This is a genomic window from Pelagibacterium montanilacus (assembly GCF_003992665.1).
Lineage (GTDB): Bacteria > Pseudomonadota > Alphaproteobacteria > Rhizobiales > Devosiaceae > Pelagibacterium > Pelagibacterium montanilacus.
The window spans coordinates 57,672-173,014 of sequence record NZ_RZMX01000059.1 but is presented as its reverse complement, the minus strand read 5'-3'; the positions used below and the strand labels follow the sequence as shown (position 1 = coordinate 173,014).

Genomic DNA, 115,343 nt, shown 5'->3' with positions numbered 1-115,343 from the left:
GTCAAATGCCTCCGGGCAGCAGGGGTGAGCGTGGGCCAATCCCGGGCGCTCGGCGCGCCGGACGGGCCCCATTCCTTCATGCTGCCGCTGGGCGACCTCCTGGCCGAATTCGCCGCCAGCCTGCCGCAGGGGGAACGCGACGTGCCGATCCTCATTCCCGATACGGCGATCAACACGCTCGACCGGATCGAAGCGTTCGAGGAGATGACCGGTCGTGTGGTTCTGACCGCCAATCAGGTGACGCTCTGGCACGGGCTGGGGCTGGTCGGTGCCGACACGCGGATTGCAGGCGCTGGCGCGCTGATGGCTCTCGATCCGGCACCAGAATCGCACGCACAGGAGACGACATGATACCCGAGACGATGAAAGCGGTGCTGCTGACCGGCCATGGCGGGCTCGATGCGCTGGAGTATCGCGAGGACGTGCCGGTGCCCCGGCCCGCGCGCGGCGAAGTGCTGATCGAAATCACCGCCTGCGGGATGAACAACACCGATGTGTGGGTGCGCGAGGGCGCCTATGGCAGCGAGACCGACCCGGGGGCGGTATCCTCATGGCGGCGCGGGCGGTCGACGCTCACCTTCCCGCGCATTCAGGGGACGGACACGGTGGGCCGGATCGTGGCGGTGGGCGAGGATGTGCCCGAGAGCCGGATCGGGGAGCGGGTGATCGTCGATTTCAGCCTTTACAACCGCGACGACGACAGCCTGCGCGACATCGACTATATCGGCCACGGCCGGGATGGCGGCTATGCGGAATATACCGCGATCCCATCGGAGAACGCGCACGCGACCAGTGCGGGGATGACCGATGCGGAGCTGGCGACCTTCTGCTGCGCGTATCTGACCGCCGAGCAGATGCTGGAGCGGGCGCAGGTGGGCGCCGGCGAGCGGGTGCTGGTGACCGGCGCATCGGGCGGGGTGGGATCGGCCATCCTGCAATTGTGCCGGGTGCGCGGGGCGATCCCCTATGCGGTCTCGACGCCCGACAAGGCGGAAAAGCTGATCGCCATCGGGGCGGAGGCGGTGATCGCGCGCGATAGCGAGGATCTGGTGGCCGCCGTCGAGGACGCGACGGGCGGGGCCGAGATCGACGTGGTGGCCGACCTCGTGGCGGGCCCGATGTTTAACGATCTGCTGCGCATCCTGCGGCCAGAGGGCCGCTACACCACGGCGGGCGCGATCGCCGGGCCGGTGGTGTCGCTGGATTTGCGGACCATGTATCTCAAGCAGCTCCAGCTTCACGGATCGTCCCAGGGCACGCGCAAGGATTTCGCGCGGCTGCTCGGGCATATCGAGGCGGGGCGGATCAAGCCGCTGCTGGCGGGCACCTATCCGCTGTCGGGTTTTCACGATGCCCAGCGGGACTTCATGAGCAAGGGGTTCGTGGGCAAGCTGGTGGTGGTGCCCGACGCAAAATGGGACGCGGCGCACGCACCGCGACGCTGACGGCGGAGCCGATCAGGAGGCGGGGATGATGAACTCGGAGGTGACTTCGAGGGCCTTGTCCTCGCGCACTGCTGTGCCCTCGGGGGCAGTATGGCCGGCAAGGGTCCGGTCGCGCCGGGCGATGAGATCGGCGATCTCGGTCTGGTAGGCGGCGATGACCGCGGTGAGCCAGCGATTGACGAGGTAGGAGGGGCGCGGCATGTGCACGTCGAACCGCCCCAGAAGGGCGATGGTGGGGGCCGCATCGAGCCAGTCGTCGCCCACAACCCATTGGTTGACGGTAAAGAGCCGCACCAGCCGGCCATAAGGGTCCACTCCGATGGCGATGAGGTGGTGGATGGGTCCCTCGCGGCCATCGGGACGCACGAAGCAATGGAAGTGGCCGTGCTCGAGAGGCGTTTCGCCCTCGGGGACCGGGTGGCAGTGGTAGAACCACTGCGCGCCGGTCGCCGGGTCGAAGACATCGCCTTCCGGATAGTGCGCCCAGGTGGCGATGTTGCCCGCATCGCGCAAGGTTTCGGTGACGACCGTGAGCCCGCCCTTGGCGAGGACGGTTTCGCACAGGGCGATTTCCCTCATGGCCAGGTCGCGGTCCTCGCTCATCAGTCCTGCTCCACGAGGTCGGGCGCTTCGGTCGCGCCTTCGGGCATTGGCGCGGGGGCCGGCGGCGGCGCGGCGAGCGCAGGCTCGGCGGGCGCGCTCTCGGGCATAGGTGCGGGCGGCGGCGGGGGCGCGGCCAGTTCGGACTGCCCCTGCCCGTCCCCTTCGTCCCCGGACGGCATGGGAGCCGGCGGAGGCGGCGGGGCCGCGAGCGAAGGCGCCCCGGCGGCGCAGGGGGCGGCTGCAGGGGGCGGCGGGGGCGCGGCCAGAGGCGCACCGGCAGCGCAGGGCGCAGCGGCGGGGGCTCCTGCGGCACAGGGCGCCGCAGCCGGAGCGCCGGCTGCGCATGGGGCTGCGGCCGGGGCGCCGGCAGCGCAGGGCGCGGCACCGGCAGCGCAGGGCCCTGCCGCGCTCGATTCGCTCTGGGCGACGCTGGCCGTGGGAGCGGGCAGCGGATGGGTGACGTGATCGGCAACGATGGCCACGGAGGTGACCGCCAGCGCGGCGCCGAACAGCAGGGTATTGCGCGGGGAACTCATTTGCGGACCAATCCATCCAGACCGAACAGGGGACGCAGCCAGATGCCGGCGAACGAGCCGACGAAAGCGGCAGCGAACCAGAGCCAGCCATGCAGGCTGCCCGAGGCGATGCCTGAGAACAGCGCCCCGATATTGCAGCCGAACGAGAGGCGTGCCCCATAGCCCATGAGCAGCCCGCCGATCGCGGCGGCGACCAGCGAGGGGAATGGGACCTTGACCCTGGGCGCGAACTTGCCCGCAAGCGCGGCGGTGAGCGCGGCGCCCAGGATGATGCCGAAATTCATCACCGAGGTGTTGTCGGCCAGAACCGAGATCGAGAGCGCCTGGGCCTGAGCCGGCCATGTCCAGAATTCCCAGCTCGCGACGGGAATGCCGACCGTGTCGGCGATCTTGGCGCCCCAGAGGCCGAATCCGTAGGTGATCGACCACGGATGGCCGGCGACCAGAAGGGTTGCGACGTTGAGGATGGCGAGCGCCATGCCGGCGCCGACCAGCGGCCAGGGTCCGCGCAGAAGCCAGGTCCAGCCTTCACGGCGCGGGGCGGGCTCGGGCTCGATATTGCCATGGGCGCGCTTTTCGATGACCCAGGTGAGCGCGGCGACCGCGCCAAGGCCAATGAGGGTGACGAGGACGGCAAGCCCGGTGCCCAGTTCGGACCCGATGCTGATGGCCGGCAGGCTGGGCTGACCGAGCCACCAGGGCAGATGGGCAGTGCCCACCACCGCGCCGACGATGAAGAAGGCGAGCGTGACCAGCATGCGCGAGGAGCCCCCGCCCACGGTAAAGAGCGTACCCGATCCACAGCCACCGCCCAGCTGCATGCCCAGCCCGAAGATCGCCGCGCCGATCAGGACCGAAAGGCCCACGGGCGCGAGCGCGCCGACCAGCGGCTGACCGCCGACGCTGCCGGCGGCCAGGAGCGGGATCATGGCGATGGTGGCGACCCCGATCATGAGCATCTGGGCGCGCATGCCACGGCCGCGGCGCTCAACGACCATGCGGCGCCAGCCGCCGGTGAAGCCGAAGGCACCGTGATAGAGGGCGGCGCCCAGCCCACCACCGATGGCGAACAGGGTTGCCTGGCGCAGATCCACGGCCAGCATGATGGCGATGAACCCGATGACCAGCCCCAGCCCGGCGACAAGCAGCGGGCCCTTGTCGGCGATGGCGGGGGGCAGGAAGTCGGGACGATCCATAGCGATATTGGACATGACACTTGCTTTTCGTTCGGCGTGAACGCCGTTGAGTCTTCGTGGCCTGCCATCCGGCGGCGATCAGGAGCCCGGCAGGCAGGGAGTAAACGCACAGATGCCCCGACGAGGCGCCGGGGCATCTGCCGATCCGCGGGACGCGGACTTATTCGACAGGACGCTCCGGATCCTGCGTCCATTCGGCCATCGAGCCGTCATACATGGAGGTCTGCTTGTTGCCCAGAACCTCCGAGAGCCCGAACCAGGCGACCGAAGCCCAGTGACCGGTGTTGCAGAACGCGATGTTTTCCTCTTCCGAACCCAGGCCCACGGCCTCGACCAGCGCGGCGACGGTCTCGGGCTGGGCAAAGCGCGCATATTCGGCGCTGTAGAACTCGGAATGGGGAATGTTGATCGACCCCGGGATGGTGCCCGCAGTGGCAACGACGCCGCTCTTGGACTCGCCGCGATACTGCTCCACCGGACGGCCATCGACAAGAGTCACGCCCTCTTCGAGCGCGGCAACGACCTCGTCGGTGGTGGCCAGCAGGTCTTCCTGAAGATCGACCGAGAACTCGGCGGCTTCGGGAGCCGCGACTTCGGCTACGCGCTCGCCGCCCACGGCGTCGTACTGACGCCAGCCACCATCGAGGATCGAGACCGCATCATGGCCAAGATACTTGAAGGTCCAGTAGACGCGGGTCGCGCCGCCCATCTCCGAGGAATCGGTGCCCCAGGGGACGATCACGACGTGGTCGTCATTGTCGATGCCGAGTCCTTCGATCAGCGCGGTGATTTCCTCGACGGGGGGCAGCTTGCCCGGAACGCCATCGAGATCAGTGCGCCAGCCGGCCGAGCCATAGGGCGCGACGACGGAATTGGCGAGGTATGGGCTGTCGCCGAGATCGGTGCCGTCGATGTCATCACGGATGTCGAGGACGACCACGTTCTCGGTGCCGGCATTGGATTTGAGCCAGTCGGCGTCGACAAGCGGGGTGATGTCGGCCTGGGCGAAGACCGGGCCGGAGACCAGCGCGGTCGAAGCAGCCAATGCCATGAAAGCCAGACGCATTTGAAACTCCTCAAGTGTTTCGAGTGTGGCCGCATACTCGTCCAAACCGGCCCGATACGCGAGGTCTGGCCATCCAATTTTTCGTGAGGCCGCGAAATGGGTTGCCCCTTCCGGCTCGGATGCGAGCATGGCGTTTCCGGCGCCCGCCGGCAGACTGGAGCCAGGCGCAGGGCAGGTGCGGAGGACGACGCGTCGACAGGCGAGAGGGTTAACCCTTGGTAAACTTTGCCCTTGAAAACCGCGCCCGGTCTGAGAGTATCGCGCGCGCCAGCGGCCCTGACTTGAGGAGGGGGCAAGCCGGTTCCTAGATCGCCTTCACCCGGACGTGCCATGACGCAATCGCTGGCCAGCTTATTGGGCACAACCGAGCTGTTCAGCGGCCTGTCTGCTGCCGACCGGTCGGCTATCGTGGACAATGCCACCCGGCGGCACATCCCGCGCGGCGCGCTGGTGGGGCGCGAGGGCGAGCGTGCCGAGGTGATGTATCTCGTCCTGCAGGGTCGGTTCGAGGTGCTGGGTACTGGCGTCCATCCTATGGCCGAGATCGGACCGGGAGAGCCGATTGGGGTAGTCGCCTTCTTTTCCGGCGAACCGCACGCCGCCGATGTGAGGGCCGCGCGCGACAGCGAGGTGCTGGCCTTTACCCGGCCGGTCTATGACACAATCGCCCAGAACGTGCCCTCGATTTCCCGGGTCATGCTCAAGGTACTGGGCCGGCGGCTGGCCCGCACGCCGGCATCCGCCCTGCCCCCGGTGCGGCGCGCGGCGCGCACTATAGGGGTGTGCATGGCCGGGGCGACGCCGATTCCCCACACCCTGCTCGAGATGTTGCTGGAGCGCTTGGGCGCCGAGAGCAAAACCGCAATCGTCCGGCACCGGGACATGCCGTCCGGGTTCGACCCAAGTGATGGCGCGGCGCTGACCGCGTGGCTGACCGGGCGCGAGAAGGACAACGACCAAGTCGTGATGGTGACCGGGGAGGGCACCCCACCCTGGGACCGGGCGATTCTGCGCCAATGCGATCACCTGTTGCTGGTCGGGGCGATGGACGAGGCCCGGTACGGGCCGGTGCCGCACGGCGCACTCGAAGCCTATGGGCTCTCGCAGTTTGGTCCGCACAATGTGGGGCTGGTGATCTGGCGCGAGCGCGGCAGCTCGGCCATCGTCAACACGAGCCATTTCCTCGAAGAGCGCGCCGTGCACCTTCACCATCACGCGGCGCTGGACCGGCCCGAGGATGTGGCGCGGATCGCCCGGTTTACGGCCGGCAAGGCGCTGGGCGCGGTGCTGGGGGGCGGCGGGACGCTCGGGAGTGCCCACAAGGGCGCGCTGCGGGCGCTTGGCGAGACGGGCGCGGTGTTCGACATGTTCGGGGGCACGGGCATCGGGGCCTGCGTGGCGCTGGAAATGGCGCGGGGCAAGGCGCCGGCCGCCATTGCGGCGGATATCGAAGACATGCTGGTGCGCTCGCGGGCGCTGGCCCGGTCGGGCACCCCGTTGCAATCGGTATACGACCATCGCCATTTCGAGGCCGCGCTGAGGAAGCGCCATGGCAATGGGCTGATCGAGGACCTGCCGCTGCAGGCCTTCCTTGTATCGGCGAACCTGTCCACCAACGCCCCGGTGCTTCATCGTGACGGGCCGGCCTGGCAGGGCATCCGTGCCGCGACCGCCCTGCCCGCAGTTCTGCCGCCCTGGGTGACGGCAGCGGGCGAAATCCTGGTCGACGGCGGCATGGCCGACAATCTGCCGCTCGGGCCCATGCGGGCGCTGAAAGCCGGCCCCAACATCGCCATCGCGCTATCGGGCCAATCGGATTGGCGCCTCGCGCCCCGTCCCGAGGCAGGAACCACGCGCCGGGGGCTGGTCTTGCGGCGTCAGAAGCCCGAGGACTTCCCGCCGATCGCCGAGGTTCTGGCACGCTCGATGATGGTGACGCGCCAGCCGGGACGGGACGGGCCGGATATGGGCGGAGACCTCGTGCTTTATCCGCCCGCGGCGCCCGGCGGATCGGGCATGCGTGGCCCGGAGCAGGAGGAAGCCGCCTATCGGTCGACCATGGAGGCGATCTCGGCGGCGGGCGGGATCGAGGGGTTTCTGGCAGGCAAGCGGCCGGTGGAGCCGGCGGTCAAGGGCCAGGGCAGCAAGACCTCCGGTCAGCCGCCCAGCGCGTAGGTTTCGCCCTGACGCGCGACAAAGCCCTGTTTCCAGCGGCGGCCGATCTGGCCCGATATGGTGGCGAGGTCGGTATCGACCCTTGTGTGCTGGTGGTGAATGGTGCCGAAGCGGCGCACCCCGGCCTTGACCGCAAGTTCGCCCGCGGTCTGCCAGTCCCCATGGCCCCGGCCCTGACGGGCGGCATATTCGGCCGGGGTGTAGGTGGCATCGACCAGCGCCAGATCGACTCCCTCCATCAACGCGACTGCGGCGCTGTCGCCGGCCAGATCGCCGGGCTCGAAATCGGGGAGATAGGCCAGGCTGCCCTGCCCTTGCGAGACCCTGATGCCCAGCGCCCCGCCCGGGTGGTTGAGCGCGGCGGCGGTGACGGTGAACGGGCCGATCTCCATGGTGCCGGCGGCCAGAGCGTGGACCTCGGTGCGGGCGGGATAGTCGGCGAGGGACATGGGCAGAAGCGGCGGGGAGAACAGCGCGGCGGGATCGAAGGCTGCCCAGATGTGGATTTCGGCGTCGGCGCGCGAAAGGGGCCCAAAGAAGGGCAGGCCCAGAAGGTGGTCCATGTGGCCGTGGGTGATCAGAACATCGATTCGGGCGGGAAGCGCCGTCTCGAGTTGCAGCCCCAAGCGGATCATGCCGGTTCCCGCGTCGAGAACCAGCAGCCGGTCCCCCGACCGGCAGGATACGCAGCAGGTATCGCCCCCGAAGCCAACAAATTGCGAGCCAACAGCGGGTGCGGACCCTCGCACACCCCAGATCGACACGTCCATGCCACGGACCTCCCCCGTCCTCGAACACGGTGGAGAGCGTCCTGCCCATGGGGGCCGGTGTCAATCGTAAAAACCGCAGGCCAGAGCTGCGGGCAGCTCCGGCCTGCGGATATTGGCTCAGGACGGGTGGAATTGCACCACCACGCGCTCGGCGAAGATGGGTGCGCAGTATTCCTCGAAAAAGCTCTGGTGCTCGCGGGATTCGGCGTAGTTGCGGTATTCCTCGGGGGAATCGAACTCCATCACCAGCCCGACATCGTAATTTCCCCGCAGGCCGTGGCGGCCCACATGTGATTCCCCGCCCGCGCCTTCGTTTCGCCCGATATACCAGGTGCGGATCATGGGCAGGGAGCGGGCAAAGCCGGGGAACGCCTTCATATAGGCGTCTATGGCGTTGGGGTCGGCGTCGTCCTTGAACTTCAGGATGGCCATGTGGCGGAACATTTCTTTCTCCTCTTTTTGGGTTTGGTAGCTGGTTCAGGTGGCGAGCCACCCGCCGTCGACGCGGATTTCCGCGCCGGTGACGTAGTCCGATGCCGAGGAAGCCAGGAAGACAGCCGCGCCTCCCAGATCTTCGGGGCGGCCGAGCCGCTTCATCGGGATGCGCGACATTACCCAGGCGTGGCGCTCGGGATCGGCGAAGAGATCGCTGGTGAGCGCGGTGTGGAAATAGCCCGGGATGATGGTGTTGACGGTGATGGCGTGCGCCGCGTTTTCCGCCGAAAGCACGCGGGCGAGCCCGGCCAGCCCGCTTTTGGCGCTGGCATAGGCGCCCACATTGGCAATGCCGATATGGGAGTTGAGCGAGCCGATGAAGATGATGCGCCCCGGAGCATTGCGGGCGCGCAGGCGCAGCACCGTCTCGCGGGCCAGAAGGAAGGCGGCGCGCGAGTGGATGGCGGCGATCTGGTCCCATTCCTCGGCTGCGAGCTCGACGAGGGGCTTGCGGATCTGGTGACCGGCGGCGTGGATCAGAATGTCGAGCCCGCCCAGCGCGGTATCGGCCTCGTCAACGAGGCGCTCGGGGCCCTGGGGTTCGAGAAGGTCGGCGGCAAGGGCGATGGCCTCGCCGCCCAGAGCGGTGATCTCGGCGACCGCCGATTCGCGCTCTTCGGCGTTGCGCCCGGCAATCGCGACGCGGGCGCCGGCGCCGGCCAGCGCGTGGGCCATGGCCTTGCCCAGCCCGCGCCCGCCGCCGGTAACGAGCGCGGTGCGGCCGGAAAGATCGAACATCTGGCTCATGGCATCACCTCCCAGGCGTCCCCGGCATCGCGGATATCGAAGATGCGCGCGGCGGTGCGGCCCATCACGGCGCGCCGCTCATCGAGGGACAAGCCTGCAACGAGGGCGTCGAGCGCTTGCCAGACAGCCTCGTAGGACGGGGCGGCGGCGGTGACGACGGGCCAATTGCTGGCCGCCATGACGCGTGAAGCGCCGAAGCAGTCGAGAAGGTGATCGGCGTAGGGGCGCAGGGCGTCGGTGTCCCAGCGCCAGCCGCGCAACACGTCCAGCCCGACCGAGAGCTTGATGGCGACGTTGGGCAGGCTCGCGGCGCGGCGGATGCGGGCACCCCATGCACCCAGCGGGGCGCCGACGGGCGGACGGCCCATATGGTCGACGACCACCGAGAGACCGGGATGGCGGGCGGCGGCGTCCAGCACCGCATCGAAGCGGGCATCGTCGGTGGGCACGAGATCGAGCACGAGAGCCCGGTCGGCCAGCCGCGCGATGGAGGCCTTGACGGTGTCCTGGCGCAGCCAGTCGGGGTCGGGTTCGAAATTGATCAGATGCCGGATGCCGCGCAGCTTTCCGCAGACCGCGAGTTGGTCCAGCGCCGCGTCGAGCCCGTCGGGATCGGTGAGATCGACCCAGCCCACGAGCGCGCCGATAAAGCCATTCCGGGCGGCGAGGTCGGCGAAGTGTATGGATTCGGCGGCATCGTTGCGCGATTGCATGAGGACCGCCGAGCGCACGCCGGCGCGCTTGCGTCCGGGTTCGAGATCGGCGGGCGCAAAGCCCCGGCGCAGGGGCGTAGCGACATCGTCGGGCCAGTCGTGGACGGCGTGGTCGGCGTCCCAGAAATGGAGGTGCGCGTCGATCATAGGGGAGCCCTTTGCGCGAAATGGAGGGTGACCTGGCGTTCGGAAACCGCGGCACAGAGCGCGGCGAGGAGCGTGACCCCGGCCATGACCATCCAGCCGACGGGATAGGCAGTGACGCTGACCAGCCAGCCAAAGCCCAGGGGTCCGAGGACGGCGCCCGAGAAGACGCCCGCCTGGGTGATGCCCGTGGCCGAGCCGGCGGCGCCGAGATTGGCGCGCACGATCGCGAGAATCGAAAGCGCCGACCAGCCCCAGCCCATGCCGAAGGCAAGCAGTGCGCCAAGGACGATCATGGGGAGGGCATCGGATGAGGCGAGGATTCCATAGGCCAGCGCGCCGGCCAAAAACATGATTGCGACGGTGGGCAGGAGCGGCAGTCGGTTGTGATCGGCGCCATAGCCCGAGGCGAGGCGCACGAGGATCGAGGCGGCGCTGCCCACGGCCAGAACGATGCCGGCGGTGGCCGGGCTGTGCCCGCTCGCGACGATGGAAGGGGACAGGAAGGCGGCCATGGCGTTGGCGCTGCCCGCGCCGAGTCCGGACATCAGCGCCAGCCAGAGGAGCGTGGTGCGCGGCAGCCTGGCGGCGCGTCCGCCCGCCTCGGTGACCGGGCGGATGCCCCGGCGGGGGCAGAGCGCCATGACCACCAGCGCGATCAGCGCGGCGATGGCGAAGGCCCATTGCCAGCCGAGATTGACCCCGATGACCGGCACGGCAAAGCCGCCGAGCATGGTGGCGAGGGGAATGGAGGATTGCTTGATGCCGAAGGCGAGGCCCTGGCGGTCATGGGCGACCTGACGGGCGACGACGACATTGGTGGCGGGCTGGACGAGCCCGTTTGCCGCGCCGGCCACGCAGAGCGATGCGATCATCACCCACCAGTGCCCGCCCACCGCCGCGATCAGCGCGGCCATGGCTCCCACCGCCAGCAGGGACACGCGGGTGAGGCGCCAGGCGTCCGTGCGGTCGGCCAGCGGCGCGAGGACGGCCGAGCCGGCCGCAGAGGCAGCGTAAAAGAGCGCCACGGCAAGCCCGAGGCCGAAGGCGTCGAGCCCCATATCGGCCATGATGAGCGGGGAGAGACTGCCCAGAAGGAAAACCGGCAGCATGACGGCGGTCTGGGCGGCGAGGGCCAGCGCGAGGGCCGGCCCTCCCCGTGTGGCGTCGAGGCTCATTGCATGGGCTCGACGCGTTCGACCCATACGAGCCCGGCCAGCGCGTCGAGGTTTTCCGGGCTGACGTTGCGCAGGCGGAAGCGCCTGATACCCCCGTCCCGGCCCGAGAACACGCCATAGCGGGCGAGTTGCTCGTTGTGGAAGCGCTCGGGGTCGAAATCGAGGACCACGACGACGTTGACCGGCTCGCCCGTGCGGAGCGATGGGTCCACCCGGTCGCCGCTGGTGAGCCAGCCCGCGAGCCCCTGGCCCGAGATGATGAGCCAGATCAGAAGGATGCCCAGCGCGAGCCTTCCGGTCGCGCCGTTGACGAGTGTGCGCCGCCAAGTGTGGGGCTTGAGCGTGGAGGCGGTCATGGTCAGGCTCCTTTCGCGCCGGGCGTGACGAGACCCCAGCGTTCGATGGTGCGACGCTCGAGCGGGACGAGTATGAGCCGGTCCATCAGAAGGCTCAAAAGCCCGATGACGACGCAGCCGGCCAGGATGATGTCGGCCCGGTGGAATTCGGCGGCGTGGAAGATCATCTGGCCCAGCCCCGAGGATGCGCCCACCAGTTCGGCGGCGATCAGCGCCCGCCACCCGAAGCCAAGGCCCGAGCGGATGCCCGACATGATGTAGGGCATGGCGCCAAAGGCAGTGACGTTGAGGATGGTGTGGAGCCGGCTGCCTCCCAGCGTGCGCACGCCCAGCTCGAGCACTTCCGAGACGAGCTGGACGCCCAGCACCGTGTTCTGGAAGACGAGGAAGAACACCGTGTTCCAGATCAGGAAGATAAAGAGCGCCGGGCCCAGCCCCAGCCAGCCGATGACCAGCGGAAGCCAGACGATGCCCGAGATGGCCGAAAAGAAGATGACCAGCGGATAGACGAACTCGGCGGCCCGCTTGTTGAGCCCGACGAGGAAGCCCAGAAGCACCCCGGTGACGATGCCGACCGAGACGCCGGCGACGAGCCGGCCAAGGCTGGCGATGATATGGCCGAGCAATTCCCCGCTGGCGGTGATCTGCCAGAGGGTCTGGGCGACGGTCCAGACCGGTGGGAGCGTGCCCATGTTGGGACGGACGATGGCCCAGTAGATCGTCCAGCCGGCCAGCAGCAGGACGAAGGGAATGGCGGGAAGGATCATCCAGACGATGTCCCTGCCCCGCACCGGCTTGCGGGCGGGCTTGTGTGCGATCGCGGTCATTTGCGCAGGACCCCCCAGCGTTCGAAGGTGAGGCTTTCGATGGGCTGGACGATCAGCCGGTCGACGATGATGTAGAGCACGCCGATCACGATCATGCCGCCGATGATGCGGTCGATCTGGCCGAAGGTGCGGGCCCCGAAGATGAGATCGCCCAGCCCGCCCTGGCGGACGAGCATTTCAGCGGCGATCAGCGCCCGCCAGCCATAGCCCATGCCGAGCCGGAGCCCGACGAGGATCGAGGGCAAGGCGCCGGGAAGATAGACGTCCCGGACCACGCGCAGCCGGCTGGCCCCAAGTGTCTGGAGCGAAAGGGCGTATTCGCGCGGGATGGCCCGCACACCCACCATGGTGTTGAAGATCACCGGCACGACAAGGGTGTAGACGACGATGACCAGAATGGTGGTGTCGGAGAACCCGAACCAGATGATGGCCAGCGGCAGCCAGGAAATGCCCGAGACGCCCTGAAAGAAGCGCAGGAACAGATCGAGCGAGCGCGCCACGTATTTGTTGGCGCCCACCGCAAAGCCGAGCGGAACCCCGACACAGGCCGAAAAGATGATGGCCACGGCGATCGCGTAAAGGCTGGTTGCCGCGTAATCGGCGAGAATGCCGCGCGAGAACAGGGTCCAGAGCGCGCCGAGCACATCGGGCGGTGCGACAAGGACCCGGTCGTCGAGGTCAAAGGCGATCTTGATGGTCCACCAGATCGCGACGAGCACGACGAAGGGCAGCAGAAAGCTGAATTTGCCCGCCACCAGGCTGAACCCGCCAATCCGGAAGGGATCGTGCATGGGAACAGCGCGGGCATGGGATGCCTGTGCCATGGTCATCCCGCCGCCTCCAGCGCAACGGGCGCGGAGTCCTTTTTATGGGCGGTCTTTTCCTCGCGAACGAGGCGAAGAACCTTCTCGACGATGGCCTGCATGTCGGTGTCGGTGGTGAAGCTCTCCCAGTCGCGCCCGCCGGGGGTGCGGCGGGGCACCTCGATGGACGCCTTGATGGTGCCGGGCCGCCGGCTCATGACCAGCACCCGATCGGCCAGGAACACCGCCTCGTCCACCGAATGGGTGATGAAAAAGACGGTCTTTTTCGTCTGGTAGCTGAGCGAAGCGAGCTCCTCCTGGAGGGTGAGCCTGGTCATGGCATCGACGGCGGCGAAGGGCTCGTCCATGAGGATGACGTCGGGGTCGGCGGCCCAGGTGCGGGCCACCGCGACGCGCTGCTTCATGCCGCCCGAGAGTTCGTGGGGATAGCGGTCCTCGAACCCCACCAGACCGGTGAGCTCGATCAGGCGCTTGACCGTGGCGTCGATTTCCTGACGCGGGGCCCGGGCGATCTCAAGCCCGTGGGCGATGTTCCGGCGCACGGTCCGCCAAGGCAGGATGGCCAGCTCCTGGAAGACCACCCCGCGGTCCCTGCCCGGCCCGGTGACGGGCGCGCCGTCACACAGGATGCGGCCATGGGTCGGGTCGATGAACCCGGCTATGGCCTTGAGCAGGGTTGTCTTGCCGCAGCCGCTGGGGCCGACGAGCGTGACGAACTGGCCCGCGGGGATGGTGAGGTCGACCCTGCCGGTTGCCTCGATGGGACCGTCGGCAGAGTCGAAGATGTGCTGAAAGTTCTCGACGACGATCTTGTCGCCCTGGACGGTCGGGGTCATGGCACGGTCCTCAGGCGGTCGCTTGCCGGGAAACGGGCTGGGTGCCATCCTCGCTCAGCCAGACGGTCTGGGCCGACTGGGTGTTGGGCACGCCCACATAGCAGAAGATCAGCGAGGCTTCCTCGGTTTCCGACGCGTTGGAGATGACGTGGATGGCCCCGGCGGGCACGTAGACGAAATCACCGCCCTTCAAGATCACTTCCTCGCGGTCCTTGGCATCGGACTTGGCGTGCCAGAGCTTGATCTGGCCGTAAAGAATGTACCAGACCACGTCGTTGGCGGCGTGATAATGGGTCGGGTTCGGGCCGGCGCCGGGCTGCAGGATGGAGCGGCCCATGGTGGCGTTGGGGCTGTCGACCGTCTTGTCGTTGATGCCGAAGCCGATGCGCAGGGGCGGCTCGTAATCGGTGTCGGTGCCGATATTGCCTTGGCGGACGACGGTGACGACCTGCTTGTCATAAGGGACCATGGTGGCGTGTTCCTTCTTGTTGTGTGTCAGCTTTGGGGATGAGCGGGCGGCGGCGCGATGGCCGCCACCCGGCCGAAAGGATCAGAGCGCGCCCTGGCACTCCGAGAGATCGGTGGGCAGTGCATCGAGATCGCTGATGAACTCGGCGTTCTCTTCCATAACCAGGTCGAGGACGGCGCGATCGGAGAAATCGCCGGCCTCGAACTCTTCGGCATTGATGAGCCCGTCGGCGATCATCTCGTTGCCGGTCTGGACCAACCCTTCCTCGGTGCAGATCGAGATGCGGGGATCCCAGGACATGAAGGAGATGCCTTCGGACGCATCGTCGAGATTGAGCCCGTCGAGATAATAGGTCGCGATCTCGGCGGCCTGGTCGGGGTTCTCGCGCACGAACTGGGTGGCTTCCATCATCCCGAGCGCGAAGAGCTCGAGCATGTCCTGGTTCTCGGCGATGTAGTCCTCGTTGGCGAGGACGCCGATGACGTCTGCGACAAACCCGGCCGCGCCGCGGCTGACCGCGACTCCGTTGTCGCCAAGCTCACGCAGGCTCTGGCTAAGATAGGGCTCCCAGGGCACGGTCGCGTCCACGAGCCCCTGGCTGAGGCTGATGGGCATGTCGGGCACCGGAACGTTGATGACTTCAACGTCCTCGTAGGCGACGCCACCCTCGGCGAGGAACTGGCGCAGATAGACCTCCTGGGTGCTGCCGTTGAGGCTGCCCACGGTCTTGCCCACGAACGATTGCGGATCCTCGGTGATGCCGCTGTCGACCCGGCCCACGATGCCGCGCCCACCGGCGACGGCGATGAAATTGGCGTCGTTGTAATAGGGGATGACGCCCTTGAGCATGTTGCCGCTGGCGCGGGCGCTGGCGGTGGTGGTGCCCATGTTCGCGCCGCCCAGTTCCGCCTCACCGGCGTTGAGTGCCTGGGTGATCTCGCGGCCGCTGGCGACCAGCCGGAGCTGAACGTTGAGCCCGCGATCGGCCCAGTACCCGTTCTCGATGGCGACGAAGGCTGGGGTCGAGAACAGATTGTTGCCCAGAACGAAGGTGACCTCCTCGAAGTCCTGGGCCATGGCCGCACCGCCTGCCATGGCCAATGCGAGACCCGATACCGCCGCGAACGCGGCCTTCCTGCTGCTCTTGAAAATTGACATCTCTTCCTCCCTGGTTCGATGTCCCTCGATAAGACCCGGCGCCTTCCTCGGTGCGCCGGCACCCTTTCCGCTATTCACCGGTCCAATGCGGTTTCGCCTTGCCGATGAATGCCGAAACGCCTTCCCGAAAATCGCGGCTGCCATAGCAGAGCGCCACGAGATCGGAATCCTCGGGCATGGGCGCCGCAAGGCGTGCCATGCCGGTCTTGATCGCGCGCATGGTGAGCGGCGCGTGGGACAGGATGGTCCCGATGATTTCCTCGACCCGGCCCTCGAGCGCCTCGGGCGCGACGAGTTCGGCCAGAAAGCCCGAGCGGTGCAGTTCATCGGCGGTCAGCATCTCGGCCAGAACGATGAGGCGCTGGACGCGGGCGGGGCCCAGAAGCGCCGAGAGCCGCGCGATGTTGGCAATCGAAATGCAATTGCCCAGGGTGCGGGCGATGGGCAGGCCAAAGCGCGCCTCGGGGGTCGCGATGCGCACGTCGCACAGCGCGGAGAGCGCCAGCCCGCCCCCAACCGCCCAGCCCTCGACCACCGCGAGGGTGGGGACCGAAAGGTCCGCGAGTTTGGCGAGGATGGCTTCCATCTCCCGCTCGTAGCGCAGACCATCTTCGGCGCCCTCAAAGGCGGTGAATCGCGCGATGTCGGTGCCGGCGACGAAAGCCTTGCCCCCTGCCCCGCGCAGCACCGCGCAGCGGATATCGCGGTTGGCCGCGATGGTGTCGCAGGCGGCGCCGAGCTCTTCGTACATCTCCCAGGTCATGGCGTTGCGCGCCTCTGGCCGGTCAAAGACGATCCGGGCCACGGGCCCATCCACAGCGAGGGTGACGGCGCCGGCGCTCATTTGGAGAAGGCTCCGCGGCCCGAGAGGGCCTCGAACTCGGCGCTCATGCCGATTTCGGCAAGGATGTCGGCGGTGTGCTCGCCCAGCATGGGGGGCGGGAACCGCACCTGCTGGGGGGTGCCGCCCATCTTGACGGGAAAGCCCAGCGCCTTGATCGAGCCCTCGGCGGGGTGGTCGATCTCCATGACCATGTTGCGCGCCTTGGCGTGTTCGCTGCCCAGCGACTGAGCGAAATTGTGGACCGGGGCGGCGGGAACGCCCGCTTCGAGCAGGGCGTCGACCCAGTGCTCGACGGTGTTGGAGAGAAAGATCGGCTCGAATTCGGCCATCAGTTCGGCGCGGTTGCCCAACCGTTCGACATTGGAGACAAAGCGCGGATCGGCAAAGAGCTCGGGACGGCCCAGCACGGTGCAGAAGGCTTCCCAGAGCTTCTGGTTGGCCGCGCCGACGACGAGATAACCGTCGGCGGCCTTGACCGCCTGATAGGGCGCGCTCATGCGGTTGGCGGTGCCGATGGGTTTTGGGATCTTGCCCGTGCCCCAGTATTCGGTGACCTCCCAGACCGAAAGCGCCATGGCCGCTTCGATGAGCGAGGCGTCGATATACTGGCCTTCGCCGGACTTCTGGCGCCCGATATAGGCGCTCAGGATCGCGTAGATGGAAAAGAGCCCCGCGCCGAGATCGGCGACCGGAACGCTGCATTTTACCGGTTCGCCATCGGGCGTGCCCGTGGCGCTGAGCACGCCGGACATGGCCTGGGCGATGAGATCGAAGCCGGGGCGCTGGGCGTAAGGCCCGGTCTGGCCGAAGCCGGATATCGAGGCGTAGATGAGCCCGGGATTGATGGCACGCAGGGTGTCGTAATCGATTTTGAGGCGCTTGGCGACGCCGGGGCGGTTGTTCTCGACCAAGACGTCGGCGGTTTCGACGAGCTTGTAGAACACCTCGCGGCCGGCCTCGGATTTGAGGTTGATCTCGATGGATCGCTTGTTGCGGTTGAGCGCGAGGAACCCGGGGCTGTCGTCGCTGTTGAGGCGGAAGCCCATGGCGCGGCGGGTCTGGTCGCCGGTTTCGGGCGGCTCGACCTTGATGATGTCGGCGCCCATGTCACCCAGCATCATGCAGCAGAACGGGCCGGCCATGACCTGGCTGACATCGAGCACCCGCATTCCCTCCAGAGGCAGTCCGCTCACCGGCACACCTCACTGTTTCCGTCCGTGTTCAAGGCAAACCTCTCCCGTTCGCCGCGAGGGTGTCGCGGCGCCAAAATCGCGCTGTGCATCGCTGTTTCTCCTCCGGAAGGCTCCCGATCCTCCCTCGGGCTCCTCCGTTACTGCCAACGCAGAACCTTGCTAGAGCTGCGTCATTCCCGTTCTCTCGATGATCGAAATCATGGCCTTGGCGGCCTTGCTTCTGTGCTGGCGGTAGAGCTCGCGCGCCAGCGCGGCGTCTCCCTCCAGTATGGCCTCAACGACCGCGCGGTGTTCGCGGGTCGAGTCGACCGGCTTGGGCCGCAGCCGGAGCGTGAACATGCGCGCCCGGTGCGACTGCTCCCACACGCCCATGACCATGCCGGCGAGACGGCGATTGCCGCATTGCTGCACGAGGGCGAAGTGAAACTTTTCGTCCGCCTTGGCCCAGGTCTCGAGATCGTCGCGCTCGAGCGCGGATTCCATCTCGTCGCAGGCTTCGACCAGCAGGGCCACCTCGGCGCGCGAGGGCCGGCTGAGGGCCAGCAGTTCGGTGGCCATGGGCTCGAGGCTGACAAGGACCTCGTAGATTTCCTTCATGTCCTGGAGCGAAACCGGCAAGACGCGCATGCCGTGGCGCGGCACGATCTCGGCCAGCCCCTCCTGGGAGAGCCGCACCAGCGCCTCGCGCACCGGGGTGCGGGAGATGCCGTGGGTGTCGGCCAGAACCTTCTCGGTCACCTGCATGCCCGGAGCATATTCATTGTCCAGAATCTTGCGCTTGATGGCGGCATAGGCTGCCGCGGTCGAGGACATCGCCTCGCCATTTCTGCCAATATCTCGTTTTGCCAAAACATCCATATCCATTAATGTATACGTTATGGAACGCGATGCAAGCGCGAATTTTCAATATGCGCGTGCGGGACGGTTCACCCTTTTGCAGATTGACGCCGGGCCACGGGGCACCGATGCTGCGGCCCACCGTGGGGCGAACAAAGGGACACTTAATTGAGCCAGACACAGGGAACAACGAACGCGGCCCAATTCGTGATCGACCCCACCGAGCGCACGACGCTGGCCATCGAGGACAGCGAGGCGGTCTTTCCGGTCAACCGGCTGTTCTGCATCGGGCGCAATTATGCGGCCCATTCGGTGGAGATGGGGCACGATCCGGACAAGGAGCACCCGTTCTTCTTTTTCAAGCATGCCGGGGCGGCGCGCAGCGACGGGCAGTTCCCCTACCCGCCCAAGACGGCCGACGTGCACCACGAGATCGAGATGGTGGTGGCGCTGGGCAAGGGCGGGCGCGACATCGCGGTCGCGGACGCGCTCGATCACGTTTTTGGCTATGGCGTGGGGCTGGACATGACGCGCCGTGATTTGCAGGCGGAGGCCAAGAAGGCCGGACGGCCCTGGGAGGTCGCGAAGTCCTTCGACGATTCGGCCCCCTGCGGGGTGCTGGTGCCTGCGAGCCTGATCGGCCATCCCGAGCACGGCGCGGTGGTGCTCAAGGTCAATGGCGAGGTGCGCCAGCAGGGCGACCTCAACCAGATGATCTGGAAGGTGCCCGAGATGATCGCCATTCTCTCGCAGTATTTCGAGCTCAAGGCGGGCGACCTGATTCTCACCGGCACGCCGGCGGGGGTGGGGCCTGTCCAGCGCGGCGATCGGCTCGAGGGCACGATCGAGGGCGTGGGCGCGCTCGCGGTGACGGTGATCTGACCCCTACCAGACGACCGGGCGGGTTTCTCCCGTCTGCACGTTGACGAAGCCTTGGGGAATCTCGGGTCGGGGCGCCACCAGCACCCAGCGCCAGGGCGAGCAGGTTAGGGTTGCGAACTTGAGGAATTCGGGGAAGCCCGGCGTCCAGAGACTGAGCGCCGAGGGCTCGAACATCCATTCGACATGGGCGGCAGCGGCGTAGAAGGCCTGCATCGATGCGGCGAAGGCTTCGGCGGGGCGCGCCGTCATCAGCCCGCCGACCTCGAGGGCAACATCGGCAACCAGTTCGCCCCGGTGGACCAGCGCCCAGCCGCCATCGATCTCGCCCAGCCGATTGACGGCCATGGCCATGGCGGCGTCGGATGAGCCGACGGCCCAGATATTATGGCTGTCATGGGCGACCGAGCAGGCAAGCGCGGTATCGGGATCGGCCGGACCGCATCCGGTCCAGAACATCCTGGCCACTTCGCCCCTGCCACTGTAGCGATCAACGACCGCCCATTTGGTGATCTTGCGGGCGGGATCGCGCTGAACCCCGCCATCGGCAACGGCCAGTTCCTCGATGAGAAAATCTTCGTTCCAGTGGAAGGGACGCAGGACCGCGGCGTTCATGGTCTTACGGCCCAGCGCGGCGGGAATCGCGAAATCCGAGGCCGCCAGCGTTCGGCCCAGATTTATCGTGCCGGTCGCCCAGCCGGGCCAGTCGACGCGCGCGCCCGGGCCGACGTAACGCTTGCCGTCCGAGACCCGCTCGCCATCGGCATAGACATGGGCGATCGACACGGAGGGCACGTCCTCGAGCAGGACGATGTCGGCATAGCGCCCCGGCGCGATGGAGCCGACCCATTGGGCGATCCGCATGTGGCGCGCGGGGTTGATGGTGGCGCAGCGCAGGGCGGTTTCAGGGTCGAGCCCATGGGCGATAGCGTGCCGGACATTGTGATCGGCGGCGCCCAGTTCCAGGGTTTCGGTGGCAGTGCGGTCGTCGGTGGTGAACGCGATGTTGGACCAGTCGGTGAGCCCGCGCTCAATCAGGCCGGGAATGATCATGCCATAGGAGAAGGGGCGCAGCTCCACGAAGATGCCGGCCATGAGCCGGTCCCAGGCTTCATCGAGCGCCCAGACCTCGTGGTCGGACGCAAGGCCCGCGGCTGCGAAGGCGGAGATGTCATGGGGATCGACAAGACCCGAGCCATGGCCTTCGACCACGCCGCGATTGGCGAATGTGGCGCCGATCATCTCCCACATGCGGGTATAGCCCGGGTTGGCCGGATCGGAGACGGCCGGCCAGTCCATGACCTCGTCCAGCCCGGTCACCGAGAGGTGCGAGGCAAGGAAGCCGGCCTGATCGGAGCCGCGATAGTGGCCCCCCGTGTGCTCCCAGGCGCTGGGGGGCACCGCAGAGCCGGGCTGGATGAACACCTTGAGCGGGGAGCCTGCCAGACGGGCCTTTTGCCAGAACTCGATGTTGCGGGCGCCATCGACATTGCCGAATTCGTGGCTCGCCTCGCAGGTCCAGGTGTTGCCGCGCGGCAGGACCAGTTCGGCCTCGTATTCGGGCGTGAGATGGGTGGATTCGATGTGCTTGTGGACTTCTCCGAAGCCGGGGACAGCCGAGAGGCCCGGATGGGAGACCCGTTCACGCGCCTCGCCCCGATAGCTGCCGCGCGGGCCCACATAGGCGATGCGGCGACCCGAGACCACGATCTCCTGATCGTCCAGCCAATGGCCGGTATAGCTCGAAAAAAGCCGCCCGACCTCGATCACCCGGTCGGCGGGCGCGCGGCCCAAAGCCACGCTCAGCAGAGCCTGGCGGATGGCGACCTCGTCGGAGGGGTCGAGCACGAGATCGTCGGGCGCGCTCATATCCGGGTCAGGGTCTTGAGCTGGCTGGCGCGCCGGCTTCGATAGGAAAACAGGATCAGCGCGATGACGGTCACGACGAAGGGGATGGTCTGGATCATTTCGCCGGGCATCCAGCGGACGTGGTTGGGCATGACGATGGCCAGCGCTTCGAAAAAGCCGAACAGAAGGGCAGCCAGCAGCGCTCCCACCGGATGGCGGGCGCCGAGCAGCACCGCGCCCAGCGCGATGAAGCCCCGGCCCGCGGTCATGTCGCGGGTAAAGCCGACATAGTTGAACATGGCGAGCTGAGCGCCCGCGAGCCCGGCAAAGGCGCCCGAGCCGATCAGCGACCACAAGCGGACCTTGTTGACGGGAATGCCGGCCGCTTCGGGCGCGGTGGGATATTCCCCAACGCCGCGCAGCCAGAGCCCATAGGGCGTGCGATAAAGGACGTACCAGACACCAAAGACCGCGAAGCCGGCAAACCAGGTGAGCGTGGAGTGTCCGGAAAACAGCTGGAACAGCACAGGCCCCACGAGGGGAATGGCTTCGAGGAACGGCAGGTGAATGGCGGGGATCGCCTTTGAGGGCAGGTTGATCGAGGTGCCCTTGTCTCCGCCCGTCGCCATGGCCAGCGCAAACACCGTGCCGCCGACCGCGAGAATATTGACCGCAAAGCCCACGAGAATGATGTCGGCCTTAAAGCGCAGATGGAAAAGCGCCATGAGCGCCCCGAGCAGGGCCCCGGCAAAGAGCCCGGAAAGGACGGCTACATACCAGGGCGCATAGACCGAGACGATGACCGCGGTGAGCGCGGCGATCAGCATCATGCCCTCGAGCGCGACATTGAGCGCACCGCCCAGATCGGACAGCAGCCCGCCCAGCGTGGCGAGCAAGAGCGGCGTCGTCGTCCGGATGACGGTGAACAGGAAGGTGGTCGAAAAGACGGCCAGCAGAAGGTCGATCATCGGGAGCCTCCCGCGGCGGTGGAGGGGTCGGCCTCGCCGCGCCCCAGGAGGCGGGCGATGAACCGCCGTCCGGGGAGGGTGAAGGACGAGGCCACCAGAAGGATGACGAGCGCCTGGACGACCGCGATCATTTCGCTGGGCACGTCCGAGCGGAAGCCCATGAGCTGGGCGCCCTGGCGCAGATAGCCATAGGCGAGCGCGACGAAGGGCACGGCCAGCGGGCGGTTGCGCGCGACGATGGCCACGAGGATGCCCTCAAAGGCCAGGTTGCCGTCGAAGTCGATGGCGAGCTGGCCGAAGGCGCGGCCCTGGACAAACACCGCACCCAGCAACCCACCGACGGCGCCGGCGGCGGTCATGGCGCTGACCATGATGAAATTGGCCTTGATGCCGGCATATTCGGCAAAGCGGGGATTGTGCCCCACGAGGCGCAGTTTGAGGCCCCACGCCGTGCGGTAGAGCGCGAACCAGACGATGGCGACGGTCACGAGTGCAATGACGATGCCCAGATCGAACCGGGTGCCCGGGATGATGGCCGGAAAGACCGCGGTTTCGGGAAAACGTGCGGTCATCAGCTGGCCGGTATTGGGCGGGGCCAGATGAGCGCGCACCATGTAGTTGACCACCAGTATGGCAATGTAGTTGAGCATGAGCGAGGACACGATCTCGCTGGCGCCGAACCGGGCCTTGGCATAGCCCGGGATGAACCCGTAGGCCGCGCCCGCAATCATAGCGGCGATGATGGCGAGCGGAATGGCGGCAAAGGTGGTGCCGATGGGCGACATGGCCACCAGCGTGGCGCACAGCCCGCCCAGATAGACCTGGCCCTGAACCCCCAGCGCGAACTGTCGCGCCTGGAACACGAGGCTGAAGGCGATGCCGGTGAGCGTGAGCTTGGCAACGTCGTCCACCCACAGCCCGATGGTGCGGTTGCTCGATAGGGGCGAAGTCACCAGCGTGGAAAACGCCTGCCAGGGGTCGGCCGATGTGCCGAGGATGATGAGGAAGGCTACAGCCAGTGCCATTGCCAGCGCCACGAGGGCGCGGCCCAGTTCGGCGCGAAAGACCTTGAACCTGTCCGGGCGCGAGGCTGAAGCGGTCATCGCAGGGCTGCCTTCATCGTCGTCTCGTCCTGGGTTTCGAGCCCGAGCATGAAGGCGCCGAGGGTTTCGGCGCTCAGATCCCCGGAGTTGATGAACGCGGCGACGATGCGGCCGCGGTAGAATACAACGAGCCGGTCCGAGAGGGCCAGAAGCTCGGAGAGGTCCGCCGAACTGAGCAGCACCGCCGCCCCGGCATCGCGCGCCCTGGTGATCGAGGCCCAGATGAACTGGGTGGCCCCCAGATCCACGCCGCGGGTGGGCTGGTTGACCAGCAACAGTTCGGGCTGCTCGGCAAGCTCGCGGGCGACCACGACCTTCTGCATGTTGCCGCCCGAAAGCGTGCCCACCGCGAAGGCCGGACCGCCGACGCGGATCGAGAACCGGTCGATCAGGGCAATTGCGTTGGCTCTGATCGCCTTGAGGTCGAGCACGCCGCGGCGCACGAAGCGCGGATCGCCCAGGCGCGTGGCCACGAGATTTTCGGCGACCGTGGCGCCCGGGGCGAGCCCTTCAGCCAGCCGGTCCTCGGGAATGGAGGCAACGCCCCTGCCCCGGCGATCGAGCACGCCGAGCGGGACGATGTTTTCGCCCTTGAGGCGGATTTCGCCCGAGGTGACGGAGCGAAGCCCTGCCACCGCCTCGAGCAGTTCGGCCTGCCCGTTTCCCTCCACGCCCACGAGACCGACGACCTCTCCGGCATAAACGTTCAGACTCAGGTCCGTGGCGAGAGAAACGCCGGCTTCGGACTGGATCGAGACGGTATCGATCTCGCAGGCGCGGCCGCCGTCGGACTGGCTCCTCTCGACGCCAAGGCTCACCTCGCGGCCGACCATCAGCGTGGCGAGCTCCTTTTCGGTGACCTCGCTGGTGGCGACCTCGCCGACCGTGCGGCCGGCGCGCATGACGGTGATCCGGTCCGATATGGCGAGTACTTCGGGCAGCTTGTGGGCAATGAAGATGACCGTGCGGCCCTGGGCGACGAGCGCGCGGATAGCCACGAACAGTTCCTCGACCTCCTGGGGGGCGAGCACGGCGGTGGGTTCGTCGAGAATGAGGATGCGGGCGTCGCGATAAAGGGCCTTCAAAATCTCGACGCGCTGCTGCTGGCCCACGGGGAGATTGGAAACCCGTGCGAGCGGATCGACGCGCAGCTTGAACTGATCGGAGAGCGCGCGCACCTGGGCGATGGCCTTTTCGCGGTCAAAGCGGATGCCGGAGCGCGGTTCGGATCCCAGGGCGACGTTCTCATAGACCGTGAAGGAGGGCACGAGAGAGAAATGCTGGAACACCATGCCGATGCCCGCATCGATCGCCTCGCGCGGATTGGCAAAGGCAATGGGCTTTCCCTCCAGCCGCAACTGGCCGGCGTCTGGCTGTTCGAGCCCGAACAGGATCTTCATCAGCGTGGACTTGCCCGCGCCGTTCTCGCCGACCACGGCATGGATCTCGCCGGCACCAACGCTGAGCGAGACCCCGTCATTGGCGACGGTGCCGCCCGGATAGATCCGGGTTATGGACTCGGCCTGGAGCAACGGCGGCATGGGCAGTGCCTCCCGATAGGAGCGGGGGCGCCGGACCTGCCCGGCACCCCCCTTTGGGCGTTACATCGCAGAGTCGACTTCGATGTCGCCGGCGATGATCTGCTGCTCGATCTCCTCGATCTCGGCCCGGACGTCCTCGGGGACGATGGCCTCGTACTGGGCATTCTTGGAGATGCCCACGGCGCCATCGGCAAGGCCAAGCAGGAGGGTTTCGCCATATGTGGCGGTTCCCTCGATGGTCTGCTCGAGGGCGGTGTAAAGCGAATCGCCGATCTTCTTTTCCACGGAGGTGAAGATCACGTCGGCCTGGGCCTGGTCGGTGTCGGCAAAGATGGTGGCCTGATCACTGTCCACACCGATGGCGAGCTTGCCTTCGTCGCGGGCCGCCTGCAAAGCGCCGATCCCTGTTCCGCCAGCGATGGGGAAGACGATATCGGTGCCCTGGGCGAACTGGGCCAGCGCCAGTTCCTTGCCGCGGGCCGGATCGGTGAAGTCGCCGGCCACAGCGCGGACGAGATCGACGTCGGGATCGGCGGCAAGAGCGCCCTGTTCAAATCCGTAGACGAATTCCAGAATGGTGTGGCCTTCGACGCCCAGAATCTGACCGATCTCTCCGGTCTCGGAAATGCTGGCCGCGGCGTAGCCCGCGAGATAGGCCGCATCGGACACCTGATACTGGATGCCCATGATGTTGGAATAGTCGCCGGCCGTGTAATCGGGCGTATCATCGAACAAGATGAACTGCTTTTCCGGATAGTCCGGGGCGAGATCGGTCATGAAGCCGAGCATTTCCCAGGTTCCGGCGATCACCACGTCGTAGTCGCCGTCGGTGACGTCCGCCAGAGCAGGCTGCCAGCGCGAGCGCTCGAGCCCGGCTTCCACGATGTTGACGGTGACGGGCAGTTCTTCGGCGGCGCGGTTCAGGCCCTCGGCGGCGCTGTCCAAAAAGCTCTTGTCGCCCAGCGTGCCGTGGACGACGAACGCCACCTTGAGCGGATTGTCCTCGGTGTATTCCTGGGCGAGGACCGCACCTGCGGATACGGAGGTCAGAAGTCCGGCGGCGAGAGCGAGGCCGAAACCTCTGCGTGCTAGGGTGAAAGTCATGGTATTGGCGCTCCTGTCAGAAGGGTTGGGCTGGTTTCCGGTCGGCGATCGAGTGTGCATAGAACTCCACCACCCGATCGAGCCGGGCGGTTTCCACAAGCGTGACGGGCGGCGTTCCCAGCCGTCCGGACGGATCGACGAGCGTCATCCCGCGCGCGAGACCCGGCGCGAGAACCACGGCGACCGACGCCTCGATGGCGCGGGTGACGATGGAGGGATCGATGACCACGGCCGCGGCCAGGGGATCGACAAAGCGGAAGACATCGCCCCCGCCATAGCCGGCAATGATGCTGCGCGCGTGGCTGACCAGGGCGCGGGAGAACTCGGCTTGCGGGCTATTGGCCGTGCGGCCCAGGAGGGCGTCGACGTCCGGCCCGTCCATGAAGTGAGAGACGCACGGCTCCCACGGGACGACGAGGGTCTCGATATCGGCCTCAAAGACGATGGCGGCGGATTCGGGGTCGGCGTAGATGTTGAACTCGGCCGCCGGGGTGGTGTTGCCGCGGCCGTGAAGCGTCCCGCCCATGATGGTGAGCCGGCCAATGCCCGAGACGATGGACGGCTCGAGCCGCAGCGCGGTGGCGAGGTTGGTGAGCGGGCCGATCATCAGGATATCGACCTTCTCGCCGCGCGCGGCGGCATCCCTGGAGCTCGTGCGCAGAAATCCGATGGCATCGGCGCTCCGAAGTTCTGGCAGGCTTGCCGGGCGGGGGGCGCCGCCCAGCCCGTCCTCGCCGTGAATGTATCTGGCGTCGATCACCGGCTGGACGAGTGGCGCATGCGCGCCCTGATGGACCGGAATATCCCCTGCTTCGGCCACGGCCAGAACGGCGAGGATGTTGCGCGTGGCCGCATCGCAGCCAACATTGCCGAACACTGTGGTGATGGCGTCGGGCGCGCGATCATTGGCCAGCAGCATGAGCAGGGCCTGGGCGTCGTCTACCCCGCCATCGGTATCGAGGATGAGCCGGTTGGGGGCCATCAGGCGACCTTTCTGGCGGTTTCGACGCGGGTCCAGAACGCTTCATAGGTGGTTGAATAGGCCGACCGGATCTCGGCGAGATCCTTGCGCACGAGCTTGCGATCGGCGACGAGCTGCTCGCCGGCAACCCAGACGTGGCGCACATCGCGCCCCGAGCCGGAATACACGAGCAGGGTTTCGATATCGGGGGTTTCCGAATACCCGGCGCCCGACAGATCGATGGCAATGATGTCGGCGGCCTTGCCGACCTCGAGAGACCCGGTCTCCCCGTCGAGCCCGAGTGCGCGCGCGCCTTCGATGGTGGCCATACGCACCAGATCGGCACTCGAGATCGGCTGGGCCCGGTTTTCCCGGTGCGAGGCCACGAGTCCGGCGACGCGCATTTCGGAAATCATGTCATAGGCGTTATTGGCCGCGACGTTGTCGGTGCCCAGCGCCACCGTGACGCCCTTGTCCCGCAAGGCAATCGCGGGGCAGATGCCCGCACGGCCCGAGCGCAGGCCGGCGGACGCGCAATAGGCAACCGAGGCCGCCGGCGCACGGGCGAAAACCTCGATATCCTCGGGCGAGAGATCGAGGCAATGGGCCGCGTGGACGCGAACCGAGAAAAAGCCGTCCTGCTCGAGGGCCTGCGTGGCAGTCAGCCCATAGCGCTCCAGCGTTTGAGTGTTGTCCTCGGGGCCGGCGGCCATGTGCAGGTGCAGCCCGCAGCCATGGGCCCGGGCCAGCTCGATCTCGGCCTTGAGCAGGGTCTCGGAATTGTCGACATACGGCGCGTGGGGGCCGATCCAGGGCACGATCCGCCCATCGGAGGACCGCTGCTGCCCGATGAAGGCGCGAGCCTTGTCCAGTTCGGCAAGGCCATGGGCTTCATCGCCCAGCTCGACGATACCGTAGGCGATGACCGCGCGCATGCCCGACCGGGCGACCGCGGCTGTGATCTCGGAGGCGAAGAAGTACTGTTCGCAAAAGGCGGTGGTGCCAGAGAGGAGCATTTCCGCACAGCTCAGCTCGACCGCAGGACCCACATCGGACCCTTCCATGACCAGTTCGGGCTCGCGGATGGCGTTGTACCAGCCTTCCATGGTCAGGAGGCTCTGGCCCTCGGCGCGGCCGCGAAAGAGGATCATGGCGGCATGGGTATGGGCGTTGACGAGGCCCGGCATGATCAGATGCCCATCGAGGTCATGAACGGTGTCGAAGTCCTCAGGAGCGGGGGCCGAACCAGCCGGCCCGAGCGCCGCGATCCGGCCCCCGGCAATGGAAATCCACCCGCCTTCGAGCACGGTGCCAGCTCTGTCGACGGTCAGGATCGTCGCGTTATTGAGGAGCACAGATGCCATTTGACCTCGCTTGGTAAAGCGGTTTACTTAGCGATCTAACACCATGGTTCCGGGCGATGTCAAATGCATTCCTGCCAGAAATGCACAGCCGATAAGCGCAACACGGAAATGCACATTCTGCATGCATCGGGGTGGCGGGTTGCCCAAGGGGGGCCGTGGTGAGCTCCCGAAACCCCTTTGTTGCAGATCGAAAAGCAAGGACGCGCTTCGAGGACGGGGAGGCAGCATTCGGCGAGGCGCTTCGCGCCGCGGCGGCCCCCTATATTGCCACGGATGCAGACAGCGTGATCCCACGCGCGGCGGCGCAGGGACTGGTCGAGCGGTTCGGCCTGGGCTCGACGGACCAGTTGATGGTCCATCTGGTCGCCCTCGCCGCCGAGCGCGCCACCCCTCCGTTGTCGGGCTTTCACGTGGGCGCGGTGGGGCTGGAGGCCGAAACGGGCGCCCTTGTGCTGGGATGGAATCTCGAGTTTCCCGGCGCACCGATCGCCATGACGATCCATGCGGAAGGCTTTGTGGCCACACGCGCCTATGCCCGAGGCAACAGGCTCGCGCGCATCGCAATTTCAGAGGCGCATCCCTGCGCCCATTGCCGGCAATATCTGTGCGAATTCGACTGGCGGGACGAGATCGAGCTGATCGATCCGCTCGGGCATCGGCTGATGCTCGCCGATCTTTACCCCTGGCCCTTCGATCCGGCCTATCTGGGCGGATGCGGGGCCGTGCCCGGCCGGACCTCGGCCCATCCGGTCGCGCATGGATGGACGGTTGATGGCGCGGTGCGCGATGCGCTGCTCGAGGCTGGGGCGCGAAGTCACACGCCTTATTCGCAAGCGCCTGCGGCGGCGGTTATCGAGATGCGCGACGGAACGCTGTTGAGCGGGGTGGCCATCGAAAGCGTCGCGTTCAACCCGACGATGACGCCGATCCAGGCTGCGCTGATCGCGCTCGTTGCCCATGGTTATGACTATGAGGACATCGCGCAGGTCCATGTGGGGGCCGACCCATCGGGGCCGGTGGACCACGGAGCGGCCACGCGCCAGCTTATGGGTGCTCTGGCGCCCGACGCGGGTGTATCGATCCTGGCATGGTCACGCGGCGCAGCCGGGAACAAGGAGGGCGGGCATGGCCACCCTCAGTGACGTGGCGCGGGAGGCGGGGGTTTCGCCCACTGCGGTGTCGCGCTATCTCAACAACCGGATCGAGCTGCCCCAGATTACAACCGACCGGATCGACGCGGCCATCGCCAAGCTCGACTACCGGCCGAACCTCCTGGCCAAGCGGCTCTCGACGGGCAAGACCGAGGCGATTGCGCTGGTCACCCCCGAGATCGCCAACCCGTTCTTTGCCGAACTCGCCGCCGCGATCGAGCAGGAGGCCGAGCGGCACGGTTATGCGGTCTACATCTCGTCCACGCGGGGTTCGCGCGAGCGCGAGATCGCGGCGATCAACCGGCTGCGCGACCAGCATGTAGACGGGCTGATCATGATGACCAACGAGCCCGACGACGGGCGGCTGGCCACGCTGTTGCGCAAGCGCTCGAACGTCGTGATCCTTGACGAAGACATCCCCGGGGTGGATGTGCCGCGGATTTTTGTGGAGAACGCCCAGGGCGCCTATCTCGCCACCAGGCACCTGATTGATGCCGGGCACCGCGACATCGCACTGGTTTCGGGGCCGGAGACGCTGTTTTCGGTAAAGGAGCGGCGCGAGGGCTTTGCGCGCGCCATGGCCGAGAGCGGCCTGCCGATCCGGCCTGACTGGGTGCTGCTGGGCGCCTATACGCGCGCGTTCGGGCACGAGGCCGCCCAGCGCCTGCTGACCGGGCCCGACCGGCCCAGCGCCATCCTCGCCTGCTCGGACTATATCGCCATCGGCATCCTCGAGGCCACCCGGCGGATGGGGCTTTCGGTGCCCACCGATCTGTCGCTGGTCGGGTTTGACGACATGCCCTTTGCCGAACTCGTCCATCCGGCCCTGACCAGCGTCCGCCAGCCTATCGCGGAGATGGGACGTCAGGCGGTCGAGAAGATCATGGCGATGATCGCGGGCAAGGCCCCGCCTCCTTCCCTCACCCGGCTGCCGGTGGAACTCGTCATCCGGCATTCGGCCGCGCAACCAAAAGGATGAACCAGCAATGACAAAACCCTCCGTCCTGATCGCCGGCGAATCCTGGACCGTGCATTCGATCCACCAAAAGGGGTTCGACAGCTTTACCACCACCGAATACGCCGAGGGCGTGGGCTGGCTGCGCGATGCGCTGGAGGCGGCGGGCTGGGACGTGGCCTATCAACCGGCCCATATAGCGGCCCGGGATTTTCCCCACACGCCCGATGAACTGGCGCGGTTCGACTGCGTGATCCTCTCGGACATCGGCGCGAATACGCTGCTGCTGCACCCGGACACCTTCGTGCGTTCGGTGCCCCTGCCCAACCGGCTGGAGACGATCCGGGACTATGTGGCCAATGGCGGCGGGCTGGTGATGGTGGGCGGCTACCTGACGTTCCAGGGGATCGAGGCCAAGGGCCAGTATGCGGGCAGCCCGGTCGAGGAGGCGCTGCCCGTGACGCTGTCGCGCCATGACGATCGGGTCGAGACCCCCAACGGGATCGCGCCGGTGGCCAGCGATCCGGCCCATCCTGTGGTGACCAAGATCACCGGCGCCTGGCCGGACCTTCTGGGTTACAACCGCGTATCACCCAAGCCCGGCGCGACGGTTGTCGCCAGCGTTGGCGAGGATCCGCTGATCGTTTGCGGCACCCATGGCCGGGGCCGTTCGGTGGCCTTCACCTCCGATTGCGGACCACACTGGGCGCCGCCGAGCTTTGTGGAGTGGGACGGCTACGGTGCGCTGTGGGCGGGGATCGTGGACTGGGCCGGCTGCCGGCGCTAAGCGCCGGCCCCGAGCCCCGAGGCGTTTTCAGCGCTTCTTGAGCTGTTGTTCGCGGAAGTAGATGAACAGGCCCGAGGCCACGATGATGGCGGCGCCGACCAGCATGGTGAGGCGCGGGAGGTCACCGAAGAACAGATAGCCCAGGATGATGGCCCAGGGCAGCAGCGTATATTGCAGTGGGGCGACCACGGCGGCATCGGCCAGCTTGACGGCACGGTTCACGCACATATGGGCCAGCATGGCGACCACGCCCAAAAGCCCCAGAAGCAGGAAATCGGGGCCGGTCGGGGTGACCCATCCGAAGGGCGCGGTAACCAGCCCGATGCCCGCCGCGCCGGCGATCTGCCAGAAGACCAGGGTCTTGTCGGGCGTGTTGCGCAGGGTGCGCCCGGTGATCACGATCATGGCGAAGGACAGCGTGCCCAGAACCGCCACGACGATGGCGATGGGCTGGACCTCACCGGAAGGGGTAAGCGCGATCAGAACGCCGGCAAAGCCGATGGCGATGGCCGTCCAGCGCACGATGCCGACCTTTTCCTTGAGCAGGAAGGGCGACATGGCGGCCACGTAGATGGGGGCGGCGAGCCAGTAGGTCATCACGTCGGCAAGGGGCAGGAAATAGACCGCCCAGTAAAAGCAGAAGACTTCCGCCGACGAGAAAAGCACCCGGGCCGCCTGCAGGCGGGGGCGTTCGACCTCGACGAGCGACTTGAACCCCACGCTCCAGATGAAGGGCAGAAGGATGACCATGGCGACGAGGGAGCGCAGCAGGAGCACCTGACCGACCGAATAGGTCGAGACCAGCCATTTGCCCATGGCGTCGTTGAGCGAGAACAGGAACATGCCCAACAGCATGACCAGAATGCCCAGCCGCGTCGGGGACATGGTCGTCAGCTTCGCGCCTCCAGCGCTCATATCGTCTCTCCTTCCCTTTTGGTATCGGATATCCTGCGGATGGCGTCGGCGCGCTCGAAGTTTTCGGGAAGCAGCGCGATGCCCAGCCCCGGCGCGTCGGACAAGGTGATGTGCCCGTTCTCGACGCGGGGCAGATCGGTGACCAGTTCGGTGTACCAGCCAGAATAAAAGGCCCGGACCGATTCCTGGATCAGCGCATTGCGGGCGTGCAGCGAGAACTGGCACGAGGCCATGAAGACCACGGGGCCGGTGCAATCGTGGGGCGCGACGGGAATCTGGTGGGCTTCGGCCATGCCGGCGATCTTGCGCGCCTCAGAGAGCCCGCCGCACCAGGACAGATCGAGCATGGCGACGCCGGCCACGCCGGTCGCGAAATAGTCGCGGAAGGCATGGGGATAAGCGAGGGTCTCGGACGCGCAGACCATGGCGCGCGAATCCTCGGCATAGGATTTGAGAGCGTCGAGGCTGTCCATGCGGACGGGGTCCTCGTGCCAATAGGTGTCGAATTCAGCGAGCGCCCGCGCGATGCGCTTGGCGGCCGGCAGGCGCCAGAGCGAGTGGAACTCGACCATGATGTCCATCTTGTCGCCCACCGCCTTGCGGATCTTCTCGAAGGGCACCAGCGCGGTACGGAGCTCGTCGGCGGAGATATCGAGCCCATGGGTGCGCTCGGCGGCGATGTCGAAGGGCCAGATCTTCATGCCGGTGATGCCCTGCTCGAGCAAGGAATCGGCAAGCTCGTCGGCGGTGTGGAGGAAGCCGTCGAGATCCTCATAGGGGCCGGCAGCCGCCTGACCCACGCCCCAGTTGGCGACGGCCTGGGCGCGCGCATCCCGGACATAGCGATAGCCCGCGCAGGTGTTATAGGTGCGTATGGTCTGCCGGCTCTGCCCGCCGAGAGCGATCGAGACCGGTACGTTCATGGCCTTGCCGAAGATGTCCCAGAGCGCGATGTCGACCGCGGAATTGCCGCGGGTTTCCACCCCTGCCCCGCGCCAGCCCAGATAGCCCAGAAGGTCGCGGTTGATCGCCTCGATCTGGAGCGGATCGCGTCCAACCAGCTTGGGCGCCACGGTTTCGTGGATATAGGCCTCCACGGCTGCGGCGCCCATGAAGGTCTCGCCCAGACCGGTGATTCCCTCATCGGTGTGCACGAGCACCCAGACGAGATTTGCGAACTCCCTGAGGCGCAGGGTTTCAACGGATACAATCTTCATTTTTGCAGTCCTGATTCACAAACAGGCGGGGTGTGCCATGTCTGGCACACCCCGCCCTCTCCGCCTGAGCGACATCGCGACGTCATCGCGGAACTGATTCCGGGATGGTCGCGATCCCGGTTCTAGTTCCGGATGTCTTCGAGGGTGGCGAGCATGCGCTCGACAGTCTCTTCGCCGATCTCTTCAGCGTGGCGATCATAGACCGCTGCGGTCGCTTCGCGGATCTCGGCCATCGCTTCTTCGGAGAGTTCGTTGACTGCCATGCCGGCGTCGATCACGCGCTGCAGGGACTGCTCGGATAACTCGCGGCTGGCCTGACGCTGGACGTCACGCCCTTCGACGGCGCAATCGATCAGAATCTGCTGCTCTTCTTCGGAATAGGTGTCGAAGATGGGCTTGGAGAACAGCACCATGAACGGCGTATAGGCGTGGTTGGTGACCGAGAGGTAGTCCTGAACCTCGAAGAATTGCGAGGTGTCGATGGTCACGAACGGGTTTTCCTGAGCGTCGATGGCGCGGGTCTCGAGCGCAGTGAACACTTCACCGAACGCCATCGGCGTGGCGTTGGCGCCCAGCGTCTGGAAGGTGTCGAGGAAGATGTTGTTCTGCATGACGCGGACACGAAGGCCCTCGAAATCGGCAAGGGTCTCCACCGGACGCACCGAGTTGGTGAGGTTGCGGAAGCCGTTTTCCCACCAGGCGAGATTGACGAGCTGGGAGTCGGGCATCATGTCGGAGATGTACTGTCCGAATTCGCCGTCCAGCACTGCGTCGGCTTCCTCGGCATTGGCGAACAGGAACGGCAGGTCGAACACGCCGAGCGCCGGCTCGATGCCGGTGATCGGGGACGTGGAGGTCACGACCATTTCCTGTGTGCCCGACCGCAAGGCCTGGGTGGCCTGAAGGTCGTCGCCCAGAGCCGAGCTCCAGAAGGCGTTGAGTTCCCATGCGCCGTCGGTGGCATCGGTCATGCACTGGCGCATGACTTCGACGCCGTCACCGACCGGATGATCCTCGGCGATGCCGTTCGACACGGTGATCGTGCGCTCGGAGATCTGGGCGTGGGCGGGAAGCGCCACACCGACGGCCAGCACGGCGGCCAGCGAAGTTGCGATAACGGTTTTCATTTTTAGCTCCTCCAATGAAGTTTCTGGTTGGTGGTTGGTGGTTCTTGGATGCCGGCCCGCGTCAGCGCAGGAACTCAAGCGGGACGGTCACAAGTTCGGGGAAGATGATGAGCAGGATGAGCACCACGACCTGCGCGAGCAGGAAGGGCATCACCCCGCCGATCACCTTGCCGAGCGGAACGCGCGCAACGCCGCTGACGACGTTGAGCACGACCCCGACAGGCGGCGTCATCAGCCCGATGCAGGTGGTCATGACGAACACGACACCGAAATAGACCGGGTCGATCTCGGCCATGCGCACGATGGGCATGAGAACGGGCGCCAGGATCAGGATCGTGGGCGCGAGATCGAGCACGGTGCCAAGGACGAACACGATCGTGATGATGACGAGCATAAGCAGCTTGGGATTGTCGATCAGCGGTTCGACGAGATTGCCGATCTCGGCGGGAATGTTGGCGCGGGTGATCAGCCATGAGGTGACCAGCGCGGCCGCCACGAGGAACAGGACCACCGACGTGGTCTTGGCCGCGTTCAGGAACACCTGGTAGAGATCGGCCAGCTTGAGCTCGCGATAGACGAACATGCCCACAAAGAGCGCATAGACCGCCGCGATCACCGCTGCTTCGGTGGGGGTGAAGACGCCGAAGCGGATGCCTCCGAGGATGATGACGGGCATCATCAGCGCCCAGCCGGCCTGCGCGGTGGCCTTGAGGCGTTCCTTGCCCGAGCGTTTGGGCAGGGTCTTCACGTCCTCCTTGCGGGCCACGAACATCCACATGGCGACCAGCGAGAGCGCCATCATCAGGCCCGGCACGATACCGCCCATGAACAGGCCCGTGATCGAGACGTTGGCGGCGACGCCGAAGATGATGAAGGCGATCGAGGGCGGAATGACCGGCGCGATGACGCCGCCTGCCGCCATCAGACCCGCAGCGCGCGGCACATTGTAGCCGGCTTCGCGCATCATGGGGATGAGGATCGAGGCGAGCGCGGCGGAGTCCGCGGCGGCAGACCCCGAGAGCGAGGCCATGATGACAGCGGCGATGATGGCCACGATGCCCAGCCCGCCCCTGATGTGCCCTACGCAGGCAATGGCGAAGTTGACGATGCGGCGCGAGAGCCCGCCCGCGTTCATCAGCTCGCCGGCCAGAAGGAAGAAGGGAATGGCCAGAAGGGTGAAAGTATTGGCCCCCGTGATCATCTGCTGGGCGACGATCTGGGTATTGAAGATGTCCATGTGCCACATGAGCACGATACCGGTGAACATCAGCGAGAAGGCTACCGGAACACCGAGCGCAAGCGCGCCGAACAGCGAGGCGAGGAAGACCGCCAGAATCATTTGACGCGCTCCGCTTCAGCAGCAGGTTCTTCGAATTCGCCGGCAAAGCGGGCGACCTCGGCGTCGGTCATCCTGCCGGTGAGGATGCGGATGACGCGGATCACCGCAATCAGGGCGATGCCTGCCGAGGTGAAATAGCCGATGCCGTATACCCAGATCAGCGACATATCCACGACCGCCGCGCGCGAGGACGCATTGATGGGGTGCTGCACCCAGGTGCCGTGGAAGAAGACGGCAGCACAAAGAAGAATGATGAGATTGCTGATGAGCATGCACACTAGGCGGCCGCGCCGGCCAAAGAGCCGGACCATGGTCTCGACCCCGATGTGGGAATGCTCGTTGAAGGCGAGCACGGCGCCGGTGAAGGCCAGCCACACGAAGAAATAGCGCGACATCTCCTCGGAGAAGTTCAGCCCCGAGTTGAAGCCGTAGCGCAGCACCACGTTGAGGAAAACCATTGCGACCATGCCGGCCAGAAGGGCAACGAGCACGATCTCGACCAGCCGGACGAGCAGGTTCACGGCCTTATCCATCGGGATGCTCCCGCATCGCCATAGGCGCCGAAAGGCAGGACAAAGCCAGCATTCCTTCTCCTCCCACTGTCGGGGTCGCTTGCCCCGTCCGTCCGCTCATTGAGGCGGCAGATGACTTGATGATCTTGTGGTTCGATAGATGAAAGCGTATGTCATTGTCAAGCGCCGGCCAGTGATATAATGTCCGCGGCGGAGGAGACTATGTCCAAAAAGACACGCAAATACAGCGCAGTAACGCTGAACGATGTCGCACACGCCGCCAATGTTAGCGCCGTCACCGCGTCACGGGCGCTGCGCACACCCGAGATCGTCGCGCCCTCGACCGTGGAGCGGGTGAAGCGGGCGGTGGACACGCTGGGCTATGTTCCCAACCCGGCCGCGCGCGCGCTCGCCTCCTCGATCACGGACACGATCGGGGTCATCATCCCATCGGTGACCAATTCCGTCTATGCCGATGTGCTGCGCGGGCTTTACGACGTGATCGATTCCACCCCCCTGCAGGTCCAGCTCGGCAATTCGCGCTACATGAACAGCAAGGAAGACGAACTGATCCGGCTGTTTGCCGCCCAGAAGCCGCGCGGACTGATCATCACCGGCATCGACCAGTCCGAACCCGCGCGGGTGCTGCTCGATTCACTGGACTGCCCGATCGTGCAGATCATGGAAGTGGGCGCCGACCCGGTCGACATGATGATCGGGTCCAACCACCGCAAGGCGGCCCGGGAGGCCACCGAGCACCTGATCGCGGCGGGCTACCGGCGCATCGCGTTTTTCGGGGCCCGGATGGACCCGCGCGCGCAACGCCGGCTCGACGGCTATGTGGACGCGCTGACCGAGGCGGGGCTGCTGGACGAAAAACTGATCTTCACGACCACCCGCCCCTCCTCCGTTTCCGCAGGAAGCGCGATGTTTTCCGACTTTCTGGGGCTGGACGTGGAGGTGGACGCCGCCTTTTCCAACAATGACGACATTGCGCTGGGCATATTGTTCGAATGCCAGCGCCGACGGATTCGGGTGCCCGAGCAGATGGGCATCATGGGATTCAACGACCTCGAGATGGTTGCCGCCAGCATGCCGTCGATCTCATCGGTCAGGCTGGACCGCTATGGCATGGGGCAAAAGGCCATGGTGATGCTGCTGGCGGCCATCGAGGGCAACAGACCGGAGCCTGCGGTGCTCGACATGGGCCACGAGCTCAAGATCCGCCAGAGCACCGCACGACAGAAAGGACTTGAGACCTAGATGCATATTCTCATCATCGGGGCGGCCGGAATGGTCGGCCGCAAGCTGACCCAGGCCCTGCTTGCCACCGGCACGCTCAACGACAGCCCGATCACAACGCTGACGCTGGCCGATGTCGTGACGCCCGAGACCCCGGATGCGCCCGGCATCGCGATCGACGCGCGCGCGGTCGACATATCGCGCGCCGAAGTGGCCGAGGACCTGGCCGCGCTACGCCCGGACGTGATCTTTCACCTCGCAGCCATCGTCTCGGGCGAGGCCGAGCAGGACTTCGAGAAGGGCTATGCGATCAATCTCGATGGCACGCGGTTCCTGTTCGAGGCGATCCGTGCGCAGAGCGATAGGGAGCGCTATTGTCCCCGTGTGGTGTTCACCTCATCGATCGCGGTGTTCGGGGCCCCCTTCCCCAACCGGATCGGCGATGAATTCTTCCTCACCCCGCGCACCAGCTACGGCACGCAGAAGGCGATCGGCGAACTGCTGCTGGCCGACTATTCGCGCCGGGGCATTCTCGACGGGGTGGGCATCCGCCTGCCCACGATCTGCATCCGTCCGGGCAAGCCCAACAAGGCGGCCTCGGGCTTTTTCTCGAGCATCCTGCGCGAGCCGCTGGTGGGCCTGCCCGCCGTGCTGCCGGTCGAGGACAGCGTGCGGCACTGGCATGCCAGCCCGCGGGCGGCGGTCGGGTTCCTGCTGCATGCGGCCCGGATCGACACCGCGGCGCTCGGGCACAGGCGGAGCCTGAACATGCCGGGGCTGTCGGCGACCGTGGCCGAGCAGATCGAAGCGCTGCGCCGGGCTGCGGGCGACAAGGCCGTGGCGCTGATCCGGCGCGAGCCGGACCCGATGGTCGCCGAGATGGTGGACGGCTGGGCGCGGGATTTCGACACCTCGCGCGCGGTGTCGCTGGGCTTTGAGGCCGAGCGCTCGTTCGCCGAGATCATCGCCATCCACATCGAGGACGAACTCGGCGGCCAGCTTCCGGGCTGACCAGGACGCCTTATCGCAGCACGAAGGGCTCGATTTCGTCGAGCATGTCGGCCGGCAGGGGCGTGCCCAGGGCCTTGAGGTTGCGCTCCAGTCCGGCGGCCCGGTGGGTGCCGATCAGAACCGAATCGACCACGTCGCAGGCGAGCGGGAAGTTGAGCGCGGCCTCGGCGAGGGTGAGCCCATGGCGGGCGACAATGGTTTCGATGGCGTCGACGCGCTCGCGGATATCATCATCCGCGGGGGCGTAGTTGAACCATGCGGTGCCCGAGGCGCCTGTTGCGAGGATGCCCGAGTTGAAGACGCCCCCCACCACCAGCCGCGTCCCGCGCTGGCGGCACAGGGCAATCAGCTCGGCCTCGGCGGTGCGGTCGAGCAGAGTGTAGCGGCTGGCGAGCAGGATGCAGTCGAGATCGGCATGCGCCATGACGTCGAGGCAGACTTCGTTCTCGTTGACCCCGAGCCCGACGCGCCCGATTTCCCCGCTTTTGCGCAGCTCCTCGAGGGCGCGCACGCCTGAATTGAGGAAGGTGCGCAAATGGCCCGAGGCCGCGTCCTTATGGGCAAAACGGCCCAGATCGTGGACATAGGCGATGTCGATGCGGGGCAGGCCCAGACGCTGATAGCTGTGCTCGACCGAGCGCATGATCCCTTCGTAGGAATAGTCGTAGACCACCTCGAAGGGCAGCGGCGCGGCGGGCTCGTCGGCGACCGAGCGGCCAGCGGGATCGGGGCGCATCAGCCGGCCGACCTTGGTGGACAGCACATAGGAGCCCGAAGGCTTGTCGCGCAGGAAATCGCCCGTGCGGCGTTCGGACAATCCGCGCCCGTAAAACGGGGCCGTATCGAAATAGCGCAGGCCCGCGCTCCAGGCCGCCTCGAGCGTTTCCATCGCTTCAGCGCGCGTGACCGGCGCGTAGAGACCTGCGATATTGGCGCAGCCCATGCCGATGGGCCCCAGGGGAATTTGCGGTTCGGTCATGGGGGCTCCTGTTCGCTGGCTGTCGCCTGATCCTTCACATGGCTACTGTGATCGATCAAGGGTGCGATTGTTCCAGCCCCGATTTTCATTGGCCCGCGAAGCGACTATGCTGGACGCCCTGCCCCGGAGATGACGTTTTGCGCGCACTGCCCGTATCGCCATTCCTGCTCAAGCGCATCGTGCTGTTCTTCATCGTCTGGCTGGCGATGGCGGGCGTGTCGGTGGGCGACGTGATTGCGGGGCTGGTGGTGGCGACGCTGGCGGCCTGGCTGAGCTTTGCATTGGTGCCCCCGGGCGACGCGCGTCTCAATATGGTGCAGCTGGCGGCCATGGCACCGGGATTTCTCTGGCGCTCGCTGCTCGGCGGGCTGGACGTGGCCCGGCGGGCCATCGATCCGCGCATGCCGATTTCGCCCCACTGGATTGCCGTGCCCACCAGCCTGCCGGACGGCGGATTGCGGGCGACGCTGGGCAGCGAATTCAGCCTGATGCCCGGCACGCTGGTGGCGGGTTCCTATCGCAACGTCCTGCTGGTCCATTGCCTCGACACCAACCCCGGCGCCCGCGACCAGGTGGTGGCCGAAGAAGCGCGGCTGCGCAGGGCGCTGGGTCTGCGGCGGGCCGCACCTGCACATGAGTGACTGGTATCTGGCCATAGGCATCGGGCTGCTGCTGACCCTCGCGGGCGCGCTGTTTCGCGTATGGCGCGGGCCCGATGCCGCAGACCGGATGATGGCGGCCCAGCTGACCGGCACGGCGGGAATCGCGCTGGTGGTGATCCTTGCGGCGGCGAGCGGGGACTGGGCGATGCTCGATGTTGGACTCGTGCTGGCGCTGCTCGCGGCGCTGGCGGCGGTGGCGTTCGTGAAGGCCGCAAGCCCCAATGGAGCCGGCGATCCCGAGGAGGACGACCTTTCGTGATCCTCGACGCCATCACCATGGTGCTCACTCTCGGCGGGCTGGCGTTCTTTGCCGCCGGAACGCTGGGGCTGCTGCGCTTTCCCGACACCCATTCGCGGCTGCACGCGCTGACCAAGGCCGACAATCTCGGGCTCGGGCTGATCGTTCTTGGACTGGCGCTGCAGGCGGGGACGCCGGGCAACGCAATCAAGCTGGTCTTGATCTGGGCGCTGGCGATGATCGCGGCGGGGACCACCGCGCAACTGATCGCCCGCAGCGCGCTGGTCAGCAATCTGCGCAAGGATGACGGGGACCGCACCCGATGATCGCAAGCGGGTTCGACATCACGGTTTGCGTGCTGCTGTGCCTGTGCGCGCTGGCGGCGGTGACGGGGCGCGACACGTTCCGGGCGATCGTGTTCTTCATCGTCTATGGGCTGCTGATTTCGGTGGCGTGGCTGAGAATCGACGCGATCGACGTGGCACTGGCCGAAGCGGCGATCGGGGCGGGGCTGACCGGGGTGCTGTTGCTGGGTGCGTTTGGGCAGATGGGCAGCGCCGACACGATGGCGCGCGAGCCCAGGGGCGCGGTGCTGATCGCGCTGGTCGCGGGCGCGGGCATCGGCGCGGCGGTGCTGTTTGCGGTGCAGGGTCTTCCGCCCGAGGGCGCGGGGCTGACTGCAGAGGTGCTCGCCCAGCTCGAGGCGAGCGGGGTCGGCAATCCGGTGACGGCAGTGCTGCTCAATTTCCGGGGCTACGACACGCTTTTGGAGAGCATCGTGCTGCTCGTGGCGCTGATCGGGGTGTGGAGCGTGGCGAGCGAGACGGGATGGGGCGAGCGGCCGGGCATCGTCCACCACGCGCGCGCCGGGGGGACGCTGCAATCGTTCGGGCGCTTCCTGCCTGCGATCGGGCTGGTGATCGGCGCCTATATCGTGTGGGCGGGCAGCAGCGGACCGGGCGGCGCCTTCCAGGGCGGAACGGTCCTGGCGGCGGTGGCGATCCTGACGATCCTTGCCGGGCTCGTCGATGCGCCCCGGGTGACAACGCGCTGGCTGAGATGGGCGCTGGTGATGGGCCCGGGGGTGTTTCTCGGGGTGGCGCTGCTGGGGCTGTTCGGGGGCGCCTTCCTCGTCTTTCCCCAGGCGGTGGCCTATCCGGCGATCGTGGCGATCGAAATCGTTCTGACCGCATCGATCGCGCTGACGCTGGTGCTGCTGGTGCTCGGCCCGCCGCGCGAGGCACCACAGTGATGGGCGGGGATCCTATCATCGCGAGCTGGCTGGTTTACGGGTGCTGTGGCGCGGTGCTGGTGGGGCTGGGGCTTTTCGGCTTCATGCGTCCGACCACGACCCTGCGCCGGGTGCTGGCGTTCAACATCGTGGGGTCGGGGATTTTCCTTCTGTTCGGCGCGACGGGCTACCGGGTGCCGTCCACGGGCGCGGACCCCGTGCCCCAGGCGCTGATCATCACCGGCATCGTGGTCGCGCTGGCGGCCACCGCGCTGGCCGTCGCTCTGATGCTGGCGCTGGCCCGGGTGTCGGCGGGACGGGACGAGGACGCATAGGACATGGTGCACCCTGCCCTTCTCGTCGCGCCGATCGCAGCGCCCCTTCTCGCCGCGCTCCTGGCCATCGCCTTTCCGCGCGGCGCCGTGGCCGCTGCGCTCTCTGCTGTCGGGGTCGCGCTTGTCGCATCGCTGGTGCTGGTGGTGGAGGTCGCGCGCACGGGCACCGGGGCGGCGCTGGCTATCGGGGGCTGGCCGCCGCCGCTGGGCATAGCGCTCGAGGCCGACGGGCTATCGGCGATGTTCCTTCTGGCGGCCTCGACCATAGGGCTGGGCGTGCTCGTTGTCGCCCAGGGTCCGTTCGGGTGGACAGGGCGCGAGACGCGCAAAGGCTACAGCTTCTGGCCGCTGGCGCTCTGCCTTCTGGCCGCGCTCAACGCGATCTTCCTTTCGCGCGATTTCTTCAATTTCTATGTGGGGCTCGAACTGCTCAGCCTGAGCGCGGTCGCGCTGGTGGCGCTGGACGGCAAACGCGAGGCCATAGAGGCGGCGCTGCGCTATCTGATGTTCGCGCTGGTGGGCTCGCTGCTCTATCTGCTCGGGGCCGCGCTGCTTTATGCCCAGTACGGGACGCTCGATATCGGGCTGATCGCGGCAAGTGCGGAGACCAATGGCCCAACGCTGGTGGCGGCAGGGCTGATGACCGCGGGGCTGGCGGCCAAGACGGCGCTGTTTCCGCTGCACGCCTGGCTGCCCTCGGCCCATACGGGCGCGCCGGCGGTGGCCAGCGCCATGCTTTCGGCGCTGGTGCCCAAGGCCTCGTTCTTCATCCTCGTGCGGGTGTGGTTCGACGCCCTGCCCGGGCAGGCGGGACCGGGGCTGACGCTGGTGCTGGGCACCATGGGGGCGGTGGCGATCGTCTACGGGTCGATCCTGGCGCTGCTTCAGGAGCGGCTGAAACTGATCATCGCCTATTCCACGGTTGCCCAGCTTGGCTATCTCTTTCTCGTCTTCCCGCTGGCGGGGGGCGACAGCACGGCCCAGCCCTGGTTTGCGGGCGCCTGGACCGGCGGGATGGTGCATGCGGTGTCCCACGGGCTGGCCAAGGCGGCGATGTTCCTGTGCGCGGGCGCCATGATGGCGGCGGCGGGCGGGGACAAGCTCTCGGATGTTCGGGGCATCGTCGCCAAGATGCCGCTCGCGACCTTCGCGTTCGCGCTGGCGGCGGTGACGCTGATGGGCCTGCCCCCGAGTGGGGGCTTTCTGGCCAAATATCTGATGCTGACGGCCGCCTTCGCCTCGGGCGCGTGGGTATGGGGCGCGGTGGTGCTGGCTGGCGGATTGCTGGCGGCGCTCTATCTCTACCGGCCGCTGGCGAGCCTTTTCGCGCCCGCAGACCCGGACCGGACATTCACCTCCGTCCCGCTGCGGACCGAGCTGGTGCCGCTTGCGCTTGCGCTCGTTGCGGTGCTTTTGGGCGTGGCTTCGCAGTTCCCCTACGACATCCTGCAGGTGGGGCGGTCGGTGGCCGCAGAGGCGGGGTTGGAATGACCGGTGGCGTACTGCCTATCCTGATCGTGCTCGCGGCGCTGGTGCCGGCGCTGATCTCGTTCGCCCTGCCCGAGCGGCACGCGCGGCTGCGCAGCATCGTCAACCTTTCGGGCGCGGTGCTGAAACTCGGGCTGGTCGCCTATCTGTTGCTGGCGGTCGCGGACGGGGCGGCGCCCGAAGCGCGCCTGTCCCTGGCCCCGGGGCTGGACCTTTTGTTGCGGGTCGATGCGCTGGCGTTGCTGTTCGTGACGCTTTCGGGCGTGCTCTGGCTGATCACCACCATTTATGCCATCGCCTATCTGGGCGACAGCCCGAACCTTTCGCGGTTTTTCGGATTTTTCGGGCTGTGCGTGGCGGCGACGACGGGGATCGCGTTCTCGGGCACGCTGATCACCTTCTTTGTCTTTTACGAGATGCTGACCCTCTCGACCTGGCCGCTGGTGGTGCACAAGCAGAACGAGAAATCCTTTGCCGCAGGGCGGCGATACCTCGCCTATGCGCTGCCGGCGAGTGCCGTGCTGCTGATCGCGATCATCTGGCTGGAGAGCGCCACCGGGCCCGTGGAATTTGCGACCGGCACCGATCTTTCCGTGCTCGGAGAGACGAGCCTGCAGATGATCTTCTGGCTCTTTATCGCCGGGCTGGGGGTCAAAGCGGCGCTGTTCCCGCTCCATGGATGGCTGCCTGCGGCGATGGCCGCGCCGGCGCCGGTAAGCGCGCTGCTGCATGCGGTCGCCGTGGTCAAGGCGGGCGCCTTCGGGATCATCCGCATCATCTATGACGTCTTCGGGATCGCGACGGTCTCGGCGCTCGGCCTGGCGACGCCGCTGGCGATCCTGGCGTCATTCACGATTCTCTATGGTTCGGTGCGGGCGCTCGAGCAGAGCGAGATCAAGAAGCGGCTTGCCTTCTCGACGGTGAGCCAGGTGTCCTACATCATCCTCGGCGCCGCGCTGGCCGGGCCGATCGCCGCGATCGGCGGGCTGGCCCATCTGGTCCATCAGGGCCTTATGAAGATCGCCTTGTTCTTTTGCGCGGGGATTTATGCGGAGCGGGCGGGAATAGAGACCGTCGAGGCGCTGGACGGGATCGGGCCGCGCATGCCATGGACCTCGGTAGCGTTCACGCTCGGGGCCATGGGGATGATCGGCATTCCGCCCATGGCCGGGTTCGTGAGCAAATTCTATCTCGGGGTCGGGGCTGTCCAGACCGGGGCGAACTGGGTGGTGGTGGTGCTGGCGACCTCGTCGCTGCTCAATGCCGCCTATTTCCTGCCGCTGGTCTACCGGATCTGGTTTCTGCCCGCGCCCGAGGATCGGGCCGCCCCAGCAGACGGGTTCGAGCGCCCGCTGGGGCTTATCGTCCCGGCGGTGATCGCGGCGGGCGCGGCGCTGGCCGTCGGGCTGATGGCCGGCTCCCCGCTGAGCCCGCTGGGCTGGGCGACGCTGATCGTGGAACGGGATTATCTGCCATGACGCTGCCCGGGCTGACCCATGTTCTGCTCGAAGGGCCCTTTCTGCCGCTTGCCGCGCTGATCTGGCCGCTGGTTCTAGGCCTGTTGGCAGCCCTGCCCCGCTTGCGCGCGCACGTCATGATGGCTCTGCCGCTGGCCCCGATCCCGGCGCTGATCCTCGCGCTGAGCGGGGCGGTTTCGGGCCAGACGCGGGCTCCGGACCTGCTGCTGGGGGTTGCGCTCGGGCTGGACGCGGAAGGCGCGCTGCTGCTGGGCGCCATCGGCGCGCTCTGGCTTCTGGCCGGCATCCATGCACTCGGATACATGAAGCGGCCCGATCGACCGGCGGTGTTCGTGGGGTTCTGGTGCCTGACGCTGGCGGGGAATCTGGGCGTGGTGCTCGCGCAGGATGTGGTGACGTTCTACGTGGCCTTTGCCGCGGTCTCGCTGGCCGCCTATTTCCTCGTGGTCCATGAGGGGACAGACGAGGCGCTGGCGGCGGGCAAGGTCTATATCGTGCTCGCGGTGATCGGCGAGGCGCTGCTGCTGGCCGGGCTGATGGTGGGCGCTTCGTCCGCCGATTCGCTGCTGATCGCCGATGTGCGCGCGGTGTTGGGCGCCGATGGCTGGAACGGGTTGGCGCTCACGGCGATCGTCCTGGCAATGGGGATCAAGGCCGGGCTCGTGCCCCTCCATATCTGGCTGCCGCTCGCCCATCCGGCGGCGCCCACGCCCGCATCTGCCGTGCTGAGCGGTGCCATCGTCAAGGCGGGGATCATCGGGCTGTTGCGGTTCGTCCCCGGGGATGCGGAGGTGATGGGCTGGACGCTCGTCGTGCTGGGGCTTTTCGGCGCCTATGGCGGGGTGATCGTGGGGCTGGGCCAGAAGCGGATCAAGGCGGTGCTCGCCTATTCCACGGTCAGCCAGATGGGCGTGGTGATCGCGCTGTGCGGCGCCGGGGTGGTGACGGGGCAGACGGCGCTGGCCTATTCGGCTGCCGCGCTCTACTGCGCCCATCACGCGCTGGCCAAGGGTGCGCTGTTTCTTGCGGTCGGCGTAGCACATGGCTCGAGCGCGCGGCTCATCCCCTTCGTGGTCATCGCCACGGGCGTGGTCGCCGCCTCGGTGGCCGGGGCGCCGCTGGCCGGAGGGGCGATCGCCAAATCGGTGATCAAGCCGGCGTTCGAGGGGATTCCGCTGCTGCTGGTGACGCTCTCGGCGATCGGGACCACGGCGCTGCTGGCGCGCTTTATCGTGATGCTGGGCCGGTCGCACAGCGCCATGAGCAATGCCGAACCGGGGCTGGCGATGGCGGGGGCCTGGCTGGCGGCGTCGGTGGGAGCGCTGGTGCTGCCCTGGTTGGTGGGCGGCGCCTTTATGGCCAATGAGGCGTCCTATTACCTCGCGCCGGGGGCGTTGTGGTCGAGCCTCTGGCCGGTGGGCGTCGGGCTGGCCGGGTTCGCGCTGGTGCTGAAATTCGTGCGCTTGCGCATCTGGTTTGCGGAAGGCGATATCGCGCCCTGGGTGGTGGCCGGCGCGCGGCGGGGCGCCCATGTGATCGCCCACCGCCGAAGATTGGCGCCGCCGTCGCTTCCCGGCGTCTCGAGCGCGCCCCTGCGCAGGCTGGTGAGCCGGATCGAAGCCGGCCTCGCCCTGCCCGTCATGGCCGGTCTCGCCATGATGGCGATGATCGCGGCTATCGTGCTGTTCCGGTAGGACCGCCGCCCGCGGACGGGTTGGCGGAATAGGTCGAGCAGGCAAGATCGACGAAATGCTCGACCGGCGCGGGCAGGCGCACGCCCCTGCGCTTGGCCAGGAGCAGCTTGCGGCGGGCCCACTCTTCCTCGAGCGGGGCGTGGACCACGTCGGTGCCCGCCAGCAGGTGCACCGAGGAATTGCGCAGAAAGCCGATGCCGAACCCGGCTTCGACCATGCGCACCAGCGAGGGAATCGATTCCACATTGACCCGTTCGCCCAGCGTGCGGCCGGCCCGGTGGGCGGCGTCATGGAGCAGGCGGTCGAGCGCGCCCGAATGGTGAAAGCCCACCACCTCATGGCCGATCACGTCCTCGAACCGCATGGGCATGCGCCTGGCGATGGCCCCGGCGAGCGGGTGATCGGGCGAGGCGATGACCCAGACATGATCGTCTTCAAAGACGCTCACGTCATAGCGTGCGAAGTCGTAATTGTCCGCGACGATGGCGATGTCTGTCTGGGCGTCGTCGAGCGCCGAGAGCGCGGCGCGCGCCACCATCTCGCGCAGGTCGAGGCTGATATCGGGATGGTCGCGCACATAGCGGGCCAAGAGCTCGGGCAGCCGGCCGCTGAGCGCGGAACTCGACGCCGAGATGCGCAGCCGCCCGCCCTTGCCGGCGGCAAAGACCGCCATTTCCGTTTCAAGGTCCGCCACCTCGCGGAAGATGCGGCGGCAACGGTCCGCATAGACCGCGCCCGAAGGGGTGAGGCTGACGCCGGTGGGGGAGCGGTCGAACATGACCACCCCGAGGCGGGCCTCGAGATCGGAGAGGCGCCGGCTGATCGCCGAGGGTGCGATGTTCTCGCGCTCGGCGGCCTTGGCAATCGATCCGTCGCGCGCAAGGGCAAGCACGAGGCGCGCGGTTACCGGATCGAAATGCGACATGGATGGGCCCCGATTCTCAATTGGAGCCCCACTATAGGGTATCGACGGGGAAAGTTCAGTCCTTGGTGGCAGCACCGGCCCGCGCCCAGCGCGGGATCAGCACCGGAGCGACGATGAGCACCAGAACGACCCTGAAGACGTGGTGGACCGAGACGAAGGCCGGATCGATGCCCAGGGACAGGGCCACCAGGCTCATCTCGGGCAACCCGCCCGGCACGAGGGCCAGGAGCGCGGTGGCAAAGGGAATGTCGAGAATGTGTTCGAACCCCAGCGCGAACGCGATGGCCAGCGAGACGGTGATGACTGTCATCCCTCCCCCGATCGCCAGCCCGCTCACGATCTGGGCCATGCGCGCGCCCGCGAAATACCGTGCGATCGACGCACCGATCACGATCTGGGCGAGCACGATGACGAGCTGGGGCGGATGGGACGAGGTCCATTGGGCGAGATGCACGATGGCGCTGAGCACCAGCGGGCCGGTGAGGTTGGATGCGGGAAAACGCAGGAGCCGGGCCAGAGGCACGCCGACAATGGCGCAGCCGACGAGCAGGAGCGCATCGGGTAGCGGCATGGCCAGCGCCAGATCCAGACTCCGGTCCATGGTGACCCCGCCTGCCCGGAGCGCAACGGAGGTGACGATGGCGGGGACAACAAAGAGGACGATGACCAGCCGCATGCCATGGACGAGGCTGACGGTGCGGACATCGGCGCCCATGGTCGGCGCGATGATCAGCATTTCGCTCAGACCGCCGGGCGTGGCCGAGAAGGCCGCCGTCATCCGCTCCTGACGCCCGATGCGCCGGCAGAACCACACCCCGATCAGCGCGATGATCGTGACATAGATGGCAACACCGAGCAGCGAGCCGCCCCAGCTGCTGGCGCCGGCAACGAGCTCGGGGGTGAACGAGCTGCCGATCATCACCCCGATGACGGCGATCATCAGGGCGCGCAGATTGGGGGAGATGGCAGTCGGGATGCCCGCCATGGCGAGGGGAACGGTGAAGACCATGGCGCCCAGCAGCCAGCCGAGCGGCAGGCCCACGAGGTATCCCAGAAGTCCGCCCACCGAGCCGATGGCGATGGTGAACGCGTTGAGGGCCAGAGTTTTCAGGAAGCTGGGCAAGGGATCTCCGGGGCGTTGGCTTTTGGTGCTGACGACGGCCCCGGCGACTGGCGAGCAATCGCGGGCGCGGCCCGACCGTTCGATGTCGTGTCTTTGGGCAAGCGGAAATGGCACCACTTCCGTTTGCCAGCGTTCTGGCTAGCACCTGAACGCGGCGCTGCCCACTGCCGTTTGGCGAGCATGCCTTCTCGTCTTGCGCCCGCGCAGACCGGTCGGACAAGGCGAAGGCAATATCGCGGCCGAGATTAACCCATGTTGATTTACGGGCCCTCAAGGAGGCGGGCATACCGCTGCGGTCGCCTGAGGGAACTTCCCCCGGCTGGTTGCGCTTTCGTGGTGGCAGCGCAGACCCGATGAACCGATAATGCGCCAGACAAACCGCGACCCACTTCACACAAGAGCGAACAGTACGCAATCGTGTCAGAAATACTTCTGAGAAAACTGCAGAACTATCTCGGTTTCTCCGAGATCGAGCGCAAGGCGGTCCTCAGCCTGCCGAGCCAGACGATCACGCTGCCGGCCCGGCAGGGGCTCGAGGAAGATACCGGCGGGGATGGCGACGTTTATGTGATCGAGGACGGCTTTGCCTGCCGCTACCGGATGCTGAGCGACGGACGGCGGCAGATTCTCTGCTATCTGGTCCCCGGGGACGTCATCGATCTGCGCCGCTTCATCACGGGCGCGCCGCCGCCGCCGGCGGTGTCGATGTCTCAATTGCGCATGCGGGCCATTCCCAGCTCCGCGGTGCTTGGGATGATCGAGCGCATGCCGCGGCTGATGCGGGCGCTTTGGTGGTCGACCATCGTCGATGAATCCATCGTGCAGGAATGGCTGGTGAGCCTGGGCCAGCGCACGGCTCTCGAACGCATCTCGCACCTGTTTTGCGAATTGCTGGTGCGGCTCAAGGCGGTGGGGATGGCCGAGCAGGATTCCTTTCGCCTGCCGGTGACCCAGGCCGAGCTGGCCGACACGCTGGGGCTTTCCACCGTGCATGTGAACCGCACGCTGCAGGAATTGCGGCGCATGGACCAGATAACGCTCCAGAACGGCATCGTGACGGTGACCAGCTTTGAAAAGCTCCAGGCCCTGGCGCTGTTCTCTCCGGCCTACCTTCAGATGCGGGCCGCCACCCCGCCCCCTCTCCGGCCGGCTTCAGCCTGACCCGGCCGCCCGCGCGGCCAGCCACGACGGGCGGCCGCGGGGAACCGATCGGGGCGGGCTCCGTTGGTCCTGCGATTGACCGAGAAAGCACTTTCAACCCGCCCCCGGGAGACTTCATTGCCCAAGACCCAATTTCACGCACGACCGAAGGTGCGCCTATACCCCGTGGCGCCATGACCGACCAGGCCCCCGTCGAGCCCGTGCGGACGCACGAGATCAAGAAATCCTGGCACCTGGCGTTCGCGCTGGCGGTTCTGGCCGCGGTGATGCTGCTGGTCTGGCAGCTCTCGCTGGTGCTGCTTCTGGCGTTCACCGCCATGATTGTCGCCACCATCATCCGGGGGACGGCGCGGCTGTTCATGAAGGCGACGCCCATGCCCGAAAAGGGCGCGCTGGCCTGTGCGCTCATTGCCATTCTGCTCGTGGTCTCGGGCTTTCTGTTCCTGCTGGGAGGACAGGTCCAGACCCAGTTCATCGAGTTGACCGACAGGCTGCCCGACCTGATCAACGAGGCGGGCGAAGTGCTCAACATGACCGATGCGGGCGACAATTTCATGGAAATGCTGCCCGATCTGATCGAGCCGAGCGCGCTGGCCGGCGGCATCGGCATGTGGCTGGGCAACATGGCGGGCGTTGTCAGTGCGCTGGTGCTCGTGATCGTGGCGGGCATCTACCTCGCGCTTTCCCCGCGCACATACTGGAGCGGCACGCTGCTGCTGATCCCGCCGCGCTATCGCGAGACCGCCGAGGACACGATGAACGCCTCGGCCCGCGCCCTGCGGCTGTGGCTGCTAGGCCAGTTCGCGGCCATGGTAGCGGTGGGGGTGACGGTCACGATCGCCATGCTGGCGCTGGGCGTGCCTTCGGCGCTCGCCATCGGGGTGATCGCGGGGGTCCTCGAGTTCATCCCGTTTCTCGGCCCGATCCTGGCGGCTATCCCGGCCATTCTGGTGGCGCTGGCAGAGGGTGACAACCTCATATACTGGGTGTTGGGCACCTATATCGTCATCCAGCAGATCGAGGGAAACGTCCTGGTTCCGCTGATCCAGGACCGGGCAGTCAAGCTTCCGCCTGTGCTAGGGCTGTTCACCATCCTGATCTTCGGCATCCTGTTCGGGCCGATCGGGATCATTCTGGCAACGCCGTTGACAATCGTGACCATGGTGTTCGTCAAGAAGCTCTACGTGGAGGATCACTGCATGGAACCCGAGAGCGCGGAGACCGACCTTTCGCTGGACGGCGGCAAGAAAAGCTGACGCGGCTGCCCCGGGGGCCAGGATTGGTCAGGAGCGCCGGGGCAAGGGCTGCCTGAGGTCGAAATAGCCCTTCCAGACCTCGGGCTCCCGCGCCCGGGCGACGGCGGCCTCGAGGTTGAAGCCATTGGCGGATTTGAGGGTCTCGACCTCGTCCCAGGTGACAGGCACGGCAACAGGGGCGCCCTCACGGGCCCGGGTCGAGAACGGGGAGATGGCCGTCGAGCCGCGTTCGTTGCGCAGATAGTCGATGAACATGCGCCCCTTACGGCGGGCCTTGGACATGGTGGCAGTAAACCGGTCGGGTTCGGCCGTGGCCATGTCCTTTGCAAAATCTGCGGCAAAGGTCTTGACCGCGCCCCAATCGGCGCGGCGCGGGTTGAGCGGGGCGACGACATGGATGCCCTTGCCGCCGGTGACCATGGGGAAGGTTTCGAGCCCCATCTCCGAGAGGGCAGAACGGAAGTCGAGCGCGGCCGAGCGCACATCGGCAAAGCCGAGCCCCTCGTCGGGATCGATGTCAAAGACGATGCGGTCAGGCTTTTCAACGAGGTCGCGCCGGGCGCCCCAGATGTGGAATTCGAGCACCCCCATCTGCACCGCCGCGACGATGCCCTCGATGCCGGTGAGATAGAGATAATCCCCGGTCTTGCCCGATTTCTCCTCGATGGGCAGGGATTTGATGCCGCCGCCAAAACCGCCCGCGTCGTGCTTTTGGAAAAAGCACTGCCTGGCGCGACCCGCCGGACAGCGCACGAGGCTCAAGGGCCGGTCGGCCAGATGGGGCAGCATGGCCTCGGCCACGGCGTCGTAATAAGCGACGAGCCGGGCCTTAGTGATTCCCTGGGAGGGAAAGAGGACACGGCCAGGGTTGGTGAGACGCAGCTTGAGCCGCTCGGCGACGGCAATGCCGGCCTCGTCGCTCAGATCGGCCTCGGCGGTTGCGGCGTCCGGTGGCGGCTTTTTCGCGTTTTTCCGGTTGGCGGCGGCGGGCTCTTCAAGGCCAATGCCGCTTGCGGGCTTGTCCTCGCGCATGCCGAGAAAGGACGGGTGGCGCAGATGGCCGTCCGGGGTGCGTTCGGCGTAGGCGATTTCCGCGACCAGTTCGGGGGTGACCCAATGGGCCTCGCGCGCGATGGTGCGCGGCACGCCTTCGAGCGGCGGGGTCTTGCGCGCCAGACCATCGAGCCGGGACTGCATGAGTTCGCGGGTATCGTCGGAAAAGCCGGTGCCCACGCGCCCGCGATAGACCAGCCTGCCCTCCTCCTCGGTGGCCAGAAGCAGCGAGGCGAAGGCGTTGCGACGTTTCTCGGAGGGGGAAAAGCCGACGATGATGAATTCCTGGCGCAGGGTGCACTTGATCTTGAGCCAGGATTTGGAGCGGCCCGAGCGGTAGCGCGCGTCGGCGCGCTTGGCGATGACGCCCTCATGGCCTGCCTTGCAGATGGCTTCGAACACCTCCTCGCCCCGGCCCTCGATATCGGGCGAATATTGCAGCGCATCATGGCGGGCGCGGCGGCCGATGAGCGTTTCGAGCCGCTGCTTGCGCTCGCGCTGGGTCTGGCTGGCCAGGGCTTTGCCCTCGTGCTCGAGAAGATCGAAGGCGAAAAAGACCAGCGGGCCGCCATCGGACAGCGCGGTCTTGAGGGCTGAAAAGCTGGTCTTGCCGTCCTCATCGAAGGCGCAGATTTCCCCGTCGATCAGCGTGCCGGATGCACCGAGCTGTTGGAGCGGGGCGACGAGATGGCCGAATTTGTCGGTCCAGTCGTGGCCGTTGCGGGTGTAGAGTCGCACTGTGTCGCCGTCGAGCGCGGCAAGGCAGCGGTAGCCGTCATATTTCATCTCGAACAGCCAGTCCGCGCCTGTGGGGACCGTGTCCACGAGGGTGGCGAGCTGGGGTTCGCGCCAGTCGGGCATGCGGGCCGTGCGGGGCTTGGCGGGCGACTTCGCCGTCTTGGCCGGGGCCTCCTTCTTTGCGGGGGCACCCCTGGCGATGGCGGCCATGGTGCGTCCGGTGGAGATCGAGGTCTGGCCGCGGGGCTCGGAGGCCCCATCCCGCGCCTTGTCGTCACGCTCCTTGATGAGCAGCCAGTTCTCGCGCTTCTCGCCCTTTTTGGGCTTCATGCGCACCAGCGTCCAGCCGCCCTTCATGCGCTCACCGGCGAGCTCGAACTTGAGCTTGCCGTCCTTTATGCCCTTTAGCGGATCGCCGACCGGGGTCCAGGTGCCGAAATCCCAGAGCATGACGGTGCCTCCGCCATACTGGTCCTTGGGTATGGTGCCCTCGAAGGTCGCGTAATCGAGCGGGTGGTCTTCGGTGCGCACGGCGAGGCGCTTGTCGGCAGGGTCGAGGCTCGGGCCCCGGGTGACCGCCCAGCTCTTGAGGACGCCATCGAGCTCGAGCCGGAAGTCGAAATGCAGCCGGGTGGCGTCGTGCTTCTGGACGACAAAGACATTGCCACCACTCCCCTGCCCCGGCTCTCCGGCGGGCTCGGCGGTGCGGGAGAAATCGCGCCGAGTCCTGTATTCGGCCAGAAGATCGGTGGCGCGCGACATGGCCTAGCTGGCCTTCTTGCGGGTCTTGGACGCGGCGGCGGGCTTGCGTTTGGCTCCGGATTTGCCGGATTTCTCAAGGCTGGATTTGAGCGCTTCCATCAGGTCCACCACATTGCCCTTGGATTCCCCAGAGGCGGGCTTTTCGGTCCTTTTGGCGACTTTCTTGCCGCGGCTCTTGAGCTTGGTGTCGATCAGCTCGCGCAGGGCGGTGCGGTAATGGTCTTTGAACCGGCTCACATCGAAGGGCGCGGTCTTGCGCTCGATCAGCTCGGTGGCGACCGAGAGCAGTTCCTTTTCGGCCTTCTGCTTGCCGATGCCGGAAAAGAAGGGGTCCGATTTGCGAATTTCGTCCTCGTAATGTAGCGTTTCGAGCATCAGCCCGGTGCCGCTGGGCTTTATCGCCGCGAGATATTCGCGCCCGCGCAGGGCGATCTGGCCAAGGCCCACCTTTTCGGACTGGCGCAGCGCGTCGCGCACGACCCGGAAGGCGTCCTCTGCGAGCTCGTCCTGAGGCACCACGTAATAGGATTTGTCGAAATAGATCGGGTCGATCTCGCATCCGCCTACGAACTGGACCAGTTCGAGGGTCTTGCGGGTCTCGAGCTTGACCGCGTCGATCTCATCGTCGGTCAAGAGGACATAATCGCCCTTCTCGTATTCGAAGCCCTTCATGATGTCGTCCGTGTCGACCGGGCCGATACCGGGCACCACCTTCTCGTAGTGGATGGGCTCACCGGATGGCTCGTGGATCTGGCGGAACGACAAGCGTGCGCCGGTGCGCGAGGCCGAGTACAATTCCACGGGGATCGAAACGAGAGAGAGCCTTATCTGGCCCTTCCAGATCGGGCGGGCGGATGGCATGGCTGAACCCCTCTTTTTCGCAACGCGGGGAAGAAACCGCGAAGGGCTTGAGTGGTTCCCCAAGGGCCAGTGATGTGCGGACGAACGCCGGCAGAGCCGGGGCAGAACGGAGGCTCCAGATGAGTTGGGAAAGGGCAGGATGAGCGCTGCATTCTGGGGCGCCTGCCTTCTGGCGCTGATCCATCTGGCGGCGGGGCGGGTCAATATCGCCGAAGCCGGGCGCGCATCCTGGCGCAGCTTTGCGGGCGGGGTCGCGACGGCCTATGTGTTCATCCACATCCTGCCGGTCATCACGCGGTTCGCGACGCTAGCGGGGGAAGACGCGGATCGCTGGCAGCGGGGGGAATGGGTATTTGCCACGGCGCTGGCGGGCACCTGCATCTACTATGCGATAGAAAAGGCGATACCAATGCACGGGCCCGCGCCCAAGCGAGGGGACGGCCCCACGGCATGGGCGCGGCCTTGGGCAAACTTCGGCGTCCACATCCTCGCGTTCGGGTTCTACAATTTCCTGATCGGTTACCTTTTGTCCGACCACCCGGCGCGCAACATGGTCGACGCGGCGGCCGTCTATGGTGCGCTAGGGCTGCACATGCTGGTGGTGGACAAGGATCTGCGCCTTCGCCACGAGAAACCCTACGACAGGATCGGGCGATGGGTGATGGCGGCGGCGGTCGTTGCAGGCGCTGCGGCCGGCCAAGTGCGGCTGGTGCCCGAGACCGCGATGATCGCGGGCTTCGCGCTTCTGGCGGGCGGCATGATGCTCAACGTGCTCAAAGAGGAACTCCCCGCGCGCGGCAAAGGCCGGCTTATCCCGTTTCTTGCGGGAGCCGGCCTGTTCGGGACGCTATTCATCATCGCGTGAGGAGGATGGCCCTTCTCTGCTAGTCCACGGTGTGGAGCGTGCCGCCATTGCTACGTGCTGGCGCCCACGCCCAGCCTAGCCCGGCGAGCGTGCCGGTTACGACCATCTTGAGACCGTCGAGCTGGTAGACCCCTAGACGGTCGGGCTGGACGTCATAGACCTGATCGTCGAGAAAGACGCAACGCGGGTCCGGGCTCCCGGCACCTAGACGCTCGCGCTCGGCCTGGGCAGCCACGAGCCGCGCGTCGGCATCTGAACCGGCGCGAACCAGTACGACACCGTAATTGGTCCGACCCTGCCAGAGCCAACTAGTGGGGGCAATGCGCGGAATTAGACGGTAAAGGCGTCGGGTCATAGCGTATCCTCCGTTTGGCCCAACTCAACGCAGAAGCTGCAGTTCGGTTTCACCTCCAAGGCGCATTCCCCTGATAAGTCCGGCCTCCATGTCGCCTCGCAATCACATGTTATCCCCAGATTATCGACGCGCCACGCGCCCGACGGGCAACGCACTGCCCCGCCCAAGCCAATATTGGCTGCTCCAATTTACCTATGTTAGTGTGCGTACAAGTGAACACATGTAGGGTCGGTCTGCCTGTAACGTCGGGGGCCAGGTTCCGGCGGCACTGGCGGCGTGTTCGAAGCCGAGGGCGGGCCATAGAGGCGTCGAAGCGAGAGGGCGAAGGGTGACCTCAAACAAGAGCACTACGGTCGACGGCGAGCCGTCGGGCACACGAGGCCGCGTGAGCAAACGCCATTTGAACACAGCAACGCTGGCCGCAGCATTCGCCGCGCTGCTTAGCGTGTGCATCTTTGTGATTCTGGCCGTCGTGGTTTCCCAGGCCTATCGCGACCAGATCGCGCGCGCCGAGGAAACCGCGAAGTCGACCGCACAGGTGGTGGCGGTTCATTCACGATGGGTGATCGAGGCAAGCGTTCAGTCTCTCGAGCGAATCTATGACCGACTCGAAGCGGGGGATTTCGATACCCCGACCGATACGCTCAATGATATTTCCGCCGCCTTCGATCATCTGCCCGGCGATGTGGGGATAGCGGTGTACGGCCCTGGCGGGAACCTGCGACTTAGCAACATCCCCGAGGCCGAGCAGGCCAACGTCTCGGAGTCCGCGTTCTTTGTGGCGCTCGCACAAGGCCAGACGCTCCATATCTCTCCCTTCCTGACCATGAGCGCAGGCGGCGCACACGCGTTCGTGGTGGCACGCAGGCTCGAGCAGGACGGCGCCTTCTCCGGCATTGCGACAGTCACGATCAGCAACGCCATGTTATCGGATTTCGCCCAATCTCTTGCGCTGGACAATGGCTCGACGATGTCGCTGGTGCGCGACGACGGCTGGCTGGTCGCACGTCATCCAGCGCCCGACACTGCCACCAGCCTCGCCAACTACGAGTTGTTCACGACCCATCTGGTCGAAAACCCCGAAGAGGGTACATACGTGGCGCAGGCTTCCCCGATCGACGGGGTTGCCCGCACGGTCGCATACCGCGCCGTGCCTGGACTTCCGCTGATCGCGGTGTCGGCCATATCGACCGATGCCATAGTGGATCGCTTCTGGCGTAATGCCACCCTCGTGCTGTGGCTGATCGGCCCCATCGGGATCATGCTGCTGATCGTTGCCTTCCTGCTCTGGCGCGCTGCGCGGCGCGATCAGCGCACCCAGGAGCGCCTGAGCCATGCGCTGGACAGGAACCAGTTGCTGTTTCGGGAGATCCACCATCGGGTGAAGAACAATTTGCAGGCGATTTCTTCACTGGTGCAGATGCAGCCCATTCCGGCCGAGGCCAAGCAGGAGATGGCGCGACGGGTCGCAGCGATGGTAGCGGTTCATGAACACATCTACCGCCACGACCAGTTCGAGCGCACCGAAGTTTCAGAATACATCGACAAGCTCGTCCGTGATATCGCAGCCTCATTTCATGCCGAGATCGCCTTGGATATCGGCGTCGAGCCCGTGGTGGTGCACCGCGACAATGCGATGCCCCTGGGACTGATCGTCAATGAGGTGCTCTCTAACGCCTTCAAGTACGCGTTCAGGGACAGGGAACCAGGAACGATTCATGTGAGTCTCGAGCGCATTGATGCGGACCAGGCGCAACTGACAATTTCGGATGACGGCGTAGGCTTTGACCCCGATGCGCCCAGCACGGGAATCGGTCAGAGGCTGATCCGGGGGCTCGCCCAGCAGATCGGGGGGACTACCACATTCTCGAGTGCAGACGGCACACGGTTCGACCTCGTGTTTCCTCTAGAGCCGCCCGCCCAAGAAGATGAGGGCTGAGCGGAGGACGCCGGTCCCGGGATTGTCAATTGACGTCGCCCAACACGATCCAGGCGCTGTCGGGGCCCGGTCTACCGCACGAGGAGAGTGTGGGGCACGCATGCAGCGGATGGTGGTATAAGTCCTGGCCTTTGCAGCAGAGGGCCTTTAATTGGCTCGGAACCGGGCTGGGCGAAAACTGCGCTATATTGAGCTAGCGCTTGTCAAACTGGGCCTGCCTGCTGAACCACTTAAATTTCCGCTGCGGGCTGGCCCCACTGCCCGCCCCTGGCGCGTCAATCCTCGGACAAATACTCGCGCAGGTCCTCGACCGTGCCGGCATCGACCGCCGGGGCGGAGTTGGTCCATGCGTTGCGGATATAGGTCGCGACGTCCGCAATCTGTCCATCATCGAGCTTCCAATCATAGGCCGGCATGGCCAAGGGACCGGGATGGGCGTCGGTGGCGACTGCCTGGGTGCCTTCGAGGATCACCCGGATAACGGTGGTGGGATCCTCGGAATTGACCTTGTTGGAGCCATCGAGCGGCGCGAACAGGCCCGGCGCCCCCGTGCCGTCTACTGCATGGCAGGCGGCGCAGCTGTCGAAGAAGATGGCCTCGCCGGCTTCCATCACCGCACTATCCTGGGACGGCTGAATCTCGCGGGGATCGTCGTCGAGAGTTTTGAGATAGTCGGCAATCGCCTCGAGATCGGAATTGGCAAGCTTCTGGGTCGAGAGCACCACAACCTCGCCCATGCGCTGCAAGGCCGCAGTGTGATCGTTCCGCCCTGTGCGCAGGAACTGGACGATTTCGGCCTGTGACCAGTCATCGAGCCCGCCATTCTCGCCGCCGCGAATGTTGGGGGCGAGCCAGTTTTCGAGCACGCCACCGCGCAGATACTCCTCGTCCACATCGGCGCCCGCGAAGTTCTTGCCCGTGTGACACGCGCCGCAATGGGCCGGGCCATCGACGAGATAGCGGCCTCGGTTCCATTCGTCCGACATCTCGGGGTCGGAGACGAACTCCCGCTCCTCGAAAAAGAGCGTGTTCCAGCCCAGGATTGCCTGGCGCAAGTTGAAGGGGAATGGCAGCTCGTTTTCGGGCTTCTCCTTGTGCACCGGTTCGAGCGTGCTCAGATAGTCATAGATCGCGTCGGTATCCTGTCGCGGCATCAGCGTGAAATAAGGATAAGGGAAAGCCGGGTAGAGGTGGTTGCCCTCCCTGTCTATGCCCTCGTTCATCGCGCGGTAGAAATCGTCGCGCGTCCAGCGGCCCAGCCCTGTCTCATCGTCGAAGGTGAGGTTGGGCGAGTAGATGACGCCGAACGGCGTTTCAAGGCCTCGCCCTCCAGCGTAGGGCTCTGCGCCATTTTCGAAATCGGTGTGACAGCCGATGCAGTCGCTGGCAGTGGCCAGATAGCGCCCGCGCTCAACCTGGCTGAAGGACAACTCTTCACTTCCAGCAGCCGACCCGGTCCAGAAGGCGGCTGCTGCGAGGGGAAGGGCGGAGAAAAGGGAGAATCTGGTCATGCCTGCACCATCGGTCCGGGGTCGCGCAGATACTGGTTCACGATCGCGTCCGCCGACCAATAGGCAAGCGCCGCCACCGTACCGGTCGGGTTGTAGCCGGCGTTCTGGGGAAACGCCCCTGCCCCCATGACGAACAGATTGTGCAAATCCCAGCTTTGGAGATAGCGGTTGACCACGCTGTCGGCCGGGGACTGGCCCATGATGGTGCCGCCGGTGTTGTGGGTGGTCTGGTAGGGCATGGAATCATAGGATCCCGTGCGCTCGTTGATCTTGATCTCCCGGCCGCCCATGCCGCGGGCGATATCGGCGGCAATGGGCGTGATGAAATCGGTCATGCGCCGGTCATTGGCCGTGAAATCATATGTCATACGCATCAGCGGCCGGCCCCAGGCGTCGGTATATGTGGGGTCGAGGTCGAGATAGTTGAGTCGGTGGGCCATCGAGGCCCCATGGACGCCGACCGAGGTGGTCTTGAGAAAGCTCTCCCGCATTGCCTTTTTCCAGGCGCTGCCCCATTCCGGAGTGCCCTCGGGAACGGGCCGGGATTCGATGGGACGGGCATTGGTGGTGCTGCACGATATGTAGCCGCCGCCGATGAAACCGAGGCCCGAATGGTCGAAATTGTCACCATTGTAGTCGTCCGCGACCATCGAGAGCGCACCTGCGCCGACAAATCCGTTGGTGAAGGCGTCATCGTAAAATACCTGCACCGAGCTCATGACCTGGTAGCAGTAGTTCTTGCCCACAACGCCCTGCCCGGTGACCGGATCGTACTGCTCGCCAATATCGGAGAGCATCATGAGACGCGTGTTCTGGAGCTGGTAGGCGCACAGAATGACCATGTCGGCGGGCTGCTCGAAGACATCTCCCTGCGCATCAACATAAGTTACACCCGTGGCGCGCGTGCCGTCAGGGTGTTTGTCGACATGGAGCACCTCGCAATTGGTGCGCAGGGTGAAGTTGGACTTGCGCATCAATACGGGAATGATGGTGGTCTGGGGGCTCGACTTGGAATAATTGCCGCACCCGTATTTCTCGCAAAAGCCGCAATAGGTGCAGGGCGCCAGAGAGAGCCCCAGCGGGTTTGTGTAGGCCCGGCTCATGTTGGCGGCCGGCGCGGGGAAGGGATGGAGCCCCATCGCCCGCGCGCTTTCCTCGAACCGATCCTGGGCGAAAGTCATCTCGAGCGGAGGATTGGGATATTCGTCGCTGCGCCAGCCTTCGAAGGGGTTGCCCCCCTCCTGGATAGTGCCGCCCAGATTGCCGGCGCGCCCGGAGATGCCGCAGATCTTCTCGAAGGTATCGAAATGGGGCTCCAGCTCGTCATAGGTGACCCCGTAATCCTGCACCGTCATGTCTTGGGGCAAGGGGCCATAGCGTTGCTCGTTGTGAGTGCGAGCCTCGAAATCGGAGGGCAGGAACCGGTAGGTAATGCCATTCCAGTGGACCCCTGAGCCTCCGACACCCTCGCCGGGCAGGAACGAGCCCCACCGGCGCATGGGCAGGGCGCGCTGGGCAGGATTGTTGCGGAAGGTGAGTGTTTCGCGCGCGGTCTCCTGGAACATCTCGTGGCGCCAGTAGTAACGCAATTCGTCCTGGGCGATGGTCGGGGGGAAATGGGTGGGCGTGTCGCGCCAGCCTCCCCGTTCGATCGCAACGACGTTGAGCCCGGCCTCAGTGAGCTGCTGGGCCATGATCGCCCCGGTCCACCCGAACCCCACAAGGACCGCGTCGACTGCCGGTTTTTTCTGCACCATGATGTTCCCCGCCCCTTGCTGGCAATGATTGCTATTGCGCCGCCGACCATTCCGGCCGCCCCATGAGGGCGACAGGCGGAAGGTCTATCCGGGCGCCGTCGTGGTGAACAAAATCGCGATAGTCGTAGCGCGCACCGGGAAAGCCCACATAGGACCAGCCCACCATGTCCCGGTTGCCGCCATAGATCGGATCGCAGAAGAAGCCCTCTATGGCGTTCTCCTTGACGAGACTGAAAAAGGTCTCGGCGGACACGCCATCGAAGGTGACGTCGCCGCTCTCGATACCGGTGAGGATTTCGTCCTGCGCGTCCTCTTCGAGCGCGGCAAAGCTGCCACCCCTGTTGGTCTCGCACCATGCATCGAGCGCGGCGATGGCCTCGCGGTAAAGCTGGGCGGGGGTGAACTGGCTCTGATAGCCCTGTGTGGGCAGGCCCTCGGGCCAGGGGCCGGACATGTACCAGCGCTGGCCGCGCCCGAAAAAGCCGGCCATTTGCCGGTCTATGAACTCGACGACGCCGGCTTCCCGGGCGCCGGGGCCATCCTCGTCCGAAGGGATCAGCCGGGCGGTGATCGCATCCACGCAGGCGCGTTCTGCCGAAGTAAAGAAGGTGCCGGGTTCGGTGCCGTAATAGGGTGTGTGTGTTTGTCCTGCCTCCCACGGCATGCCCTCGCCGCCGCGATATTGCCGGCCGAGGGCGGCTGCAGGGAACCCCGCCACGACCGTTCCGGCCATAAGAATCTGCCGTATGAAGGCGCGCCGCGATATCCGTACCATTCTACCCCCCGCCCCGATTGTGTCTTGAGGCACAATGGGCGCAGGGTGGGAATGGTTCCGAACGCGTTTCAGTCGTCCGACCGGGTCCTTCTGGCCTTGGTGCCGAAGGGCAGAAAGCGCTCGATCACCCGGACGCCGGAGATCAGCACCACCCCGAGGATCAGGGTGGCCACAAAGAGCACGTACTGGCCCGCTCCGGCGATGATGCCCAACGCCGCGGCGAGCCAGATGTTGGCTGCGGAGGTGAGGTTGTGAACGTCGCCCTTGGCAAAAAAAATGGTGCCCGCCGCGATGAACCCGATTGCCTGGGCCAGCCCCTGGACCACGCGCAATGGATCGACCGCTATACCGCCCGGCCCGGCCTGGAGGGTTTCATAGAGCAGCATGGCCGAAACCACGATGGCGGCAGAACTCAGCCCCACCATTCCGTGGGTCCGAATGCCCGCGGATATTCCGCGCACTTCACGGTCGAGCCCAAGAAGCATGCCCCCGCCGGTTGCGATCAACAGCCTGATGACGATCTCGGTATCGGTCATGTGGCGCGCTCCCCAAGGTAATGATCGCTTGCAACGCGGGGCAATGCGGCCCGGTTCCAAGCGCGGCGCAAGCGGACGCGGGCGCGAACCGATCGGGCACAGCCGCGTTGTGGCTCAAAGCGTTTCCTCTCCTGGGAAGCGCTGATCTGGAACCGGGAAAGGAAACCCAGGCGATGAAGGCACAATCGAAAGCCCAGCAGAAGGCCGCCGGCGCGGCGCTGTCGGCCAAGCGCGGCGACACCAAGGTCAAGGACCTGCAGGGCGCCTCCAAGCAGATGTACGAGTCCATGAGCGAGAAGGAGCTCGACGAAATGGCTTCGACCGACCGCAAGGGCAAGCCCGAGCACAAGGATTGAGCGGCGATTGACGGTTTCCCCCGGCGGCGGGTTGGGCTAGTTTGTGGCCAACCGAAAAAGGGGATTATCCATGAGCTTGACGGGTTTGGTTGGCAGGGCTGTTGCGGCGATCGGAGCGGGCGCGATCCTTTTGCGCCGCTGGGACGGCAAGACGCCTGAACAGGCCCGCGGCTCGGCGCCAAAGATTCCCGATGCCAAGGAACAGTCCGTCCCCACGCTCAAGATGCCGACCGCCAAGGGCTGGGAAGGCGACCACACGCCGGTGGCGGCCAGCGGCTTGAAGGTGAACGCCTTTGCGCGCGGGCTCGACCATCCGCGCCAGATTTACACCCTGCCCAATGGCGACGTGCTGGTGGCCGAATCGTGCGGGCTCAAGGGCGACATCAAATCGCCCTTCGACTTCGCCCAGTACGCGACGATGAAGCGGGCCCGCGCGGTCGGCGAGAGCGCCAACCGCATCACGCTCCTGCGCGACGCCGATGGCGACGGGGTGGCCGAAATCCGCGAGGATTTCCTGACCGGGCTGAGCCAGCCCTACGGCATGGCGCTGGTGGGCTCGACGCTCTATGTGGGCAACACCGACGGCGTCGTCGCCTTCCCCTATGAGGAAGGGCAGACCAAGATCACCGCCAAGGGAAGGCAGATTTCCCATTACGAGACGGGCGGGCACTGGACGCGCAACCTGATCGTGAGCGCGGACCAGACCAAGCTTTACGTGGCCGTGGGCTCGCTGGGCAATATCGACGAGAACGGCATGGCCAAGGAAGAGGGCCGCGCCGCGATCCACGAGATCGACCTGGCGACCGAGACCACGCGCATCTTTGCCGGCGGGCTGCGCAATCCGGTGGGCATGGCGTGGGGCCCGGATCGGGAGACGCTGTGGACCGTGGTCAACGAGCGCGACGGGCTGGGCGACGAGACCCCGCCCGACTACCTCACCTCGGTCCAGGATGGCGGGTTCTACGGCTGGCCGTTCTGCTACTGGGACCGGATCGTGGACGATCGTGTGAAGCAGGACAGCGCGCTGGTCGCGCGCGCCATCACCCCCGATTTCGCACTGGGCGGGCACACTGCATCGCTGGGGCTGTGCTGGGTGCCCGAGGGCGTTCTGCCCGGGATGGGCACGGGCATGGCGATCGGCCAGCACGGCTCGTGGAACCGCTCGGTGCTCTCGGGCTACAAGCTCGCCTTCGTGCCGTTTGCCGACGGCAAGCCCGCCGGACCGCTGCAGGACGTACTGACCGGGTTCCTGTCCCCGGACGAAAAGCACGCCTATGGCCGCCCGGTCGGTGTGGCGGTGGCGCCGGACAACGCGCTGCTGATGGCCGACGATGTGGGCGACGTCATCTGGCGGGTGAGCCCTGCCTGAGGCCTCGCGCACGGAAAAGGTGGGGCGCGGCCCCATGATCGCGCTCTACCGGCTGGGATTTCTGGCCCTTCTCGTTCTGCTCTGGATGGTCGGCGCGCAGGCGGTGGGGCGCAATCTGATCCCCACCCCCGGCGACACGCTGGCTGCCGCGCTCGAAATGATCGGGGATGGCCGGCTGGCCGAAGCGCTGGCCGAAAGCCTTGCGGTCTATCTCTCGGGCTTTGCCATCGCGGCAGTGGTCGGCATTGCCTCGGGCGTCGCCATGGGGATGATCGCGCCCCTGGGCCGGACGCTGGACATCTATGCCTTTGCGCTGGCGGCGACCCCGCGCGTGGCGTTCATTCCGCTGATCATCGTGCTCCTGGGCCTGGGGCTCGAGGCCAAGGTGTTCATCGTGTTTCTGGGCGCGGTGATGCCGGTGCTCATCACCACCTATTCGGGCGTAAAGGCCGCCGATGCCGAGTTGATCGAGATGGGGCGCTCAGTGGGCGCGCCAGGCCGGCGCATCCTTCTCGAGATCGTGCTGCCGGGGGCCGTCCCCTTCATCGTCGCCGGATTACGGCTGGGCGCGACGGTGGGGCTGATCAACACGGTGGTGGCCGAGCTCTATACCGCCGTCTCCGGGCTGGGCGGGCTGCTGGCGCTTTATGGCAACACCTTCCGCATGGCAGAATATTTCGTGATCGTGCTGTGCCTTGCAGCGATCGGGGTTGTGGTGACAGAAGGGCTGCGACTGATCGAAAGCCGGCTGGACCGCTGGCGTCCGCACCCATGAGGAGAGCCGCGATGGCCATGACGACCCTTCCCCTCCCCGAGCGCTGTAGACGGCTGGCGCTCGTGGGCCTGACATTGGGGCTGGCGCTGATGCCGGGGGCCGCGGCGGCAGAGCCGTTCCGGCTGATCGTGACCCATCTCGAGCCGCCGCTGGTGCCCAATTCGGTGATGGATCTGGCGCTCGAGCTTGGCTATTTCGAGCGCGAGGGCGTCGAGGTGGAGCTGGTGCGCGTGCAGCAGACGCCTTCGGCGCTGGCGGCGTTGCAGGCGGGCCAGGGCGAGATGGCCAATATCGGGGTGGACGCGCTGCTGCTGCGTCATGCCCAGGGGGACGACAGCCTCGTCGCCGTCGGATCGCCCAACACCTCCCTGCCCTTTCTCATTGCCGCGCGCGACGACTTCGGATCGGTGGCCAAACTGGCCGGCGCCAGCTTCGGGGTGGGCCGGCTGGGGAGCCTCGACCATTCGCTGAGCACGCGCGTGCTCTCGTCGCTGGGCGCCGACCCCGATGCCATGGAGATCGTTGCGCTGGGCCAGCCCGCGGTGCGCGCGCAGGCGCTGGCCGCCGGCCGGATCGACGCGACGACCGTCTCGATCGGGGTGTGGCTGTCTCTGCCCGACAAGACGGGGATGGAGGTTTTGGTGGACCCCGACGCCTATTTCGCCGCCGCGCCCGTGGTCAACAAGGTCAATGTGGTGCCCCGGACGGTGCTGGAGGACCGACGCGATGAGGTGGAAGCGGTGACTGCCGCGCTGGTTGCCGTTTCCCGCGATTTCGCGGCCGATCCGGACCTCTGGATCGAGGCGATGGCACCCTATGGCGGAGAGCTGGGGCCAGAGGATTTCGGGACGCTGGCCGATGCCTTTGCGGGCGCGTGGATGGTCAATGGCGGGCTCGATGCCCAGGCGCTGGCCTTCACCGGGGACTGGCTGGCCGGGACCGAGGATTTCGCGGATGCCGAGATGCCGACGCTGGACCAATGGGTGGATTTTTCCGCCGTCGATGCAGTGCTCGACCGGTTGGGTACCGCGCCGGGTGGAGACGAGCCGAACCGATGAGCGCCACCGGGCGCGCGGCGCTCGTCCTTTCTCACGTGAGCAAGTCCTTTGCGAGTCCGGCAGGGCGCGCGCCGACACTGGCGCTGCGCGATGTGAGCCTGTCGGTGCCCCAAGGCGGGTTCACGACGCTGCTCGGCCCCTCGGGGTGCGGGAAGACCACGCTGCTGCGACTGGCCGACGGGCTGTTGACGCCCGATGCCGGGTCCGTCGAGGTGTTCGGCGCCCCGCCCCGGCCGGGCCCGGACATAGGGTTCGTGTTCCAGTCCTATCGCCTGCTGCCCTGGGCTTCTGCGCTGGGCAATGTGGAGTTTGCGCTGCGCAGCACCGGGCTGGCTGCCCCCGAGCGCCGCGCACGGGCCCGCGACTGGCTCGACCGGGTGGGCATGGGCGGGTTTGGCGATGCCCATCCCGGCGCGCTTTCGGGGGGCATGCGCCAGCGCGTGGCGCTGGCCCGGGCGCTGGCCTGCGAACCCAAGTTGTTGCTGATGGACGAGCCGTTCGCCAGTCTCGACGCCCACTCGCGCGAGCTGATGCAGGGCGAGTTGACGGCGCTCTGGCAGCGCACGGGGGCGGCGGTGCTGTTTGTGACCCACAGCGTGGACGAGGCGATCACGCTCTCCGACACCGTCGTGCTGATGAGCCCCCGGCCCGGGCGGGTATCGGAAACGCTCGAGATCGACCTGCCGCGCCCGCGTCGGGGCGCGGCGTTTTTCGGCAGTGCGGACTATGGTCGCATGCGCACGCATCTGGCCGAGGCCATGCGCGAGATGGTGATGTCCGACCCCGGATCGGAATTTTACGGTCGGGACCGGTAGACGGAAACCGACAAAGAGACCGCCGACTTGAGCTCAACCCCGGATCGGGACGACCCGGATCAGTAGATGCGCGCCGTCAACCGCGCCATGACGGCAAAATCGGACTGATCGGCGATGGCATCAATCAGGGGGATGCCCGCAGCCACCTCAAGGCTGGCGCGATCCTCGAATGCATAGGTGAACCCGAGCCCGGTGGAGAACAGCGTGGTGCGTTCGGGGAAGGTGGAGAATACTTCACCCAGATCGGCAAAGACGAATGTGCCGAGGCCACGTACGTGCTCATTCATGTCCCAGTGGAGTTCGGCCTGTACCAAATATCCGCTGTCCCCTCCAACGCCCTCGGCGGGATAACCGCGCACCGTAGTGGGGCCCCCCACCTGGAAGAGAAGATTGCCCGGCAGCAGTTGCTCCTCGGTGTATTGCCAGGAGCCGCGGGCCTGGACGCTGATCTCGTCGGTAAGGTCGACATAGCCCGAGAGACTGCCGGCAAACAGCGTGGCCTGGCGCGAGCTTTCAGCAATCCGGTCCTCGATGTCCGCGAAAACGATCTGGGGCTGGACGGTGAACGCCTTGCTTTCGTCCGAATAGGTGATCGGAAAGCCGAGCGCGATGCGGTCCGTGCGGGTATCCACGATGCCTACGAGGCCGAGCGCGGATTCCGAATAGCCCCGCGATACCGATGCGGTGGCCGAAAGTGACCAGTGGGTGTCAGCGATCAGTGTCTGGGACAGGGTGCCGGTAAAGGCGCTCGAGGCTCCGGTGACGTCGAGTTCCTCTGTGGGCCCGTCGATGACGCGGGTGCCCGAAAGCGTGGTGCCGAGCGCGAGCCGGGTGCCGAAGGTGCTGACCGGAAGATCGTAATTGACCGTGCCCGCGATGCTGCCCTGGGACGCGCTGGCAAAGACCAGAAGGTTGTCGTCGATCCCGAACATACCATAATGGCGCCAACTGATGCCGCCTACGACGTGCCCGGTGGACTCCACGCCCTGATTGTCCAGAAAGGCGACGAGCTGATTGCGCGGGGGCTCGGAGACACCGATGGCCAGATCGGTCAGTCCGAACGTCGCACCGGGCTGGAGCAGCATGCGCAACTGGGCGATGCTGGTGCGGTTGAAATAATTGATGTCCTCGGAGGCAGTCGGGATATCGACCACCCCGTCCTCATTGGCAACCCGGATGCGCTGCAGGATGTAATCGTTGGAGGTCCGGCGTTCGCCCACGACGGCGAGACTGCCCAGCCGCCCCTCCACGAGTTGAACCCGCAAAATGCCCGAGTCGAGATTCTGGGGCGGGAGAATGGCGCTGGCGGTGACAATGCCGCGCTCGGCGTAGATATCGTTGACGTCGCGCACGAGGTTGGCGATGCCCGAAAAATCGATCGGTCGGCCGACATAGGGCTGTGCGAGCGCGGCAAGTTCAGCCTCGGACAGGAAGGCCGAATCCGGTTCGAACCGAACACCCACCAAGGTTACCGTCGCCCCGCCCGGGGGGGGGAGATCGGCGCGGGGCACAGGATCGGTGATGACGGCCTCGCCCTGCTGCTCGACATTGCCCTGCTGGCCCAGTTCCTGCGCCCGCTCCTGGGCCTGCTGCGCCGCCCGGGTCGCAGCGTCGGGTTGCTGAGGCTGCGCCTGGGCCGGACCGGACGCAGCGAACCCGAAAAGCATGACAAACAGCCCGGCAACCGCCAGATGCCAGAGGCGTGCACCCATGCCCCGAAGCCCGGACTTGACCTTCCGCGTTTCCCATGCCCCGTTCAGCGTCACAGCGTCCCCCTTGTATGCGTCCTGCATGCGCCCGATGCCCTTTATTCCGCCGCCGCGAGATTGACCATGGGGCCGATCCCGAACATCGTGACGGGATAGGCCACACCATCAATGATGAGTTGGTTGCCGTCCAGTTCGATCTCCAGCTCATCTTCTTCGCCCTCCTCGTTGATCACGAGGATGGTGAAGAGTTCGCCGGCGATCAGCTCGCCGTTCCTGTACATGGACCGGATGGTGTCACGCACAAGGCTGGCGCCCGGGAAGGGCAGCGTATCGAGCAGGTTCACCACCTCGGCGGTCACATCGTATTGCACGACATAGGCATTGGTCGTTGTGCGGTAGTCGTCGAGATCGAGGCTGAAGGCGAAATCGGGCTGGTACATCTGGACATTGTTGCCCGGGAGCGGACGCGGCGAACGGTTTTCGAAGACCAGCGTCTGGAGCGGCGTGGTCAGCTCCAGTGCGCCCGGCACGAACGCGTCGGCAATCGAGACGAAGCGGGCCGATGTCCGCAGGTCGGTCTCATAGAAGTACAGCTGATCGATCTCGATACCCGCCGGGGCATCGACATATAGGCTGGCCGATTGACCGACCTCGCCGGCATAGCCGGTGAGCGAGAGCCTGAGCCGCGGCGGGCGTGCGGGAACCTGGGTGATCATGACATCCTCGATGATGCCCGCACGCAGGATCGCCTCTTCGGCCACCTCGACATCGGGCAGGCTCAGCCGGCCCCGGGCACTGAGCTCGAAAGTGCGGGCCTTGAGTTGCTCGAGGGTGAGATCACCCTGGATGTCGAACATGACATGGCCCTGGATCGCTGAAACCAGCGTGCCGAAGAAGGAGTCCGAACCCCAAAGATAGATGTCGCCGGCATCCGAGACGATGGTGGCATCCATGATCTGTGTGAGGGTCTCGAGGTAGATCGAATCCCCTGCTGCCACATCGAGCGTGTTGGTGCGGATGCGCAGCGGGTTGGGCACGTCGGTGATGAGGTTGGCCGAGCCCGGCTCGTCTCCCTGGCGATCCTGCCAATCGGCATTGGCCTGGGTGCGATCCCCGATGCCGCCGCCGGCCTCGAGCACCACACCGGCGCCTTCTTCCATGGCATCGATGTCGACGCGATCCTCAAGATTGCCGGCAAAGATCGAGCCGCCGGCGACAACGGCCACCGCGTTCGCCTCATCGCTGCCGCTCCACAGCGCGGTGATCTGCGCATCGCCGTCGGTTGTGATATCGATGCGGCCCGTGAGCGCCGTCATCGTCGCGCCATCAATCATCTTGAACGATTGGGCATCGACCACGATGTTGCCCGTCGTGGACTGAACGATACCCACGCTGGAAACCACGAAGCGGGTGCCGCCGGCGATCGAAATCTGGCCCGACGCGGTGACCGTCCCGTCTATGATGCCCTCGAGCCCGGAGGTCAACGTGATCGCCCCGGTCTGGGAGGTCGCCTCGACGATGCGGAACTCGCGCCCGGCCGAGCCGAAGAGATTGATGAGCCCGGTGGCCGTGGCGGTGATCCCGCCGCCGATCGTGTTGCCGACGTTGAGCGCGTGGGCGGTGGTGCCGATCGCGCCGCCGGCATCGAGCACCACGTCGGTGCCGAGGACGTTGATGAGCAGGTCGTTGTTGGCATTGAGCAGATCACCATCGGAGACCAGCCTGATGTCGCCCGGCGAATAGACCGTATCGATCAGGGCATCACCGGTGAACTCGACATCGATACCGTTCTGGGCACGCGCCGTGAAGGTGGCCCCATCGCGCAGCGCGAGCTGGAGTGGCGCGTAAGGGTCCGAGGTGAACGGATTCGTTCCAGCGCCGATACCACCCTGCGCGGCTTCGAGCACCAGATTGCCCGTGTTAACCGCACTGCCCGAGGTCGCGTTGATGATGGTGCCCAGAACCCTGATGCGGGTTTCGCCCGGCGCGGTGATGGTGCCCAGCCGCGCATCGCCGCGCGAGGCCACGTGGATAGTGCCCCGATCGAGACCGCTGGTGTCGAGTGCGGTCTCATCAACGATGATGTTGATGTCCTCGGCGGCTGCAAAGTTCAGCGGCCGCTTGGAGAGCACACGGATGGTCATGTCCGCCGAAAGGATATCTCCCGCGACCGCCGCGTCGAACGCAGCCTGCTCGTCGGTGGTCATGTCCACATAATCGGTGCCCAGCGGAATGACGACTTCCGATTCGCCGAACTGAACGACCAGCTCCAGATCCGAGCGCTCGGCGGAGGCCAGGGCCACGCGCTGGGCGATGGTCAGATCGGCGGGGTCGATGTTGCCGGGGATGGTGACCCCGATATTGGTGGTGCCCGCACCCACCGTTTCGCCGACGCCCAGGCCGGCCTCGACCGTGACCGTGCGGCCGGAGACGTTGGCATCCTTGACCACCGGATTTGTCGAGGTGACCGTCTTGAGCGCCCCGGCGGAGAGCGAGAAGGCAAGCTGCTTTTCACTCCAGGTCGCGCCGCGGGTCAGTTCGTCCATCTCGTCGGGGGACGCGTCATAAGTGAAGTCGGCATCATAGGCGGTGGTGAGATCGCCGACCTGGCCGTTGAGATCGTGATAGCGGTTGGTCTGGTCGTCCTCGTAGTCGGCGATCAGCGCGGCGACAGCATTGCCGACCTCGGTGTCGTCAAAGTCGGGATTATCGCCCCGGACCACGGACTCATATTGCGCTGCAAGGGCCTTGTACTGGCGCGAGTCCGTTTCCAGCGTGACCGCGAAATCCGGATTGTAGGCGGCGCCGCCATCGGCCTGGGTCTGGCGGATCTGCCAATACTGATCGTAGGCCTGTTCGCGCGAGGTTTCGAAGGCGGTGACCGTCGCTTCCTGCTTGGCGGCGTTGTTTTCGCCCTCAACAAGGCCAAGCTCGTTCCAGTAGTCTAGCAATTGGGCGTATGTCCGGGAGTCGATAGCCTCGACGGGGTTGTTGTCGAGGATCCAGCCTTCCGCCGCGAGCCGGACATCGCCGCCCAGCGAGACGACGCGATCCACCAGCATGGTGCCCACATCGTTACCATCCCAGCTTTCGGACTGGATGCCGATATCGCCAGACGCCGTGGCGCTGAGCCCGTACCAGGGGTTGCGGTTGAGATCGGTGTCGATGTCCGGATCGCCGAACTCGCGGTCATAGGCGTCGAAACCGGTGTTGACGGTGAGGAGTTCACCATCTTCGACCGAGCCGATGGAGCCGCTGACCGAGGTCAGCACCACGCGACCGGCCTGGATAAAGGACGCGCTGTCGGCGGCGCTGATCGAGCCATTGGCTGTGAGGACCACGCGTCCCTTGCCGTCCATGACATCGCCGCCGGCCGTGATCTCATCGACCGCCACGGCGCCGCGGGCGTCCACGAGAACCGAGCCACTGCCGGCCACGGCGCGGAGCGCGCCACCGCCGGTAAGGTCGACTGCGACCGAAGCGTTGACAGGAGCGGAGACGTCGAACGGGTTGGTGACCCCGCCCACGGAATCGGCCGCCTCGAGATCGATATCACGCGCGCGGATCTGGGCGTTGAGATTGCCGCGGATGACCGAACCGCCAGAGCTGGCGATGCTGACCGACCCAGCAGTGGCATTGACGTTGTTGGTCAGGACCACATCACCGACCGATTCCACGGTCACGGCACCGGTGTCCGAACCGATGAAGTTGATGGCAATCGGGTTGTCGGCCTTGAGCGAATTGGTGGTGATGATCGTGTATTTCTGATCGATCTTGTAACTGATAGTGACCTTTGACGCGATACACAGGGTCCACCAGTTGCAGTCGCGCTTGCGGCCCGTCTCGGTGGGCGAGGTATCGCTGTCTGCGGTGAAATACGCATCGGTCGAGCTGGTGTCAGCGGTGCCGGAAAGATTGGCGTTGTCCTCATACACATAGTCTGGGAACAGCAGAATGCCGCTGGCGGTCTGAATGATGTAGGCATCGCCAATGGAGGTCTCATCCACCGTCACATAGGTCCCGTCCGACAGCCTGTAGGAGTCCAGAACATGGGGGCCATCGACGCTGTCGAATTGCGTATTCTCACTGATGGTCAGTGACGACGAGCCGAAGAGCTGGGTCTGCTTGATCTTGAAGCGGGTCGTGTTGGAGATGTACTCGCCCGTCGTCCATACGTAGCGCTGGTTCTCGGTGGGGTCGTAGGTTGTGGACCGACCTGAAGTGGAGTTCGTCACATTGCCAGTGAGGGCGTAAAGACTCGACGCGTTAACGATCGTCGTTTCGTCGTCGCTGGACAGGATATTGCCCGTCAGATTGTCAATGAAACCGGCGTGTGAGACCATCTGCACCTGGCCGCTGCCACCGACAGCTGGATTGTAGTCCCTTGTATATCGGGTGAAGACCACATCGACGCGTGGATGCTCCGGGTTGGACGTATCCACGCCAACCACATCGGTGATCTCGATGACGCCTTGCGTGCCGCGACCGTTTCCTGTGGGGTCGTCGCCGGCATTGAGCGTCTGGAGGACGACGGCAATGTCGCTGGTGTTGGTGATGTCGATGGTGCCGAAGCCGTCCAGAACGTTGAGCTGGCCCCCACTCGAAGCGGTGTTCATGATCTGGCCGTAGAGCTGGATGTAACCACCCCGCACCGTGGTCCCATCGACGACATACCTGTTCTGGGCCGCATCATAGGACACGCCAAGGTCGCTCGACGCATCAAAGACCGTGTAGATCCCGTCGCCGCCGGCGGCGTTCACGTAGGCCTGGGCCTGAGCGATGGTGAACTCGACCCGGCCTTCCGCCTCCGGCGACAGCAGATCCTTAATGTTCATCTGCTTGCCACCGATCGTATAGACCGGGTCGGGAAGCTGGGCACTCGCGTTCTGAGCCGTTTCCACCTTGGTGAGGTAATCGGTGACAGCGTTTCTCAGCTCGGTTTCATCAAGGCCCGCAGGAGCCATGTTGAGGACGATCGTCTGGCCGTTGTCATTGACGATTTCCAGCCGCGTGGACGGCGTCAGCGACGGATTGGTGTAAGCGTCGAGGATATCGGACTGATATTGCGCGATCGCCGCATCGATCTGGTTCTGCGTGATTCCGATAGTGCCCGGCGTGTTGGCCGTCAGGGTCGGATTGTCGCCCAGATTGACGCTCCAGTTGGCAATTCCGCTCTGGATGGTCGAGTTGATGTTGAGGTACCGCGCCGAGATCGACACCGCGCCGTTGACGATGATGCCGCGCCCGGCCTCCTGCCAATTGGTCGGGATGTTGAAGCTCGCGGGATCCCCGCCGATGTGCTCGAATCCGTTCACATAGGAGGAAACGAAATCGCCGTTCTTGGCGAGAATGGACAGCGAACCGGCGAGAATTTCGCCATTGATGTAGATGTTGCCCGCCGCGCTGGTGATCTCGACCGCGCCATCAAGATTGGAAATCACCGAGCCCGATGTGAGGATGATATCGGGCGCGATCTGCCGGGTATTGAGGTGGCGTAGATCGCTCGATGAATTGTAGGAGGTCAGCGATTCCGGATTGTAGTTTGAGACGATCGAGACGACGGGGCGGCTCGAAGTGTTGGCCGTTTCCACCGTTTCGAACGCAGCAGCAGTTCCGGTCGGATTGAGGTCGTTGATCTGCTCGACGGAATTGACGATGACGCCATTGAACCGAACGCGGCCGGCATCGTAGGTCGGCATGAGCAGATTACCCAGCCGCAGGGTGTTGGCCGTGTTGTTGACGATCGAAATGGACGCATCGCCCGGTGCAACCAGCGCCCCCTCGCCCACCAGACGATCGGCCACCACGCTGACATTGCCAAGGCGTGCCGCCGTGTTCTCCACGTCGATCGCGAAGGTTTCGGGGGTGCCCGAGGTGTTGGCTGCGCTGGCGGCGGCAATGATCTTGGTCGCGTAATCGTTCGTCAAGCTGGTGAGCGTGGTTATGAAGTCGGTCAGCGAGTCGTCGTCATTGCCGGTCAGTGTTGTGATCTTCGTGGCGGCTTGACCGGCATAGGCCGTGATGTTGGATGCCAGCGTGGTGAGGCCTGGCTGTGTGATGTTCTCGGGTGTCTGATCTGGAAGGTCGGGATCGATAATCGCGCTATAGGTGAAGCCACTTATCGCGCGGTTGAGTCGGGTCAATCGCCCACCGTACTGACTGTTTTCTGGATCGAACGCATCATCGAAAAGGTTGGCATACTGCGTGTCGCTCACGCCCTCACCCTCTGGCGTCAACGCGTCGTAAGCACTCACAAGATTGCTGTAGGCGCTTGCCGCCTGGGTCCGGGCCGTGGCAGCGTTGGAGTTTGCCAAGCCATTGTTGGTGGCAATCTGTCCCAGCTTGGTATCGATGCTGGAGCGCTTGTCCGCGATATCCTGAAGGATACCTGCGGCAGAGGAGGGATTGTTGACCTGAGCCTCGGCCAACTGCGTTTGCAGGTCCTGGATTTCAACGGTCAGGGCTGCCACATCGGTCTGCAAGTCTATGATGGTGCCAGTCAGGCTGGCGACTTGGGCGGCGGCGGTCCCCGCATTGTCGGCTGCAGTGCTGGCATTGCTCAGCCAGGTCACGATGTTGGCGTTGTATGCCTCGTTCGGATTTTCGTCGGTTGGCGCCCTCGTGAATTCCGAATAGTTGCTCAATCCCTGGATAAGGGTCTTGGCCTGTTCGACATTGGGATCAAAGCCGTAGTCGGCGTTGGAGCTAAAGAACGCCCCGATGGCCGAACCCCACTCGTCGAAATCGGCAGATACCACACCACCGGTGGCTTCGAGCAGGCCGAGCTTGACCGTGGTGATGTTGGTCTGGATGCCATCGGCTTCATCCAGAAGCGCCTGGCGCGGCGACGGCCCGACATATTGGCCGGGCTCGAAGACGCCATCGACATACGAGCCCAGACCGAGCGCGGCCAGCTTGCGTTCAAGGAAGTTGATCTCGTTGCGATACGCACCGGCGGCGACCGGGTCGTCACCGTACTGGATCAAGAGATTGCGCAGCTCGATCAGGCGGTTGAGGATGTCGGTTCCGACCGCATACGGGCCGGTGACTTCGTATCCAATCTGGCCGTCCACCGGCACCGCGATGCACATTTCCGTCAGGACATCGCAGAGGACGACGCCGCCGGCACCGGTAATGTCCTGAGTGGCATAGGAGATGACGAGCGATTTATGCCGTTGCAGGCCGGTGGCCACCAGCCCGTCGACGCGGACCGTGCCCACATCGTTTATCGACGTCGATCCGCCGTGAATCTCGAAGGTCACATCTCCGCCTCCAAAGGCGTTGGAGATGGCGCTTGCAACTTCGCTCAGCGCTTCGAGGTAGATGTTCTTGCCGATGCCGACAGCCGAGGACGTGATGTTGCCGCCCATTGCCCGCAACGTGATGTCCCCGGCCGCCAGCACGCCGTAATTGGCGCCATCGATCGGGTGCGTGCCCTGGGACGCTTCCACGGCAAGGTTCGAGGTGTTGGTCACCACGACCTGCGCATCGGGCTTGGAGTCGATCGGGATCGCCGTATTGTTGAAGAGGTCGACGGTGGTGCGGAAGCGCAGTCCCGCTTCACGTCCGTCCAGCCCTGCGCCGGCGCCGAGCGAGACCGTTCCATTCGTCGGGATGGACCCATCGAGCGGCGTGATGCCGTCAGAGGCCTGCAGCCGCACATTCTCACCGACGTTCAGGCTGTTGTGCCCGGTGTACAGGGTGTAGGCCTTGCCCGAGGGTGCTCCGGCGAGGCCGGACGTGGTGGCCACGGCGCGGGCTTCGAGATCGGCCTGGCCCCAGGCGGCCATGCGGATATCGCCGATATCGACGATGACATCGCTCTGGTTGCCGATTGCGACATTGGCGTCGACATTGGCGTTGATGAGAATCTCGGTGGAGGCGATGGCGACCGCCCCGCCGGAGTCGAGCTTGGCCTTCTGATGCGCGATGACTTCGTTATAGGCCTCGACATCGAGAGCATTGACGCCTTCGGCCTTGCCCAGCAGATGAATATCGGCGTTCGCGCCGATGGTGGCGTTGGTGTCGTGCCCGATATTGACCGCTATCGTGCCCGCCGGTGCATCCACGAAGCCGCCTGAACCGGAATCGAGGTTCCAGCCGGCAGTGTCGGAATTGAAGCTGTGGGCCGCCGAGCCGGGATAGAGGCCGAACGCCCCCTCTCCGAGGAAGAAATTATGTGTGCGATTGAGAGCGCGGAGCGTGAAGTCGCCCGCCCTCACGGTCGCGTTGTTGCCCAGATGGGCATCGACCGTTGAATTGACGGTGTGGACCAGCCGCGCGCCACTGGCGCCGACCGCGGCGGCCGAGGTGCTGTCGACCTTGCCGCCGAACAGGGCCGTGTGATCGGCGATGACGCTGAACTCACCATTGGCCACGATTGTATATGCATCCGAGGGCGCGGTCGTCTGGGCCGCGGCCCGCGTGGAGCTGGTCGCGCTGGTCTCGGCCCGCGATGCGGTGCCCGCCACCACGCCGCCGCTGCCCGCTTCGGCATCGGCATTGTTGGCATCTTCGCCGGTGGCCGCGATCGCCACCGAACCGCCGGACAGGCGATCCATGTCCCGCACGATGGCGGTCGTCGTGGTAGTGGACCGCGCGCGTGAGATGTTGTCGCCCACCGCAACCACGCCGAAGGCCTTGCCGATCGCTTCCGCATCCTGGCTGGTGGCCAAGTCGGCGGTGACGTCGATAGCACCGCTGGAGAGAAGATCGCTGCCCGTGACCAAGGTGTTGGAGGAGGCTGTGGTGTAGGCATTGGCCTGGGTCGCGGTAACGCCGACGAAGGCGCCCGAGGAGCCGGTGGCAGAAGCCTGAGCGGTGTGCGAGCCCGAGACGGGACCGAGCGTGGAGCCGATGGCAATGGCCCCGCCATCGAGATCGGTATTGGTGACCGTTGCCGCGTTGGAGACTGTTACCCTGGCATCGGCGATCGATGCGCCGGCGGCGACGAGCCCCCCGAGTGCCAGACCCCATGAGTCCGACGATGCGGCCTGCCGCGCCTGGCTGTCGAGCGCGATAAGGCCCGAGGAGGTGATATCGGAGCCGGTGATGGCGCCGGAGACGCTGGTGGTGATCGACGCGAGCGAGACCGAGCCCTGAAGCGCCAGGCCGATGCCGCCGGCCGCGGCCGTCGCTTCGGCCGTGGCCGAGTCGCGGGAGTCCGTGCCCACGTCGACGCTGGCCGAATCCACGATCGTGGTGGTGGCAATGCCAGCCTCGACCACACCGCCTATCGCCGCAGTGGAAACCGAAACGCCGACTGCCGCCGCACCAGAGATCGAGGCCGCATAGCCTTCGGCATCGAGCACGCGGGTGCTGTCAGCGTTGACCGCCACATCGCCATCGACATCGATGGTCGCGCCCGAGATCGTGGCGCGGGTCTGGGCCATGTTGCGAAGCACCGCCACGTCGGCGGATACCGCAGCGGCAAAGCCGAGCGAGCCGGCGATTGCCAGGCCACCGATGGTATGGTCGGTGGCGGCGTGGACATTGACGCCACCGCCGCTGATGTTGCCCCCGACAATGCGGGCGATATTGGTGGTGTCCACCGTAACCACCCCGACGCCGGCCCCAACCCCGACCACGCCGCCGGCAATGGCCCCGACGGTAAAGCGCGCATCGAGATCATCGACGGTGAGGGCGCTCGTCGTGCCGCCCGCATCAATGGTGGCCGAACCGATCGTGGCAGAGGTGCCGCCCGGCGTGCCGCCGCTGACCGCGCCGGTGAAGTCGAGCGCAGCGCGCCTGGTCTGCGCTTCCTGGCTAATGGAGCGGACATCCGCATTGTCGGATTCCGAAAGCAGTTCGTTGGCCTTGCCGTCCCGCATCTGCTCGTCGGCCATGCCGGTGATCGATTCGAGATTGGTGTCGCCATCCTCCGTGGCGTTGGTGATCTCCTGGGATCCCTCCCCATCATTGGAGGCCCCGTTGCCGAAATTGTAGATCGAAATGCCGGCGGCGACGCCGACCAGTCCGCCCGCCGCACTGACGGCGGTGGAGCTGGTGGCCTTATTGGACAGACCCGCCACGGTGACGTTGCGCGCGGCATTGACCGTGGCGCCGTCGCCGATTGTGCCCGACGACGAGTTGCGGAACACGGCGACATCGACGGCGCCCGCCACCCCGACCGCACCGCCGGCGACACCGCCGTCGATCACGAGCGTGGAGGTGCTGTCCCGTCCGACGACGACCACATCCTGGTCCTCGTCCGCACCGGTATTGTCACCGTTGATCACGGCGCCCGCCCCGATCGAGGCTGTGGACGCGACGTCGAACAGGCTGACGGTGATGGCGCCGGCCACACCCACGAACAGGCCGCCACCGCCTGCGACCGCCAGGGTGAAGACGGACTGATTGGAATTGGCGAGAACGTTCAGACCGGTGGCCTGGCGCGTCGCCGAGAAACTGTCGCCGGTGTAGACAGAGCGGTCCGCCCCGCCAAGAGCGGTGACCACTGCGTTGTTGGCGATGGCCGAGGTGACGGTCTTGTCCATCTTGATCACGCCGATGGACGCACCAACGCCCACGGCGCCTGACAGGCCGATGGAGCCGGCCAGGGTGGAAACCCGGGTGCGATCGTCGGCGATGACGTCGACATTGCCACCTGCAATGACCGTACCGCCGAGGGTCGCTGTCGTGGTGGTGTCGAGCACGATGGTGGTGACACCACCAGCGACGCCCGCATACCCGCCAACCGCGCCCGCCGCTGCGGTGGACATGAAGTCCTCTCGCGCACGGGCCGTGACCGCCACATCGCTTTCGGCATCCACATCGGCATTGCCGATGCTCGCCGCGGTGGTGACGGTGCCAATGGAAATGGCTGCGCCGCCACCGACGCCAGCGGCGCCGCCGCCCGCCGCCGAACCGGCAAGGCCGAAATGGTAAAGATCGCTGGCGGCGGCCACGACGACGGACTGCCCGCTGTTGGCCGCGCCTGTGCCCTGGTTGATCTGGGCGCCATCCATGATGCGCGCCCGGGTGTCGGTGTTGATGACCGGCACATCGGCAGAAAGCGCAACGCCGGCCGCACCACCAACAGCGCCGGCCACCGCCATGGAGCGGATTTCGGTGGAGGCGCCCGCATTGACGATGACGCCACGGGCGCTCTGGGTAACGGGGGTCGATGTGCGCTTCTTGGACAGAAGATCGAAGCCGGCGGCCATCGCGTCGTTCGAGGTCAACGGCGCATCGCCATCGCCCGAGGCCCAATCGACTTCGAAATTATCAAGGTCTGGCCCGTTGATGTCATCGTCGCCGCCATAGGCGCCGAACGTGCCGTTATATCCCGAGCGGTACTGGCGCGCGGCGCCCTGGCCAAGGGCGGTGACATCAGCGTTCGATGCGATGGTCGCATAGGTGGTGGTATCAATCAGCGTGACACCCACCGAGGCGCCCACGCCAGCCGTTCCGCCAATGCCGGCTCCGCCGCTGATGGTATCAAGCGAGGTGCCATTGAGTGCCACAACGGCGACGTTGTCGGTGGCATGGACCACGGCGTTGCTATCGATGGTTGCAAGTGTGGTGTCGCCAATCGAAAAGACCCCGACCGCGCCGGCCACGCCCGCCGTTCCGCCGACCCCGACGCCGATGCCCAGAGTGGTGGCCGTGATGAGGTTATCGGCCAGAACGCCGACCTCACCGGCCGCGACATCGGCACCCGTGCCGATGCGCGCGGTGGTCGCCTTGCTGGCGACGCCCACCGCAGCGGCAGCGCCCACGCCGGCGGTTCCCCCGCCACCGAAGGCGCCCGAAACGGTCGTCAGGTCGGTCCCGTCGGACGCCGCGAGTTCGAGGCTGCCCACGCGCGTGGTCTGACCGATCTGGGCATGGTTGCCAACGAGGGCCTCGGTGACGGTGCCGAGCACATAGACCGCGCCGCCGGCGCCAACGCCCGCAGTGCCCGCAGCGCCGCCCGCTGCGGCGATGGTGGTGGCCGACTGAGTCGAGGCCGCGGTGAGCGCTACCGCGCCTGCCGCATCGATCGTCACCGCGTCGGACGCAGACGTTCCGTCCGCCAGTGCCGCCCGGGTGATGTTGTCGACAACGACCACCGCGCCGGCTGCGCCGATGCCGGCCGTGCCGCCGGCGGCAGCGCCGCCCGCGAGCGCGAAGCTGGCGAAATCATTGGCGGCGCTCAGGGTCACGTCCCCATCGGAGACGATCTCAGCGCCAACCTTTACAAGGGCTTCGGCGGTGTTCTCGGACGTGATGACGGCGGCGACACCGGCCACCCCCGCCGTGGAGGCTCCGGCAGCGGAGACGCCATAAGCTTCATAATCCTGGGAGGCCGTGGCCCCGATGGCAACCGAGGCGGAATCCAGAACGCTGGTGTTTCCCGCCATGACGGCGCGCGTTTCGCCCGACCCGACGATGACGGTGGCCGAAATGCCGACCCCGACGCTGCTGCCGACGGCGATGCCGCCCGAAAGCGCGCGTGCGGTGAAATCACTGGATGCGTCGAGCGTCAGGGCGCCGGTGGCAGTGATATCGGTCTGGGCGGTGCTCGCCTCGCTCTCACCGATGGTTGCGGTCACCTCATCGGAGAACACCATGACGGCGAACGAGCCCTGAATGGCAACCCCGCTGGGGGCCGCCGCACCGCCCATGGCCTCGGCGTAGTAATTGCTGGCGCCCAGAAGCGCGCCTTCCGTCAACTGATCCTTGAGCCCGTCGAGCCCTTCCTCGTCAACCGAGGTGGGCATCTCGAACTGGAAGGCACCGTCGACCTTGCGGTTTATCGAGGTGACCGAAACGTCCGAGCCGTTGATAGTGGCGCCCGCGCCGATGGAGGCGGACTGGCTGCGCTCGGAGACAACGGTCGCGATGGAAGCCCCCACCCCGACACTGCCGCTGGTATAGGCCGCGGCCATGGCCTTTGCGCCGAGCTGGCTCTGGTTGTCGGTGGTGACCGAAACTGCACCGTCAGAGGAGATCACGACGTCATCGCCAACCGAGGCCGACGAGCTCGAGAGCGAGATGCCGACCGCAATGGCCCCGGCTACGCTGACCTTGGAGGACGATGCGCCGGCGATGGCGCGCGCGGTCAGCCGGTCGGTGAACTCGGCGCTGGTATTCTCGCGGGTCGTGGTGCCCACAGCGACGCTGCCCGCATCGGCCACATTGGTCCCGTTGCCGATCGAGGCGGTCGTGGTGTTGTTGATGATGCCGAGCCCGACGCCGATGCCAACGCCGACCTGAGCGTTGGACGTGCCGCCGAATTGCCCGGCCTGGCCGGACCCCACGGTCGCCACGTCGACGGTGTTGCCGGCGGTGACCGAAAGGGCATCGGTGAGCGTAATGGTAAGCCCGCCGGCCAGAGTTGCGCTTACGACGTCCTGGGAGGCGGCGACGCCTACGGCTGCGGCGACCTGAACCTTGCTGCCCGAGGTTCCCGAGCCCGAACCGGACCCGGATGTGCCATCGTTGTTGGCGGCGGCCTGGTCCGTGCCGCGCTGGTAGTCCTCGGTCTGGGCGAGGGTGTTGGTGGACGTTGAGTTGCCCGCGGGCTTGTCGGAATCGGAGGAATCCGATTTGCCGCCGCCTGCCGTTGCCGTGGCTTCAGCCTCATAGGTGCGTGTCGACGATGCGTCGATCTCGAGCGAGCCAGCCGTGACGTTACGCGCAAGGGTGGCCGTGGTGATCGAGGTATTGGCAAGCGCGCCGTCCTGGGCGCCGCCGCCGATGATGACCGCCGCGGCAGCGCCCACACCCACATTGCCGGCCTTGACCGCGCCATCGGCGCTGGCCTTGTGCGCTCCGGTCGAGGTGGCATTGACGGAAACCGCCCCGCTGCCCATGGCCAGGTCATTGCCGGTCCCGGCGCGCGCGGTGGTAGTGGTGTCGAGCTGGGCAAGCGCAACAACCGCATCGATGGCAATGCCGCCCGATGCGCCGGCCTGGGCCGTAGTGGTGGTGGACAGACCGGTGGTCGCTGAGACCGCGAGGCCCGCACCATCGGTGAGCGTAGCGCCGTCGGCCAGTTCGGCGACGGTCGAGACATCCATGAGATTGAGGGCAACGGACGCCCCGATGCCGACCTTGCCCCCGCTGGTGCCGTCCCCGCTGGGCAGGGCCTGGGCCGTGGAATCGATCTCGCGGCTGGCCATTATGGCCGTTGCGCCCGAGCCGGCAGAAACTGTCGCTGTGCCGTCGATGCGGGCCGATGTGGAGACATCGATCAGATTGAGCGCCAGCGCGCCGGCGATGCCGACTTTCGAGCCGCCCGCCCCCGAGCTGGCGCTGGTGAGGTAGGTGTCGGGATCGGTGCCCTGGGTGGCCGAGACGGTGACGCCATTGCCCGAATGGGTGCCCGCGCCCAGAAGAGCGGTGTTGGTGGCGTCGACCACGTTGACCGAAACGGCAACGCCGATGCCGATCTGGGAGTCGGTGGCAGAGCCATCGGAGGTGGCGCTGCCCGAGGACGAGCCGACGCTCGTGAGCGACAGCGCGCCCCCGGCGGCGAGGTTGACGCCGCTGACGGATGCGGACACGGCCGAATTGGTGACGTTGACCGCAACTGCTGCGGCCACGGAAACCTTGCCCTCCTCCGACTTCGCCGAGCGGCCTTGCTCGTCATTGGCGGCCGTGCTGGTCGCGGCCTTCTGGTCGCTGCTGCCGACGTTCGCGTTGGACTGGCGAGACGAGCCGAACTGCATCTGGCCGGTGACGTTGTCATCGACCGTTTCGCCGTCCTGGGAATTGCCTTCGTCATCGGTCTCGGCAGCGCCGCTGGCGCTGGCTTCGGCTGTGAGCGTGCCGGCAGACGTGCCCTCCGCTGAGATCGCAATCGAGCCGCCCGCGTCAACCGAGCGCAGGGTTGTGGCCACGACGACATCGTCGACCAGCGCCAGAGCGAGAGCGGCGCCGATGGCCGCCGAGCCGCCAGCCGCCTTGCCAGAGGCTGAGGTGGTGACCGTGGAACTCTGGGATGCGGAAACCGACAGGGCGCCCGACATGTCGAGCAGATCGCCCGTCCCTAGGCGCGCCGTCGCGGTGTTGTTGATGAGCGAGAGCGCGAGCACGGGCGTGATGGCAACGCCGCCGGCCGAACCCGCCTCGGCTTCGGTCCCCGCCTCATGGGTGCCCGCAGCGTCCAGCGAGATATCGCCGGCATCGTTGAGAACGGCTCCATCGCCGATATCGGCCACGGCCCGGTTGGCCACGATGTTGATGGCGACCGAGGCGCCGATGCCCACCGAACCACCGGTCGCGCCGCCGCCTTCGCCCTCATCGTCCGCGCCGGCGGGCAATGCCTTGGCCGTGGTGCTGGTGCGTGCATCGGCCAATAGCGCAACCGAGCCCGAGCCCGTGAGGTTGACCACCGCGTTGGGCGCGATGGTCGCAGAAGATTCGGCATCGATGAGGTTGAGCCCCAGCGCGCCGGCGATGCCGACGCTCGATGCACCGGCGCCCGAAGCCGCGAAGGCCTCGAACGTATCGGTGTGGGTTTCGGTGGTGGCGCTGTCGGAGCGCCACTCGGCGATATCGAGCGAGAGTGCGCGGACATTGAGTCCGCCCAGCGTATGGGTGGCGCTGCCGAGCCGGGCGATGGTCGACGCACGCACGTGGTTGACCGAAACCGCCACGCCGACGCCGATGGCGTTGTCCTGGCTCGTCCCGTCACCTACTGCGGAGCCGTCGGCGTCGAGCTTGCCGTCGGTGTTGCCGATCGCTTCAAGCGTCAGTGAGCCGGCCGAAGTGATGGCGACGTTATCGGGCACCCCGGCACTGACCTGGGCTTTCTGAACGTTGATGGCTACCGCCGCCGCGACGGACACCTGACCTTCGGACGTCGAGGCCGAGCGGCCCTCTTCGTCGGCGACGGCATCGGCGGTCGCGTCCTGCTGCTCGCTGCTGCCGACCCCGGCGTCGCTCTGGCGCGCTGTGGCGGAATCGAACTGGCCCGACACCTGGCTGTCGACGGAAGATTCTTCTCCACCCTCGCCGCCTTCTTCTTGGTCTTCGGCGGGCGCACCTGTGGCCCCGGCCTCGGCCACAAGCGTGGCGTGGGATGCGCCGGCGGCAACGAAGCGAACGTCGCCGCCCGCATTCACATTTCGCGCCGTGGTCGCCTCGACCACATCATCGATCAGCGAAAGTGCCAGCGCCGCGCCGACCGCGACCCCGCCGGCAGCCTTGCCCGACGCCGTAGTGCTTGTGGTGGACTGCTGGATGGCGCTGAGCGTGACGTCGCCCGACGTCGTGAGCGTGCTGCCGGTTCCAAGCCGCGCCGTTGCGGTGTTGGTGATCAGCGAGAGCCCCAGAGAGGGCGTGATCGAAATCCCGCCGGACGAGCCGGCAATGGCTTCGGCCTCGCTCTCATGAGCGCCCGAAGCCGACAGGCTCACATCCTGGGCGCCTGCAAGCGTGGCACCGTTCTGGAGTTCGGTGACCGAGCGGTTGGCGAGAATATTGATGGCGACCGACGCGCCGATGCCGACCGTATCACCGGTTGCTCCGCCGCCATCCTCACCCGAAGGGGTAGCGCTGGCGGTGATGTTGGTCTGGTTGTCCGCCGAAAGCGATGCATCACCGCCCGCAAGGTTGACCGCAACGCCCTCGGAGATGACCGCGGACGCCTGGGTGTCGATGAGGTTGATCGAAAAGGCGCCGGCGATACCGACCGAGCCGGCCCCTGCGCCGGAGCTGGTGGTGGTCGAGAAGGTGTTGACGCCCGATCCGCTCATCGCCGCGTTGGCGGACAGGCTGGCGGCGTCGATCGCCTGACTGATGACGATGTCGTTGCCCACATGGCCAAGATTGATGCCCAGGGCGACGCCCACGCCGATATCGGAGTCGACGGCCGATCCATCCGCAGTGATCGTCGCACCGTTGGTCGACAGGCTTTCCAGAGTGACCGCGCCCGTCGCGTCCAGCGCCTGGGTCGAAGTGAGTTGGACAAGGGTCGTGGAATTGAGATCGGATACCGCGAACGCGCCGACGACCGAGACGCCGCCATCGCTGGTCTGGGCGTTGTCGCCATACTGGTCGAGGTAGCTCGCCGTTTCGCTACCGCCCTGGGGCTCGCTGGCGCCGCCCGCTGCTGCGGCTGCAGTGACCGTCGCCATCGTGGAGGTGTCCGCGTCGAGGCTGACACTGCCGGCGGAGATGTCGGCATTGCCCCCGATGGTGACGATGGTGTCGGCGTCGATGACGCTGACAGCGACCGACGCACCGAACGCGACTTCGTCCGGCTCGGCCGAGACCGTTGCTTCGACCACATTGGTGGCCGACATATCCAGAAGGCCGGTGATGTCCAGTTCGGCGCTGCCGGCCACTTCGACTTCTGCCGTGCTCGCGATGACGCTGACCGCCACCGCTCCGTCTGCGGCGGAATTGTCCGGTGCGAGGGACGCGGTCTCGATGACGATCGTGGCACTGGAGGAGGCATTGAGCGCGGCACTGGCTGCGCTGATAGACGCCTGGCCGCCGATGCGCACGGTGGCGTCGACATCGGCTGTGATGACCCCGAGCGGAAGATTTCCGAGGCTGGAATCGATCGATGCAGTGGCGTCGGCCTTGAACTGCCCGGTCGCACTGATCTGCCCGGAATTGACAGTGACCGACGCTGTCGCGGAAGCGATGTCGACCAGAGCGATCCCACTCTGGCGCGTCGAGCTGGCAAGAAAGCTGATATCGGCGCCCGATATGATGGGCGCCGTGCCGCCGGTGCTGCCGATGATGATCGCGGCGGTCGTGCCGTCGGTGCGTGTGGCCCTGAGCGTGATGTCGCCAGCCGCGCCGGTGCCGTTGGACGAAGCGAGCAATTGTGCCCCGTCACCGATGGTAATCGAGCCGGCCTCGAGGGTGATCGACCCGGCATTGCCGGTCCCATTTCTGGTGTCGATCAGCCCACCCGAGAGCACCGTGATCGAATTGTCGGCCTGCAGGATGACGTTGGCGCCACCCGTGACGATGTTTGGGGTGGCGCTGTAGTCGTCGGACTGACTGGATTCAGAGACGCTGTCGCCGATGTAAAGGTCCCAGGGATCGAACAGCAGAGTGCCCGCGGATCCGGCGTCGGACCCCAGGTCGACCGTAATCCCGCCGATGAGCGCAGTCGCGCCGGAAAGCTCGACGAAGCCGCCATCGCCCAGACCCGCCCCGCGCGCGCTGAAGCGCGCCTCGTCCATGGCCACGATGGTGTCGCCGGCGATGAACTCGATAAGGCCGCCCTCGCCGTTCTCACCCGCGCCGTCGGCGCTGATATCGGCCGCCTCGCCGACGACGATATCTCCGCCCGTCCGGACAGAGACCGAGCCACCCCTGCCCGAGCCGGACGCGCCTGCGTTGATCGTGCCGCCGACGCGCGCGCTGCCTTCGGCGACGATCGAGATCGACCCGCCATGGGACACCAGCGCGGCGCCTTCGGCCATTCCGCCGGTGTTCACGGTCGCGTCGAACTTCTCGCGGTGACTGATCTCGGTGCCGTCGAGCTGAACGCTACCCCCATGCAGGCTGACGCTCTTGCCCTGCAGGGTTATGCCGTCGCGCGCATTGATCGTACCGGAAATGGAGATGATGCCATCGTTCGAGATGGGGATGGCGCCTGTCATCAGCAGGTCGACGGCGTGATTGTCGATGACGCCATCCTCGCTGATGACGCCTTCGAGGAACTCGGAGGTAGGGGTATTGACGGTCAGCGCGCCGACATTGACGACGCCGTTCGCGCCAAGGATGAAACCCTGCGAGCTCGAGAAGAAGACGTTCCCGCCGATTTCGCCGTTCTTGTAGGAATTGAGCAGACCATCGATGACCACGGGCCCGTTGCGCACGATGTTGACAAGGTTGTTCGCCTGGTCGGGCACGAACAGATCGACCCGCGTGCCGGCGGCCTGCTGGAAATCGGAGAACGAATTAAAGCCGGTCTTGCCCGCCACCGTGTTGGTGGTGACGGTTGTGTGGTTGCCCTGGGTGCTGACGGTGGTCTGCGTCCGCCCGTCAGCCAGGATGTTGTTCATCCCTCCGCCGAGATTGACCGCCTGGCCATAACTGCCAGTCGCCATGGCCATGCCGGCGACCAGACCGAGAACGACCGGGCTGGGCCCTGCCATCAGGCCGGCTCTGAGAACGCCGAAGGCCGGAGCGCTTCGCGCCCCGGCCCTACCAGGTCTATTGTTTTGGTCTATTCTTCTGGCGCCCATCAGAATTGTCCTGGCTCGATCCTGAACACGTCAGGCTCATCTGCATCAACTGCGTAGAGAAGCGCGAGCCCCGAAGGCGACAATGTGCCTCCGCCCGCGCCATCGCCTTCGAATTCCCCTTGAAGGAGCAGCACGGTGGCGCGCCCTTCCTGATCCTCACCCCTGAACAACAGGATTCCGTTGTCGAGAACCAACCCGGTCCTGACCGTCTCGGGTGCATATCCCGAAGACAGGAAGTGCGCCGAAAGCACCTCGCTGTTGGACACGAGGGTCTGCTCGTCGACCGTGCCGAGTTCCCAAAGCACGCCGACCTGGATCAGCGTGGAACTGGTGTATCCAAAGACATAAGACACCTGCGCCGGACCGCCCTCGGGCAACACGTCATCTGCGGTGATCGTCAGGATTAGGGTGCGCTCCACCGCGTTGTCGCCAGAAAGCACGTCTTCTGCGGCGACACCGAAGTCAGCCTCGATGGCCTCAAGCACTTCCTCTTCGGTCATCCCGAAGCGGGCGGAGCGGAAGCCTTCGACCGATGCGGCAGCCGCCTGGCCGTCCAGCTCCTGTCCGGCCGGAGGCACCGAGTCCAGCGCAGCGTCCTGCGCTACGGCCGAGAAGGCACCCACGGCCAGGCTCGCCAATACGCCGATTGCGGATGGTAGTCCTAATGCTCTCACGATGTCCCCCTCATGAGCCTGCGGTCCCTCACGCTCGCGGCGAGCCTAGGGGATCGAGGGCGCCCGCGTCCAGTATCCTGGATCAATTCGTTAACTTTGCTGGAAACGTTGCCCAAATATCACAACGCCCAATCCGCCTACCGCAGATGGGCTAAGTATCTCCGCAGCCGCGCAGATAACCAGCCTAGCAAAAAGGAAAGGCGAAGGATCAGATGGACTTGGCAGTCCGGGCGGCCGCCGGCTTGGCCGTGCGCGCGCGTTCTCCCAGCCGCACGATAGCGCCGAGACTGGCAAGATGCTGGACGATGGGCTTGAGATACCGCTTCTCGTGTAAAGTGCCGAGGGCTTGAGCCGAAAGCGAGTCGAACGCCTTCTCGTCGACCACGAACAGCCCGTGCACCACCGTGCTCTCGCCATCATCGGCCTTGGCGTCGAGCGTGACCGCGCTGAGCAGATCCATCTGCTGGAGCGTGGCGCAGAAATCGTCGGTACGCGTCGCGGCGTTCTTGTAATTGACGGCCAGATCGAGCGCCTGCTGGACGACCGGCTGGAGATCGCCGCCTTCCGAAAACAGGCGATCACCGGTCTTGGGGTTTAGCCCGGGGAAGGCTTCGTCCACGCACAGGATGGGCTCGCCTTCGGGGACGTCGCCCATGATGAAAGGATAGCGCCGGAGATAGGCCGGAACGTACTGTGCGTCCCAGGCGCCCTTGGCATCGACGAACAGGTTCGATCCGGGTTTCAGCCCGGTGACGAACACTGCCGCCGGCTGGCGTGAACCGGGCAGAAAGGCGATGGGAAGGTGTGCAAGCGCGGCACCGAACTCATCGATGAGGGCTGGAACCATGTTGGCCGTGCGGGCAAAGGCGAACCGGTCCTTGCCCAGATCCAGCCTGATATCGCGGTGCGCGCCCTTATCGAGCGGAACGATCTTGTTGTAGAACAGTGGATTGCTCATGGTTCCGCAGCCCTTCCCGGCCAGTCCCAGCCTTGTCCTTGTGGACTACCAGATCGCCGGGATCCGGGCAAGCAACCCCATGCACTGTCCAACTGCAGCGTCTTGTCGTTGCCCATCAATTGCCCGCTTGCGTCATTGTACAATACCCCATCGAGACGGCGTGGCGTTCGCTTATTCGGTTTCGGCACCTACGAGAATATGTCAGAAGTGTCACGATGCACTCAATCTTGAACCGCTTGCTGAACGGTCGCGACAATGCAACGGCATACCTTTGAAGTCCCTGCAGGATTGCATGGCATCCAGTTTCTGCTCGCGGAATACGGTCCGCTGCGCACCGCCCGGAACGCGTTGCGGGGTGCCATCACACGCAACACCAGAGATCAGGCTATCGTCGTTCGTGCGGGAAGCACGCGTACTGTCATTATCGATCCGATAGGCAAGATCGTGACCAAGTCCGCGCAGGGCACCGAAAAGCACGTGACCGCCCTAACGCGCCAGCACGATCTGCTTTCGATGCTGGAGCAGGCCGACGGAATCGCCCCACGCATTCTGGAGAGCGACCTCACCGGTAATCCGGCCTCGTTCGCCGTTGAATGGGTACCCATCATGCCGGGAGCACGTTCAAACTGGCGCGGCTGCATGCATCGGCTGCTGACACAGGACATGCAGCGGGCCTATGACGCACTGGCCAGGGTGCGCGAGAGTGATGGCGGTCCGGTGTTATGGGGGCCCGTCCATGGTGACCTAAAGCCCCTCCACATCCGCCAGCGGGCCGACGGCAGCCTGTGCCTGATCGACTGGAACACGGGCATGGCGCCGTTCATGCGCGAGGTGCTCAACCTCGTCCGGACACGGCCGCGCGAACGCCGTTGGATCGACAAGGTCTGGGATGGAGAACTTGATCGGCTTCCCGCGACCTTCTGTCTGGGCCTCTGGCCACACTTTTCTGCGTTGGGGAGCCGCTTTCTGGGTGCCGACGAGGAAGACTGGCTGGTGCCGAACCTTCGCGCCGCGGCCCCGAACGGCTTGCGCTGGCGTCGATCGGCACCTGCAGGGTGAAAGAAGGCTCGCTGCTGGCTATTGTGCCGCGATGGGCAAGGCGACGCTTTCGTCGTGCGCTCCTTCAAAGCCATCATGGGCAGCGATGGTTTCGACCAGAGCGGAAATGTCGGGGTCTTCGCCGACGTCGAGCACGCAAATTTCCGGATGGGTCTTGCGGAGCCAGTTCACAAAGGCACGGTTGAGGTCATCCTTCCGGGCAACACGGCTGTGCACATAGGATTTCGACCACCTCAGATCCGCAGAACGGCCGCGGGCGAGCCTGCGGGCCAGCAGGGCTTGGGGGGAAATGCTGATGTGGATGAGCACGTCGGGCTGACCGAAGGCTTCGAGGGCGAGGGCGAAGGCGGGCTCGGGGTCCGGCTGATCGGCGCGTTTGCGCGAGTGTGCGACGAGGCTCATGCTCCCTGCCCCGCCGAGCTCATCGACGAGGATAACATCGGCCGCCGGGAACAGGGCGCGGATTCGCCGCACGGGCAAGGCGAGAGAATAAGCAAGCTTTGACAATAGCTTACGGCGACCGCCGGGCGTGCGCGAGGCCAGATCGCTGCCGCTCAAAAGGCGAATCCAGAGGCGGGGATGGCGGGTGGCGTCGAGGAGGAGGCGCCAGCGGGGGACGGGGGCGCCGGTGTTCTTGATGCGGGCGGAACGCCCGGAAAACCGGGCTTCGAGCTGGTCGATGAGGGTGGTCTTGCCCGCCCCCGATACGCCGATCACCTGTACAACAACCGCCATGATCGCCCTAATAAGCCGTGATCTGTCGCCTAAATGTCATGATAGTGTCATTTGTTCCTGCGCGCTACCGCGATAGCGGAGAACGCGATTGCATCGCGCCCCGCGCGCCGATAAACCGGCCCCATCCGCGCGGCAGGTAGGAAACGATGGCTGACACATTCGCTAAGCTCTGGGCGCTGCTCACGACGCGAGAGCGGCGGCAGGCGGGGCTTTTGCTGGTCGTGATGCTGGCGCTGGGGGTGATCGAGATGGCGGGCGTCGCCTCGATCTTCCCGCTGATCGCGGTGCTCTCGAACCCCGAGATGATCGAGACAAACCCCTATCTGAACACCGCATACGAAATGCTGGGGTTTTCGAGCAATAACGGCTTTTTCGTGGCACTGTCGGCGGGCGTGTTCGCGGTGATCGTGCTGCGCACGGTTTTCACCGCCATCAACAGCTATGGCATGCTGCGCTACGCCCAGATGCGCAGCCACTCGCTGAGCGTGAAACTGCTGGGCTCATACCTGCGCCGCCCCTATGCGTTCTTTCTCAACCGGCACAGCGCGGACATGGGCAAATCGGTGCTCTCGGAAGTCGAGCAGGTGGTCAATGGCAGTCTGATGCCGGCGCTCCAGCTCGTCTCCAAGGGCATCATCGCCTTTGCGCTGGTGAGCCTCGTGGTGGTGGTGGAACCGGTGATCGCCTCGATCTCGGTGCTGGTGCTGGCGGGCGCCTACGGGCTGGTCTATTTCACGATAAGAGGCTACCTGCAGCGCAAGGGCGGCGAGCGGATCGAGGCCAACAAGGCGCGGTTCCAGATCGCCCAGGAGGTGCTGGGCGGGGTCAAGGAGGTGAAGGTGGGGGGCCTCGAACACGGCTATCTGCGCCGGTTCGACAAGGCCTCGCTGCGCTTTGCCCGGCTCAAGACCCAGCTCGCGCTGGTCAAGGAAGTGCCCCAGCAAGTGCTGGAACTGATCGCGCTGGGCAGTATCCTGACGCTGATCATGGTGCTGCTGATCCGCGCGGACGGGCAGCTTTCCGCCGCGCTGCCGACGCTGGCGCTCTATGCGTTCGCGGGGCTGCGGCTGTTGCCGGCGATCCAGCAGATCTACAAATCCTTTGTCGCCCTGCGCTTCGGGGGGCCGGCGCTCGATGCGCTGCATACCGACCTTTTCGAGGCCGACCATGCGCTGGACATCAGGCAGGCGGCCACGCCCTTGCCGCTCGTCCGGGACATCGAACTCAAGGGGGTGAGCTTCGCCTACCCCAATTCGGAGCGCACGGCCCTCAAGGACATCTCGCTGACCATTCCGGTGCATTCGACGGTGGGGTTCGTGGGGCCGACTGGGGCGGGAAAATCCACGATCGTGGATGTCATCCTGGGCCTTCTGGAGCCCCAGAGCGGGGCGCTGCTGGTGGATGGCGTGCCGATCACCCGCGAGAACGTGCGGCGCTGGCAGAAGTCGGTGGGCTATGTGCCCCAGCAGATCTTCCTCGCCGACGAGAGCATCGCGGCCAATATCGCGCTGGGCCTGCCGCCCGAAAAGATCGACATGGCGGCGGTGGAGCGGGCGGCGAGGATGGCCAATCTGCACGATTTCATCGTCTCGGACCTGCCCAAGGGCTATGGCACGGATATCGGGGACCGGGGGGTGCGGCTTTCGGGCGGGCAGCGCCAGCGCATCGGCATCGCCCGGGCGCTCTACCACGATCCGGACGTGCTGGTGCTGGACGAGGCGACCAGCGCACTGGATAATGCCACCGAGGCGGCGGTGATGGACGCGGTGTATACCCTTTCGAGCCGTAAGACGATCATCATGATCGCGCACCGGCTGACGACGGTGGAGCGGTGTGACCGGGTGATGAAGATTGCGAGTGGTCGGATAGATCGCAACTTACCCAACGCAATGGAAATGCCTCATACAACGACAGCTCTCTAGGAAGATGATGGCCATGGGAGGAGCAATACGTTCCTAACCTAGAAGGATACGTCGCGGCACTTTCGTTGATTTGATCAGCGATCAATTGGCACATTAATTGAAAACAAATAACTGCGCGCCCACAAATAAACTCAGCATAGACATACATGAGGCATGCTTTGCGCATCCCAGTTTCCAGAGACTCCATTCGAGCAGTATACAAGCGGTTTAGGCAATATAAAAATGCCGGATCTCCAGTTAATTTTCTTTCTAGTGAAATAAGTTATATATCTGCCATATATCTATGCAAGAAGCGCGACTTTGTAATTAATGCCGCTACACATCACTGCCGATCGAGTGGTGGCTTCTCTTACGGCGTAGAGGGCGACCATCTGTATGTGAAACTTGCAAAAGAAATTCTTCGCGACCCCTTGATGTCGTACAGTCAGTCATCATTGCGCCGGTTCCATCGAGAGCGCCTTGGAGACCACATCTCGTGCGGCTCTGGGAAATTCACGGAAGGTGGGCAAGGCGTTACACTCGGACCCGCGCTGCCTTGGGATCCAAGCGACCAAATGGAACAAGCTGCCAGACTCAGACGCATTTGGAGGCGCGACAATAAACAACGACGCCGCCGCCTAGGTATGAGTGGGCCGACCGAGGCGACAAGCTGGCTGGACGAAACGAACGGCCCGTTGGAATTTGCCGTCATGAAGAAGCTTGTTGGCGACATTGAAAAGCACGGCTATGTCCGCAACGACGGAATTGACGGCGATGTATCTGCCGTGGCCATGATCGATACTGACAATACCACGCGGTTCATTATTCGCTCGGGCAAGCACAGAATTGCTGCGGTATCTGCTCTCGGAATCGATACCGTGCCCTTGCGCCTAAATGCTCGTAATTGCGTTCGATTAAGCGAGGTAGAATTTTGGCCAAGCGTCCAGAAGGGGAGATTGACTGCCAAGCAGGCGCGCGAAGTATTCGAGAGAATATTTTTGTCTTGAATTGAACGCTGTACGCATCATGGCGCAAACTCGCCTCGAATAGACCAATCGGATTACCGGACAAGAATGATAAAGGCATATTACAACAAGAATCAGCACGAGACTGTTCTTGTCCTTAATCTACATGCTACAAATAGAAATGAATAGAGGAAATTTGGTACATTTTTCTCGTATACTTTTTAGAAAGCTTCTCCAATTAACTTGGTGGATAAATATAATTTATTATCGCTCACTATCCGGCGTAAGGATTTGTGTCGGGAAAGGAACTCGTCTATATCGAGGCGCTTATTTGAAATGCAGCCTCGGTTCGGGACGCTTTTCTTGCGGGGAGAAGTGCATTGTGCATCGCGGGGCAATGATATTACCATATGGTGGTCACATTGAACTCGGGGACAACTGCACCTTGAACCCATATTCAATAATATACGGCCATGGCGGCGTGCGGATTGGCGACAATGTCCGAATTGCTGCCCATGTAACGATAATTCCCGCCAATCATAACTTCAATCGTCTGGATAAGCCCATATGCAGGCAGGGCATCACCGCTAAGGGCGTGATAATCGGCAATGACGTGTGGATAGGCGCTAATGCTACAATATTAGATGGATCGTCGATCGCTGAGGGCTGCGTCATTGCAGCTGGCGCAGTCGTCAGAGGCAACACCGTGCCAAATGGCATCTATGGCGGGGTTCCGGCAAAACTTATTGGCCGGCGAGGGCCAAAGGAGAACTCTTAAGTGGAACGAATTCACCAAGCCCCGCGGATTTGGTCAAACAATGAACTTGCCCACTTCTCTTCACTGTTTAACGGTGATGTGGTGAACGTGAGCGCTTGGCGGGACGAGGATAAACAGGGGAAACGATACAAAGACTATTTTTCAAACGCAACAAGCTACACGATAACTAATTTTGATGCAGACAAAAGAGGTCTACAAGGCATTGATGGGGAATTATTTCTCGATCTTGAGAAAGAAATGCCGCATGAGCTTATAGAAAAATTTGATGTAGTATTCAATCACACGACTCTTGAACATGTTTATGATTTTCACAAGGCATTTCATAATCTCTGCCTGATGTCTAAAGACATCGTAATAATAGTAGTTCCGTTTGTGCAGCAGATGCATTCCGATTACGGAGATTTTTGGCGATTCAGCCCGCAGGCCATACATCGTATGTTCGAGATGGAAGGACTCGAAGTTGCGCACCTCTCATTTAACAACGATTTCCATTCATCTGTATACATACTATGTATTGCAACTAAAAATTCGGAGCGTTGGAGGGAACATTTCACTTTCGACGTCGATTATGTAGATTCACGGTTTGCCCACCTGAAAGAGCCGTTTGCAGGCTGTAACGCCATCCATGCCAACTGGCGGACGATGCTTAAGGGATGGTTAAAAAGCAAATTTGGTGACGGATAGACGTCTTGCAAGAACCTCCATGTACAGTAGGCATCACCTGCTTCAACGCAATCGATACAATCGCGCGCGCTGTTGAGAGCTGCCTTGTGCAGGACTGGCCACACCTGGAAATCGTGGTGGTCGACGATTGCTCCACTGACGGCTCCTGGGACGTGCTTGAAGAGCTTGCCAGCCGCGATGACCGCATTCGGGTGATCCGGCATGAGGTGAACAAGGGATACCCCGCCGCGCTGAACACAATCGTGTCCCATGCGCAGGGCGAGTTCGTAGCCTTTTTCGATGATGACGATGACAATGTGCCCGACCGTCTGCGGGCGCAGGTGGAGCGGATAGAGGCCTATGAGCGGGGGACGGGGGCGCAGTTGGTGTTCTGCTATTCCAACCGCGCGGTGGTGCACGGCGGCGAGACGAAGCCACATCACATCGCCAAGGCGATCGGCCGCGTGCCGCGCGAACCCTCAGGCCCGATGGTCGCCGACTTCATCCTCGGCATCGATGCTGACCCGGGCTACACTTGGGGCCGCTTCGGGAGTTGCACGCTGATGGTGCGGCGCTCCACTCTTGATGCGGTCGGCCCATTCGATGAGACGTTCCGGCGCTCTGCTGAATGGGACATGGCCATAAGAGGCGCACAGATGGGCGCGCACTTCATCGCGGTGGATCGTCCGTTGATCACGCAGCACAAGACCGCAACAGCGGACAAGGCCGGCACCATCCCGCTGAGATATGCGCTGAAGCTACGGGACAAGCACAGGGACTATCTCAAGGCGCGCGGGCTTTACCGCGCCTCCCGCCTGATCGCGCATTCGAATTTTCATGGCAATGGCCAGCGCAAATGGCGGGCGCGGGGCTTTCGGGCACTGGCCTATCTGACAGCGCCCAAGCTGATCGGCGGTTTTCTGGCGCGGCGCAAAGCGGCGCGAACCCGCTGACCATGGCGCCCACCGTCACGCTCGGCCTGATCACCTACAATGCCACCGACACCGTGATGCGGGCGCTGGCTTCGGCGCGGGCGCAGGAGGGGATCGAGGCCGAAATCGTGGTGGTGGATGATTGTTCGTCTGACGACACGCTCGCGCGCCTCGAGGCGGCGGCGCGGGGGGACGAGGCGATCCGGGTGTTTGCGAGCCCGGTCAATGGCGGGGCGGCGGTGGCGCGCAACCGGGTGATCGCCGAAGCCAAGGGGGCGTTCATCGTCTTTTTCGACGATGACGACGAGAGCGCGCCCGACCGCGCGGCGCGCCAGATCGCGCGGATACGAACGGTCGAGGCCGGGCTTGGGCGCCCTGCCCCGGTGCTGTGCCACAGCGCGCGCGCCCAGCATTATCCCGACGGCACGATCCGCACCGAGCACACCATGGGCGAGGACCCGGACGGGCCTATCCCCGCCGGGCTGGCGGTGGCGCGCCGGATCCTGATGGGCGCGCCCCTGCCGGGCGGCTACGGGTCGCTCGCCACCTGCTCGCAGGCGGGGCGCACGGCGGTCTATCGGGCGCTCGGGGGGTTCGACCCGGCGTTCCGGCGGTCGGAAGACACCGAGTTCGCCATTCGCGCCTCGCGGGCGGGCGCGCATTTCGCGGGGATCGGCGCGGCGCTGGTTACCCAGACGATGACGCCCACAAGCGACAAATCGCTGGCCGGGGAGCGCCGGTTCAAGCGCATGCTGATCGAAAAGCACGCGGACCTGTTCGAGAGCGCGCGGCATTTGCGCTTCTGCCTCGAATGGACCGAGGCGCGGGCCGACTGGCTGGCCGGGGACAGGGCCGCGTTCGCGCGCCGCATGGCGGGGCTGGCGCTCACCCACCCTATCCTCTCCGCCCGGCGGGGGCGGCTGGCGCTGCCCAATTTTTCGGGCAACCGGGCGTTCGCGCGGTTTCACCAGCGGAGCAGCCGCCCGTGACCCAGGCCCCGCTCGTCACGCTCGGCATCACCAGTTTCAATGCCGCCGACACCATCGTGCGGGCCATCGACAGCGCGCTGGCGCAGGACTGGCCCAACACCGAGATCGTGATCGTGGACGACGGCTCCTCGGACGAGACCGTGGCGGTGATCACGGAGCGGATCGCGGGGGTGGACGGGGCCCGGCTCATCGTCCACGCGCACAATACCGGCGCGGGGGGCGCGCGCAACACCATCCTCGAGGCGGCGCGGGGCGCGTTCATCGCGTTTTTCGACGACGACGACGTCTCGGCGCCCGCGCGCGTCACCGCCCAGATCGCGGCGCTCGAGGCGTGCGAGGCGGCGACCGGCAGCGCGCTGGTCGCCTGCTATGCGGGGGGCGAGCGGCTCTATGCCAACGGGCACAGGGTCGACGCGCCGGCCATCGGCAGCGAGGGGGAAACCCCGCACGGGCACGGGGTGGCCGATTATCTGCTGATCTACGGCAAGCGGGAGGGCTGGTTCTTCGGCGCGGGCGTGCCCAGTTGCGCGCTGCTGGCCCGGGCCTCGACATTCACGGCGGCGGGCGGGTTCGACATCCGCATGCGGCGGGACGAGGACGTGGACTTCGCCATATCGCTGGCGCTGGCGGGCGGGTATTTCACCGGCACCCGCGAGCGGCTCTATGTGCGCCACATGACCGGGGGCGCGGACAAATCCCCCGAGCTGATGCGCGATTCCAAGCTGGTGCTGGCCGAGAAGTACAAGGACTATCTGTCCTCGATCCATCGCTATGAATATGCCCGGCGCTGGCCCGTGCTGCGCTACTGGCACTTCAAGCGCCGGTACGGACGGTTCGCGCTCGAATTCCTCGGGTTGTTCGTGCGCCACCCTATTGCGGCAACGCGGCATCTGTTGTCTACAGGACCGCGCCGTCTGGCCCATGAGCGCCGCATCAAGCCCCGAGACTAGAGAGCCGCCATGAAGATCATGTTCGTCGCCCGCGCCATGAACGAGGTCGCCGGCGGGCTCCAGCGCATGCTGGTCTATGTGATGAACGCGCTGGTTGTGCGCGGGCACTCGATCTCGCTGCTGAGCTGGGACGCAGAGGAGGCCCGGGCGTTCTATCCCATGGCCGACGACGTGCGCTGGCACAAGCTCGCCATCGGGGACGCGGCCCGCAAGGGGTCCAAGGCCGAGATCGCCAAACGCATCGCCAAGGCCCGGCAGATCATCGGGGACGAGCAGCCCGAGCTGATCGTGTGCTTCCAGGGCGGTCCGTTCCGGGCGATGCTGCTCTATACGCTGGGCATGGGCATTCCGCTGGTCGCCGCCGAGCGCACCGCGCCCACGCTCTACGAGCACGCCAACTCCCAGCGCCAGAAGAGGATTGAGCACACCCTGTTCCGGTTCGCCCGGCGCATCTTCGTGCAGTTCGACCGCTACCGGACGCTCTATCCTGCGAACCTGCACGAGAAGATCGTCGAGATTCCCAATCCGGTCGATCCGGCGCAGAGCCTGGCGCGACCGGACGTGTCCGGTGCGAACGGGCGGTTCACGCTGTTGTCGGTGGGGCGACTGAGCTATCAGAAGAACCAGGAGGCGCTGCTGGCCGCCTTTGCCAGGATCGCCGCCGACTTCCCGGACTGGGACGTGAAGCTTCTGGGTGAAGGCGGGGACAGAAGCAAGCTCGAGGCCCTGGTCGCGCGCGAGCCGAGCCTTGTGGGGCGGGTGTTCTTGCCGGGGGCGACGACCAGCATCAACGCCGAATATGCCGCGGCCCATCTCACATGCCTGCCGGCCCGCTGGGAGGGCTTTCCCAATGCCCTGTCCGAGGCGCTGGCGCACGGCCTGCCGTCGGTCGGCTATGCCGATTGCGCCGGAACCAACGATCTCATCGTTGATGGCGAGAACGGGTTGCTGGCCGCGGGCAATGGCGATGTCGACAGCCTTGCCCAGGCTCTGGCCAGCCTGATGGGCGATGGGCCCAGGCGTGTTGCCATGGGTCGGGCGGCGGTCGTCTCGGTGGCGCGCTACAGGCCCGAGGCCATCTACGATCTCTGGGAAAAGGAACTGGCCGCGTGCCTGGGCCGCTGAAGCTGCTCTTTGTCATCAAGGCAATGGGCAATCCCGGCGGGGGGGCCGAACGGGTGCTGGCCGATGTCGCCAACCGGCTCGCCCAGCGCGGCCATCAGGTGAGCGTGGCCACCACCGAGCGGGCCGACACCGAACCGTTCTATGCCCTCGACCCCGCCATCTCCCGGATCGGACTGGCCATCGGATCCTCCGAGCGGCCGGCGCGCGGGATCGAGACGCTCCGGCGCATGCTGGCCTTGCGCAAGGCCATCGCGCGGATCAAGCCCGACGTCGTCGTGGGGTTCATGCATTCGAGCTATGTGCCACTGAGCGTGGCGATGACGGGACTTGGCGTCCCTCTGGTGGCAAGCGAACACAACGTGCCCGAGCGCTACGCGGGCAGGCGCCTGCAATGGGGATTGCTGCAATGGGCGGCACGCCGTTCGGCGCGGGTCACGGCCGTGTCCGAACAGGCGCGCGCGCTTTATCCCGCCGCAGTTTCCCGCAACATGGTGGTTCTGCCCAACCCCGTAGCGCTAGAGGCCGGACATCGCGCGAATGTGGACATGCCGCAAGGGCGGCGTGCGACGGCGCTGGCCGTGGGACGGCTCCACCCCCAGAAAGACCATGCCACTTTGATCGAGGCCTTCGCGAGAGTGGCGGGACGATACCCGAACTGGCGCCTGCGTATTCTGGGGGACGGGCCGCTGCGGCCCGAACTCGAGACACAAATCGCCCGGCTTGGGCTCGCCGACCAGTTGGAACTGGTGGGAACGGTCCGGGATGTCTCGGGCGCCTATCAGCAGGCCCAGCTTTTCCTCGTTCCCTCCCGGTTCGAGAGCCTGGGCCTTTCCACCGTCGAAGCGATGGCCCATGGCCTGCCGGCCATCGGTTTTGCCGATTGCCCGGGGACCAACACCATCATTGCGGACGACCATAACGGTCTTCTGGTCGACGCAGCACCGCAGGATCGGGCCGGATCGCTCGCCGAGGCTATGGAGCGTTTGATGGGAGACACGGCCCTGCGAAAACGGCTAGCCGCCAACGCCCGCATGGTGGGCGAGGCGCATGATCCGGTAACAGTGGCCTCCGCCTGGGAGCTGATGCTCGATGAGGTCGTGCGCGGGCGGCCCGGATGACCCACGCTTCCGCACAGCGCGTCGCGATCATCGGCAGTCAGGGATTCGCGATGGTCAATTTTCGCGGCAGCCTGATTGGGGACATGGTGGGGCGCGGGCACAAGGTGTTCGCGCTGGCGCCGGATTATGATCCCCAGTCCCGGGCGGCCATTGCGGCGCTGGGGGCCGAGCCTGTCGATATCGTGCTTGAGCGGGCCGGGCTCAATCCGCTGGGCGACATCAGGGCCCGGCACGCGCTGGGAGCGACCATGCGCCGGCTGGCGCCCGATACGGTGCTGGCCTTTGCGGCCAAGCCCATCGCCTATGGCCTGCCCGCTGCGCGCGGCGCGGGCGTGCCCAGAAGGTTCGCGCTGGTGGCGGGCATGGGGTTCGCCTTTGCCTCAGAGCCCAGCGGTGGCTGGCGATCGCGGCTCGTGCGGCGGGCCGTACGGATGCTCTATGCGCATGGGCTGGGGGCAGCGCAGCGTGCGTTCGTGCAGAACCCGCAGGATATCGAAGATCTGGTACGCCATCGCCTCGTGGCGCGCGAAAAGCTGGTGCGGGTGGCCGGCACGGGGGTGGACCTCGCCCAATGGACCGCTGCTCAGCCGGTCAGCGCGCCCATCACTTTCCTGATTGCCGCGCGGCTGCTGCGCGACAAGGGGATAGGGGAGTTCGCCTCCGCCGCGCGGCTGGTGCGGGCCCGGTTTCCCGACACGCAGTTCGTTGTGCTGGGCGGGCTCGACCCAAACCCTAACGGGCTCGGGCGGGCCGAGATAGAAGCCTGGGTGGACGAGGGGATCATCGCCTGGCACGGGCATGCCGATGTACGCCCGCACCTGGCGGCGGCGAGCGTCTATGTGCTGCCCAGCTATTATCGGGAAGGCGTGCCGCGCTCGATCCAGGAGGCGATGGCCACCGGCCGGCCGATCATCACCACGGACCTTCCCGGCTGCCGCGAAACGGTCCGGGAGGGGGAGACGGGTTTTCTGGTGCCGCCTCGGGACGCCGAAGCGCTGGCCGCAGCCATGATGCGGTTCATCGAAGCGCCCGGGCTCGTCGCCGCGATGGGCGCGGCCAGCCGTGTGCTGGCCGAGGAACGGTTCGACGCGCGCGCGATCAACGCGCAGATGATGGCGGAGATGGGGCTTTAGCAGCCAGTTCCCGGAAGTGGTACCGCAGAGCCTTGGCATAATGGCTGACGGGCCAGGAGTGGCGACGGTTGAGAAACCAGTTGGTGTCAAGTTCTTGCAGCCAGCAGGCAAGGATATGTTCGGTCACAGGCGAGCGCCGGTCGAAGCCGCCGTGCGGATAGGCTGTGAGTTCGCCGAAATAGAGCTCGTCACCCGTCCAGACGAAGTCGGCCCGCACCATGTCGACGCCCTTGCCAAGCCGTTCTGCGTGGCGCAGGGCCGCAAAAAAGCTTGCATCGACTTCGAAGTCGACGGGGAGCCCCTTGTCAGTGCCAAGATCGGGATCCTCTCGATAGCGCGTTCCGTCGATGCCGAAATAGCCGAACTTGCTTTGGCTCGTCTTGAACCCAAGCGCGACCGAGGCCATGGAGACCGTGCCGTCGTGCACCCGGAACGAGTAGTCCAGCACGGGCCTGGCCGGGGACAGCAGTCGCTCGACCAGGATCCGGGGCTGGTTCTGGCCGTAGGCCCATTCGCCGATGGAGCTGCGGCTGTAGCGCAACCAGCGCTCGAACGTCGCCTCGATCTGAGCCCTGTCCCATGACTCGCGGTCGGGAAAGTAATTCTGGCTGCTTCCATGGGTCGTCTTGGCCACGTAGCCGGGCTTCAGGTACTGCTCGGGGATATCGCGTGGGTTCTGGCCGAGCCAGACGATATCCGTGAGCGCAAGATCGGGGCATCTGGCCCTGGCCCATTCGCGCGCCAGGATCTTGTCGGAAAAGATCGGCAGCAGCGGATTGCGGTCAAACAGCTTCCGCCAGTTGATCATCTCCTGATAGTTGGTCGGGCTGGCCAAAAAGGGCACACCTCCGACCCGCTTGGCGTATCGCAGAACCGTTCTGACATTGAGACCCGCGGCAAGCAGATTGGCCATTGCGAGGACGGCGCGCGTTTGAAAATTCGTCATGGGTCTCCGATGGCTCCGCGTCAAACCGCAGTGCGCACGTGTGAGGTCTATTTGGCCGCGTCGCCGCGGCCTGAGCCGGTGACGGTGGCGAGGATGAGGGTGATGTCGTGGCCAAGGCTGCGGGTGGTGAGATAGACTGCGTCGGCCTCGGCGAGGCGGGCGGGATCGGACATGTCGATGCCACGGATCTGGGCTTCGCCGGTGATGCCGGGGCGCAGGGCATACAGGCCTTTTTCGCGGCGCAGGGCGATAAGCTCGGTCTGGCCGGGCAGGCAGGGCCTGGGGCCGACAAGGCTCATCTCGCCCTTGATGATGTTGTAAAGCTGGGGCAATTCGTCGAGCTTGGTGCGGCGCAGCATCCTGCCCAGCGGGGTGATGGCCGCCGCGCCGGTTTCGTGGCTGGGCCGGTCCCCGGTGCCAGTGTTCATGGTCCTGAGCTTGAGGCATACGAAGGGCTTTTCACCCCTGCCGACCCGCACCTGGCGGAAAAGCCCCGGGCCGGGGGAGGTCATCCTGATGACGAGCACGAGCGCCAGAACGACCGGGAGCGTCAGAAGGCCGCCGGCAAGCGCAGCCAGGAGATCGAAGGCTCTTTTCATCGTCTGGCCAGTGCCTCGATGGACGCGGCCATGTCGGTTGTGGTCGAGAAGGCGAAGCGCTCGCGGAAGCGGCTGTCGTCGATGACCAGGGGCCCGCAGAGGCGCCCGGCCAGGCCCTCGCCCCCGATCGCACGCGCGCCCGCTGCCAGAAGCGTGGGCGGGAAGGCGAAGAGCCCGGGCGCGCGCCCCATGCCCCGACGCAGGGCGGTGACGATTTCGGGCAGGGCCATCGGCCGGGTATCGCACAGCGCATAGCCGCCCGACCGCGTGGGCGCCGGATCGGCCCACGCGAGATGGACGAGCGCGGCCACCAGCGTCTCGACACTGAGATAGCTGCGGCGCGCAGCGATCGAGGCAAGGGGCAAAGGCAGGCGCCGCGCCGCAAGCTGCTGGAGGCGCGCGAAATTGCCTCGCGCGCCGTGACCGATAACCAAAGGGGGGCGCAGGGAGATGCCGAACCGCTCGAAGCGCGCCACGGACTGCTCGGCAGCACGCTTGGACCGGCCGTAGGCCGATGCGGGAGCGGGCTCGGTTCTGTCATCTACAAGGGCATCGCTGGCGCTGGGGCTGACCGCGTGCACGCTGCTCAGATGGATGAACCGGCGGGTGCCCGCGTGGCCCGCGGCGGTGACGAGGCGATCGGTGAGCTCCGCATTGGCCGACGTGAACCGGGCGGTCGCGTCCTCGGTCGGGCGCACGCTCAGCCCGGCCAGATGGATGACCGTATCGATGCCCTCGAGCGCGGTGCCGAGATCGACATGCGACCAGTCCGGTACGGTGATCTGTTCGATATCGGAGGGCCCGCCGGCATCGACGCGACCGGTCGACATCAGGCGCAGCGGGACGCCGGCGGGGGCGAGTGCGGCGACCAGATGGCCCCCGATAAAGCCACTGGCGCCTGTGATGAGGACGCGGCCGGTCATTGGGCAGCCTCGTCGGTGTGGGGCTGACCATCCTGTGCGCGCTGTCCGTTGTCAGCCTTGGCGATCAGATCGAACAGAACCGCGCGGGCCGCAGGCTCATCCTCGCGCTCGAGCGCCTCGGCGAGCCGGGCGAGCGAGGGGGCAAGGCGGTCGTGATCGCGCCGGGAGGGCGTGCCGCGCAGGATCTTGGGGTGGCGGGTGCGGATCGCCTTGGCGGGGTCGTAAAACAGCTCCTCGAACATCTTTTCGCCCGGGCGCTTGCCGATGGCGACGATCTCGATATCCCCGTCGGGGGTGTGGGGGGAGCGGACGGTGAGCCCGGCCAGCCGCACCATGTTCTCGGCAAGGTCGGAAATCAGCATGGGCTCGCCCATCTCAAGGAGGAACACGTCGCCGCCTTCCGAGAGAGCGCCGGCCTGAACGATCAGTTCTGCGGCTTCGGCAATGGACATGAAATAGCGCGTCATGCGCGGATCGGTGATGGTGACGGGCCCGCCCTGATTGATCTGCTGCTTGAACAGGGGCACGACCGAGCCGTTCGAGCCCAGCACGTTGCCGAACCGGACCGAGCAGAAGCGCTGGCCCGTATCCTCGACGCGGGCGCGATGGGCGCAATCGCGCACTATCAGTTCCGCCCAGCGCTTGGTGGCGCCCATCACATTGGTGGGGCGGACGGCCTTGTCGCTGGAAATCAGGACGAAATCGCGCACCCCGTGCGCAAGCGCCGCCTCGGCGACGGTGCGGGTGCCAAAGACGTTGTTGCCGATCCCCTCGAGCGCATTGGCCTCCACCAGCGGCACGTGCTTGTGTGCGGCGGCGTGGAAGACCACCTGCACCCCGTGGGTGGTGAGCGCCCGGCGCACGGCGCGCGCGTCGGCGACGCTGCCTAGGATGGGAACGCAGGTGATCTCGGAGCGCTCGGAGAGCTCCTTGTCGATGGAATAGAGCGCGAACTCGTTGGCTTCGAACAACACCAGACGCTGGGGGCCGGAGGCGGCGATCTTCCTGCACAGCTCGGACCCGATCGAGCCGCCCGCGCCGGTAACCATGATGGTCCGGCCCGCGATCATCGCGCTGATCAGCTCGATATCGGGGGGAATGGAGGATCGGCCCAGAAGGTCGTCGATCTCGATCTCGCGGATCTGGCTGACCAGATATTTGCCGCTCGCGATGTCGGTCATGCCGGGGAGCGACTGCACCTTGACCCCGTGGCCGCTGATCGAGCGGACGATCTCGCGCCGGCGCGCGGCGGTCAGCGAGGGCATGGACAAGATGATCTGCTTGACCCCGTGATTGCGGATCAGGCCCGAAAGCTGGGCGCGCGGATAGACCCGGAAGCCGGCCACTTCGCGCCGATGCAGGACCGGGTCATCGTCGATGAACCCCACGATGCGGTAGGTCGAGCGCAGGGAGCTCGCGAGCTGGGTGCCCGCCTCCCCTGCCCCGTAGATCAGCACCGCCGGACGGGTGAGGGCCGCGCGCGGGATCGACGGCCAGAGGATGGCCTTGGCGGCAAAGCGGCTGCCGGCAACCAGCATGATGCCCAGCGCCCAGTAAATGACCGGAACCGAGCGGGGGATGAGCACCCGGCCGGTGAGCGAGGAGAGGAAGGCGACGAACACCCAGACCACCGCAGCGAGGGTCATCGCCTTGACGATGGTCCAGATGACGCGTTCGGGCAGATAGCGCACCACGGCCCGGTAGAGCCCCATGGTGAAAAAGATGGGAATGGCCACGGCCGGCGCGGAGAACGCAATCAGCCATTCATCGAGAACCCTGGGCGGCGTCCAGTTGCCGAAGCGGAGCGCGAACGCAACCCAGAGCGCAGCGCCGAGCATGACGACATCCGCGAGCACAAGGATCAGGCGCTTTGCAAAGCGCGGAAGCGTTACGAGACGCGCTCTGAGGACATCGAGCATGACGGCAGGCCGCAGATTGAAACCAGGACTTCAGCCGGCCATGGAGTTTCACGATCCCGGACGCAGGTCAAGCTGTCACCGGCCTGCTCCATGCTCGAGACCGCCCCAATGTCACGCCGCGCGGGCAAATTGCTGGAATTCGCGCGTGGCGGCGCGACGGTCGCGGCGTGAGCGGATCTGGTGGGTTTCGACCCTTTTGGGCTCGAGGATCCACCTGTCCTCGCTGTCGTCGATGGTAAAAACGCGCTCGGCGCCGATCAGAAGGTCCTCGGAGGCGTAATCGGCGAAGACCTTTATCGAAAGCTGTGCGTTGGTGCTGACGCGCACGGCCTCGACGCTTTTCTCATCCAGCCCCAGGCGCGCAAAGAGCTCGTTGAACGTGCCAATGCTCATGTAATCGCCCGAGCGCAGCGTGCCCTGTCGGGTGAGCTGACGCGGATCGGATGGCCGCTCCTCGCGATCGTCAAGGCTCACATCGGTGGCGCCCGTCTTCCACTCCTGGTCGTCGGCCTCGAGCCGGACCACAATCAGCTCGACGTAAAGCGCTTCGGAACTCATATTGCTCACGAAACACGATGCGGACAGATCCGAACCGGCGGCGCGGTTGATGACGATCTTGGGCAGGGTCTGCCGGCGATAGCTCACGAGGAAAACATGCAGATAGGTGAGCCAGACCAGCAGCATGCCGAAATTGGCGAGGAAGGACAGCGCGTCGCTGTAGTCCTGAATCCAGTTTATCATGATGAAACGCTCAAACTGAAATTAAGGGTTGTGAAAGCCGAGAACCGGCCCGCGCAGGGCGCAGAACCGGTTCCCGTGTCCATCGATTTGCTGAGACCTGAGCGCGTCGCCGACCTGGGGCCGGCGTGGCGTCCCCCGGGGCGCTTGCCCCGTCTCAGGCCGCTTTGCGGTTGGCGTTCTTCTCGGCCAGTTCGGTGAGAAGCGCGTCGGCCTTTTTCTCTTCCTCGAGGGTCTGGCCCAGGAGGTCAGCGGCTTCGGTCATTCCGAGTTCGAGCGCCCAGGTGCGGAGCGAGCCGTAACGGGCCATCTCGTAATGCTCCACCGCCTGTGCGGAGGCAACGAGGCCGGCATCGAGCGCATCGCTGCCTTCGAATTCCTCGAGAATCTCGTCGCCTTCTTCCAGGATGCCAAGGATGGCATCGCAGGTCTTGCCGCGCGCTGCCCGCTCGAGCATCTCGAAGATGCGCTCGAGACGTTCGATATGGGTCTGGGTTTCGTCGCGATGGCTCTCAAAAGCATCGCGCAACTCATCGGACTGGGCGCCTCCCGAGAGCTTGCGGAGCCCCTTCAGAATCCTCTTCTCGGCATAGTAGATGTCCTTGAGCGTATCGAGGAAAAGGTCTTCAAGCTGCTTGTTCTTGGCCATGGTCAGGCACTCCTTGGATTGGCTGCCCTCCCCAACGTGGACCTGTCCCGGCTGTTCCAATCCGAGCCGGGGAGCCCATGTCAGGGTGCCGGACCGCAACAAATGTTAATCGGGCTGGAACGTCGACTGACTGCCCAAGGGGATTTCAATGGTGCAAGAAAGCCCCTCGGGCTCGAGTTCGAAGCGGGTTGTCGCGCCAAGCTGATAAGGCAACGCCTCCTCGATAAGCTGGCGGCCAAAGCCCGACCGCCCCGAGAGGACCACCGGTTTTGCGAAGGCCTCCGTCCAGGCGATGACGAGCCGCTCGCGATCGGCGTCGGCCCGCAGATCCCAGACCACCGACAGCCGCCCGCCGGGCCGCGACAGGGCCCCGTACTTGTAGGCGTTTGTGCACAATTCATGGATGGCGAGCACCAGCGTCTGCAACCCGCGCTCAGAGAGCGGGAAATCGGGGCCGGTCAGTTCCACCTGTTCCCAGTCGGCGCTGACCGCCTGAAGCTCGAGCGCCACCAGTTCGCGCAGGGTGACGAAGCGGTCGTCCTGACGTGAGAGAAGGCCCTGAACACGGGAAAGCGCCCCGAGCCGCTTGTCGAACGAGCGGCGGAATTCGGCCAGCTCGGGTTCGCCCGCGGTTTCTGCAAGGATGCCGCGAACGATGCCCAGCAGATTGCGGGTGCGATGCTGGAGTTCGGCGACGAGCAGTTCCTGGTTCTCCTGCATCATCCGCATGTCGTGGACGTCCGCAGCCGAGCCCACCCATTCTTCGGGCTCCTCAGGCGGAGCGGGCAGGACGAGGGCGCGCACCTGATGCCAGCGATAGGCCCCATCGGTCTGACGCCTGATGCGGTAGTCGCTGTGATAGGCGCCACTGGCGGCGCCCTGTTCCCAGCCCTCCATGGCATGATCCCGATCCTCGGGGTGGACCGCCTGCAGCCAGCCAAAGCCCGCGCTCTGCGCATCCCTGAGACCCGTATATTCGGTCCACTGGCGACTGACCCAGGTCCGTTCGCCGCGCGCGGTCGATCCGAAGACTAGATTGGGCACAGAATTGGCCAGCACGCGGAAGCGTTCCTCGCTGGCCTTGAGCACGGCGTCGTGGCGCCGGCGGGCCGTGACGTCCTGGCCGATCTTGAGAAAGCCCCGATGGCGGCCGCCGCCGCCGCGCAGGGGCCAGACGCTGCCATCGATGAAGACGCGCGTACCGTCCTTGTGCAGATGCCAGCGGATATCGGGGGAATGGCCCTCGCGCAGGGCCGTGGAGAATTCCCATTCCGGGGCACCGTCGGCCCTGTCCTCGGGCGTAAACAGGATATCGGCCGGCCGGCCGATCACCTCGTGGGGCGCCCAGCCAAAGACCGCCTCTGCTCCCGGCGGCCAGCCATCGATGAGGCCCTCGCTGTCGGTGGTGAAAATGGCGTATCCCAGCGCGTTCTCGACAATGAGCCTGAAGCGCTCCTCGCTTTCGCGCAATTTGAGTTCGGACGCCCGGCTCGAGGTGATGTCCTCGAGGACCCCGACCATGCGGACAGGCTGGCCGGTCTCGGACCTGAACAGGCGCCCGCGCGAGGAGCACCAGCGCGTCGTGCCGTCCGGACGGACGACGCGGAAGACCTCGTCATATGTGCCGTCGCCATCAAGGACCCGCTCGAGGCCGGCCAGAGCCGCCTCGCGATCGGCCTCATGCAACCGGTCACGCCAGAGGGCGAAGGAGGGCTCCACGGACCGGGGCGCAAATCCAAGCATGGAAAACAGCGCGTCGGACCACTCCAGCCGATCGTGGCGCAGATCCCAGTCCCAGGTACCAAGGCCGCCCGCTTCGAGCGCCATGGTAAGCCGGGCATTGGTCGCGCCAATCTCCGCCTGGAAGCGTACGCGCTCGAGACTGGACCAGGCCCGTTCGCAGACATCGCGGGCCAGCAGGATATCCCTGAGCGGCCAGTCGCGGGGCGCGGCGCTGTGCGCATAAAGGAAAGCGGCCACCTCTCCGTCGCGCATGATGGGGATGTTGAGCATCGCGCCGACGCCCATGGTTCGATAGCGCGCCGCGATATCGGGATCGCCGCCCGCGACCCGGGCCTGCGCGTCGTCCCAGGCGAGTTCGCGACCCGCCCGGAGACGGCCCGCGATGTCAGGGCCGAAGCCCTTGAGGTCGATCCGCCCGGAAAATGCCGGCATGCCGGCGCTGACCAGCCATTCGGCGAGGATTTCGCACACGTCCGGCTGATCGGTGAAGGCTGCGAACCCCACGCGTTCAAGCCCCAGGAGCTCGCCGAGCGCAGTGGCGCAGACGCGCAGCACCTCGTCTTCCGACTCGATCCTCCGGATCCGGTCGGACAGCCGAAGGAGATCGATCTGGAGATCGGCGTCATCGTTGTCCGGCGACGGCACGCTCTTGCTGGGTTCGTGATCCATGGCGTTGCGTTCGCTCCCCTCGAGGGCCCGAAACCTGCTGGCCTTCAGTGCGGCTGGCGCATGGCCCTGGCGAGCACCCGGCTCCAGCGTTCATGGATATCCCGGACCCCTTCGGCGGGAGGACGGGGGGCTTCGAAGCCCGGGGAGACCGGAGCCCTGCCCGGCTCGGCCACCGCCATGGGCGCGAAGTCCGCGACCTTGCGGCGCAGGCCTTCAAGGCAGATGGGCTTGTGAAGGGTGTCGATGGAACGGTAGTCACGGGCGATCTGGTCGCGCTGGTAGGCGGTGGCAAAGACGATGGGGATGCCGTCGCCCTGCAACTGGTCGACAAGGGAATAGACGTCCTCGCCGAACAGGCTGATGTCGAGAATGGCCCCGTCGATCTTGCGTTTGCCCAGGAGGAGCTTGGCGTAATGGACCGTGGGCGCCGGCCCGAGCACGGAAGCGCCATGTTTCTTGAGATCGTTGCAGAGCTCGCGGGCGAGCAGATAGTCGTCCTCCACCACCAGCACGCATTTGCTCGAGATGTCGGCAGCTTCGGCCTGGGTCATGCCGGTCTCTCCCTTTCGGCGCCCCGGGGGGCGCATGCACGCAATTGGGCCAGAAGGCCCGAGACGACGGCGTGGGGGTCGATGGGCTTTTCGAACCGCTCCACCCCCGCATGACCGCGCGGAATGGTCCAATGATCATAGCCGGTGGCGAAAACGAAGGTGACGCCGAGTTCTTCCAGACGGCGGGCGACGGGGAACACGGGCCGTCCGGCGATATTGATGTCCAGAATCGCCCCATCCACGCGCTGGCGTCCGTCGAGCACCGCCAGCGCCTCGTCTACCTGAGCGAAGGGGCCGATGGGCCTGGCGCCATGGTCGAGCACGGCCTGACGCAGGCCAAGGGCGATGAGATATTCGTCTTCCGCCACGAGGATGCATTCTCGGGTCGGGTCCTCATATTGTCGTGGCATATCCCCTTCTCCTTCCCCGCCAAGAGATCCGGTTTGCCGTCCATGATAATGCAGGAATGCGGCGAACGTTGCACCGGGTGCCACATTCTCCGCCTTCAAGGGTCGCTCGGCAGAAAGCCTACTGGATAACTGCGCAGGCCAGGCGGCGGCCGGCCGCTCCCGAGGGCTGGCTGGTGTAGTCGTCTGGATCGGCGTGAATCATCAGGGCCCGGCCGCGGATGGCGTTGGGATCGCGATCGAGCGAGACGAAGGTGTTGAAGACCTGCGCCCTGAGCGTGCCCTGTTCGGAGACATACTGATTGGGCATGTCCCCGGCGTGGGGGCCCTGTGTCCCGAAAAATCCGTGGGCGCTGTCGCCGGGACCGAAATGGCCGCCCGCGGTTTCGTGCTCTTCTTCCGGGTCGCACTCCCCATGCTCATGAATGTGGAACGCCGCCCAGGAGGCGGCGGGCAGGCCCGATACGGCCAGTTCGATCAGGACGCCGGCCTCGGCCTGAAGGAGCACGGCCTCGCCGATCTCGGCCCCTTCGGAGTCGAGGAACACGGCGCTTGCCTCGCTTTCCTGTGCTGCTGCGGGGGCGGTGGCGGTGGCGGCGGCCAGAACGAGGGCCGCGCAAGCGAGCGGATGTCTCATGGCATTCTCCCTGGGGTTGGCGTGTGGGTCGCCGGGCCAACGGGCCGCGTCGATGGGCGTTCCGCCCCCGCCGGCGCCGATCCACATGGGTTAACTCAGCCGCGCGCGCCTACCAGCCCGCCAAGGGCAAACACCAGCACGAGGCCGACGACGATGAACAGGACAAGCCCGAGCCACCGGCGCTTTTGGTGCGCCGGCGGCGGCACCTGCTGCTCCGCGATGTCGTCGGGGGACGTGGGCTGGCCGCCGGCTTCCGCATCCGCGCCCAGAGGTGCGGCTGCTGGGTCGGGATAATCGATCTTGTCCCCGGTCCTGCCACTGTCGATATCGTGGCGCAGCTTGTCCAGCGTTGGCGGAGGCGAGCGTGGGTCCATGACAGGAAGTCCTGCTGTTTGGGTGAGCGGGCAAGGCCCGAGCGGGCCAGAGCGTTCCGGTTTATCCCCGGGCCACGCGGCAACAGTAACCCAGGTTAATGCAGCGCAGTGTGGGCGCGCTAAGATGGGCCCATGCATGACGACGCGAGGAGCCTTGAGATGGACAAGCCGAACACCGTGGCGCAATCGGTGCGCGATGAAGTTCTGCGGCATTCGCGCGGCGTTCTGCCCATCGAACGGACCACCCGCCAGATCGCCGCGCGCCACCACTGCCCCAGCGACGTGCTGATCCGGCAGGCGATCATCCGGCAGATCCAGACCGGCAAGCAGGTGGCCCAGCTTTAGAGTCTGTGCTGTTGTGATTGAATCAGAACAGCAGCTCTAAATATTCTACCCGATGCCGGCCTAGCTGCTTGTGAGCTCGCCGCCGTTCACGTGGATGGCCTGGCCGGTGATGTAGCGCCCGTCCTCGCTGGCGAGCAGCAGATAGGCCGGGGCCACCTCGTTGGGCTGTCCGGGCCGGCCGAGCGGGGTGCTGCCGCCGAATTTTGCAACCGTGTCGGCGGGAAAGCTCGCCGGGATGAGCGGCGTCCAGATCGGGCCCGGGGCCACGGCATTGACCAGAATCGGCCTGTCGGCCAGCCGGTTGGCCAGCGAGCGGGTGAGCGCGACGATGGCGCCCTTGGTCATGGCGTAGTCGAGCAGTTCGGGGTGGCCGCGATAGGCGACGATCGAGGCGGTGTTGATGATGCGCCCGCCGGCGGGGAGCCGGTCGATGACGGCCTGGATCATGAAGAAATAGCCGAACGCATTGGTGCGGAAGACCCGCTCCATGTCTTCAGGCGGCACGTTGGCGATGTCCTCGCGCACATATTGCTCGGCGGCGTTGTTGACGAGGATGTCGACGTTGCCGAACGCCTTTTCGGTCCGGTCGGCCGCGTCCTTGCAGAACCCGGGGTCCCCGACATCGCCGGCGACGAGGATGGCGTTTCCGCCTTCGCGCTCGACCAGCTTGCCGGTCTCTTCGGCATCGTCGTGCTCGTCGCGGTAGACAATGGCGATGTTTGCGCCTTCCCGGGCAAAGAGTACGGCGACGGCGCGGCCGATGCCGGAATCGCCACCGGTGATGATGACGGACTTGTCCTTGAGCCGACCACTTCCGGGATAGAACGGCATGTATTGCGGGGCCGGGTTCATCTCGGTTTCGACCCCGGGCTGGCGGTCCTGATGTTGGGGCGGCTGGGAATCGGGCATATCAAATTCCTCGGCTGTGATGGGATATGAATGGTGAAGCGGGGGCGCTCAGTAGCGCGCCGGGGGATCGCTGGCGGGGAAGGATTCGTCGCTGGCTTCGTCGACATCGTCCCATTTGCCCTGCGGTGTCCTTGGCGCGTCCTTGCCGGCTTCGCGCACCTGAACGCGGGCTTGGTCCGGCCCGGCGGGCTGTTTGTCGTGGAAGGCGGCGACCTGGTGGTGGTCGGGCTCGGCCTCGGGGATATCGGACCTGGCGCTCTTGTCCTTGTCCTGTCCGGGCGCGGCGGGCGGATGGGCCTGTGCCGGTCCCTGAGGGCCCGAGGCGTCCGTGCCGGGGTTGAGACCGGGCGTGCGCTTCTCGCTGGTCATGGGGATAGCTCCTGAGGTTGCGGTCACCGGGAATGCTGAGACCGGGCAAGGGTTGCCCCTACGGCCGTGGAGCGCGGAACAGGCAACATATGTTGGCGCACGGCTTTAAAAGATGAGGCCGGCTGCCTTGCAGTCCTCGAGAGTGACGTCCTCCAGAGAGAAGCCATTCCCCTCCCCGTCCGCGGACAGCTCGAAGCCCGATTGGGCACCTGATTCCGATGCGCCCTCCGCTCCACCGCCATCGGTGCTGCCGACATCTCCCAGACCATCGGGAGGAGTGATGAAGGCATCCGCGAGGGTGGCTGGCTGGTCCTCGGGGACCGGCAGGAGCGGCCCCCGCTCGCCCCGGGCGGTCTGTTCGGCCTCCGCGCTCTGATTGGGATCGGGCGTGTCTGAGCTCCCGGCGCGTGCCTCGGCATCGAGTTCCTGGCACCATTGCTGGGCGGCACCGGCGGTGTCCTCGGGCACTTCCTGTTCGCCGAGAAACAGCGGCGCGGCGCTGACCGGTCCGGCGAGGACAAGGCCGGCGGCCAGCATGCTTTTGCGGATGAAAGGATGGGGCATTGTGCGTCTCCCGCCATGAGGGGCCGTGAAGGTCCGGGCCGTTCAGGCTGAGCAATGAACTGGGCGGGGGAAACGTTGCAGGACCGGCGGACGCACACCCGGCCGCCGGCGGACAAAAGGCGCCCGTCCCGGATCGATGTCCGGGAAAAGCGGAAAGACTTTAGAGACGGGCCCCCGTGCCGGGATCAAAGAAGTGCCCCCGCCCGCTGGCGAACGAGACCCGGATTTCGTCGCCCGGCCTGTAGGTCAGCCGATCGCGGGCCACGAGGACGATCTCGCGGTCCGCAAGGTGGGCGACCAGATGGGTCTCCGAGCCGGTGGGCTCGACCACCGAGATGCGCGCTGTGGTTCCGCTTTCGGGATCGAGCACGATATCTTCGGGCCGAATGCCGAAGGTGACCGGGCCTTCGGGCAAGGTGCGCCCGGGGTCGCCGAGCGCGATGCGGGCACCACCGGCCAGTTCGAGTGCCGCCCCATCGCCCCTGTGGGCCGTGCCGTCGATGAAGTTCATGGCCGGGGACCCGAGGAAGCCGGCGACGAAGGCGTTGGCCGGGCGGTCATAGAGCTCGAGCGGCGCGCCGACCTGTTCGACGTTGCCATCGTTCATCACCACGATCTTGTCGGCCATGGTCATGGCCTCGATCTGGTCGTGGGTGACGTAGACGGTGGTGGAGCCCAGACGCTGATGGAGTTCGCGAACCTCGGTGCGCATCTGGACGCGCAGCTTGGCATCGAGGTTGGAGAGCGGCTCGTCAAAGAGGAACACCTTGGGATCGCGCACGATGGCCCGGCCCATGGCGACGCGCTGGCGCTGCCCGCCCGAGAGTTCGCGCGGGTATCGGCCCAGAAGTTCGGTCAGGCCAAGGATCTTGGCGGCCTTGGCGACAGCGGCCTCGATCTCGGTCTTGCCGGCATTGCGCAGCTTGAGCGAGAAGCCCATGTTCTGGGCGACCGTCATGTGCGGATAGAGCGCGTAGGACTGGAACACCATGGCGATGTCGCGTTCCTTGGGCGCGCGGTCGTTGACCACTTCCCCATCCACCGAAATGGTGCCGCCCGAGATCGCCTCGAGCCCCGCGATCATGCGCAGCAGCGTGGACTTGCCGCAGCCCGAGGGGCCCACGAGGACCACGAACTCGCCATCTGCGATATCGATCGAGACGCCGTGCAGGACTTCGAGCGCACCGTAATACTTGCGCACATCCTTTATCGAGACCGGTGCCATGAATGCTCCTTGATGTTCAGCCCTTGACGGCGCCGGAGGTCAGCCCGGCAATGATATGCTTCTGGGCGGCGAAAAAGACGATCACCGTGGGCAGGATGGTGAGCGTGATGAACGCCAGGATCATCTGCCAGGCCGTGCCGTATTCGCCGCGATAGGACATGATCCCGAGTGGCCAGGGGTAATTGCTTTCCGAGGTCAGCATGATCAGCGGGATGATGTAATTGTTCCAGCTCTGCACGAAGGCAACGATGCCGACCGTGGCGATGATGGGCCGCGAAAGCGGCAGGGTGACCGCCCAGAAAAAACGGATATAGCCGCACCCGTCCACGAACGCCGCGTCGAACAGCTCGTTGGGCACGTTGCGGAAGAAATTGCGCATCAAGAGGATGCTCATGCCCAGCCCGAAGGCCA

99 protein-coding genes (2 of these 99 cut by a window edge) are annotated in these 115,343 nt (G+C 65.6%); 38 read left to right on the top strand and 61 right to left on the bottom strand.

The window, feature by feature from the left end; translation table 11 throughout:
• Together EO136_RS16840 and EO136_RS16835 are read left to right on the top strand one after the other, a co-directional pair.
• Positions 1 to 351, top strand: the 3' end of a protein-coding gene (locus EO136_RS16840; protein WP_127145552.1) for a maleate cis-trans isomerase family protein. 429 nt of this gene lie to the left of the window's left edge; 351 of the gene's 780 nt are visible here — the last part of the coding sequence; the start codon falls outside the window, past its left edge; the stop codon is at positions 349 to 351.
• On the top strand, positions 348 to 1,445 hold the full coding sequence (locus EO136_RS16835) for an alcohol dehydrogenase family protein (protein WP_127145551.1): 1,098 nt from the start codon (positions 348 to 350) through the stop codon (positions 1,443 to 1,445). The genes EO136_RS16840 and EO136_RS16835 overlap by 4 nt, the downstream gene beginning before the upstream one ends.
• Before the next feature lie 12 nt (positions 1,446 to 1,457).
• On the opposite strand, the gene EO136_RS16830 is transcribed toward EO136_RS16835, so the two are convergent.
• The 4 genes from EO136_RS16830 to EO136_RS16815 form a co-directional block, all read right to left on the bottom strand.
• Positions 1,458 to 2,048: a DUF6969 family protein gene (locus tag EO136_RS16830; protein ID WP_127145550.1), complete on the bottom strand. Its 591-nt coding sequence runs from the start codon at positions 2,046 to 2,048 to the stop codon at positions 1,458 to 1,460.
• Positions 2,048 to 2,584 (bottom strand): hypothetical protein, encoded by a 537-nt coding sequence (locus tag EO136_RS16825; protein ID WP_127145549.1) that lies wholly within the window; start codon positions 2,582 to 2,584, stop codon positions 2,048 to 2,050. The genes EO136_RS16830 and EO136_RS16825 overlap by 1 nt, the downstream gene beginning before the upstream one ends.
• The gene (locus tag EO136_RS16820) at positions 2,581 to 3,795 is read right to left on the bottom strand and encodes a YeeE/YedE family protein (RefSeq protein WP_127145548.1); all 1,215 of its coding nucleotides are present in this window, start codon (positions 3,793 to 3,795) and stop codon (positions 2,581 to 2,583) included. Before EO136_RS16820 ends, EO136_RS16825 begins: the two co-directional genes overlap by 4 nt.
• 145 nt (positions 3,796 to 3,940) lie before the next feature.
• Positions 3,941 to 4,846, bottom strand: a complete 906-nt coding sequence (locus EO136_RS16815; RefSeq protein ID WP_127145547.1) for a sulfurtransferase — start codon at positions 4,844 to 4,846, stop codon at positions 3,941 to 3,943.
• Positions 4,847 to 5,176: 330 nt separating this feature from the next.
• On the opposite strand from EO136_RS16815, the gene EO136_RS16810 reads away from it, so the two are divergent.
• A complete protein-coding gene (locus EO136_RS16810) occupies positions 5,177 to 7,021 on the top strand; it encodes a cyclic nucleotide-binding and patatin-like phospholipase domain-containing protein (protein WP_127145546.1) in 1,845 nt (614 codons plus the stop codon).
• Here the strand turns inward: EO136_RS16810 and EO136_RS16805 are convergent.
• The 14 genes from EO136_RS16805 to EO136_RS16740 all read right to left on the bottom strand — a co-directional run bounded on the left by EO136_RS16805 (position 7,003) and on the right by EO136_RS16740 (position 18,388).
• Entirely contained in the window at positions 7,003 to 7,791 is a 789-nt protein-coding gene (locus tag EO136_RS16805; protein ID WP_127145545.1) for an MBL fold metallo-hydrolase, read from the bottom strand. The genes EO136_RS16810 and EO136_RS16805 overlap by 19 nt on opposite strands.
• 117 nt (positions 7,792 to 7,908) lie before the next feature.
• Positions 7,909 to 8,235, bottom strand: coding sequence for a Dabb family protein (locus EO136_RS16800; protein ID WP_127145544.1), 327 nt, complete (start codon positions 8,233 to 8,235; stop codon positions 7,909 to 7,911).
• 33 nt (positions 8,236 to 8,268) lie between these two features.
• A complete protein-coding gene (locus tag EO136_RS16795) occupies positions 8,269 to 9,033 on the bottom strand; it encodes an SDR family NAD(P)-dependent oxidoreductase (RefSeq protein WP_127145543.1) in 765 nt (254 codons plus the stop codon).
• Entirely contained in the window at positions 9,030 to 9,893 is an 864-nt protein-coding gene (locus EO136_RS16790; protein WP_127145542.1) for an amidohydrolase family protein, read from the bottom strand. Before EO136_RS16790 ends, EO136_RS16795 begins: the two co-directional genes overlap by 4 nt.
• Positions 9,890 to 11,068 carry an MFS transporter gene (locus EO136_RS16785; protein WP_164730660.1) on the bottom strand — a complete coding sequence of 393 codons (1,179 nt, stop codon included), beginning with the start codon at positions 11,066 to 11,068 and terminating at the stop codon, positions 9,890 to 9,892. Before EO136_RS16785 ends, EO136_RS16790 begins: the two co-directional genes overlap by 4 nt.
• Positions 11,065 to 11,424 carry a hypothetical protein gene (locus EO136_RS16780; protein WP_127145540.1) on the bottom strand — a complete coding sequence of 120 codons (360 nt, stop codon included), beginning with the start codon at positions 11,422 to 11,424 and terminating at the stop codon, positions 11,065 to 11,067. Before EO136_RS16780 ends, EO136_RS16785 begins: the two co-directional genes overlap by 4 nt.
• 2 nt (positions 11,425 to 11,426) lie before the next feature.
• On the bottom strand, positions 11,427 to 12,251 hold the full coding sequence (locus EO136_RS16775; RefSeq protein ID WP_127145539.1) for an ABC transporter permease: 825 nt from the start codon (positions 12,249 to 12,251) through the stop codon (positions 11,427 to 11,429).
• On the bottom strand, positions 12,248 to 13,081 hold the full coding sequence (locus EO136_RS16770; protein WP_127145538.1) for an ABC transporter permease: 834 nt from the start codon (positions 13,079 to 13,081) through the stop codon (positions 12,248 to 12,250). Before EO136_RS16770 ends, EO136_RS16775 begins: the two co-directional genes overlap by 4 nt.
• Positions 13,078 to 13,911, bottom strand: a complete 834-nt coding sequence (locus EO136_RS16765) for an ABC transporter ATP-binding protein (protein WP_127145537.1) — start codon at positions 13,909 to 13,911, stop codon at positions 13,078 to 13,080. The genes EO136_RS16770 and EO136_RS16765 overlap by 4 nt, the downstream gene beginning before the upstream one ends.
• 10 nt (positions 13,912 to 13,921) lie before the next feature.
• On the bottom strand, positions 13,922 to 14,380 hold the full coding sequence (locus EO136_RS16760) for a cupin domain-containing protein (protein WP_127145536.1): 459 nt from the start codon (positions 14,378 to 14,380) through the stop codon (positions 13,922 to 13,924).
• An 81-nt stretch (positions 14,381 to 14,461) separates the two neighbouring features.
• Positions 14,462 to 15,538, bottom strand: coding sequence for an ABC transporter substrate-binding protein (locus EO136_RS16755; RefSeq protein WP_164730659.1), 1,077 nt, complete (start codon positions 15,536 to 15,538; stop codon positions 14,462 to 14,464).
• A 70-nt stretch (positions 15,539 to 15,608) separates the two neighbouring features.
• A complete protein-coding gene (locus tag EO136_RS16750) occupies positions 15,609 to 16,382 on the bottom strand; it encodes an enoyl-CoA hydratase/isomerase family protein (protein ID WP_127145534.1) in 774 nt (257 codons plus the stop codon).
• Positions 16,379 to 17,551 (bottom strand): CaiB/BaiF CoA transferase family protein, encoded by a 1,173-nt coding sequence (locus EO136_RS16745; RefSeq protein WP_206513367.1) that lies wholly within the window; start codon positions 17,549 to 17,551, stop codon positions 16,379 to 16,381. The genes EO136_RS16750 and EO136_RS16745 overlap by 4 nt, the downstream gene beginning before the upstream one ends.
• A gap of 183 nt (positions 17,552 to 17,734) precedes the next feature.
• Positions 17,735 to 18,388 (bottom strand): GntR family transcriptional regulator, encoded by a 654-nt coding sequence (locus tag EO136_RS16740; RefSeq protein ID WP_206513359.1) that lies wholly within the window; start codon positions 18,386 to 18,388, stop codon positions 17,735 to 17,737.
• A gap of 192 nt (positions 18,389 to 18,580) precedes the next feature.
• Between EO136_RS16740 and EO136_RS16735 the strand changes: the two genes are divergently transcribed.
• Positions 18,581 to 19,294, top strand: coding sequence for a fumarylacetoacetate hydrolase family protein (locus EO136_RS16735; RefSeq protein WP_127145531.1), 714 nt, complete (start codon positions 18,581 to 18,583; stop codon positions 19,292 to 19,294).
• 3 nt (positions 19,295 to 19,297) lie between these two features.
• Here EO136_RS16735 and EO136_RS16730 read toward each other — a convergent pair whose 3' ends face one another.
• From EO136_RS16730 to EO136_RS16700, 7 genes are read right to left on the bottom strand one after another with little or no spacing between them, the layout of a single operon-like run.
• Entirely contained in the window at positions 19,298 to 21,160 is a 1,863-nt protein-coding gene (locus tag EO136_RS16730; RefSeq protein WP_127145530.1) for an adenine deaminase, read from the bottom strand.
• Positions 21,157 to 22,107, bottom strand: coding sequence for an ABC transporter permease (locus EO136_RS16725; RefSeq protein ID WP_127145529.1), 951 nt, complete (start codon positions 22,105 to 22,107; stop codon positions 21,157 to 21,159). Before EO136_RS16725 ends, EO136_RS16730 begins: the two co-directional genes overlap by 4 nt.
• Positions 22,104 to 23,210: an ABC transporter permease gene (locus tag EO136_RS16720; RefSeq protein WP_127145528.1), complete on the bottom strand. Its 1,107-nt coding sequence runs from the start codon at positions 23,208 to 23,210 to the stop codon at positions 22,104 to 22,106. Before EO136_RS16720 ends, EO136_RS16725 begins: the two co-directional genes overlap by 4 nt.
• Entirely contained in the window at positions 23,207 to 24,751 is a 1,545-nt protein-coding gene (locus EO136_RS16715; protein ID WP_127145527.1) for an ABC transporter ATP-binding protein, read from the bottom strand. The genes EO136_RS16720 and EO136_RS16715 overlap by 4 nt, the downstream gene beginning before the upstream one ends.
• Before the next feature lie 60 nt (positions 24,752 to 24,811).
• Positions 24,812 to 25,855, bottom strand: a complete 1,044-nt coding sequence (locus EO136_RS16710) for a BMP family ABC transporter substrate-binding protein (RefSeq protein ID WP_127145526.1) — start codon at positions 25,853 to 25,855, stop codon at positions 24,812 to 24,814.
• Between the two features lie 16 nt (positions 25,856 to 25,871).
• Positions 25,872 to 26,837 (bottom strand): nucleoside hydrolase, encoded by a 966-nt coding sequence (locus tag EO136_RS16705; RefSeq protein WP_127145525.1) that lies wholly within the window; start codon positions 26,835 to 26,837, stop codon positions 25,872 to 25,874.
• On the bottom strand, positions 26,837 to 28,180 hold the full coding sequence (locus tag EO136_RS16700) for an amidohydrolase family protein (RefSeq protein ID WP_127145524.1): 1,344 nt from the start codon (positions 28,178 to 28,180) through the stop codon (positions 26,837 to 26,839). Before EO136_RS16700 ends, EO136_RS16705 begins: the two co-directional genes overlap by 1 nt.
• Before the next feature lie 158 nt (positions 28,181 to 28,338).
• Between EO136_RS16700 and cdd the strand changes: the two genes are divergently transcribed.
• Genes cdd through EO136_RS16685 form a run of 3 tightly spaced genes read left to right on the top strand, consistent with a single transcriptional unit; the run spans position 28,339 to position 31,073 of the window.
• Complete coding sequence (gene cdd / locus EO136_RS16695) at positions 28,339 to 29,322, top strand: cytidine deaminase (protein WP_164730658.1); 984 nt, start codon at positions 28,339 to 28,341, stop codon at positions 29,320 to 29,322.
• Positions 29,306 to 30,310, top strand: coding sequence for a LacI family DNA-binding transcriptional regulator (locus tag EO136_RS16690; protein ID WP_127145522.1), 1,005 nt, complete (start codon positions 29,306 to 29,308; stop codon positions 30,308 to 30,310). The genes cdd and EO136_RS16690 overlap by 17 nt, the downstream gene beginning before the upstream one ends.
• Positions 30,311 to 30,317: 7 nt before the next feature.
• Positions 30,318 to 31,073, top strand: coding sequence for a glutamine amidotransferase (locus EO136_RS16685; RefSeq protein ID WP_127145521.1), 756 nt, complete (start codon positions 30,318 to 30,320; stop codon positions 31,071 to 31,073).
• 27 nt (positions 31,074 to 31,100) lie between these two features.
• Here the strand turns inward: EO136_RS16685 and EO136_RS16680 are convergent, their stop codons facing one another.
• From EO136_RS16680 to EO136_RS16660, 5 genes are all read right to left on the bottom strand, one after another.
• Positions 31,101 to 31,988 carry a DMT family transporter gene (locus EO136_RS16680; RefSeq protein WP_127145520.1) on the bottom strand — a complete coding sequence of 296 codons (888 nt, stop codon included), beginning with the start codon at positions 31,986 to 31,988 and terminating at the stop codon, positions 31,101 to 31,103.
• On the bottom strand, positions 31,985 to 33,205 hold the full coding sequence (locus tag EO136_RS16675) for a mandelate racemase/muconate lactonizing enzyme family protein (RefSeq protein WP_127145519.1): 1,221 nt from the start codon (positions 33,203 to 33,205) through the stop codon (positions 31,985 to 31,987). The genes EO136_RS16680 and EO136_RS16675 overlap by 4 nt, the downstream gene beginning before the upstream one ends.
• A 122-nt stretch (positions 33,206 to 33,327) precedes the next feature.
• Positions 33,328 to 34,332: a TRAP transporter substrate-binding protein gene (locus EO136_RS16670; RefSeq protein WP_127145518.1), complete on the bottom strand. Its 1,005-nt coding sequence runs from the start codon at positions 34,330 to 34,332 to the stop codon at positions 33,328 to 33,330.
• Positions 34,333 to 34,393: 61 nt separating this feature from the next.
• The gene (locus EO136_RS16665) at positions 34,394 to 35,671 is read right to left on the bottom strand and encodes a TRAP transporter large permease (protein ID WP_127145517.1); all 1,278 of its coding nucleotides are present in this window, start codon (positions 35,669 to 35,671) and stop codon (positions 34,394 to 34,396) included.
• On the bottom strand, positions 35,668 to 36,204 hold the full coding sequence (locus EO136_RS16660) for a TRAP transporter small permease (RefSeq protein ID WP_127145516.1): 537 nt from the start codon (positions 36,202 to 36,204) through the stop codon (positions 35,668 to 35,670). Before EO136_RS16660 ends, EO136_RS16665 begins: the two co-directional genes overlap by 4 nt.
• A gap of 201 nt (positions 36,205 to 36,405) precedes the next feature.
• Between EO136_RS16660 and EO136_RS16655 the strand changes: the two genes are divergently transcribed.
• A complete protein-coding gene (locus EO136_RS16655; protein ID WP_127145515.1) occupies positions 36,406 to 37,446 on the top strand; it encodes a LacI family DNA-binding transcriptional regulator in 1,041 nt (346 codons plus the stop codon).
• Positions 37,447 to 38,436 carry a D-erythronate dehydrogenase gene (gene denD, locus EO136_RS16650; RefSeq protein WP_127145514.1) on the top strand — a complete coding sequence of 330 codons (990 nt, stop codon included), beginning with the start codon at positions 37,447 to 37,449 and terminating at the stop codon, positions 38,434 to 38,436.
• Positions 38,437 to 38,446: 10 nt separating this feature from the next.
• Here denD and EO136_RS16645 read toward each other — a convergent pair whose 3' ends face one another.
• Positions 38,447 to 39,415, bottom strand: coding sequence for an aldo/keto reductase (locus EO136_RS16645; RefSeq protein WP_127145513.1), 969 nt, complete (start codon positions 39,413 to 39,415; stop codon positions 38,447 to 38,449).
• Between the two features lie 137 nt (positions 39,416 to 39,552).
• On the opposite strand from EO136_RS16645, the gene EO136_RS16640 reads away from it, so the two are divergent.
• The 8 genes from EO136_RS16640 to EO136_RS16605 are packed head-to-tail and all read left to right on the top strand — an operon-like array spanning position 39,553 to position 46,541.
• Positions 39,553 to 40,056 carry a Na+/H+ antiporter subunit E gene (locus EO136_RS16640; RefSeq protein WP_164730657.1) on the top strand — a complete coding sequence of 168 codons (504 nt, stop codon included), beginning with the start codon at positions 39,553 to 39,555 and terminating at the stop codon, positions 40,054 to 40,056.
• Complete coding sequence (locus tag EO136_RS16635) at positions 40,049 to 40,336, top strand: MrpF/PhaF family protein (RefSeq protein WP_127145511.1); 288 nt, start codon at positions 40,049 to 40,051, stop codon at positions 40,334 to 40,336. The genes EO136_RS16640 and EO136_RS16635 overlap by 8 nt, the downstream gene beginning before the upstream one ends.
• The gene (locus tag EO136_RS16630; protein WP_127145510.1) at positions 40,333 to 40,641 is read left to right on the top strand and encodes a monovalent cation/H(+) antiporter subunit G; all 309 of its coding nucleotides are present in this window, start codon (positions 40,333 to 40,335) and stop codon (positions 40,639 to 40,641) included. The genes EO136_RS16635 and EO136_RS16630 overlap by 4 nt, the downstream gene beginning before the upstream one ends.
• Positions 40,638 to 41,567: a hydrogenase subunit MbhD domain-containing protein gene (locus EO136_RS16625; protein ID WP_127145509.1), complete on the top strand. Its 930-nt coding sequence runs from the start codon at positions 40,638 to 40,640 to the stop codon at positions 41,565 to 41,567. Before EO136_RS16630 ends, EO136_RS16625 begins: the two co-directional genes overlap by 4 nt.
• Positions 41,567 to 41,881 carry an NADH-quinone oxidoreductase subunit K gene (locus EO136_RS16620; RefSeq protein ID WP_127145508.1) on the top strand — a complete coding sequence of 105 codons (315 nt, stop codon included), beginning with the start codon at positions 41,567 to 41,569 and terminating at the stop codon, positions 41,879 to 41,881. Before EO136_RS16625 ends, EO136_RS16620 begins: the two co-directional genes overlap by 1 nt.
• 3 nt (positions 41,882 to 41,884) lie before the next feature.
• The gene (locus EO136_RS16615) at positions 41,885 to 43,372 is read left to right on the top strand and encodes a complex I subunit 5 family protein (protein ID WP_127145507.1); all 1,488 of its coding nucleotides are present in this window, start codon (positions 41,885 to 41,887) and stop codon (positions 43,370 to 43,372) included.
• Positions 43,369 to 44,847, top strand: a complete 1,479-nt coding sequence (locus EO136_RS16610; protein WP_127145506.1) for a complex I subunit 5 family protein — start codon at positions 43,369 to 43,371, stop codon at positions 44,845 to 44,847. The genes EO136_RS16615 and EO136_RS16610 overlap by 4 nt, the downstream gene beginning before the upstream one ends.
• Entirely contained in the window at positions 44,844 to 46,541 is a 1,698-nt protein-coding gene (locus tag EO136_RS16605; protein WP_127145505.1) for a complex I subunit 5 family protein, read from the top strand. Before EO136_RS16610 ends, EO136_RS16605 begins: the two co-directional genes overlap by 4 nt.
• On the opposite strand, the gene EO136_RS16600 is transcribed toward EO136_RS16605, so the two are convergent.
• Together EO136_RS16600 and EO136_RS16595 are read right to left on the bottom strand one after the other, a co-directional pair.
• A complete protein-coding gene (locus EO136_RS16600) occupies positions 46,522 to 47,466 on the bottom strand; it encodes a LysR family transcriptional regulator (RefSeq protein ID WP_127145504.1) in 945 nt (314 codons plus the stop codon). The two genes, EO136_RS16605 and EO136_RS16600, sit on opposite strands and share 20 nt — an antisense overlap.
• Before the next feature lie 55 nt (positions 47,467 to 47,521).
• The gene (locus EO136_RS16595; protein WP_164730656.1) at positions 47,522 to 48,589 is read right to left on the bottom strand and encodes an AbrB family transcriptional regulator; all 1,068 of its coding nucleotides are present in this window, start codon (positions 48,587 to 48,589) and stop codon (positions 47,522 to 47,524) included.
• A 417-nt stretch (positions 48,590 to 49,006) separates the two neighbouring features.
• Between EO136_RS16595 and EO136_RS16590 the strand changes: the two genes are divergently transcribed.
• Together EO136_RS16590 and EO136_RS16585 are read left to right on the top strand one after the other, a co-directional pair.
• Positions 49,007 to 49,750, top strand: a complete 744-nt coding sequence (locus EO136_RS16590; RefSeq protein WP_127145502.1) for a Crp/Fnr family transcriptional regulator — start codon at positions 49,007 to 49,009, stop codon at positions 49,748 to 49,750.
• A 173-nt stretch (positions 49,751 to 49,923) separates the two neighbouring features.
• Positions 49,924 to 51,006, top strand: a complete 1,083-nt coding sequence (locus EO136_RS16585; RefSeq protein ID WP_127145501.1) for an AI-2E family transporter — start codon at positions 49,924 to 49,926, stop codon at positions 51,004 to 51,006.
• Between the two features lie 27 nt (positions 51,007 to 51,033).
• Here EO136_RS16585 and ligD read toward each other — a convergent pair whose 3' ends face one another.
• The gene (gene ligD / locus EO136_RS16580) at positions 51,034 to 53,559 is read right to left on the bottom strand and encodes a DNA ligase D (RefSeq protein WP_127145500.1); all 2,526 of its coding nucleotides are present in this window, start codon (positions 53,557 to 53,559) and stop codon (positions 51,034 to 51,036) included.
• 3 nt (positions 53,560 to 53,562) lie between these two features.
• The gene (gene ku, locus EO136_RS16575) at positions 53,563 to 54,420 is read right to left on the bottom strand and encodes a non-homologous end joining protein Ku (protein WP_127145499.1); all 858 of its coding nucleotides are present in this window, start codon (positions 54,418 to 54,420) and stop codon (positions 53,563 to 53,565) included.
• 139 nt (positions 54,421 to 54,559) lie between these two features.
• Here ku and EO136_RS16570 point away from each other — a divergent pair, with 139 nt between their 5' ends.
• Positions 54,560 to 55,285: a hypothetical protein gene (locus tag EO136_RS16570; RefSeq protein WP_127145498.1), complete on the top strand. Its 726-nt coding sequence runs from the start codon at positions 54,560 to 54,562 to the stop codon at positions 55,283 to 55,285.
• Positions 55,286 to 55,304: 19 nt separating this feature from the next.
• Here the strand turns inward: EO136_RS16570 and EO136_RS16565 are convergent, their stop codons facing one another.
• A complete protein-coding gene (locus tag EO136_RS16565; protein WP_127145497.1) occupies positions 55,305 to 55,640 on the bottom strand; it encodes a hypothetical protein in 336 nt (111 codons plus the stop codon).
• 385 nt (positions 55,641 to 56,025) lie between these two features.
• On the opposite strand from EO136_RS16565, the gene EO136_RS16560 reads away from it, so the two are divergent.
• Positions 56,026 to 57,579 (top strand): sensor histidine kinase, encoded by a 1,554-nt coding sequence (locus EO136_RS16560; protein WP_127145496.1) that lies wholly within the window; start codon positions 56,026 to 56,028, stop codon positions 57,577 to 57,579.
• Positions 57,580 to 57,854: 275 nt separating this feature from the next.
• On the opposite strand, the gene EO136_RS16555 is transcribed toward EO136_RS16560, so the two are convergent.
• The 4 genes from EO136_RS16555 to EO136_RS16540 form a co-directional block, all read right to left on the bottom strand.
• Positions 57,855 to 59,090, bottom strand: a complete 1,236-nt coding sequence (locus EO136_RS16555) for a c-type cytochrome (RefSeq protein ID WP_127145495.1) — start codon at positions 59,088 to 59,090, stop codon at positions 57,855 to 57,857.
• On the bottom strand, positions 59,087 to 60,847 hold the full coding sequence (locus EO136_RS16550; protein ID WP_127145494.1) for a GMC family oxidoreductase: 1,761 nt from the start codon (positions 60,845 to 60,847) through the stop codon (positions 59,087 to 59,089). The genes EO136_RS16555 and EO136_RS16550 overlap by 4 nt, the downstream gene beginning before the upstream one ends.
• Before the next feature lie 31 nt (positions 60,848 to 60,878).
• Complete coding sequence (locus tag EO136_RS16545; RefSeq protein WP_127145493.1) at positions 60,879 to 61,622, bottom strand: gluconate 2-dehydrogenase subunit 3 family protein; 744 nt, start codon at positions 61,620 to 61,622, stop codon at positions 60,879 to 60,881.
• Between the two features lie 68 nt (positions 61,623 to 61,690).
• Positions 61,691 to 62,158 carry an MgtC/SapB family protein gene (locus tag EO136_RS16540; RefSeq protein WP_127145492.1) on the bottom strand — a complete coding sequence of 156 codons (468 nt, stop codon included), beginning with the start codon at positions 62,156 to 62,158 and terminating at the stop codon, positions 61,691 to 61,693.
• A 173-nt stretch (positions 62,159 to 62,331) separates the two neighbouring features.
• On the opposite strand from EO136_RS16540, the gene EO136_RS16535 reads away from it, so the two are divergent.
• From EO136_RS16535 to EO136_RS16515, 5 genes are all read left to right on the top strand, one after another.
• On the top strand, positions 62,332 to 62,514 hold the full coding sequence (locus tag EO136_RS16535) for a DUF3008 family protein (RefSeq protein WP_127145491.1): 183 nt from the start codon (positions 62,332 to 62,334) through the stop codon (positions 62,512 to 62,514).
• A 70-nt stretch (positions 62,515 to 62,584) separates the two neighbouring features.
• A complete protein-coding gene (locus EO136_RS16530) occupies positions 62,585 to 63,883 on the top strand; it encodes a PQQ-dependent sugar dehydrogenase (protein WP_127145490.1) in 1,299 nt (432 codons plus the stop codon).
• Between the two features lie 34 nt (positions 63,884 to 63,917).
• On the top strand, positions 63,918 to 64,658 hold the full coding sequence (locus EO136_RS16525) for an ABC transporter permease (RefSeq protein WP_127145489.1): 741 nt from the start codon (positions 63,918 to 63,920) through the stop codon (positions 64,656 to 64,658).
• 11 nt (positions 64,659 to 64,669) lie between these two features.
• Entirely contained in the window at positions 64,670 to 65,716 is a 1,047-nt protein-coding gene (locus EO136_RS16520) for an ABC transporter substrate-binding protein (protein ID WP_246018428.1), read from the top strand.
• Positions 65,713 to 66,531, top strand: coding sequence for an ABC transporter ATP-binding protein (locus EO136_RS16515; RefSeq protein WP_127145488.1), 819 nt, complete (start codon positions 65,713 to 65,715; stop codon positions 66,529 to 66,531). Before EO136_RS16520 ends, EO136_RS16515 begins: the two co-directional genes overlap by 4 nt.
• A gap of 59 nt (positions 66,532 to 66,590) precedes the next feature.
• Here the strand turns inward: EO136_RS16515 and EO136_RS16510 are convergent, their stop codons facing one another.
• From EO136_RS16510 to EO136_RS16495, 4 genes are all read right to left on the bottom strand, one after another.
• Positions 66,591 to 68,324 carry a ShlB/FhaC/HecB family hemolysin secretion/activation protein gene (locus tag EO136_RS16510; RefSeq protein WP_127145487.1) on the bottom strand — a complete coding sequence of 578 codons (1,734 nt, stop codon included), beginning with the start codon at positions 68,322 to 68,324 and terminating at the stop codon, positions 66,591 to 66,593.
• 14 nt (positions 68,325 to 68,338) lie between these two features.
• Entirely contained in the window at positions 68,339 to 87,295 is an 18,957-nt protein-coding gene (locus tag EO136_RS16505; protein ID WP_164730655.1) for a leukotoxin LktA family filamentous adhesin, read from the bottom strand.
• Positions 87,296 to 87,384: 89 nt separating this feature from the next.
• Positions 87,385 to 88,059 carry a hypothetical protein gene (locus EO136_RS16500; protein WP_127145485.1) on the bottom strand — a complete coding sequence of 225 codons (675 nt, stop codon included), beginning with the start codon at positions 88,057 to 88,059 and terminating at the stop codon, positions 87,385 to 87,387.
• Positions 88,060 to 88,267: 208 nt separating this feature from the next.
• The gene (locus EO136_RS16495; RefSeq protein WP_127145484.1) at positions 88,268 to 89,017 is read right to left on the bottom strand and encodes a SapC family protein; all 750 of its coding nucleotides are present in this window, start codon (positions 89,015 to 89,017) and stop codon (positions 88,268 to 88,270) included.
• Between the two features lie 255 nt (positions 89,018 to 89,272).
• Between EO136_RS16495 and EO136_RS16490 the strand changes: the two genes are divergently transcribed.
• Positions 89,273 to 90,076: a hypothetical protein gene (locus EO136_RS16490; RefSeq protein ID WP_127145483.1), complete on the top strand. Its 804-nt coding sequence runs from the start codon at positions 89,273 to 89,275 to the stop codon at positions 90,074 to 90,076.
• A gap of 18 nt (positions 90,077 to 90,094) precedes the next feature.
• Here the strand turns inward: EO136_RS16490 and EO136_RS16485 are convergent, their stop codons facing one another.
• Entirely contained in the window at positions 90,095 to 90,811 is a 717-nt protein-coding gene (locus tag EO136_RS16485; RefSeq protein ID WP_127145482.1) for a P-loop NTPase family protein, read from the bottom strand.
• Between the two features lie 146 nt (positions 90,812 to 90,957).
• Between EO136_RS16485 and EO136_RS16480 the strand changes: the two genes are divergently transcribed.
• From EO136_RS16480 to EO136_RS16435, 10 genes are all read left to right on the top strand, one after another.
• Positions 90,958 to 92,733, top strand: coding sequence for an ABC transporter ATP-binding protein (locus EO136_RS16480; protein WP_127145481.1), 1,776 nt, complete (start codon positions 90,958 to 90,960; stop codon positions 92,731 to 92,733).
• Between the two features lie 554 nt (positions 92,734 to 93,287).
• Positions 93,288 to 93,719: a hypothetical protein gene (locus EO136_RS16475; RefSeq protein ID WP_127145480.1), complete on the top strand. Its 432-nt coding sequence runs from the start codon at positions 93,288 to 93,290 to the stop codon at positions 93,717 to 93,719.
• Positions 93,720 to 93,843: 124 nt separating this feature from the next.
• Entirely contained in the window at positions 93,844 to 94,455 is a 612-nt protein-coding gene (locus EO136_RS19055) for an acyltransferase (RefSeq protein WP_342773429.1), read from the top strand.
• Positions 94,456 to 95,139, top strand: coding sequence for a hypothetical protein (locus EO136_RS16465; protein WP_127145479.1), 684 nt, complete (start codon positions 94,456 to 94,458; stop codon positions 95,137 to 95,139).
• A 5-nt stretch (positions 95,140 to 95,144) separates the two neighbouring features.
• Complete coding sequence (locus EO136_RS16460) at positions 95,145 to 96,071, top strand: glycosyltransferase family 2 protein (RefSeq protein ID WP_164730654.1); 927 nt, start codon at positions 95,145 to 95,147, stop codon at positions 96,069 to 96,071.
• A 2-nt stretch (positions 96,072 to 96,073) separates the two neighbouring features.
• On the top strand, positions 96,074 to 97,039 hold the full coding sequence (locus EO136_RS16455; protein ID WP_164730653.1) for a glycosyltransferase family 2 protein: 966 nt from the start codon (positions 96,074 to 96,076) through the stop codon (positions 97,037 to 97,039).
• Complete coding sequence (locus EO136_RS16450) at positions 97,036 to 97,989, top strand: glycosyltransferase family 2 protein (RefSeq protein ID WP_164730652.1); 954 nt, start codon at positions 97,036 to 97,038, stop codon at positions 97,987 to 97,989. Before EO136_RS16455 ends, EO136_RS16450 begins: the two co-directional genes overlap by 4 nt.
• Positions 97,990 to 97,998: 9 nt before the next feature.
• The gene (locus tag EO136_RS16445) at positions 97,999 to 99,114 is read left to right on the top strand and encodes a glycosyltransferase (RefSeq protein WP_127145476.1); all 1,116 of its coding nucleotides are present in this window, start codon (positions 97,999 to 98,001) and stop codon (positions 99,112 to 99,114) included.
• On the top strand, positions 99,099 to 100,232 hold the full coding sequence (locus EO136_RS16440) for a glycosyltransferase family 4 protein (RefSeq protein ID WP_127145475.1): 1,134 nt from the start codon (positions 99,099 to 99,101) through the stop codon (positions 100,230 to 100,232). The genes EO136_RS16445 and EO136_RS16440 overlap by 16 nt, the downstream gene beginning before the upstream one ends.
• Positions 100,229 to 101,365, top strand: coding sequence for a glycosyltransferase family 4 protein (locus tag EO136_RS16435; RefSeq protein ID WP_127145474.1), 1,137 nt, complete (start codon positions 100,229 to 100,231; stop codon positions 101,363 to 101,365). Before EO136_RS16440 ends, EO136_RS16435 begins: the two co-directional genes overlap by 4 nt.
• Here EO136_RS16435 and EO136_RS16430 read toward each other — a convergent pair.
• From EO136_RS16430 to EO136_RS16380, 11 genes are all read right to left on the bottom strand, one after another.
• The gene (locus EO136_RS16430) at positions 101,331 to 102,200 is read right to left on the bottom strand and encodes an ATP-grasp fold amidoligase family protein (protein ID WP_164730651.1); all 870 of its coding nucleotides are present in this window, start codon (positions 102,198 to 102,200) and stop codon (positions 101,331 to 101,333) included. The two genes, EO136_RS16435 and EO136_RS16430, sit on opposite strands and share 35 nt — an antisense overlap.
• A 158-nt stretch (positions 102,201 to 102,358) precedes the next feature.
• Positions 102,359 to 102,910 carry a sugar transferase gene (locus EO136_RS16425; protein WP_127145472.1) on the bottom strand — a complete coding sequence of 184 codons (552 nt, stop codon included), beginning with the start codon at positions 102,908 to 102,910 and terminating at the stop codon, positions 102,359 to 102,361.
• On the bottom strand, positions 102,907 to 103,833 hold the full coding sequence (locus EO136_RS16420; protein WP_127145471.1) for an NAD-dependent epimerase/dehydratase family protein: 927 nt from the start codon (positions 103,831 to 103,833) through the stop codon (positions 102,907 to 102,909). The genes EO136_RS16425 and EO136_RS16420 overlap by 4 nt, the downstream gene beginning before the upstream one ends.
• The gene (locus EO136_RS16415; protein WP_127145470.1) at positions 103,830 to 105,752 is read right to left on the bottom strand and encodes a polysaccharide biosynthesis protein; all 1,923 of its coding nucleotides are present in this window, start codon (positions 105,750 to 105,752) and stop codon (positions 103,830 to 103,832) included. The genes EO136_RS16420 and EO136_RS16415 overlap by 4 nt, the downstream gene beginning before the upstream one ends.
• Before the next feature lie 111 nt (positions 105,753 to 105,863).
• On the bottom strand, positions 105,864 to 106,493 hold the full coding sequence (locus EO136_RS16410; RefSeq protein ID WP_127145469.1) for a hypothetical protein: 630 nt from the start codon (positions 106,491 to 106,493) through the stop codon (positions 105,864 to 105,866).
• A gap of 154 nt (positions 106,494 to 106,647) precedes the next feature.
• On the bottom strand, positions 106,648 to 107,139 hold the full coding sequence (locus EO136_RS16405) for a YciE/YciF ferroxidase family protein (RefSeq protein ID WP_127145468.1): 492 nt from the start codon (positions 107,137 to 107,139) through the stop codon (positions 106,648 to 106,650).
• A 105-nt stretch (positions 107,140 to 107,244) separates the two neighbouring features.
• Positions 107,245 to 109,551, bottom strand: coding sequence for a PAS domain S-box protein (locus tag EO136_RS16400; RefSeq protein ID WP_127145467.1), 2,307 nt, complete (start codon positions 109,549 to 109,551; stop codon positions 107,245 to 107,247).
• A gap of 44 nt (positions 109,552 to 109,595) precedes the next feature.
• A complete protein-coding gene (locus EO136_RS16395) occupies positions 109,596 to 110,102 on the bottom strand; it encodes a response regulator (RefSeq protein ID WP_164730650.1) in 507 nt (168 codons plus the stop codon).
• Positions 110,099 to 110,512: a response regulator gene (locus EO136_RS16390; RefSeq protein ID WP_127145465.1), complete on the bottom strand. Its 414-nt coding sequence runs from the start codon at positions 110,510 to 110,512 to the stop codon at positions 110,099 to 110,101. The genes EO136_RS16395 and EO136_RS16390 overlap by 4 nt, the downstream gene beginning before the upstream one ends.
• Positions 110,513 to 110,630: 118 nt before the next feature.
• Entirely contained in the window at positions 110,631 to 111,146 is a 516-nt protein-coding gene (locus EO136_RS16385; protein WP_127145464.1) for a superoxide dismutase family protein, read from the bottom strand.
• 95 nt (positions 111,147 to 111,241) lie between these two features.
• Positions 111,242 to 111,520, bottom strand: a complete 279-nt coding sequence (locus EO136_RS16380) for a hypothetical protein (protein WP_127145463.1) — start codon at positions 111,518 to 111,520, stop codon at positions 111,242 to 111,244.
• 159 nt (positions 111,521 to 111,679) lie between these two features.
• Here EO136_RS16380 and EO136_RS16375 point away from each other — a divergent pair, with 159 nt between their 5' ends.
• A complete protein-coding gene (locus tag EO136_RS16375) occupies positions 111,680 to 111,865 on the top strand; it encodes a hypothetical protein (protein WP_127145462.1) in 186 nt (61 codons plus the stop codon).
• A gap of 60 nt (positions 111,866 to 111,925) precedes the next feature.
• On the opposite strand, the gene EO136_RS16370 is transcribed toward EO136_RS16375, so the two are convergent.
• From EO136_RS16370 to EO136_RS16350, 5 genes are all read right to left on the bottom strand, one after another.
• Positions 111,926 to 112,774, bottom strand: coding sequence for an SDR family oxidoreductase (locus EO136_RS16370; protein WP_127145461.1), 849 nt, complete (start codon positions 112,772 to 112,774; stop codon positions 111,926 to 111,928).
• 48 nt (positions 112,775 to 112,822) lie between these two features.
• Complete coding sequence (locus EO136_RS16365; RefSeq protein WP_127145460.1) at positions 112,823 to 113,143, bottom strand: hypothetical protein; 321 nt, start codon at positions 113,141 to 113,143, stop codon at positions 112,823 to 112,825.
• Between the two features lie 105 nt (positions 113,144 to 113,248).
• Positions 113,249 to 113,707, bottom strand: a complete 459-nt coding sequence (locus EO136_RS16360) for a hypothetical protein (RefSeq protein ID WP_127145459.1) — start codon at positions 113,705 to 113,707, stop codon at positions 113,249 to 113,251.
• 160 nt (positions 113,708 to 113,867) lie between these two features.
• Positions 113,868 to 114,932: an ABC transporter ATP-binding protein gene (locus EO136_RS16355; RefSeq protein WP_127145458.1), complete on the bottom strand. Its 1,065-nt coding sequence runs from the start codon at positions 114,930 to 114,932 to the stop codon at positions 113,868 to 113,870.
• Positions 114,933 to 114,948: 16 nt separating this feature from the next.
• Positions 114,949 to 115,343, bottom strand: partial view of a carbohydrate ABC transporter permease gene (locus tag EO136_RS16350; protein WP_127145457.1) — the final stretch only. Its footprint extends 484 nt past the window's final position; only the last 395 of its 879 coding nucleotides appear in the window; its start codon lies off the right edge, out of view — the gene reads right to left on this strand; it ends in the stop codon at positions 114,949 to 114,951.

Bases quoted from the DNA above. Each gene is read 5' to 3' on its own strand.
- ligD (WP_127145500.1), bottom strand. From the start codon at position 53,559: ATGTCGCGCGCCACCGATCTTCTGGCCGAATACAGGACTCGGCGCGAT.
- EO136_RS16665 (WP_127145517.1), bottom strand. From the start codon at position 35,671: ATGATTCTGGCGGTCTTCCTCGCCTCGCTGTTCGGCGCGCTTGCGCTC.
- denD (WP_127145514.1), top strand. From the start codon at position 37,447: ATGCATATTCTCATCATCGGGGCGGCCGGAATGGTCGGCCGCAAGCTG.
- EO136_RS16820 (WP_127145548.1), bottom strand. From the start codon at position 3,795: ATGTCCAATATCGCTATGGATCGTCCCGACTTCCTGCCCCCCGCCATC.
- EO136_RS16755 (WP_164730659.1), bottom strand. From the start codon at position 15,538: ATGTCAATTTTCAAGAGCAGCAGGAAGGCCGCGTTCGCGGCGGTATCG.
- EO136_RS16370 (WP_127145461.1), bottom strand. From the start codon at position 112,774: ATGCCCGATTCCCAGCCGCCCCAACATCAGGACCGCCAGCCCGGGGTC.
- EO136_RS16415 (WP_127145470.1), bottom strand. From the start codon at position 105,752: ATGCTCGATGTCCTCAGAGCGCGTCTCGTAACGCTTCCGCGCTTTGCA.
- EO136_RS16390 (WP_127145465.1), bottom strand. From the start codon at position 110,512: ATGCCACGACAATATGAGGACCCGACCCGAGAATGCATCCTCGTGGCG.
- EO136_RS16775 (WP_127145539.1), bottom strand. From the start codon at position 12,251: ATGACCGCGATCGCACACAAGCCCGCCCGCAAGCCGGTGCGGGGCAGG.
- EO136_RS16785 (WP_164730660.1), bottom strand. From the start codon at position 11,068: ATGAGCCTCGACGCCACACGGGGAGGGCCGGCCCTCGCGCTGGCCCTC.
- EO136_RS16540 (WP_127145492.1), bottom strand. From the start codon at position 62,158: ATGACCGATACCGAGATCGTCATCAGGCTGTTGATCGCAACCGGCGGG.
- EO136_RS16395 (WP_164730650.1), bottom strand. From the start codon at position 110,102: ATGACCCAGGCCGAAGCTGCCGACATCTCGAGCAAATGCGTGCTGGTG.
- EO136_RS16655 (WP_127145515.1), top strand. From the start codon at position 36,406: ATGTCCAAAAAGACACGCAAATACAGCGCAGTAACGCTGAACGATGTC.
- EO136_RS16705 (WP_127145525.1), bottom strand. From the start codon at position 26,837: ATGGCCCCCAACCGGCTCATCCTCGATACCGATGGCGGGGTAGACGAC.
- EO136_RS16675 (WP_127145519.1), bottom strand. From the start codon at position 33,205: ATGAAGATTGTATCCGTTGAAACCCTGCGCCTCAGGGAGTTCGCAAAT.
- EO136_RS16740 (WP_206513359.1), bottom strand. From the start codon at position 18,388: ATGTCCTCGACCGCGGCAGCCTATGCCGCCATCAAGCGCAAGATTCTG.
- EO136_RS16425 (WP_127145472.1), bottom strand. From the start codon at position 102,910: ATGAAAAGAGCCTTCGATCTCCTGGCTGCGCTTGCCGGCGGCCTTCTG.
- EO136_RS16375 (WP_127145462.1), top strand. From the start codon at position 111,680: ATGGACAAGCCGAACACCGTGGCGCAATCGGTGCGCGATGAAGTTCTG.
- EO136_RS16620 (WP_127145508.1), top strand. From the start codon at position 41,567: ATGGGCGGGGATCCTATCATCGCGAGCTGGCTGGTTTACGGGTGCTGT.
- EO136_RS16550 (WP_127145494.1), bottom strand. From the start codon at position 60,847: ATGGTGCAGAAAAAACCGGCAGTCGACGCGGTCCTTGTGGGGTTCGGG.
- EO136_RS16445 (WP_127145476.1), top strand. From the start codon at position 97,999: ATGAAGATCATGTTCGTCGCCCGCGCCATGAACGAGGTCGCCGGCGGG.
- EO136_RS16505 (WP_164730655.1), bottom strand. From the start codon at position 87,295: ATGGCAGGGCCCAGCCCGGTCGTTCTCGGTCTGGTCGCCGGCATGGCC.
- EO136_RS16710 (WP_127145526.1), bottom strand. From the start codon at position 25,855: ATGACTTTCACCCTAGCACGCAGAGGTTTCGGCCTCGCTCTCGCCGCC.
- EO136_RS16670 (WP_127145518.1), bottom strand. From the start codon at position 34,332: ATGAAAACCGTTATCGCAACTTCGCTGGCCGCCGTGCTGGCCGTCGGT.
- EO136_RS16835 (WP_127145551.1), top strand. From the start codon at position 348: ATGATACCCGAGACGATGAAAGCGGTGCTGCTGACCGGCCATGGCGGG.
- EO136_RS16510 (WP_127145487.1), bottom strand. From the start codon at position 68,324: ATGCAGGACGCATACAAGGGGGACGCTGTGACGCTGAACGGGGCATGG.
- EO136_RS16795 (WP_127145543.1), bottom strand. From the start codon at position 9,033: ATGAGCCAGATGTTCGATCTTTCCGGCCGCACCGCGCTCGTTACCGGC.
- EO136_RS16385 (WP_127145464.1), bottom strand. From the start codon at position 111,146: ATGAGACATCCGCTCGCTTGCGCGGCCCTCGTTCTGGCCGCCGCCACC.
- EO136_RS16750 (WP_127145534.1), bottom strand. From the start codon at position 16,382: ATGAGCGCCGGCGCCGTCACCCTCGCTGTGGATGGGCCCGTGGCCCGG.
- EO136_RS16815 (WP_127145547.1), bottom strand. From the start codon at position 4,846: ATGCGTCTGGCTTTCATGGCATTGGCTGCTTCGACCGCGCTGGTCTCC.
- EO136_RS16480 (WP_127145481.1), top strand. From the start codon at position 90,958: ATGGCTGACACATTCGCTAAGCTCTGGGCGCTGCTCACGACGCGAGAG.
- EO136_RS16780 (WP_127145540.1), bottom strand. From the start codon at position 11,424: ATGACCGCCTCCACGCTCAAGCCCCACACTTGGCGGCGCACACTCGTC.
- EO136_RS16565 (WP_127145497.1), bottom strand. From the start codon at position 55,640: ATGACCCGACGCCTTTACCGTCTAATTCCGCGCATTGCCCCCACTAGT.
- EO136_RS16400 (WP_127145467.1), bottom strand. From the start codon at position 109,551: ATGGATCACGAACCCAGCAAGAGCGTGCCGTCGCCGGACAACGATGAC.
- EO136_RS16720 (WP_127145528.1), bottom strand. From the start codon at position 23,210: ATGACCGCTTCAGCCTCGCGCCCGGACAGGTTCAAGGTCTTTCGCGCC.
- EO136_RS16625 (WP_127145509.1), top strand. From the start codon at position 40,638: ATGATCGCAAGCGGGTTCGACATCACGGTTTGCGTGCTGCTGTGCCTG.
- EO136_RS16605 (WP_127145505.1), top strand. From the start codon at position 44,844: ATGACGCTGCCCGGGCTGACCCATGTTCTGCTCGAAGGGCCCTTTCTG.
- EO136_RS16435 (WP_127145474.1), top strand. From the start codon at position 100,229: ATGACCCACGCTTCCGCACAGCGCGTCGCGATCATCGGCAGTCAGGGA.
- EO136_RS19055 (WP_342773429.1), top strand. From the start codon at position 93,844: ATGCTACAAATAGAAATGAATAGAGGAAATTTGGTACATTTTTCTCGT.
- EO136_RS16405 (WP_127145468.1), bottom strand. From the start codon at position 107,139: ATGGCCAAGAACAAGCAGCTTGAAGACCTTTTCCTCGATACGCTCAAG.
- EO136_RS16770 (WP_127145538.1), bottom strand. From the start codon at position 13,081: ATGACCATGGCACAGGCATCCCATGCCCGCGCTGTTCCCATGCACGAT.
- ku (WP_127145499.1), bottom strand. From the start codon at position 54,420: ATGCCATCCGCCCGCCCGATCTGGAAGGGCCAGATAAGGCTCTCTCTC.
- EO136_RS16680 (WP_127145520.1), bottom strand. From the start codon at position 31,988: ATGAGCGCTGGAGGCGCGAAGCTGACGACCATGTCCCCGACGCGGCTG.
- EO136_RS16490 (WP_127145483.1), top strand. From the start codon at position 89,273: ATGCAACGGCATACCTTTGAAGTCCCTGCAGGATTGCATGGCATCCAG.
- EO136_RS16645 (WP_127145513.1), bottom strand. From the start codon at position 39,415: ATGACCGAACCGCAAATTCCCCTGGGGCCCATCGGCATGGGCTGCGCC.
- EO136_RS16730 (WP_127145530.1), bottom strand. From the start codon at position 21,160: ATGAGCGCGCCCGACGATCTCGTGCTCGACCCCTCCGACGAGGTCGCC.
- EO136_RS16715 (WP_127145527.1), bottom strand. From the start codon at position 24,751: ATGCCGCCGTTGCTCCAGGCCGAGTCCATAACCCGGATCTATCCGGGC.
- EO136_RS16365 (WP_127145460.1), bottom strand. From the start codon at position 113,143: ATGACCAGCGAGAAGCGCACGCCCGGTCTCAACCCCGGCACGGACGCC.
- EO136_RS16810 (WP_127145546.1), top strand. From the start codon at position 5,177: ATGACGCAATCGCTGGCCAGCTTATTGGGCACAACCGAGCTGTTCAGC.
- EO136_RS16610 (WP_127145506.1), top strand. From the start codon at position 43,369: ATGACCGGTGGCGTACTGCCTATCCTGATCGTGCTCGCGGCGCTGGTG.
- EO136_RS16760 (WP_127145536.1), bottom strand. From the start codon at position 14,380: ATGGTCCCTTATGACAAGCAGGTCGTCACCGTCGTCCGCCAAGGCAAT.
- EO136_RS16545 (WP_127145493.1), bottom strand. From the start codon at position 61,622: ATGGTACGGATATCGCGGCGCGCCTTCATACGGCAGATTCTTATGGCC.
- EO136_RS16355 (WP_127145458.1), bottom strand. From the start codon at position 114,932: ATGGCACCGGTCTCGATAAAGGATGTGCGCAAGTATTACGGTGCGCTC.
- EO136_RS16360 (WP_127145459.1), bottom strand. From the start codon at position 113,707: ATGCCCCATCCTTTCATCCGCAAAAGCATGCTGGCCGCCGGCCTTGTC.
- EO136_RS16830 (WP_127145550.1), bottom strand. From the start codon at position 2,048: ATGAGCGAGGACCGCGACCTGGCCATGAGGGAAATCGCCCTGTGCGAA.
- EO136_RS16745 (WP_206513367.1), bottom strand. From the start codon at position 17,551: ATGCGGGTGCTCGATGTCAGCCAGGTCATGGCCGGCCCGTTCTGCTGC.
- EO136_RS16765 (WP_127145537.1), bottom strand. From the start codon at position 13,911: ATGACCCCGACCGTCCAGGGCGACAAGATCGTCGTCGAGAACTTTCAG.
- EO136_RS16485 (WP_127145482.1), bottom strand. From the start codon at position 90,811: ATGGCGGTTGTTGTACAGGTGATCGGCGTATCGGGGGCGGGCAAGACC.
- EO136_RS16660 (WP_127145516.1), bottom strand. From the start codon at position 36,204: ATGGATAAGGCCGTGAACCTGCTCGTCCGGCTGGTCGAGATCGTGCTC.
- EO136_RS16800 (WP_127145544.1), bottom strand. From the start codon at position 8,235: ATGTTCCGCCACATGGCCATCCTGAAGTTCAAGGACGACGCCGACCCC.
- EO136_RS16520 (WP_246018428.1), top strand. From the start codon at position 64,670: ATGGCCATGACGACCCTTCCCCTCCCCGAGCGCTGTAGACGGCTGGCG.
- EO136_RS16410 (WP_127145469.1), bottom strand. From the start codon at position 106,493: ATGATAAACTGGATTCAGGACTACAGCGACGCGCTGTCCTTCCTCGCC.
- EO136_RS16635 (WP_127145511.1), top strand. From the start codon at position 40,049: ATGAGTGACTGGTATCTGGCCATAGGCATCGGGCTGCTGCTGACCCTC.
- EO136_RS16530 (WP_127145490.1), top strand. From the start codon at position 62,585: ATGAGCTTGACGGGTTTGGTTGGCAGGGCTGTTGCGGCGATCGGAGCG.
- EO136_RS16805 (WP_127145545.1), bottom strand. From the start codon at position 7,791: ATGGACGTGTCGATCTGGGGTGTGCGAGGGTCCGCACCCGCTGTTGGC.
- EO136_RS16790 (WP_127145542.1), bottom strand. From the start codon at position 9,893: ATGATCGACGCGCACCTCCATTTCTGGGACGCCGACCACGCCGTCCAC.
- EO136_RS16700 (WP_127145524.1), bottom strand. From the start codon at position 28,180: ATGGCATCTGTGCTCCTCAATAACGCGACGATCCTGACCGTCGACAGA.
- EO136_RS16525 (WP_127145489.1), top strand. From the start codon at position 63,918: ATGATCGCGCTCTACCGGCTGGGATTTCTGGCCCTTCTCGTTCTGCTC.
- EO136_RS16615 (WP_127145507.1), top strand. From the start codon at position 41,885: ATGGTGCACCCTGCCCTTCTCGTCGCGCCGATCGCAGCGCCCCTTCTC.
- EO136_RS16380 (WP_127145463.1), bottom strand. From the start codon at position 111,520: ATGGACCCACGCTCGCCTCCGCCAACGCTGGACAAGCTGCGCCACGAT.
- EO136_RS16690 (WP_127145522.1), top strand. From the start codon at position 29,306: ATGGCCACCCTCAGTGACGTGGCGCGGGAGGCGGGGGTTTCGCCCACT.
- EO136_RS16600 (WP_127145504.1), bottom strand. From the start codon at position 47,466: ATGTCGCATTTCGATCCGGTAACCGCGCGCCTCGTGCTTGCCCTTGCG.
- EO136_RS16570 (WP_127145498.1), top strand. From the start codon at position 54,560: ATGAGCGCTGCATTCTGGGGCGCCTGCCTTCTGGCGCTGATCCATCTG.
- EO136_RS16455 (WP_164730653.1), top strand. From the start codon at position 96,074: ATGGCGCCCACCGTCACGCTCGGCCTGATCACCTACAATGCCACCGAC.
- EO136_RS16420 (WP_127145471.1), bottom strand. From the start codon at position 103,833: ATGACCGGCCGCGTCCTCATCACAGGCGCCAGTGGCTTTATCGGGGGC.
- EO136_RS16555 (WP_127145495.1), bottom strand. From the start codon at position 59,090: ATGACCAGATTCTCCCTTTTCTCCGCCCTTCCCCTCGCAGCAGCCGCC.
- EO136_RS16685 (WP_127145521.1), top strand. From the start codon at position 30,318: ATGACAAAACCCTCCGTCCTGATCGCCGGCGAATCCTGGACCGTGCAT.
- EO136_RS16725 (WP_127145529.1), bottom strand. From the start codon at position 22,107: ATGATCGACCTTCTGCTGGCCGTCTTTTCGACCACCTTCCTGTTCACC.
- EO136_RS16535 (WP_127145491.1), top strand. From the start codon at position 62,332: ATGAAGGCACAATCGAAAGCCCAGCAGAAGGCCGCCGGCGCGGCGCTG.
- EO136_RS16475 (WP_127145480.1), top strand. From the start codon at position 93,288: ATGGAACAAGCTGCCAGACTCAGACGCATTTGGAGGCGCGACAATAAA.
- EO136_RS16515 (WP_127145488.1), top strand. From the start codon at position 65,713: ATGAGCGCCACCGGGCGCGCGGCGCTCGTCCTTTCTCACGTGAGCAAG.
- EO136_RS16585 (WP_127145501.1), top strand. From the start codon at position 49,924: ATGACCGACCAGGCCCCCGTCGAGCCCGTGCGGACGCACGAGATCAAG.
- EO136_RS16495 (WP_127145484.1), bottom strand. From the start codon at position 89,017: ATGAGCAATCCACTGTTCTACAACAAGATCGTTCCGCTCGATAAGGGC.
- EO136_RS16825 (WP_127145549.1), bottom strand. From the start codon at position 2,584: ATGAGTTCCCCGCGCAATACCCTGCTGTTCGGCGCCGCGCTGGCGGTC.